At 70.6% G+C, this 115,343-nt stretch carries 89 protein-coding genes, 1 tRNA gene, 1 rRNA gene and 1 riboswitch; of the genes, 65 read left to right on the forward strand and 26 right to left on the reverse strand.

Annotated elements, in window-relative coordinates; all coding sequences use genetic code 11:
- From rrf to ACFVQ0_RS27395, 3 genes are all read left to right on the forward strand, one after another.
- A 5S ribosomal RNA gene (gene rrf, locus ACFVQ0_RS27385) occupies positions 1-85 on the forward strand; the annotation flags it as partial.
- A 197-nt stretch (positions 86-282) separates the two neighbouring features.
- A tRNA-Thr gene (locus tag ACFVQ0_RS27390) sits at positions 283-355 on the forward strand.
- Between the two features lie 84 nt (positions 356-439).
- A complete protein-coding gene (locus ACFVQ0_RS27395; protein WP_390091864.1) occupies positions 440-1,336 on the forward strand; it encodes an alpha/beta fold hydrolase in 897 nt (298 codons plus the stop codon).
- On the opposite strand, the gene ACFVQ0_RS27400 is transcribed toward ACFVQ0_RS27395, so the two are convergent.
- Entirely contained in the window at positions 1,333-3,960 is a 2,628-nt protein-coding gene (locus tag ACFVQ0_RS27400) for a SpoIIE family protein phosphatase (RefSeq protein ID WP_390091865.1), read from the reverse strand. The two genes, ACFVQ0_RS27395 and ACFVQ0_RS27400, sit on opposite strands and share 4 nt — an antisense overlap.
- 400 nt (positions 3,961-4,360) lie before the next feature.
- Between ACFVQ0_RS27400 and ACFVQ0_RS27405 the strand changes: the two genes are divergently transcribed.
- The 11 genes from ACFVQ0_RS27405 to ACFVQ0_RS27455 all read left to right on the forward strand — a co-directional run bounded on the left by ACFVQ0_RS27405 (position 4,361) and on the right by ACFVQ0_RS27455 (position 19,640).
- Complete coding sequence (locus ACFVQ0_RS27405) at positions 4,361-9,835, forward strand: HAMP domain-containing protein (RefSeq protein WP_390091866.1); 5,475 nt, start codon at positions 4,361-4,363, stop codon at positions 9,833-9,835.
- Between the two features lie 245 nt (positions 9,836-10,080).
- Positions 10,081-10,758, forward strand: coding sequence for a two-component system response regulator (locus ACFVQ0_RS27410; RefSeq protein WP_390091867.1), 678 nt, complete (start codon positions 10,081-10,083; stop codon positions 10,756-10,758).
- A 212-nt stretch (positions 10,759-10,970) separates the two neighbouring features.
- The gene (locus ACFVQ0_RS27415; protein ID WP_390091868.1) at positions 10,971-13,760 is read left to right on the forward strand and encodes a DNA translocase FtsK; all 2,790 of its coding nucleotides are present in this window, start codon (positions 10,971-10,973) and stop codon (positions 13,758-13,760) included.
- Positions 13,761-14,011: 251 nt separating this feature from the next.
- A complete protein-coding gene (locus ACFVQ0_RS27420; RefSeq protein ID WP_390091869.1) occupies positions 14,012-14,812 on the forward strand; it encodes a helix-turn-helix domain-containing protein in 801 nt (266 codons plus the stop codon).
- Positions 14,813-14,944: 132 nt separating this feature from the next.
- Positions 14,945-16,423 (forward strand): 30S ribosomal protein S12 methylthiotransferase RimO, encoded by a 1,479-nt coding sequence (gene rimO, locus ACFVQ0_RS27425; RefSeq protein ID WP_390091870.1) that lies wholly within the window; start codon positions 14,945-14,947, stop codon positions 16,421-16,423.
- Positions 16,420-17,202 (forward strand): CDP-diacylglycerol--glycerol-3-phosphate 3-phosphatidyltransferase, encoded by a 783-nt coding sequence (gene pgsA / locus ACFVQ0_RS27430; protein WP_390091871.1) that lies wholly within the window; start codon positions 16,420-16,422, stop codon positions 17,200-17,202. Before rimO ends, pgsA begins: the two co-directional genes overlap by 4 nt.
- Complete coding sequence (locus ACFVQ0_RS27435; protein WP_390091872.1) at positions 17,199-17,708, forward strand: CinA family protein; 510 nt, start codon at positions 17,199-17,201, stop codon at positions 17,706-17,708. Before pgsA ends, ACFVQ0_RS27435 begins: the two co-directional genes overlap by 4 nt.
- A gap of 109 nt (positions 17,709-17,817) precedes the next feature.
- Complete coding sequence (locus ACFVQ0_RS27440) at positions 17,818-18,201, forward strand: helix-turn-helix domain-containing protein (protein WP_024492760.1); 384 nt, start codon at positions 17,818-17,820, stop codon at positions 18,199-18,201.
- Positions 18,202-18,410: 209 nt separating this feature from the next.
- Positions 18,411-18,881, forward strand: a complete 471-nt coding sequence (locus ACFVQ0_RS27445) for a Dps family protein (protein WP_390091873.1) — start codon at positions 18,411-18,413, stop codon at positions 18,879-18,881.
- Positions 18,882-18,942: 61 nt separating this feature from the next.
- Positions 18,943-19,137 carry a CsbD family protein gene (locus ACFVQ0_RS27450; protein WP_390091874.1) on the forward strand — a complete coding sequence of 65 codons (195 nt, stop codon included), beginning with the start codon at positions 18,943-18,945 and terminating at the stop codon, positions 19,135-19,137.
- A 203-nt stretch (positions 19,138-19,340) separates the two neighbouring features.
- Complete coding sequence (locus tag ACFVQ0_RS27455; RefSeq protein ID WP_390091875.1) at positions 19,341-19,640, forward strand: hypothetical protein; 300 nt, start codon at positions 19,341-19,343, stop codon at positions 19,638-19,640.
- Here the strand turns inward: ACFVQ0_RS27455 and ACFVQ0_RS27460 are convergent.
- From ACFVQ0_RS27460 to ACFVQ0_RS27470, 3 genes are all read right to left on the reverse strand, one after another.
- On the reverse strand, positions 19,588-20,352 hold the full coding sequence (locus ACFVQ0_RS27460; protein ID WP_390091876.1) for an SDR family NAD(P)-dependent oxidoreductase: 765 nt from the start codon (positions 20,350-20,352) through the stop codon (positions 19,588-19,590). The genes ACFVQ0_RS27455 and ACFVQ0_RS27460 overlap by 53 nt on opposite strands.
- A gap of 36 nt (positions 20,353-20,388) precedes the next feature.
- Entirely contained in the window at positions 20,389-21,216 is an 828-nt protein-coding gene (locus tag ACFVQ0_RS27465) for a DNA-formamidopyrimidine glycosylase family protein (RefSeq protein ID WP_390091877.1), read from the reverse strand.
- 88 nt (positions 21,217-21,304) lie between these two features.
- Positions 21,305-25,978: a DEAD/DEAH box helicase gene (locus tag ACFVQ0_RS27470; protein WP_390091878.1), complete on the reverse strand. Its 4,674-nt coding sequence runs from the start codon at positions 25,976-25,978 to the stop codon at positions 21,305-21,307.
- Between the two features lie 56 nt (positions 25,979-26,034).
- Between ACFVQ0_RS27470 and ACFVQ0_RS27475 the strand changes: the two genes are divergently transcribed.
- From ACFVQ0_RS27475 to ACFVQ0_RS27485, 3 genes are all read left to right on the forward strand, one after another.
- The gene (locus ACFVQ0_RS27475; protein ID WP_390091879.1) at positions 26,035-26,898 is read left to right on the forward strand and encodes an AraC family transcriptional regulator; all 864 of its coding nucleotides are present in this window, start codon (positions 26,035-26,037) and stop codon (positions 26,896-26,898) included.
- Between the two features lie 64 nt (positions 26,899-26,962).
- Complete coding sequence (locus ACFVQ0_RS27480; RefSeq protein WP_390092046.1) at positions 26,963-27,760, forward strand: AzlC family ABC transporter permease; 798 nt, start codon at positions 26,963-26,965, stop codon at positions 27,758-27,760.
- Positions 27,757-28,062: an AzlD domain-containing protein gene (locus ACFVQ0_RS27485; RefSeq protein ID WP_390091880.1), complete on the forward strand. Its 306-nt coding sequence runs from the start codon at positions 27,757-27,759 to the stop codon at positions 28,060-28,062. The genes ACFVQ0_RS27480 and ACFVQ0_RS27485 overlap by 4 nt, the downstream gene beginning before the upstream one ends.
- A gap of 27 nt (positions 28,063-28,089) precedes the next feature.
- Here the strand turns inward: ACFVQ0_RS27485 and ACFVQ0_RS27490 are convergent, their stop codons facing one another.
- Entirely contained in the window at positions 28,090-29,004 is a 915-nt protein-coding gene (locus tag ACFVQ0_RS27490; RefSeq protein ID WP_390091881.1) for a hypothetical protein, read from the reverse strand.
- A 79-nt stretch (positions 29,005-29,083) separates the two neighbouring features.
- On the opposite strand from ACFVQ0_RS27490, the gene ACFVQ0_RS27495 reads away from it, so the two are divergent.
- From ACFVQ0_RS27495 to recX, 4 genes are all read left to right on the forward strand, one after another.
- Positions 29,084-29,278 carry a DUF3046 domain-containing protein gene (locus ACFVQ0_RS27495; protein ID WP_390091882.1) on the forward strand — a complete coding sequence of 65 codons (195 nt, stop codon included), beginning with the start codon at positions 29,084-29,086 and terminating at the stop codon, positions 29,276-29,278.
- A 184-nt stretch (positions 29,279-29,462) separates the two neighbouring features.
- Complete coding sequence (locus tag ACFVQ0_RS27500; RefSeq protein ID WP_390092047.1) at positions 29,463-30,638, forward strand: AI-2E family transporter; 1,176 nt, start codon at positions 29,463-29,465, stop codon at positions 30,636-30,638.
- A 196-nt stretch (positions 30,639-30,834) separates the two neighbouring features.
- Entirely contained in the window at positions 30,835-31,968 is a 1,134-nt protein-coding gene (recA, locus tag ACFVQ0_RS27505; RefSeq protein WP_390091883.1) for a recombinase RecA, read from the forward strand.
- Between the two features lie 3 nt (positions 31,969-31,971).
- Positions 31,972-32,739 carry a recombination regulator RecX gene (gene recX, locus ACFVQ0_RS27510; protein WP_390091884.1) on the forward strand — a complete coding sequence of 256 codons (768 nt, stop codon included), beginning with the start codon at positions 31,972-31,974 and terminating at the stop codon, positions 32,737-32,739.
- A gap of 53 nt (positions 32,740-32,792) precedes the next feature.
- Here recX and ACFVQ0_RS27515 read toward each other — a convergent pair whose 3' ends face one another.
- Complete coding sequence (locus tag ACFVQ0_RS27515) at positions 32,793-33,503, reverse strand: hypothetical protein (RefSeq protein ID WP_390091885.1); 711 nt, start codon at positions 33,501-33,503, stop codon at positions 32,793-32,795.
- 323 nt (positions 33,504-33,826) lie between these two features.
- On the opposite strand from ACFVQ0_RS27515, the gene ACFVQ0_RS27520 reads away from it, so the two are divergent.
- The gene (locus ACFVQ0_RS27520; protein ID WP_390091886.1) at positions 33,827-36,385 is read left to right on the forward strand and encodes an FtsX-like permease family protein; all 2,559 of its coding nucleotides are present in this window, start codon (positions 33,827-33,829) and stop codon (positions 36,383-36,385) included.
- A 34-nt stretch (positions 36,386-36,419) separates the two neighbouring features.
- Here the strand turns inward: ACFVQ0_RS27520 and ACFVQ0_RS27525 are convergent, their stop codons facing one another.
- The 8 genes from ACFVQ0_RS27525 to ACFVQ0_RS27560 form a co-directional block, all read right to left on the reverse strand.
- Complete coding sequence (locus tag ACFVQ0_RS27525) at positions 36,420-36,851, reverse strand: rhodanese-like domain-containing protein (protein WP_390091887.1); 432 nt, start codon at positions 36,849-36,851, stop codon at positions 36,420-36,422.
- On the reverse strand, positions 36,848-37,405 hold the full coding sequence (locus ACFVQ0_RS27530; RefSeq protein ID WP_390091888.1) for a cysteine dioxygenase: 558 nt from the start codon (positions 37,403-37,405) through the stop codon (positions 36,848-36,850). Before ACFVQ0_RS27530 ends, ACFVQ0_RS27525 begins: the two co-directional genes overlap by 4 nt.
- A gap of 116 nt (positions 37,406-37,521) precedes the next feature.
- Positions 37,522-37,608 (reverse strand): putative leader peptide, encoded by an 87-nt coding sequence (locus ACFVQ0_RS27535; protein WP_311307652.1) that lies wholly within the window; start codon positions 37,606-37,608, stop codon positions 37,522-37,524.
- Between the two features lie 32 nt (positions 37,609-37,640).
- Entirely contained in the window at positions 37,641-39,260 is a 1,620-nt protein-coding gene (locus ACFVQ0_RS27540) for an FAD-dependent monooxygenase (RefSeq protein WP_390091889.1), read from the reverse strand.
- Between the two features lie 242 nt (positions 39,261-39,502).
- Positions 39,503-40,414: an amino acid ABC transporter permease gene (locus ACFVQ0_RS27545; protein ID WP_390091890.1), complete on the reverse strand. Its 912-nt coding sequence runs from the start codon at positions 40,412-40,414 to the stop codon at positions 39,503-39,505.
- Complete coding sequence (locus ACFVQ0_RS27550; RefSeq protein WP_311302866.1) at positions 40,411-41,079, reverse strand: amino acid ABC transporter permease; 669 nt, start codon at positions 41,077-41,079, stop codon at positions 40,411-40,413. The genes ACFVQ0_RS27545 and ACFVQ0_RS27550 overlap by 4 nt, the downstream gene beginning before the upstream one ends.
- Positions 41,080-41,153: 74 nt before the next feature.
- A complete protein-coding gene (locus ACFVQ0_RS27555) occupies positions 41,154-41,996 on the reverse strand; it encodes a glutamate ABC transporter substrate-binding protein (protein WP_390091891.1) in 843 nt (280 codons plus the stop codon).
- Positions 41,997-42,065: 69 nt separating this feature from the next.
- The gene (locus tag ACFVQ0_RS27560; RefSeq protein WP_390091892.1) at positions 42,066-42,854 is read right to left on the reverse strand and encodes an amino acid ABC transporter ATP-binding protein; all 789 of its coding nucleotides are present in this window, start codon (positions 42,852-42,854) and stop codon (positions 42,066-42,068) included.
- A 373-nt stretch (positions 42,855-43,227) separates the two neighbouring features.
- Between ACFVQ0_RS27560 and ACFVQ0_RS27565 the strand changes: the two genes are divergently transcribed.
- Together ACFVQ0_RS27565 and ACFVQ0_RS27570 are read left to right on the forward strand one after the other, a co-directional pair.
- On the forward strand, positions 43,228-43,920 hold the full coding sequence (locus ACFVQ0_RS27565) for a response regulator transcription factor (RefSeq protein WP_390091893.1): 693 nt from the start codon (positions 43,228-43,230) through the stop codon (positions 43,918-43,920).
- Between the two features lie 15 nt (positions 43,921-43,935).
- Positions 43,936-45,330, forward strand: coding sequence for an ATP-binding protein (locus ACFVQ0_RS27570; protein WP_390091894.1), 1,395 nt, complete (start codon positions 43,936-43,938; stop codon positions 45,328-45,330).
- A gap of 54 nt (positions 45,331-45,384) precedes the next feature.
- On the opposite strand, the gene ACFVQ0_RS27575 is transcribed toward ACFVQ0_RS27570, so the two are convergent.
- The gene (locus ACFVQ0_RS27575) at positions 45,385-46,386 is read right to left on the reverse strand and encodes a TAXI family TRAP transporter solute-binding subunit (protein ID WP_390091895.1); all 1,002 of its coding nucleotides are present in this window, start codon (positions 46,384-46,386) and stop codon (positions 45,385-45,387) included.
- Between the two features lie 177 nt (positions 46,387-46,563).
- Between ACFVQ0_RS27575 and miaB the strand changes: the two genes are divergently transcribed.
- Positions 46,564-48,084, forward strand: coding sequence for a tRNA (N6-isopentenyl adenosine(37)-C2)-methylthiotransferase MiaB (gene miaB / locus ACFVQ0_RS27580; RefSeq protein ID WP_390091896.1), 1,521 nt, complete (start codon positions 46,564-46,566; stop codon positions 48,082-48,084).
- 79 nt (positions 48,085-48,163) lie between these two features.
- Positions 48,164-48,877, forward strand: a complete 714-nt coding sequence (locus ACFVQ0_RS27585; RefSeq protein WP_390091897.1) for a class III extradiol dioxygenase subunit B-like domain-containing protein — start codon at positions 48,164-48,166, stop codon at positions 48,875-48,877.
- Positions 48,878-49,030: 153 nt separating this feature from the next.
- Here ACFVQ0_RS27585 and ACFVQ0_RS27590 read toward each other — a convergent pair whose 3' ends face one another.
- Positions 49,031-49,267, reverse strand: a complete 237-nt coding sequence (locus ACFVQ0_RS27590) for an antitoxin (protein ID WP_390091898.1) — start codon at positions 49,265-49,267, stop codon at positions 49,031-49,033.
- Positions 49,268-49,510: 243 nt separating this feature from the next.
- On the opposite strand from ACFVQ0_RS27590, the gene miaA reads away from it, so the two are divergent.
- From miaA to hflX, 6 genes are all read left to right on the forward strand, one after another.
- Positions 49,511-50,449 (forward strand): tRNA (adenosine(37)-N6)-dimethylallyltransferase MiaA, encoded by a 939-nt coding sequence (gene miaA / locus ACFVQ0_RS27595; RefSeq protein WP_390091899.1) that lies wholly within the window; start codon positions 49,511-49,513, stop codon positions 50,447-50,449.
- 107 nt (positions 50,450-50,556) lie between these two features.
- A complete protein-coding gene (locus ACFVQ0_RS27600) occupies positions 50,557-50,997 on the forward strand; it encodes a hypothetical protein (protein ID WP_390092048.1) in 441 nt (146 codons plus the stop codon).
- A gap of 73 nt (positions 50,998-51,070) precedes the next feature.
- Positions 51,071-51,943, forward strand: coding sequence for a diaminopimelate epimerase (dapF, locus tag ACFVQ0_RS27605; protein WP_390091900.1), 873 nt, complete (start codon positions 51,071-51,073; stop codon positions 51,941-51,943).
- Positions 51,944-52,083: 140 nt separating this feature from the next.
- Positions 52,084-54,198 (forward strand): RelA/SpoT family protein, encoded by a 2,115-nt coding sequence (locus ACFVQ0_RS27610; RefSeq protein WP_390091901.1) that lies wholly within the window; start codon positions 52,084-52,086, stop codon positions 54,196-54,198.
- 138 nt (positions 54,199-54,336) lie between these two features.
- Entirely contained in the window at positions 54,337-55,800 is a 1,464-nt protein-coding gene (locus ACFVQ0_RS27615) for a M1 family metallopeptidase (RefSeq protein ID WP_390091902.1), read from the forward strand.
- 133 nt (positions 55,801-55,933) lie between these two features.
- Positions 55,934-57,454 (forward strand): GTPase HflX, encoded by a 1,521-nt coding sequence (gene hflX / locus ACFVQ0_RS27620; protein ID WP_390091903.1) that lies wholly within the window; start codon positions 55,934-55,936, stop codon positions 57,452-57,454.
- Between the two features lie 93 nt (positions 57,455-57,547).
- Here hflX and ACFVQ0_RS27625 read toward each other — a convergent pair whose 3' ends face one another.
- Both ACFVQ0_RS27625 and ACFVQ0_RS27630 read right to left on the reverse strand, forming a co-directional pair.
- On the reverse strand, positions 57,548-58,720 hold the full coding sequence (locus ACFVQ0_RS27625; protein WP_390091904.1) for a trypsin-like serine peptidase: 1,173 nt from the start codon (positions 58,718-58,720) through the stop codon (positions 57,548-57,550).
- 242 nt (positions 58,721-58,962) lie between these two features.
- The gene (locus ACFVQ0_RS27630) at positions 58,963-60,189 is read right to left on the reverse strand and encodes a trypsin-like serine peptidase (protein ID WP_390091905.1); all 1,227 of its coding nucleotides are present in this window, start codon (positions 60,187-60,189) and stop codon (positions 58,963-58,965) included.
- 370 nt (positions 60,190-60,559) lie between these two features.
- Here ACFVQ0_RS27630 and ACFVQ0_RS27635 point away from each other — a divergent pair, with 370 nt between their 5' ends.
- The 5 genes from ACFVQ0_RS27635 (at position 60,560) to ACFVQ0_RS27655 (ending at position 68,767) form a co-directional block, all read left to right on the forward strand.
- Positions 60,560-61,939: a diaminobutyrate--2-oxoglutarate transaminase family protein gene (locus tag ACFVQ0_RS27635; protein ID WP_390091906.1), complete on the forward strand. Its 1,380-nt coding sequence runs from the start codon at positions 60,560-60,562 to the stop codon at positions 61,937-61,939.
- A gap of 29 nt (positions 61,940-61,968) precedes the next feature.
- On the forward strand, positions 61,969-63,861 hold the full coding sequence (locus tag ACFVQ0_RS27640; protein WP_390091907.1) for an IucA/IucC family protein: 1,893 nt from the start codon (positions 61,969-61,971) through the stop codon (positions 63,859-63,861).
- Between the two features lie 65 nt (positions 63,862-63,926).
- Positions 63,927-64,733, forward strand: coding sequence for a GNAT family N-acetyltransferase (locus ACFVQ0_RS27645; protein WP_390091908.1), 807 nt, complete (start codon positions 63,927-63,929; stop codon positions 64,731-64,733).
- 60 nt (positions 64,734-64,793) lie between these two features.
- The gene (locus tag ACFVQ0_RS27650) at positions 64,794-66,746 is read left to right on the forward strand and encodes an IucA/IucC family protein (RefSeq protein ID WP_390091909.1); all 1,953 of its coding nucleotides are present in this window, start codon (positions 64,794-64,796) and stop codon (positions 66,744-66,746) included.
- Between the two features lie 50 nt (positions 66,747-66,796).
- A complete protein-coding gene (locus ACFVQ0_RS27655; protein WP_390091910.1) occupies positions 66,797-68,767 on the forward strand; it encodes an ATP-dependent DNA helicase in 1,971 nt (656 codons plus the stop codon).
- Between the two features lie 96 nt (positions 68,768-68,863).
- On the opposite strand, the gene lexA is transcribed toward ACFVQ0_RS27655, so the two are convergent.
- Positions 68,864-69,658 carry a transcriptional repressor LexA gene (gene lexA, locus ACFVQ0_RS27660; RefSeq protein ID WP_390091911.1) on the reverse strand — a complete coding sequence of 265 codons (795 nt, stop codon included), beginning with the start codon at positions 69,656-69,658 and terminating at the stop codon, positions 68,864-68,866.
- 574 nt (positions 69,659-70,232) lie between these two features.
- Between lexA and nrdR the strand changes: the two genes are divergently transcribed.
- Together nrdR and ACFVQ0_RS27670 are read left to right on the forward strand one after the other, a co-directional pair.
- Positions 70,233-70,745, forward strand: a complete 513-nt coding sequence (gene nrdR / locus ACFVQ0_RS27665; protein ID WP_073737717.1) for a transcriptional regulator NrdR — start codon at positions 70,233-70,235, stop codon at positions 70,743-70,745.
- A 160-nt stretch (positions 70,746-70,905) separates the two neighbouring features.
- Complete coding sequence (locus tag ACFVQ0_RS27670; RefSeq protein WP_390091912.1) at positions 70,906-73,812, forward strand: vitamin B12-dependent ribonucleotide reductase; 2,907 nt, start codon at positions 70,906-70,908, stop codon at positions 73,810-73,812.
- A gap of 112 nt (positions 73,813-73,924) precedes the next feature.
- Here ACFVQ0_RS27670 and ACFVQ0_RS27675 read toward each other — a convergent pair whose 3' ends face one another.
- A complete protein-coding gene (locus ACFVQ0_RS27675; protein ID WP_390091913.1) occupies positions 73,925-74,461 on the reverse strand; it encodes a TerD family protein in 537 nt (178 codons plus the stop codon).
- A gap of 239 nt (positions 74,462-74,700) precedes the next feature.
- Between ACFVQ0_RS27675 and ACFVQ0_RS27680 the strand changes: the two genes are divergently transcribed.
- From ACFVQ0_RS27680 to ACFVQ0_RS27695, 4 genes are all read left to right on the forward strand, one after another.
- Positions 74,701-75,306 (forward strand): YdbC family protein, encoded by a 606-nt coding sequence (locus ACFVQ0_RS27680; RefSeq protein ID WP_390091914.1) that lies wholly within the window; start codon positions 74,701-74,703, stop codon positions 75,304-75,306.
- Between the two features lie 159 nt (positions 75,307-75,465).
- On the forward strand, positions 75,466-76,125 hold the full coding sequence (locus tag ACFVQ0_RS27685) for a histidine phosphatase family protein (RefSeq protein WP_073737714.1): 660 nt from the start codon (positions 75,466-75,468) through the stop codon (positions 76,123-76,125).
- Positions 76,126-76,135: 10 nt separating this feature from the next.
- Entirely contained in the window at positions 76,136-77,035 is a 900-nt protein-coding gene (locus ACFVQ0_RS27690) for an ADP-ribosylglycohydrolase family protein (protein ID WP_390091915.1), read from the forward strand.
- A 348-nt stretch (positions 77,036-77,383) separates the two neighbouring features.
- Positions 77,384-79,081, forward strand: coding sequence for a DUF4153 domain-containing protein (locus ACFVQ0_RS27695; protein WP_390091916.1), 1,698 nt, complete (start codon positions 77,384-77,386; stop codon positions 79,079-79,081).
- An 81-nt stretch (positions 79,082-79,162) separates the two neighbouring features.
- On the opposite strand, the gene ACFVQ0_RS27700 is transcribed toward ACFVQ0_RS27695, so the two are convergent.
- Entirely contained in the window at positions 79,163-80,806 is a 1,644-nt protein-coding gene (locus ACFVQ0_RS27700) for an MFS transporter (RefSeq protein ID WP_390091917.1), read from the reverse strand.
- A 235-nt stretch (positions 80,807-81,041) separates the two neighbouring features.
- Here ACFVQ0_RS27700 and ACFVQ0_RS27705 point away from each other — a divergent pair, with 235 nt between their 5' ends.
- From ACFVQ0_RS27705 to ACFVQ0_RS27715, 3 genes are all read left to right on the forward strand, one after another.
- A complete protein-coding gene (locus ACFVQ0_RS27705) occupies positions 81,042-81,668 on the forward strand; it encodes a TetR/AcrR family transcriptional regulator (protein ID WP_390091918.1) in 627 nt (208 codons plus the stop codon).
- 164 nt (positions 81,669-81,832) lie between these two features.
- Positions 81,833-82,543 carry a ribonuclease HII gene (locus tag ACFVQ0_RS27710; RefSeq protein WP_390091919.1) on the forward strand — a complete coding sequence of 237 codons (711 nt, stop codon included), beginning with the start codon at positions 81,833-81,835 and terminating at the stop codon, positions 82,541-82,543.
- A gap of 60 nt (positions 82,544-82,603) precedes the next feature.
- Complete coding sequence (locus ACFVQ0_RS27715; RefSeq protein WP_390091920.1) at positions 82,604-83,224, forward strand: hypothetical protein; 621 nt, start codon at positions 82,604-82,606, stop codon at positions 83,222-83,224.
- A gap of 94 nt (positions 83,225-83,318) precedes the next feature.
- On the opposite strand, the gene ACFVQ0_RS27720 is transcribed toward ACFVQ0_RS27715, so the two are convergent.
- Complete coding sequence (locus ACFVQ0_RS27720; RefSeq protein ID WP_390091921.1) at positions 83,319-83,951, reverse strand: hypothetical protein; 633 nt, start codon at positions 83,949-83,951, stop codon at positions 83,319-83,321.
- 217 nt (positions 83,952-84,168) lie between these two features.
- Entirely contained in the window at positions 84,169-86,340 is a 2,172-nt protein-coding gene (locus tag ACFVQ0_RS27725; RefSeq protein WP_390091922.1) for a RecQ family ATP-dependent DNA helicase, read from the reverse strand.
- 111 nt (positions 86,341-86,451) lie between these two features.
- On the opposite strand from ACFVQ0_RS27725, the gene ACFVQ0_RS27730 reads away from it, so the two are divergent.
- The 6 genes from ACFVQ0_RS27730 (at position 86,452) to ACFVQ0_RS27755 (ending at position 94,739) form a co-directional block, all read left to right on the forward strand.
- Positions 86,452-87,750: a DUF4192 domain-containing protein gene (locus ACFVQ0_RS27730; protein ID WP_390091923.1), complete on the forward strand. Its 1,299-nt coding sequence runs from the start codon at positions 86,452-86,454 to the stop codon at positions 87,748-87,750.
- A 153-nt stretch (positions 87,751-87,903) separates the two neighbouring features.
- Positions 87,904-88,668: an NUDIX domain-containing protein gene (locus ACFVQ0_RS27735; protein ID WP_390091924.1), complete on the forward strand. Its 765-nt coding sequence runs from the start codon at positions 87,904-87,906 to the stop codon at positions 88,666-88,668.
- Positions 88,669-88,890: 222 nt separating this feature from the next.
- Positions 88,891-90,843 carry an ATP-binding cassette domain-containing protein gene (locus tag ACFVQ0_RS27740; RefSeq protein WP_390091925.1) on the forward strand — a complete coding sequence of 651 codons (1,953 nt, stop codon included), beginning with the start codon at positions 88,891-88,893 and terminating at the stop codon, positions 90,841-90,843.
- A gap of 181 nt (positions 90,844-91,024) precedes the next feature.
- The gene (locus ACFVQ0_RS27745; protein ID WP_390092049.1) at positions 91,025-91,909 is read left to right on the forward strand and encodes a FadR/GntR family transcriptional regulator; all 885 of its coding nucleotides are present in this window, start codon (positions 91,025-91,027) and stop codon (positions 91,907-91,909) included.
- A gap of 321 nt (positions 91,910-92,230) precedes the next feature.
- Positions 92,231-93,778, forward strand: coding sequence for an RNA polymerase sigma factor (locus ACFVQ0_RS27750; RefSeq protein WP_390091926.1), 1,548 nt, complete (start codon positions 92,231-92,233; stop codon positions 93,776-93,778).
- Positions 93,779-93,908: 130 nt separating this feature from the next.
- Positions 93,909-94,739, forward strand: coding sequence for a S1 family peptidase (locus tag ACFVQ0_RS27755; RefSeq protein ID WP_390091927.1), 831 nt, complete (start codon positions 93,909-93,911; stop codon positions 94,737-94,739).
- Positions 94,740-94,842: 103 nt separating this feature from the next.
- On the opposite strand, the gene ACFVQ0_RS27760 is transcribed toward ACFVQ0_RS27755, so the two are convergent.
- The gene (locus tag ACFVQ0_RS27760) at positions 94,843-95,076 is read right to left on the reverse strand and encodes a hypothetical protein (RefSeq protein WP_024489001.1); all 234 of its coding nucleotides are present in this window, start codon (positions 95,074-95,076) and stop codon (positions 94,843-94,845) included.
- 438 nt (positions 95,077-95,514) lie between these two features.
- On the opposite strand from ACFVQ0_RS27760, the gene ACFVQ0_RS27765 reads away from it, so the two are divergent.
- The 7 genes from ACFVQ0_RS27765 (at position 95,515) to ACFVQ0_RS27795 (ending at position 103,757) form a co-directional block, all read left to right on the forward strand.
- Entirely contained in the window at positions 95,515-97,635 is a 2,121-nt protein-coding gene (locus ACFVQ0_RS27765) for a type IIA DNA topoisomerase subunit B (RefSeq protein ID WP_390091928.1), read from the forward strand.
- A 184-nt stretch (positions 97,636-97,819) separates the two neighbouring features.
- Complete coding sequence (locus tag ACFVQ0_RS27770; protein ID WP_390091929.1) at positions 97,820-98,338, forward strand: DUF1453 domain-containing protein; 519 nt, start codon at positions 97,820-97,822, stop codon at positions 98,336-98,338.
- Positions 98,335-99,498 carry a sensor histidine kinase gene (locus ACFVQ0_RS27775; RefSeq protein ID WP_390091930.1) on the forward strand — a complete coding sequence of 388 codons (1,164 nt, stop codon included), beginning with the start codon at positions 98,335-98,337 and terminating at the stop codon, positions 99,496-99,498. Before ACFVQ0_RS27770 ends, ACFVQ0_RS27775 begins: the two co-directional genes overlap by 4 nt.
- Positions 99,495-100,172 carry a response regulator gene (locus tag ACFVQ0_RS27780; RefSeq protein ID WP_390091931.1) on the forward strand — a complete coding sequence of 226 codons (678 nt, stop codon included), beginning with the start codon at positions 99,495-99,497 and terminating at the stop codon, positions 100,170-100,172. Before ACFVQ0_RS27775 ends, ACFVQ0_RS27780 begins: the two co-directional genes overlap by 4 nt.
- A gap of 131 nt (positions 100,173-100,303) precedes the next feature.
- The gene (locus ACFVQ0_RS27785) at positions 100,304-100,747 is read left to right on the forward strand and encodes a DUF485 domain-containing protein (protein ID WP_390092050.1); all 444 of its coding nucleotides are present in this window, start codon (positions 100,304-100,306) and stop codon (positions 100,745-100,747) included.
- Positions 100,744-102,336: a cation acetate symporter gene (locus ACFVQ0_RS27790; protein ID WP_390091932.1), complete on the forward strand. Its 1,593-nt coding sequence runs from the start codon at positions 100,744-100,746 to the stop codon at positions 102,334-102,336. The genes ACFVQ0_RS27785 and ACFVQ0_RS27790 overlap by 4 nt, the downstream gene beginning before the upstream one ends.
- 392 nt (positions 102,337-102,728) lie before the next feature.
- Positions 102,729-103,757 (forward strand): LacI family DNA-binding transcriptional regulator, encoded by a 1,029-nt coding sequence (locus ACFVQ0_RS27795; protein WP_390091933.1) that lies wholly within the window; start codon positions 102,729-102,731, stop codon positions 103,755-103,757.
- A 20-nt stretch (positions 103,758-103,777) separates the two neighbouring features.
- On the opposite strand, the gene ACFVQ0_RS27800 is transcribed toward ACFVQ0_RS27795, so the two are convergent.
- Entirely contained in the window at positions 103,778-105,121 is a 1,344-nt protein-coding gene (locus ACFVQ0_RS27800; protein ID WP_390091934.1) for a citrate/2-methylcitrate synthase, read from the reverse strand.
- 112 nt (positions 105,122-105,233) lie between these two features.
- Between ACFVQ0_RS27800 and ACFVQ0_RS27805 the strand changes: the two genes are divergently transcribed.
- Together ACFVQ0_RS27805 and ACFVQ0_RS27810 are read left to right on the forward strand one after the other, a co-directional pair.
- Positions 105,234-106,394, forward strand: coding sequence for a citrate synthase/methylcitrate synthase (locus ACFVQ0_RS27805; RefSeq protein WP_390091935.1), 1,161 nt, complete (start codon positions 105,234-105,236; stop codon positions 106,392-106,394).
- 20 nt (positions 106,395-106,414) lie between these two features.
- Positions 106,415-107,515, forward strand: a complete 1,101-nt coding sequence (locus ACFVQ0_RS27810; protein WP_390091936.1) for a CobW family GTP-binding protein — start codon at positions 106,415-106,417, stop codon at positions 107,513-107,515.
- Between the two features lie 23 nt (positions 107,516-107,538).
- Here the strand turns inward: ACFVQ0_RS27810 and ACFVQ0_RS27815 are convergent, their stop codons facing one another.
- Positions 107,539-109,989, reverse strand: coding sequence for a DNA topoisomerase (ATP-hydrolyzing) subunit A (locus ACFVQ0_RS27815; protein WP_390091937.1), 2,451 nt, complete (start codon positions 109,987-109,989; stop codon positions 107,539-107,541).
- Positions 109,990-110,292: 303 nt separating this feature from the next.
- Here ACFVQ0_RS27815 and ACFVQ0_RS27820 point away from each other — a divergent pair, with 303 nt between their 5' ends.
- The 4 genes from ACFVQ0_RS27820 (at position 110,293) to ACFVQ0_RS27835 (ending at position 115,175) form a co-directional block, all read left to right on the forward strand.
- On the forward strand, positions 110,293-111,666 hold the full coding sequence (locus tag ACFVQ0_RS27820; protein WP_390091938.1) for a M16 family metallopeptidase: 1,374 nt from the start codon (positions 110,293-110,295) through the stop codon (positions 111,664-111,666).
- A gap of 26 nt (positions 111,667-111,692) precedes the next feature.
- Positions 111,693-113,075 carry a M16 family metallopeptidase gene (locus tag ACFVQ0_RS27825; RefSeq protein WP_390091939.1) on the forward strand — a complete coding sequence of 461 codons (1,383 nt, stop codon included), beginning with the start codon at positions 111,693-111,695 and terminating at the stop codon, positions 113,073-113,075.
- A gap of 211 nt (positions 113,076-113,286) precedes the next feature.
- Positions 113,287-113,454: riboswitch (cyclic di-AMP (ydaO/yuaA leader) on the forward strand.
- A 13-nt stretch (positions 113,455-113,467) separates the two neighbouring features.
- A complete protein-coding gene (locus ACFVQ0_RS27830; protein ID WP_390091940.1) occupies positions 113,468-114,268 on the forward strand; it encodes a M23 family metallopeptidase in 801 nt (266 codons plus the stop codon).
- A gap of 196 nt (positions 114,269-114,464) precedes the next feature.
- The gene (locus ACFVQ0_RS27835) at positions 114,465-115,175 is read left to right on the forward strand and encodes a GntR family transcriptional regulator (RefSeq protein WP_390091941.1); all 711 of its coding nucleotides are present in this window, start codon (positions 114,465-114,467) and stop codon (positions 115,173-115,175) included.
- Positions 115,176-115,343 lie beyond the last annotated feature (168 nt).

Below are 115,343 nucleotides of genomic sequence, written 5' to 3' on the forward strand. Positions count from 1 at the left end.
TTACATTCCGAACCCGGAAGCTAAGCCTTTCAGCGCCGATGGTACTGCAGGGGGGACCCTGTGGGAGAGTAGGACGCCGCCGAACTCCTTTTAAAGTAGTTGAGCCCCGTGCCCTTGTGGCACGGGGCTTTTCTGCGTTCCCGGCCAGGTTCCGGGGACCCCCGTGCACCTGCCGGCCGGCCCGGACCGGCCTCGTGGTGAAGGTCGGTGATGGTGCATCAGGCGGTTTTGCGCACCCCCTGATTCAGGGTATGCTTTAGCTCGTTGCCGCAGGGCAGCAAGGCCCCAATAGCTCAGTCGGTAGAGCGTCTCCATGGTAAGGAGAAGGTCTGCGGTTCGATTCCGCATTGGGGCTCGTACCGACGAAAGGCCCCCGCCAAGTGGCGGGGGCCTTTCGCGTTTGAGGAGACACATGGACCGGACATGGCAAACTTCTCGCATGTCGATCATTGGCGTGTCTCCCGAAGTGTCCATCGCTTACGAGAGCTTCGGTGCCCCCGAGGACCCGCCGGTCCTGCTCGTGATGGGATTCGGCGCGCAGCTGCTCGGCTGGCACGAGGACTTCTGCCGGGCCCTGGCAGACCGTGGCCGCTACGTGATCCGATACGACAACCGTGACTGCGGGCTGTCCACCAAGTTCGACGATCACCCCGTCGACATGGGCGAGTTCATCGCAGCCGTCAGTTCGGGCGACCTTCCCACCGCCCTCGCGATGGTCCCCTATCGCCTTCGTCAGATGGCCGACGACGGTCTCGGGCTGCTCAGCGCGCTCGGTATCGAACAGGCCCATGTGGTCGGTGCCTCGATGGGCGGAATGATCGCCCAGACGATGGCCCTCTCCTGCCCGGAGCGCGTGCTGACCCTGACATCGATGATGTCCTCGACCGGTGAGAGCGAATACGGGCGGTCCAGCCCGGAGGCACAGGCGGTGCTGTTCGCTCCGAAGCCCGCGGACCGCGAGGGATATGTCGCGGCGGCGGAGAAGGAGCTCGTCTGGGCCTCCAAGCGATACGGGAGCGCCGACACGCTGCGTGAGCTGGCTGCCGAGAGCTATGACCGCTCCTACTACCCCGCGGGGATCGGGCGACAGCTCGGGGCGATGATCCTCAGCGGTTCACGTGCGGACGCGCTGCGCGAACTGCGGACGCCGACGCTGGTGATCCACGGACTGGACGACACGCTGATCGACCCCAGCGGCGGGAAGCGCACCGCGGAACTGGTGCCCGGTGCCGAGCTTCTGATGATCCCCGACATGGGCCACGACCGCCCCCGCGAACTCTGGCCCCGGCTCATCGACGCCCTGGTGTCCCACACCGGTCCGGACGGCCGGGCCTAACCCGCCTGCGGCTCCGGGACGCGCATCGCCAGGATGGCCATGTCGTCCGAGGCCGGGTCCGCCGCGAACCGCTCGACCGCCCGCAGGATGCGTGCCGCCACCGCGCCGGCCGTCAGGCCCGTACAGGTGGCCAGTACGTCCGCCAAGCCGTCGTCGCCGAGCATGCGGGTGCCCTCACGGCGTTCGGTGACACCGTCGGTCACGCACAGCAGGACATCGCCGGGATCGAGGGTCACCGTCTGCTCGTACAGCTCCAGGTCCTCGATGACGCCCAGCAGCGGCTGTGGCTCGGCCGCGGCCTCGACCGATCCGTCCTGGCGCAGGCGCAGCGGCAGCGGGTGACCCGCACAGACCACCTTCAGCAGCGCACTGCCGTCCTCCTGGGGCCACAGCTCGCCGTACAGCAGGGTCAGGAAGCGGCTGCGGGCGCCCTCGTCGAGGATGGCGGCGTTCAGCCGCTCCAGGACCGCGGGGCCGCCGAAGCCCTCGCGGGCCAGCAGGCGCAGGGCGTGACGGGCCAGACCCGTCACGGCCGCGGCCTCCGGGCCCGTGCCGCAGACGTCGCCGATGGCGAACCCGTAGGCACCGTCCTGGATCGGGAAGACGTCGTAGAAGTCGCCGCCCACCTCGTTGCCCTCACCGGCTGCCCGGTAGATGACCTCGATCTCGACATTGGGCACGTCCGGCAGCCCCGGCGGCAGCAGGCTGCGCTGCAGGGACTGGCTGATCGCCATGCGCTCCGAGTAGAGGCGGGCGTTGTCGAGCGCCAGGGCGGCCCGGCGGGACAGGTCCTCGGCCAGTTCCAGGATCTCCTGGCGGAAATGGTCGTCGGACGGTTTGCCGAGGGTGAGCATGCCGATGACACGGTTGCGGGCGACGAGCGGAAGGACCACCGTCTCCCCGCCCACCGCGGCAGCCGTCGCCAGCGTCGTACGGATACCCGCGCCCAGGCTGCCCGCGTCACCGAGGCCGATACCGCGCATCGAAGTGCGCAGGGCCGCCTGATGGGCCGCCTCGGAGGGCGCCGCCCAGGAGCGGGCACCGGGGGCCGGCACCGGATCCGGCGGGGCGATCTTGGAGAGGAGGGCCTTGAGGCCGTCGATGAGCTCCTCGTCCTCGTGCAGCACGTACGAGAGGTACGGGTCGGAGGACTGGTCGGCGATCGTGTAGACGGCGCACCAGGTGGCCAGGGTGGGGACCGTCATCTGAGCCATCAGGGCCAGCGTCTGATCCCGGTCGAGCGTGCCCGCCAACAGGTCCGACGCCTCCACGAGGAAGGAGAGCGAGCCGCGACGCAGCCGTTCCAGTTCGCCCAGGCGGGCCGACTCGACGGCCAGGGCGATGCGGTCGGCCGCGAACTGGAGACGCAGCGCCTCCTCGTTCGAATACCGACCCGCGGCCTCCGCCGCGACGCCCAGGGAGCCCGTCAGACGGCCCTCCACCTTCAGCGGGACGGTGACCACCGAGCGCATCCCGGTGTTGCCGAGCAGCGGGACGGCGCCGGGGACGGCGTCGAGGTCCTCGTGGACCGCGGGCATGCGGGCAGAGCCGTACCGTCCGGTGCCGGCCTCCACGGGGACGCGGGCGAAGCGCTGGCGGGCCGAGGGGAGGCCGGTCGTGGCCCGTACCTCCAGCTCGGTCTCGTCGTCCGTGGCCAGCAGCAGGAACGCGGCGTCGGCGTCGAGCATGTCGCGGGCCCGCTCGACGGTGCGCTGGAGCAGGCCGTCGAGGTCGTCGGGGGCGGGGGAGCCGATGAAGACCTCGAAGGGGTCCGCCTTGCGGCTCTCCGTGCCGTTGTCGGTGACGGGCGTGCGTACCGGTGACTGGAGCACGGCCCGCTCGTAGTCGCGGACCAGCAGACAGACCGTCGAGGGCTCGCCCCGGGTGTCCCGTACGCGCAGGTGGGAGCCGTAGACCGGGATGGTGCGGCCGTCGGCGCCCCGGATCCCGTAGCTGCCCTCCCAGCGGGAGAGGCGGAGCGCGTCGGCGATACCGGTGTTGGTCCCCGGTGTCTGCGGCCAGGCGGTGAGGTCGGTGAGCTGCTTGCCGATGACCTGCTCGGCGGTGTATCCGAACAGATACCCGGCGTCGTCGTTCCACGCGGCGATGGCGCCGAGGCTGTCGATCTGGACGACGGCGACCCGAACACGTTCGTCGGTGACCGGGAGCAGGTCGACGGGGAGCAGCGGACCCGCGGAGCGGATGCCCACCGGGCGGTCGGGGAGGTCCAGCTGGAACCAGACGTGCTTGTGCGCGGGGGAGTACTCGACGCCCCAGCGCGAGGCGAGCGCGGCGCACAGGAGCAGGCCCCGGCCGCCCTCGCGGTCCGGGCTGCCGAAATCGGGGCCGGTGGACTGGAGCGGGATCTCCCGTTCCGGATAGTGGTCCGAGATCTCGACCCGGACGCCGTCCTCCGTACGGAGGCAGAGAACGTCCGCCGCGGTGCCCGCGTGGACCACGGCGTTGGTGACCAGCTCGCTGGTGAGGACGACGGCATCGTCGACGACGTCGGTGTATCCCCACCCCTGGAGGGTGTCGCGGACAAAGGCGCGGGCGGTCGCGACGGAGCGCCCGACCGGGTCGAAGGTGGCAGCCGCGCGCGCCGTGATCACAGCACTCCCCATATGGTGTCTCGTCGCTTCCCCGAGTCCTGTGCCCGTTTCTAGCCGCTTCGATTCGCTTGCCAGGCTAGACGCTCCCCTCGGGTACCGGGTACACGAGGGCAGACTTGAGGCAAGGACCGACGGATACGGGCCTGTGGCCGGACAAGTGTGGGCTTCCCTGAGAAGGGATGTGGGACAACCATGGGACGTTCCACCCCGACCGGTTCCGGCCTGGTAGGTTTCAACGATTTGACGTCCGCATGGTCACCCGTCGACGGTGTGCTGTGGCGGTGAGCCATTGAGGATCTGGGCAAGCTCCCAGAGAAGACCCGAGCGATACGGTCAACCCTGCGGGAGGGACACGGTGGAGTCTGGCGTGGCGGCGCGGGGAACAGGCACGCGCACTAAAGGCGGACAGTCCGTGAAGAAGCAGCGCAATGGAACCATCGAAGTCGACGCCGCAGCGCTCAACAGACTGCTGGCCGGTCTGGTGGCCATGCGTGACGGTAACTTCCGCAGGCGCCTGACCGTCTCCGGTGACGGTGTGATGGCGGAGGTCGCCGCCGTCTTCAACGAGGTCGCCGACCGCAATGTGCACCTCACGGGTGAGCTCGCCCGGGTACGGCGGGTGGTCGGACGGGAGGGCAAGCTCACCGAGCGGCTGGAGACCGGCGCCTGCGAAGGGGCCTGGGCCGCCGCGATCGACGCCTCCAACGAGCTCGTCGACGACCTCGCGCGCCCCGTGTCCGAGGTCGGACGGGTGCTGTCGGCGGTGGCCGACGGCGACCTCGGGCAGCGGATGGAGCTCCGGTCGCACTCCACCGACGAGACGGTACGGCCGCTGCGGGGCGAGTTCCTGAAGGTCGCCCGTACGGTCAACAACCTCGTCGACCAGCTGTCGGCGTTCACCGAGCAGGTGACGCGGGTCGCGGTCGAGGTGGGGACCGAGGGCAAGCTGGGCGGACAGGCCCAGGTGCGCGGCATGTCCGGGTCCTGGAAGGACCTCACGGACTCCGTGAACACGATGGCCTTCCGGCTGACCGCGCAGGTGCGCGACATCGCCTTGGTGACGACGGCGGTCGCCAAGGGAGACCTGTCCCGGAAGGTCACCGTCCACGTGGCCGGCGAGATGGCCCAGCTGAAGAACACCGTCAACACGATGGTCGACCAGCTGTCGTCGTTCTCCTCCGAGGTGACCAGGGTCGCCCGCGAGGTCGGTACGGAGGGCGAGCTGGGCGGCCAGGCGACCGTGCCGGGCGTGGCCGGAGTCTGGAAGGACCTCACCGACTCCGTCAACACGATGGCGGGCAACCTCACCTCCCAGGTGCGCGGCATCGCTGAGGTGACGACGGCGGTCGCCAACGGCGACCTGTCGCAGAAGGTCCGGGTCAGCGCGCGCGGCGAGGTCGCGCAGCTCGCCGAGACCATCAACCAGATGACCGAGACGCTGCGCACCTTCGCGGACGAGGTCACCCGGGTGGCCAGCGAGGTCGGTGGCGGGGGTGTGCTGGGCGGACAGGCGCAGGTGCCGGGTGCCGCCGGGACGTGGAAGGACCTCACCGACTCGGTGAACACCGTCTTCCGCAACCTGACGACGCAGGTGCGGGACATCGCGCAGGTGACCACGGCGGTGGCCAGCGGTGACATGACGCAGAAGGTCACCGTCGACGTGGCCGGCGAGATGCTCGAACTCAAGAACACCGTCAACACCATGGTCGACCAGCTCCAGTCGTTCGGCTCCGAGGTGACCCGGGTGGCGCGGGAGGTCGGCGTCGAGGGCCGGCTGGGCGGCCAGGCGGAGGTGCCCGGCGCGGCCGGTACCTGGAAGGACCTCACGGACTCCGTGAACACGGCCTTCCGGAACCTGACGGGCCAGGTGCGGGACATCGCGCAGGTGACGACGGCGGTCGCCAACGGTGACCTGTCGCAGAAGGTCACCGTCGATGTCGCCGGCGAGATGCTCGAACTGAAGAACACCGTGAACACGATGGTCGCGCAGCTGTCGTCGTTCGCGGATCAGGTGACGCGGATGGCGCGGGACGTGGGTACGGAGGGCCGCCTCGGCGGTCAGGCGCGCGTCGACGGTGTCTCCGGTACGTGGAAGGAGCTCACCGACTCCGTCAACTTCATGGCGGGGAACCTGACCTCCCAGGTGCGCCAGATCGCCCAGGTGACCACGGCGGTGGCGCGGGGCGACCTGTCGCAGAAGATCGACGTGGACGCGCGCGGCGAGATCCTGGAGCTGAAGAACACCATCAACACGATGGTCGACCAGCTCTCCGCCTTCGCGGAGCAGGTGACGCGGGTGGCCCGCGAGGTGGGCACGGACGGGCGGCTCGGCGGCCAGGCACAGGTGCCCGGTGTGGCCGGTGTGTGGCGTGATCTGACCGACTCGGTGAACGGCATGGCGGGGAACCTCACCGCTCAGGTCCGTAACATCGCGCAGGTCGCCACGGCGGTGGCGCGCGGTGACCTGTCGCAGAAGATCGACGTGGACGCGCGCGGCGAGATCCTGGAGCTGAAGAACACCCTCAACACCATGGTCGACCAGCTGTCGAACTTCGCGGAGCAGGTGACCAGGGTCGCCCGTGAGGTGGGCACGGAAGGCATCCTCGGCGGTCAGGCCGAGGTGCAGGGCGTGTCCGGTACGTGGAAGGACCTCACGCAGTCCGTCAACGGCATGGCGAACAACCTGACCCTTCAGGTCCGCAACATCGCGGAGGTCACCACCGCGGTGGCCAAGGGAGACCTCTCCAAGAAGATCACCGTCGACGCCAAGGGCGAGATCCTCGAACTGGTCACGACCGTCAACACGATGGTCGACCAGCTGATGAACTTCGGTGACGAGGTGACGAGGGTCGCCCGCGAGGTGGGTACAGAGGGCATCCTCGGCGGCCAGGCCAGGGTGCGCGGAGCCACGGGTATCTGGAAGGACCTCAGCGAGAACGTCAACCTGATGGCCAACAACCTGACCAGTCAGGTGCGGAACATCTCCCGGGTCTCGTCCGCCGTCGCCAACGGCGACCTGACGAAGAAGGTCACCGTCGAGGCACGCGGCGAGGTGGCCGAACTGGCGGACACCGTCAACACGATGGTGACGACCCTGTCCTCGTTCGCCGACGAGGTGACGCGCGTCGCCCGCGAGGTGGGTACCGAGGGCGAACTGGGCGGCCAGGCACGGGTGCCCGGGGTCGCGGGTACCTGGAAGGACCTCACCGAGTCCGTGAACTCGATGGCGTCCAACCTGACCGGTCAGGTGCGCCAGATCGCCACCGTCACCACGGCCATCGCGAAGGGCGATCTCACCAAGAAGATCGACATCGATGCCCGGGGCGAGATCCAGGAGCTGAAGAACACCATCAATACGATGGTGGACCAGCTGTCCTCCTTCGCGGAGCAGGTGACCCGGGTGGCCCGCGAGGTGGGTACCGAGGGGCAGCTGGGCGGCCAGGCGCGCGTCCGGGGTGTCGACGGCACCTGGCGCGACCTCACCGAGTCGGTGAACGAGATGGCCGGAAACCTCACCCGTCAGGTGCGCGCCATCGCGGCCGTGGCCACCGCGGTGACCCGCGGCGATCTCAACCTGAAGATCGACGTGGACGCGGCCGGCGAGATCCAGGCGCTGCAGGGCAACATCAACACGATGATCGCCAACCTGCGCGACACCACGGCGACCAACAAGGAGCAGGACTGGCTCAAGGGCAACCTCGCCCGGATCTCCGGCCTGATGCAGGGGCGGCGCGATCTCGACGACGTCGCCTCGCTGATCATGAGCGAGCTGACCCCGGTCGTCTCCGCCCAGCACGGCGCGTTCTTCCTGGCCATGGCGACCGGCGACACCGACGCGCTGGGTGCGGAGGGCGACAAGGAGGGGGCGTACGTGCTCCGGATGCGGGGCAGCTACGGCTACTCCGCGGGCTCCATGCCGACGTCCTTCCGGCCCGGTGAGACGCTCATCGGTACGGCCGCCGAGGAGAAGCGGACGATCCAGGTGGACAACGTTCCGCCGGGTTACCTGAAGATCTCCTCCGGCCTCGGTGAGGCGCCGCCCGCGCATGTGATCGTGCTGCCGGTGCTCTTCGAGGGGAAGGTCCTCGGAGTGATCGAACTGGCCTCGTTCCAGCCGTTCACCCATATCCAGCGGGACTTCCTCAATCAGCTCGCGGAGATGATCGCCACGAGCGTCAACACCATCAGCGTTAACACGACCACCGAGAAACTGCTGGAGCAGTCGCAGGAACTGACCGAGCAATTGCGGGACCGCTCGCAGGAGTTGGAGAACCGGCAGAAGGCCCTCCAGGCGTCCAACGCGGAACTGGAGGAGAAGGCCGAGCTGCTCGCCCAGCAGAACCGCGACATCGAGGTCAAGAACACCGAGATCGAGGAGGCGAGGCAGGTCCTGGAGGAGCGCGCCGAGCAGCTCGCGGTCTCGATGCGCTACAAGTCGGAGTTCCTGGCGAACATGTCGCACGAGCTGCGCACGCCACTCAACTCGCTGCTCATTCTGGCCAAATTGCTGGCGGACAACGCCGAGGGCAACCTGTCACCGAAGCAGGTGGAATTCGCCGAGACGATCCACGGCGCGGGGTCCGACCTGCTCCAGCTGATCAACGACATCCTTGACCTGTCGAAGGTCGAGGCGGGCAAGATGGATGTCAGCCCGACCCGGATCGCGCTGGTTCAGCTGGTCGATTACGTGGAGGCGACATTCCGCCCGCTCACCGCGGAAAAGGGGCTGGATTTCTCCGTCAGGGTGTCGCCGGAACTTCCGGCCACGCTGCACACGGACGAGCAGCGGCTGCTCCAGGTGCTGCGCAACCTCCTTTCCAACGCGGTGAAGTTCACCGACAGCGGTGCTGTCGAGCTGGTGATCCGGCACGCGGGGGCGGAGGTGCCGAACGCCATCCGGGAACAGTTGCTGGAGGCCGGCTCGCTGCGTGACGCCGATGCCGATCTGATCGCGTTCTCGGTGACCGACACCGGTATCGGGATCGCCTCCAGCAAGATGCTGGTGATCTTCGAGGCGTTCAAGCAGGCGGACGGCACGACCAGCCGCAAGTACGGCGGTACGGGCCTGGGCCTCTCCATCAGCCGGGAGATCGCCCGCCTGCTGGGCGGCGAGATCCACGCGGCGAGCGAGCCGGGCCGTGGCTCGACCTTCACGCTGTACCTGCCGCTGCACCCGAGCGAACTCCCGCCGCAGGGCTACCCGCAGATCGGCCCCGGGCCGATCGAGACGCATGGCGGCGGGGTCGAGGGCGGGCGGCTGCCAGAGGCCGTCCAGGGGCTCGGAGAGGGTCTCCAGGACTTCGGACGGGAGATGGGCCAGCAGCAGGGCAGCGGCCAGGATCAGGGCGCCGCAGGGCTGTTCAGGCGCCGCCGCAAGGCGCTGGGCGGCTCCGGGCAGCAGCCCGCGCTGCCACAGGCCCCCGCGGCTTCTCAGGCGCCCAGGAGCGCTCCGCAGGAGCCCTGGACGCCGGCGGTCCAGGAGGAGCCCGAGGTCCGCAGGACGTTCCGGTTCAACGGCGAGAAGGTGCTGATCGTCGACGACGACATCAGGAACGTCTTCGCGCTCACCAGCGTGCTTGAGCAGCACGGGCTGGCCGTTCTGTACGCGGAGAACGGGCGCGAGGGGATCGAAGTCCTTGAGCAGCACGACGATGTGACGGTCGTACTGATGGACATCATGATGCCGGAGATGGACGGTTACGCGACGACCTCCGCGATCCGTAGGATGCCGCAGTTCGCCGGGCTGCCGATCGTCGCGCTGACGGCCAAGGCGATGAAGGGCGACCGGGAGAAGGCGATCGAGTCCGGAGCCTCCGACTACGTCACCAAGCCGGTCGATCCTGATCATCTTCTTTCCGTCATGGAGGGTTGGATGCGCGGAGAGTGATCGTCGATTGAGCGAATCAATGATGATTTGTTGATCGAGTGTGTCCGAAGTGGTGTGGGAGCGCGGTATCCGGGGAACCTTTTGGTCTCTCGCCGCGTTTCTGGTATGTGCACAGTGACATCGCGGTGACAGGGTGTGGTGACGGGCGGGGTGCGGCTACCATGACCGGCACAAGGACGGACGGCGTAAGGGAGTCGTCCCCTGGGGCGGCGCCCGGTGCAATTCCGGGGCGAGGAGGACGGGCCATGGTGCCGAAGGCCAAGATCCTCCTGGTCGATGACCGGCCGGAGAATCTGCTGGCGCTGGAGGCCATCCTCTCTGCGCTCGATCAGACACTGGTGCGGGCATCGTCAGGGGAGGAAGCGCTCAAAGCGCTGCTCACGGACGACTTTGCGGTCATTCTGCTGGATGTGCAGATGCCGGGCATGGACGGTTTCGAAACCGCCGCGCACATCAAGCGGCGGGAACGGACCCGGGACATCCCGATCATCTTCCTCACCGCGATCAATCACGGTCCGCATCACACCTTCCGGGGTTATGCGGCAGGCGCGGTGGACTACATCTCGAAGCCGTTCGACCCGTGGGTGCTGCGCGCGAAGGTCTCGGTCTTCGTCGAGCTGTACATGAAGAACTGCCAGCTCCGCGAGCAGGCCGCGCTGCTGCGGCTCCAGCTCGAAGGGGGCGTGCCCGTGGGCGCGAACCACGAGAAGGAGCCCGCCGGGCTGCTGGCCGAACTCTCCGCACGGCTCGCGGCCGTAGAGGAGCAGGCCGAGGCGCTGTCCAAGCAGCTCGACGACGAGTCGGCGGACGCCGGAGCGGTGGCCACCGCCGCTCACCTCGAACGGAAGCTGACCGGGCTGCGCCGGGCGCTGGACGCCCTGGAGCCAGGCACCAACGGCGGACCGGCCCCGCTCACCTCGTAACGCGCCGGGCCGCGGGCCGTACCGCCCTTGCGCGTCAGGCGCCTTCGGGCCCCGGCTGCGACAAGTGCCCGGCGGGGCGGGCCGGTCGGCGGTCCGTGCGGGGCGCGGAGCGGGTGAGGACGCGTCAGTTCGCGTCCACCGCAGGACGACACGGTCGGGTGAACGGGCCCGCGCACGTGTTCACCACCGCGGACAACGGTAACCTCGGGCCCATGGCCTCACGTACGTCCGGCAAGGGTTCCCAGGGCACGGCGGGCACCGCGAAGCGCGTCGGCGGTGGCCCGGGTCCGGCGAAGAAAGCCGCGCCCGCGAAAAAGGCGGCTGCCAAGAGGAGCGCGCCCCCCAAGAAGGCTCCCGCGAAGAAGGCGGTGGCCAAGAAGGTGGCCGCGCCCAGACCGGCGCCCTCACCCACCGGCGGCGTGTACCGCCTGGTGCGCGCGGTATGGCTCGGCGCGGCCCACGCCATCGGCGCGATGTTCCGCGGCATAGGGCGCGGTGCCAAGGGGCTCGACCCCGCGCACCGCAAGGACGGTGTCGCGCTGCTGCTGCTCGGCCTCGCGCTGATCGTCGCCGCGGGCACCTGGTCGAATCTGCGCGGTCCCGTCGGCGATCTCGTCGAGATGCTCGTCACCGGCGCCTTCGGCCGGCTCGACCTGCTGGTGCCGATACTGCTGGGCGCCATCGCCGTACGGCTGATCCTCTATCCCGAGAAGCCCGAGGCCAACGGCCGGATCGTCATCGGGCTGTCCGCCCTCGTCATCGGGGTGCTCGGCCAGGTCCACATCGCCTGCGGATCACCCGGGCGCGAGGACGGCACGGAGGCCATGCAGGACGCGGGCGGGCTGATCGGCTGGGCCGCGTCCAAACCGCTGATCTTCACCATGGGCGAGGTGCTCGCCGTCCCACTGCTCCTGCTGCTCACCGTCTTCGGGCTGCTGGTGGTCACGGCGACCCCGGTGAACGCCATCCCGCAGCGACTGCGGCTGCTCGGCGTCCGGCTCGGGATCGTCGACCCGCTGGAAGAGCCGGAGGCGGCGGACGGGAGCGACGACGAGCGGTACGACGAGCAGTGGCGCGAGGCGCTGCCCGCCCGCTCCCGGCGATCCCCCCGGCGTGCGGAGGCGCCCGAGGCGTCCGAGGAGGTGTACGACACCGACCGCGTCGAGGCCGAGGCGCTCGCCAAGCGCCGCGGCCGGCCGCGCAGGCCCTCCGCGCAGCCCGCGATGAACCGCACGATGGACGCGGTCGACGTCGCTGCCGCCGCTGCCGCCGCGCTCGACGGCGCGGTGCTCAACGGCATGCCGCCCTCGCCCGTCGTCGCCGACCTCACCCAGGGCGTCTCCGTGGACCGCGAGCGCCCCGGCACCCCGGTGCCGGGGGCCAGGGGAGAGGCGGAGCCCGCTCGGCGGCCCGGCGAGAGGGCGTCGTCGCCCTCCGGCGGTGTACCCGACCTGACCAAGCCGGTACCCGAGCGCTCCGAGCCGCAGGGTCTGCCGGCCCGCGCCGAGCAGCTCCAGCTGTCCGGCGACATCACGTACTCGCTGCCCTCGCTCGATCTGCTGGAGCGCGGCGGCCCCGGCAAGACCCGCAGCGCCGCCAACGACGCGATCGTCGCGTCACTGACCAACGTCTTCACCGAGTTCAAGGTCGACGCGGCCGTCACCGGCTTCACCCGCGGGCCGACGGTGACGCGGTACGAGGTGGAGCTCGGTCCGGCCGTGAAGGTCGAGCGGATCACGGCGCTCGCCAAGAACATCGCGTACGCCGTCGCCAGTCCCGACGTCCGGATCATCTCCCCGATCCCGGGGAAGTCGGCGGTCGGCATCGAGATCCCCAACAGCGACCGCGAGATGGTCAACCTCGGAGACGTACTGCGCCTCGCGGACGCGGCCGAGGACGACCACCCCATGCTGGTCGCGCTCGGCAAGAACGTCGAGGGCGGCTACGAGATGGCCAACCTGGCGAAGATGCCGCACGTCCTGGTGGCCGGTGCGACCGGTTCCGGAAAGTCCTCCTGCATCAACTGCCTGATCACCTCGGTGATGATAAGGGCGACTCCGGAGGACGTCCGTATGGTGCTGGTCGACCCCAAGCGCGTCGAGCTGACCGCGTACGAGGGCATTCCGCACCTGATCACGCCGATCATCACCAACCCGAAGAAGGCCGCGGAGGCGCTTCAGTGGGTCGTGCGCGAGATGGATCTGCGCTACGACGACCTCGCCGCGTTCGGGTACCGGCACATCGACGACTTCAACCACGCCGTGCGTACCGGAAAGCTCAAGACTCCGGAGGGCAGCGAGCGGGAGCTGTCGCCGTACCCGTATCTGCTGGTGATCGTCGACGAGCTGGCCGACCTGATGATGGTCGCGCCGCGCGATGTCGAGGACTCGATCGTCCGCATCACCCAGCTGGCCCGAGCCGCCGGTATCCATCTGGTGCTCGCCACCCAGCGGCCCTCCGTGGACGTCGTCACCGGTCTGATCAAGGCGAACGTGCCCTCCCGGCTCGCCTTCGCGACCTCGTCACTCGCCGACAGCCGGGTCATCCTCGACCAGCCCGGGGCGGAGAAGCTCATCGGAAAGGGTGACGGGCTGTTCCTGCCGATGGGGGCGAACAAGCCGACCCGGATGCAGGGCGCCTTCGTCACGGAGGACGAGGTCGCCGCCGTGGTCCAGCACTGCAAGGACCAGATGGCCCCGGTGTTCCGCGAGGACGTGGTGGTCGGCACGAAGCAGAAGAAGGAGATCGACGAGGACATCGGCGACGACCTGGACCTGCTCTGCCAGGCCGCCGAACTGGTCGTCTCCACCCAGTTCGGATCCACCTCGATGCTCCAGCGCAAGCTGCGGGTGGGCTTCGCCAAGGCCGGCCGGCTGATGGACCTCATGGAGTCCCGGAACATCGTCGGACCCAGCGAGGGGTCCAAGGCGCGCGACGTCATGGTGAAGCCGGACGAGCTCGACGGGGTGTTGGCACTGATTCGCGGGGAAACCGGTTCGTGAGAGTTTCGGCCCGTGCGGGTTTGGGCCGTGCGGGTTTTGGTTCGTGAGGGTTTTGCGGGCAACCGTTTCGCCGGGTCGTACGTCAAGTTGAAGGGAGGGACAGCAGAGTGTCCTTCCGAGAGGCGGTCCGGCGCATCGGAGTCTGTTCGAATCTGATGGCGTACAAAGTGCTCCCTCCCGGTTGCCCCACCCTTTCTTACCCCCCCTAGACTGAACATCCAGCAGGTGGCTCACGCTCGAAAGGCGCCCCCGTGTCCATCGGCAACTCCCCCGAAGACGACCGGCCTTCGATCGGTCGAGTGCTCCAGCAGGCTCGAATCGCCGAAGGTCTCACGGTCGAAGAGGTCAGCACGTCCACCCGGGTGCGCATCCCCATCGTGCACGCGATCGAGGACGACGACTTCTCCCGCTGCGGCGGCGACGTGTACGCGCGCGGCCACATCCGTACGCTGGCACGTGCCGTCTCCATCGATCCGGAACCGCTGGTCTCGCAGTACGACGGCGAGCACGGCGGCCGTCCCTCGCCCACCCCGGCGGCTCCCCTGTTCGAAGCCGAGCGGATCCGTTCCGAACCCCGACGGCCCAACTGGACCGCGGCCATGGTCGCGGCCATCGTCGCCGTGGTGGGATTCGTCGGCTTCACGTTCTTCAAGGGCGGTGACGAGCCCTCGACGGCCGGCCGGGTCGCCGAGGGACCGACGTCCGACAAGATCACCCCCAAGCCGGCGAGCAGCAAGCCCGCCGACCCCAAGCCGGCCCCCTCCGACAGCGCCATCGCCGCGGCGCCGCAGGACAAGGTGACGGTCAAGCTCAGCGCCAGTCAGGGCAAGAGCTGGATCTCCGCCAAGGACCACAACGGCCGGCTGCTCTTCGACGGGCTGCTCCAGCAGGGCCAGTCCAAGACGTTCCAGGACAAGGAGCGGGTCGACCTCGTCCTCGGTGACGCCGGTTCTGTCGAGCTCTTCGTCAACGGCAAGAAGGTCGAGGACCAGTTCCAGCCCGGTCAGGTCGAGCGGCTCTCGTACACCAAGGGTGACCCCGAGGTCGGCTGACCAGTACCCGCACGGTTCGCACACAGCGGCGAGCGCCCGGCCATCACGCCGGGCGCTCGCCGCTTTGTCACTCCCTGTGACCGAGGAACCTGCACGCGGGGGCCAGTGCCGGGACAAAGTAGTCTTGAGCCCATGCCCGAACGCCGTACCGTCGCCCTTGTCACTCTTGGCTGCGCCCGTAACGAGGTGGACTCGGAGGAGCTCGCAGGCCGCTTGGCAGCGGACGGCTGGGAGCTCGTCGAGGATGCCTCCGATGCCGATGTCGCCGTGGTCAACACCTGTGGATTCGTCGAGGCCGCCAAGAAGGACTCCGTCGATGCCCTGCTCGAAGCCAATGATCTGAAGGACCACGGCCGCACCCAGGCCGTCGTCGCCGTCGGCTGTATGGCCGAGCGCTACGGAAAGGACCTCGCAGAGGCCTTGCCGGAAGCGGACGGAGTCCTCGGATTCGACGACTACGCAGACATCTCGGACCGCCTCCAGACCATCCTCAACGGTGGCATCCACGCCTCCCACACCCCGCGCGACCGCCGCAAGCTCCTGCCGATCAGCCCGGCCGAGCGCCAGGACGCCACCGTCGCCCTGCCCGGCCACGCCCAGGAGGCCGCACCGGCCCCCGCCGATCTCCCGGAGGGCATCGCCCCGGTCTCCGGACCCAGGGCACCCCTGCGCCGCAGGCTTGGCACCAGCCCGGTCGCCTCGGTGAAGCTGGCCTCCGGCTGCGACCGCCGGTGCTCCTTCTGCGCCATCCCGTCCTTCCGCGGCTCCTTCATCTCGCGCCGCCCCTCGGACGTCCTGGGCGAGACCAGGTGGCTGGCCGAGCAGGGGGTGAAGGAGGTCATGCTGGTCTCCGAGAACAACACCTCGTACGGCAAGGACCTCGGCGACATCCGGCTGCTGGAGACGCTGCTGCCGGAGCTCGCGGACGTCGACGGGATCGAGCGCATCCGGGTCAGCTATCTGCAGCCCGCCGAGATGCGGCCCGGCCTCATCGACGTGCTGACCTCGACGCCGAAGGTCGCGCCGTACTTCGACCTCTCCTTCCAGCACTCGGCCCCCGGCGTGCTGCGGGCGATGCGCAGGTTCGGTGACACCGACAGCTTCCTCGAACTGCTGGACACCATCCGGAGCAAGGCGCCGCACGCCGGTGCGCGCTCCAACTTCATCGTCGGCTTCCCCGGTGAGACCGAGGCGGACGTGGCGGAGCTGGAACGGTTCCTCACGGGAGCGCGCCTCGACGCCATCGGCGTCTTCGGCTACTCCGACGAGGACGGCACGGAGGCGGTCGGTTACGCCGACAAGCTGGACGCCGACGCCATCGCGGAACGGCTCGCGCACATCTCGCAGCTGGCCGAGGAGCTGACCTGCCAGCGGGCCGAGGAACGCGTCGGGGAGACGCTCCAGGTGCTCGTCGAATCGGTCGAGGCGACCGAGGACGAATCCCGCGCCGTGGGCCGCGCGGCGCACCAGGCCCCCGAAACGGACGGCCAGGTGCTCTTCACGGCACGCGAGGGTCTCGTCCCGGGCCGTATGGTCGAGGCAGAGGCAGTGGGCACCGAGGGCGTCGACCTGGTGGCCGAATGCCGTGAGCTTGCGGAGGTGGCCAGATGACCGGAGCGCCGGCATCCGCGACAGGGGGTTCCGGCGCTACGCCGGTCCGCGGCGGGAAGCTGGGCACTGCGGCCGTCAATCAGGCGAGCCTGTGGAACATCGCGAATCTCCTCACCATGGCCCGGCTGGTGCTGGTGCCCGGCTTCGTCATGCTGCTGCTCCACAACGGCGGATACGACCCGGCCTGGCGCTCCTTCGCCTGGGCGGCCTTCGCCGTCGCGATGATCACCGACCTGTTCGACGGACATCTGGCGCGTACGTACAACCTGGTCACCGACTTCGGGAAGATCGCCGACCCGATCGCGGACAAGGCGATCATGGGCGCCGCGCTGATCTGCCTGTCGTACCTGGGTGATCTGCCCTGGTGGGTCACGGGCGTGATCCTCTTCCGGGAGCTCGGCATCACCGTGCTGCGGTTCTGGGTGATCCGCCACGGGGTCATTCCGGCCAGCCGCGGCGGGAAGATGAAGACGCTCGCGCAGGGGACGGCGGTCGGGATGTACGTCCTGGCGCTGACCGGACCGCTGGCGACGCTGCGGTTCTGGGTGATGGCGGTGGCCGTCGTGCTGACGGTCGTCACCGGTCTGGACTATGTGCGCCAGGCCATCGTGCTGCGTCGCCAGGGGCTCGCGGCGGAACGGTCCGCCGCGGCACAGGAGGCCGTCGAGGCGGCCGCTGAGGCGCCGGGGAGCAGCGAGGGCGCGGACAGGGTCTCCGGGGCCCCGGACAGGGTCTCCGGGACCTCAGGGGCTCGTGGAGCGGCGGAGGCCGAGCGGTGACAGCCGCGGCCCGGGTGCTGCGACTGCTCGTCGAGCGGGGCGAGACCCTGGCTGTGGCGGAGTCGCTGACCGGTGGCCTGGTCGCCGCGGAGTTGACGTCCGTACCCGGCGCCTCGCGGTCCTTCCGCGGGTCCGTGACGGCCTACGCGACCCCCCTCAAGAGTGAAGTCCTGGGTGTGGATCCAGCCCTTCTCGCGTCACGCGGTGCGGTGGACGCCGAAGTGGCCCGCCAGATGGCGGCGGGCGTGCGCCGGGTCCTGGGCGCGGACTGGGGCCTGGCCACCACCGGAGTAGCGGGCCCCGAGCCGCAGGACGGCCGGCCGGTGGGAACGGTCTTCGTCGCAGCCTGCGGGCCTGACGGCGAGGCGAAAGTGGCCACACTGAGGTTGAACGGCGGACGAGCGGACATCCGTAATGAGAGCGTACGGAGCGTGCTCGATCTGCTCTCCGGCGAACTCGGCGAGTACGCGAGCGCACAGGATACGGAACAGATCGGGGGGAATTGATGTTTGCAGCCCTGAGTGAACACGACATCGCTCCCCGCACGGCCGCGGCGCTAGGCGGTACGGTGGGGCGTGAAGGATGCGGCTACGCGGTCCGAGGAGGGAGCCACCGATGATTCTGCTCCGTCGCCTGCTTGGTGACGTGCTGCGTCGGCAGCGCCAGCGCCAAGGCCGTACTCTGCGCGAAGTCTCCTCGTCCGCCCGAGTTTCGCTCGGCTATCTCTCCGAGGTGGAGCGGGGGCAGAAGGAGGCATCCTCCGAACTGCTCTCCGCCATTTGCGACGCGCTTGACGTACGGATGTCCGAGCTCATGCGTGAAGTGAGCGATGATCTGTCGCTGGCTGAACTGGCCGAGTCGGCAGCAGCCGGCGATCCGGTACCCGTACCGGTGCGCCCCAGGCTCAATTCCGTCTCTGTTTCGTCGGTGGCTGGTGTACCGACGGGACGGGTGACCATCAAGGCGCCTGCGGAAGCGGTGGATGTCGTCGCCGCCTGACCCGCTCGGTTCGGTGTGAATCCGGAGCCCCGGTTCTCCCCTCAGGGGGTGGACCGGGGCTTCTGTGTGTGCTTCGCGTGATGGCGGGCAGACGGTCTCTGTGAGACCGGGGAAGCATCTCGTACAGAGATTTCCCCGAATGACCGTTTCGCTTCGTTTGTGCCATCGTGGGTGGTGCTGAACGGAATGGATACAGATCGGAGACGTGCATGTCTGTAGTGAAGAGCCCGCTGTCCGAGGCCGACCTGAAGTCTGTCGGCGGTGCGCTCCAGGGCGCCCTGGTGGACCTCGTCGACCTCTCCCTGGTCGCGAAGCAGGTCCACTGGAACGTGGTGGGGCCGCGCTTCAGGTCCGTGCACCTTCAGCTCGACGAGGTCGTCGACACCGCCCGCCAGCACTCCGACACGGTTGCCGAACGGGCCTCCGCGCTCGGCGTCAATCCGGACGGGCGGTCGGGGACGATCGCCAGGACCACGGCCATCGACTCCGTGCCCGAGGGCTGGGTCAAGGACGTGGACGCGGTACGCACGCTGGTCGACGCCCTCGGTGTGGTCATCGGCCGGATGCGGGAGCGGATCGAGCTGACCGGCGACCCCGACCCGGTCAGCCAGGACATCCTGATCGCGCTGACCGCTGATCTTGAGAAGCACGCGTGGATGTTCCAGGCCGAGAGCGCCTGAGTCCACGCCCTCAAATCCCCTTCCGCTCGAATCCCATTCGAATCCCATTCGAGGAGTTGCCATGACCGACGAAGGCGCCAAGGACAAGATCACCGGTAAGGCCAAGGAGGCCATGGGCAAGCTGACCGGTGACCGCCGCAAGGAGACCGAGGGCAAGACGGACCAGGCGAAGGGCAAGGCCAAGGGCGCCATGGGTGATGCCAAGGAGCACGCCGAGGGCGTCAAGGACTCGCTGACCGGCGACGACAAGCACTGAGGCCCGAGCCGCATCCAGAGCGGAGCCCCCACCGTCCGACGGTGGGGGCTCCGCTCTGGATGCGGCCCGGGCGGAGCCGGGTGAGACTGCGAGGGTGCGCGCCTGCGCCGCGCGCGCCGGTACTGCACCGGTGCGCTCTCCCCTTGGGGGATCAGGCCGGACATATTGCCGGGAGGTACTGGGTTCGGCCGGAGGAGGCAGCCATGGTACGGCGATGGGTGCCGGCGCTCGTTCTCGGCGGTGTGTGGTGGTGGGCCGTGCTGCGGCTGGTGCTGGAGCCGGCGCACGCCGGGGTGGTCGAGGGAGCGGTGGCGGCGGGCGGCTGGGGGCTGAGCCTCCTGCCGGTGCATGTGGCGGCGACCGCCCGGCCGACCGGGATATTCGACGCGGGTACCGGGCTGCTGCGGCGGTGCGCGGCGGGGGCGCGGTCCCGGTGGGCCGGTGCGGCGGCTACCAGGGCATGGCGACGCCACCGTTCGGGCGGAGGATCTGACCCGTCATGAAGGCCGACGCGTCGGACGCCAGATGCAGCACCGTGTGTGCCACGTCCATGGGTTCCCCGACCCTGCCCAGCGGGGAGATCCGGGCCATGGTGGCCTCCGCCCGGTGCTGCTGTTCCGCGTCGTGGCGGGCGGTCATGGGGGTGCGGACCCAGCCCGGCGCGACGGCGTTGACCCGAATGGAGTGCGGCCCCAGTTCGGTCGCCAGGGTCTTGGTCAGCTGGACCACCGCCGCCTTGGCCGTGCTGTAGCAGAGCAGCCCCGGGCTCGCGGAGTCGACCGCACCCGAGGCCATGGTGATCAGGGAGCCGGGAGCCTCGCGGGCGAGCATCGTGCGGGCCACTTCCTGGCAGGCGTACAGCACACCCTTGAAGTTGACCGCGAGTACCCGGTCGAGGTCCTCGTCGGCGGTCTCCAGGACGCTGCTGGTGTGCATGATCCCGGCGACGGCGGCCAGGATGTCGAGATCCCCGGCGGCCGCGACGGCGGCCCGGACCTGATCGCGGTCCGTGACATCCAGCGGATGCGTGTGGGCTTCGCCACCCGCCGCGCCGATCAGTTCCAGGGTCTCCTGGAGGCCCTTGGCGTCGAGATCGGCGCAGTGGACGGTGGCGCCCGCCTCCGAGAGCAGGACGGCACAGGCGCGGCCGATACCGCCCGCGGCGCCGGTGACGAACGCGGATCGGCCGGTGAGGTCGTACGCGGCAAGGGGCATGACCGGACCGTACGACCGGATCTGACGACCCGTCAACTAGGGGGTGGGGCCGGACTGGCAGTGCGGGCACCAGTAGGCGGGCCTGGCGTCCTGCTCCGCCGCACGGATCGGGGCCCCGCAGCGCAGACAGGGGCGGTGGGTTCTGCCGTAGACCCAGAGGTTCTCGCTCGGGCGGCCGGCGCGGAACGGCTGACCGGCGGCGGTGCGGGGACTTGTGCCGGTGGTGGTGATACGGACCGGGCGGTCGCGGTTGGCTTCCAGGAGCTGGTGGGCGGTGCTCACCAGAAGGGGAGCCGTGGCGGCCGGCAGGTCACCGATGGGGAGCCACGGGGTGGCACGGGCCAGGAAGCACAGCTCGGCCTTGTAGATGTTGCCGATGCCGGCCAGGTTGCGCTGGTCCAGCAGAGCCTCACCCAGCGGGCGGGCCGGGTCGGCGAGCAGATTGCGCAACGCCGTACCGGCGTCCCAGTCGGGGCCCAGGAGGTCGGGGCCGAGGTGGCCGACCGCCTTCTCCTCGTCCGCGGTGCGCAGGAGCTCCAGGACCGGGAGGCGGTAACCGACGGCCGTGTGCGCGGTGTTGGCGAGGACGGCGCGGATCTGGTGCGCGGGGCCGCCGCGCCAGCGTTCGTCGGGGCCGTAGATCCGCCAGGCGCCGTCCATCCGCAGATGGCTGTGGAGGGTCAGGCCGCCCTCGAAGCGGGTCAGCAGATGCTTGCCGCGCGCGATGGCGTCGAGCACGGTCCGGCCGGTGAGGTCGGCGGTGGCGAAGCGGGGGACGCGGAGGTCGGACCGGGTGAGGACCTGGCCCGCGAGCGCCTGGTGCAGACGCCTGGCGGTCTGCAGGACGGTGTCTCCTTCTGGCATGCCTCCATGATGCGTGGCGCGGGCGGGGGACGCGGGGGATGCGTGGTGCGCGGGCGGGGAACGAGCGCGTACGGGTGCGCCTGCCGGGTCAGGCGCGGAGGCGGAGGCCTCTGGGGGTGGCGAGGAAGCCGGCCGCCTCCAGCGTGCGGCCCAGCGGTGAGGTCAGCGCCGAGACGCCGTTGGTGCGCTCCACCGTCACCGTGCCGAGGGCGCCCGCCCTGGCCGCCGCGGCCAGGGCGTCGGCTGCGGCCCGCAGCGCGGGGTCCTCCGGATCGGTCGGCCAGGCCAGCAGCGTCTTCCCGCCGCGTTCCATGTACAGCGCCAGCTCGCCGTCGACCAGGACCACCAGGGAGCCCGCCTTGCGGCCGGGCTTGTGCCCGGCTCCGTCCGGCGGCTCGGGCCAGGGCAGCGCCGCTCCGTAGGCGTTGGCCGGGTCGGCCGCCGCGAGGACCAGGGCGGTGGGAGCCAGGCCGGGCTCCTTGCGGTCGCGGGCGGTGGACGCCGCGCGGAGCCGGTCGACCGCGCCGTCCATCGCGAACTGTGCGGCCCCCAGCCCCTCCACGACATAGCCGCGCCGGGCCTGCCCGTTGTCCTCGAAGGCGGCCAGTACGCGGTACGCGGCGGAGAACCCGCCCTCGACGCCCTCGGCCTGGACCGCGCCGCGCGTCACCACACCGTGCCGGTCCAGCAGGGTGCGGGCCAGCGCGTGGGCCCGGTGCGTGGGTTCGGGTTCGGTGGCGGGCAGCAGGGACCAGCGGCCGGAGACCGTGGGCGGACCGGTGCGCGAGGCGGGGCGGGCGGCGGCCGTCAGTGAGCCGTAACGGCCGCGTGGGACGTTCCGTCTGGCGCGGTGCGCGGTCGAGCCGGCGGTGCGGCCCGAGCCCAGGAGGGAGCGCAGCGGTGCGAGCGTGTCGTTGGTGAGCCGGCCCGACCAGGTGAGGTCCCAGACGGCGTCCGCCAGCTGCGGATCGGTGCAGTCCGGGTGTGTGGTGGCCCGGACCTGATCGGCGATCTGGCGGAAGAAGAGCCCGTATCCGCCGGTGAGGGTGGTGAGCACGGATTCGTGCAGCGCGCTGAGTTCGAGCGGGCGCGGGGGAGCCAGCAGCAGGGGCGCGCTGTCGGCCAGGTAGAGGGAGAGCCAGCCGTCCTTGCCGGGGAGGGCGCCCGCACCGGCCCACACGACCTCGCCGGTGGTGGTGAGCTCGTCCAGGAGCGCGGGGGAGTAGCCGGTGACGCGGCCTGGCAGCACCAGCTTCTCCAGGGCGGAGGCGGGGACCGGAGCGCCCTGCAACTGCTCGATGGCGCGGGCCAGTCCGTCGATTCCGCGCAGGCTGTTGCTGCCGAGGTGCTGCCACTGGGGCAGGAAGCCCGCGAGGGCGGCGGGCGGGACCGGCTCCAGCTCATGGCGGAGCGCGGCGAGCGAGCGGCGCCGCAGCCGGCGCAGCACCGTGGCGTCGCACCACTCCTGGCCGATGCCGGCGGGATGGAACTCCCCCTGGACGATCCGGCCGGAGGCCGCCAGGCGTTGCAGCGCACCGTCCGTGACCGCGGTGCCGAGGCCGAACCTGGCAGCGGCGGCGGTGGAGGTGAACGGGCCGTGCGTACGGGCGTAGCGGGCGAGGAGGTCACCGAGAGGGTCCTTCACCGGTTCGGTGAACGCCTCCGGGACGCCGACGGGGAGGGCGGTGCCCAGCGCGTCGCGCAGTCGGCCCGCGTCCTCGATCGCCGCCCAGTGCTCGTCACCGCCGATCCGGACCCGGATGGCCCGGCGAGCCGACGACAGCTCCTGCGCCCACGGCTCCTGTGCCCCGCGCTCGGTCAGCTCGGCGGTGGTGAGCGGCCCGAGGACCCGCAGCAGATCTGCGACGCCCTCGATGTCCTTGATCCGGCGGTCCTCGGCCAGCCACTGGAGCTCCCGCTCCAGCTCGGTCAGGACGTCCGCGTCCAGCAGCTCGCGCAGCTCCGCCTGGCCCAGCAGCTCGGCCAGCAGATGGGAGTCGAGGGAGAGCGCGGCCGCCCGCCGCTCGGCAAGGGGTGAGTCGCCCTCGTACAGGAACTGCGCGACGTAGCCGAACAGCAGCGAGCGCGCGAACGGGGAGGGCTCCTGGGTCGTCACCTCGACCAGGCGGATCCGGCGGGCTTCCAGATCGCCCATCACTTCCGTGAGCCCGGGGACGTCGAAGACGTCCTGGAGGCATTCGCGGACCGCTTCGAGGACGATGGGGAACGAGCCGAACTCGGAGGCGACCTGGAGGAGCTGGGCGGCCCGCTGCCGCTGCTGCCACAAGGGGGTGCGCTTGCCGGGGCTGCGCCGGGGAAGCAGCAGGGCCCGCGCCGCGCACTCGCGGAACCGGGAGGCGAACAGGGCGGAGCCGCCGACCTGGTCGGTGACGATCTGTCCGATCTCGCCCTGCTCGAAGGCGACATCGGCGGCGCCGACCGGGGGCTGGTCGCTGTCGTGGGCGGTGTTCGGCGGCGGGAGAGGCGCCCCGCCGCCGGATTGCGACGCCCGGTCCTGGTCCACCGGGTCGAAGTCCAGCAGATCCAGGCCCATCATGTCGGCGTCCGGCAGCCTGAGCACGATGCCGTCGTCGGCGTGCATGACCTGGGCGTCCATGCCGTACCGCTCGGCCAGGCGGGCGCCGAGCGCGAGCGCCCAGGGGGCGTGCACCTGGGCGCCGAACGGTGAGTGCACGACGACGCGCCAGTCACCCAGCTCGTCGCGGAAACGCTCGACGAGGATCGTCCGGTCGTCCGGTACGTGGCCGCAGGCCCGGCGCTGCTCGTCGATGTACGACAGGACGTTGTCCACGGCCCAGGTGTCCAGGCCCGCGGCCAGCAGTCTTTCGCGGGCGTCCTCGGGGGACAGCCCGCCGAGCTCGCGGAGGAAGGCGCCGAGGGCGCGGCCCAGCTCCAGCGGGCGGCCCAGCTGGTCGCCCTTCCAGAACGGCAGCCGTCCGGGGACGCCGGGCGCGGGGGACACCAGGACCCGGTCGCGGGTGATGTCCTCGATCCGCCAGGACGTGGTGCCCAGCGTGAAGACGTCCCCCACCCGGGACTCGTAGACCATCTCCTCGTCCAGCTCACCGACCCGGCCGCCGCCCTTCTTCGGGTCGGCGCCCGCCAGGAAGACTCCGAAGAGCCCGCGGTCGGGGATGGTGCCACCGGAGGTGACGGCGAGCCGCTGGGCGCCGGGGCGGCCCGTGACCGTGCCCGCGACACGGTCCCAGACCACGCGCGGGCGCAGCTCCGCGAAGGCGTCGGACGGATAGCGGCCCGCCAGCATGTCGAGGACGGAGATGAACGCCGACTCGGGAAGCGAGGCGAAGGGCGCCGCCCGGCGGGCCACGGCCAGCAGATCGTCCACCTGCCAGCTGTCCAGAGCGACCATCGCGACCAGCTGCTGGGCCAGCACGTCCAGCGGATTGGACGGGATCCGCAGCGCCTCGATGGAGCCCTCCCGCATCCGCTCGGTGACCACAGCGGCCTGCACCAGGTCACCGCGGTACTTCGGGAAGACGACTCCGGTGGATACCGCGCCCACCTGGTGTCCGGCCCGGCCCACCCGCTGCAGCCCGGAGGCGACCGACGGCGGTGACTCGACCTGGATCACCAGGTCGACCGCGCCCATGTCGATGCCCAGCTCCAGGCTTGAGGTGGCGACCACGGCGGGCAGCCTGCCCGCTTTGAGGTCCTCCTCGACCTGGGCCCGCTGCTCCTTGGAGACCGATCCGTGGTGCGCACGGGCGAGCAGGGCGGGGGCGCCCTTCGCGGCGCCCGACTCGGCCATGATCTCGGCGGGTGAGTGGGCCTCCGGCATAGTCTCGCCGGTGGCCCGCTCGTAGGCGATCTCGTTGAGCCGGTTGCAGAGCCGCTCGGCCAGCCGGCGGGAGTTGGCGAACACGATGGTGGAGCGGTGCGCCTGGACGAGATCGGCGATCCGCTCCTCCACCTGCGGCCAGATCGACGGCTTGTCCGCCTGGTCCGCGGTGTCCGGTCCTGCGGCGGGGGAGCCGCCGAGCTCGCCCAGGTCCTCGACGGGTACGACCACCGACAGATCGAACTGCTTGGTGGACGGCGGCTGGACGATCTCCACCCTCCGCTGCGGGGAGAGGAACCGCGCCACTTCGTCGACCGGACGGACCGTGGCGGACAGGCCGATCCGGCGGGCCGGCCGGGGCAGCAGCTCGTCGAGACGCTCCAGCGACAGGGCGAGGTGTGCGCCGCGCTTGGTGCCCGCGACGGCGTGCACCTCGTCCAGGATCACCGTCTCGATCCCTGCCAGCGCCTCCCGTGCGGAGGAGGTGAGCATCAGGAACAGGGACTCGGGGGTGGTGATCAGGATGTCCGGTGGCCTGGTCGCCATCGAGCGGCGCTCGGCGGGCGGGGTGTCGCCGGAACGGATGCCCACCCGTACCTCGGGCTCCGGCAGTCCGAGGCGCACCGACTCCTGGCGGATGCCGGTGAGCGGGGAGCGGAGGTTGCGCTCCACATCGACCGCGAGGGCCTTGAGCGGCGATACGTACAGCACCCGGCAGCGCTTCTTCGCCTCGGCGGGCGGCGGGACCGCCGTCAGCTGGTCCAGAGCGGCGAGGAAGGCCGCCAGGGTCTTGCCGGAACCGGTCGGCGCGACGACCAGTACGTCGGAGCCCTCACCGATCGCCCGCCAGGCACCCTCCTGCGCGGCCGTGGGCGCGCTGAAGGCTCCCGTGAACCAGCCGCGGGTCGCGGCGGAGAACGAATCGAGTGCGGAGCCGGTCATGGTCCCCATCGTGCACCCAGCCACTGACAACGGCCGCGAGCTGCGAGAATTCGGGTATGGCGGGAGCTGCGGGGCAGGGTGAGTGGGCGAGGCACTGGCAGTACGAGGAACTGCCGGAGCTCGACCTGCTGCGGGCCCGCTACGTCCGCCACACCTTCCCGAGGCACAGCCATGAGGGCTATGTCCTCGGCGCTGTCAGCCAGGGCATCGAGGACGTCGCCCTGCCCGGCGGCACCGTCCACGCGGGCCCCGGCTCCGTCGTGATGATCAATCCGGAGGTGCCGCACACCGCCAGGGCCGGTGTTCCCGAGGGCTGGGTGTACGCCACGCTCTACCCGTCCGCACAGGTGATCAGCGACATCGCGGCCGATACGACGAGCCTGCGCGGAACGGTCGGCTTCGCGGAGACGCGCGTGATCGATCCGCACGCGGCCCGGCTGATCCGCGCGGTCCACCGGGCCGCTGAGGAGGGCAACGCACTGGCGGCGGACAGCGTGCTGCGGGTCCTCGTCACGCATCTGCTCACCGGGCACGGCAGCGCTCTTCCCACGTTCGAGCCCCGGGCGGCGGGGGCGCGGGACGCGGAGCGGGCCCGCGCCGTACTGGAGTCCAGGATGGCCGGGCCGCCCACCCTGGAGGCGCTGGCCACCGAGCTGGGCACCAGCCCGTTCGCCCTGCTGAGAGCCTTCAAGAAGCAGTACGGAATGCCGCCGCACACCTGGCTCACCGACGCCCGGGTCCGCCGTGCCCGCCGGATGCTCGACGCGGGCACGCCGCCCGCGGTGGCGGCCGCAGAGGTCGGCTTCACCGACCAGCCGCACCTCAACCGTCATTTCACCCGGATCGTGGGCGTGCCACCGGGCGCCTACCAGCGCGAACGTGCAAGAACGTACAAGACCGATCCGGAACCACCCCAGTAGCGTTCCGAACGTGGCAGAACAGACAACACCTCAACGAGTCGGTGAACCGGCCGACGCCGGTGGGATCGCCGACGGCAGCGTGATCACCGCCGGTGCCAAACCGGACGCGGCCGTCGTACGGGACGCGCTCGGCGTCGGCATAGCCGTCGGACTCTCCGGCTTCGCCTTCGGCGTCACCTCGGCCGGCTCCGGACTGAGCCTGCTGCAGACCTGCGCGCTCAGCCTCCTCGTTTTCACCGGCGCCTCCCAGTTCGCCCTGGTGGGCGCGCTCGCGGCGGGCGGCAACCCGTACACCGCGGCAGCCGGCGCCTTCTTCCTCGGAGTGCGCAACTCGTTCTACGGCCTGCGGCTGTCGCAGCTGCTCGCCCTCCCGCGCGCCGTGCGCCCCTTCGCCGCCCACTGGGTGATCGACGAGACGACGGCCGTGACCCTGCCCCAGCCCACCCGGCGCGCCGCCCGGATCGGCTTCACCGTCACCGGGCTGACGCTCTACGTGCTGTGGAACCTCACCACGCTGGTCGGCGCCCTGGGCGCGGAGGCGCTCGGTGACACCGACGCCTGGGGGCTGGACGCGGCCAGCCCCGCCGTCTTCCTCGCCCTGCTCGCGCCGATGCTGAAGACCACGACGGAGCGCGTCACCGCCGGGCTGGCGGTCGTTCTCGTCCTAGGTCTGCTGCCGCTCCTGCCCGCGGGGGTGCCCGTACTGGTCTCCGCGCTCGCGGCGCCCGCCGTCCTCTTTATGAAGGGACGCGACAAGGGCCCGGCCCCTCGGAACGCCCAGCCCGCCCAGCCCGCCGGGAAGCCGCCGCACGCGCAGGGCGCGAAGGGCTCTCGCACGATCACGCCGGAGGACGGCCGATGAACATCTGGATCGCCATCGCCCTCACCGCCGTCGGCTGCTACCTGGCCAAGCTCCTCGGCCTCCTGGTGCCCGCCGGTGCTCTGGAGCGCCCCATCGTCCAGCGCCTCGCGGCGCTGCTGCCGGTGGCGCTTCTGGCCGCCCTGACCGCACAGCAGACCTTCGGTGACGGGCAGCACCTGGCGCTGGACGCCAGGGGCGCGGGTCTCGCCGCGGCAGCGCTCGCGCTCGTCCTGCGCGCCCCTTTCCTCGTGGTGGTGGGCGCTGCCGTGGTCGTCACCGCCGCGGTGCGCGCCCTCGGGTGAACGCGGGCGGCGGGCGGGCAGCCCGGGTCAGCCCAGGTGCCGCCCGTGCGCGCGCAGCGTCTGCAACGCCCTGAGCGTCACCAGCGGGCGTCCCTCCAGAGCCGTCCCCGGCGCCCACTGCCGCCAGGTCACCGGCCAGCCGCCGTCCGCCTGCTGCCCGGCCGCCAGGTGGTCCAGCGACAGCTCCATCTCGGCGTCGGTGAACCACCGGCGGGCGAGCGACTCGGGGGCACGGGCGTAGTCGTACGGGAAGTGCTGCTCGCCGGGCGCGTAACCGGCCGCCACCGGATAGTCCGCCCGCTGCTCCGGATCGAGCACGGCGAGCCGCTGCTCGCGTACCAGGCGCCCCAGACGATCGGCCGCCGCCTCGGCCCGCGACCGGTCAGGGGCTCCGTCGAGAAAGGCGACGGCCGCCTCGATCTCGTACGGATGAGACACCTGAAGGGCATCGACGGCCGCCCAGCAGAAGTCGGTGGCCCGGAACAGCCAGGCATGCCACACCGCGTTGCGGTGCAGCAGCCCTACCACGGGGCCGGTGGCCAGCAGCTCGGCCGGCGGGTCGTCGACGATCGGAATGAACGGTGCGGCCGGATAGCCGCGCTGCGAGGGGAGAAGGGCGGGCAGGGCCCCCTCCTTCGTGGACACATCCGTAAGGAAGCGGCAGATCCGCTCCACCCGGATCCCGTCGCAGCGGCCGATGGAGTCGAGGACGCTCAGCGCGTGGGCCGTGTGCAGCGGCTGGCTGACGGGTCCGCGCAGATCGGGTTCGAGCGCGTGACCGTACCCGCCGTCCTCATTGAGATGGGCGGCGAGCGCTGTTTCCACGGCATCGGCGCTTCCGTTCAGGAAGTGGTGGGCGAACCGCCGCTGTTCGAGGACACGGGCCGTGAGCCAGATGAACTGCTCGGCACGGTTGAGGGGACTTTCTCCGGTTCCAGCCATGGACCGACCGTAAGCCGGTGCGAGCTCCCGGCAAGGGCAGGCGGCCCGGCTGCACTCTCAGGAGCGGGATACTGGTGGCATGCGGTTGACGATTTTCTGGGAACGGATGGCGGACCACTTCGGCGCGGGCTACGCCGACTCCTTCGCGCGCGACCATGTGATGGCCGAGCTGGGAGGCCGTACCGTCCATGAGGCACTGGCCGCCGGCTGGGAGGCCAAGGACGTCTGGCGCGGAGTCTGCGCGGCGGTCGGCATCCCCGCGGACAAGCGCTGAGGCGCAGCTCGGAGCCCTGCGCCGGACGACGGTTGCCCGGGGTGCGCGCCGGAGTGTCGCAGCCGTAGGCGAGACTGGTTCTGTGGCACCGACAGACGAGACCGTTCAGACCCAGCCGCCCCTCACCCCGCCCGTCCCGCCGGTCGAGCCATCGGCCCCGCCGTCGGGCGCGGGTCCGGTCCGGATGCCCGCCTGGCTGCCGCGTGCGATGGTGCTGGCCCTCGCGCTCTACGCCTGCTTCCGGCTCGGCAGCTGGGCGTTCGACCAGCTCATCGGCCTGCTGATCAACATACTGATCGCCTTCTTCCTGGCGCTCGCCATCGAGCCCGCGGTGAGCCGCATGTCGGCCGCCGGTATGCGCCGGGGCCTCGCCACGTTCCTGGTCTTCCTCGCCGTGCTGATCGCGAGCATCGGTTTCGTCGTGATGCTCGGCTCGATGCTCGCGGGCCAGATCGTCGACATGGTCGACGAGTTCCCCAAGTACCTCGACTCGGTGATCAACTGGGTCAACCAGACCTTCCACACGGAGCTCTCCCGGGTCGAGGTGCAGGACAGCCTGCTGCACTCCGACTGGCTGCAGAAGTACGTCCAGAACAGCGCGACCGGTGTGCTCGACGTGTCGACCACGGTCCTCGGCGGCATGTTCCGGCTGCTGACGATCTTCCTGTTCTCCTTCTACTTCGCCGCCGACGGACCCCGGCTGCGCCGCGGACTGTGTTCCGTCCTCCCGCCCTCCCGCCAGGCGGAGGTGCTGCGGGCCTGGGAGATCGCGGTCGCCAAGACCGGCGGATACCTCTACTCGCGCGGGCTGATGGCGCTCGTTTCGGGAATCGCGCACTACATCCTGCTGGCGGCCCTCGGAGTGCCGTACGCGCCGGCGCTCGCGGTCTGGGTCGGGCTCGTGTCGCAGTTCATCCCCACGATCGGCACCTATCTGGCGGGCGCCCTGCCGATGCTGATCGCCTTCACCGTCGACCCCTGGTACGCGCTCTGGGTCCTCGGGTTCGTCGTCGTGTACCAGCAGTTCGAGAACTACCTGCTCCAGCCCAAGCTGACCGCCAGAACGGTCGACATCCACCCGGCGGTCGCCTTCGGCTCGGTGATCGCGGGTACGGCACTGATGGGCGCCGTCGGCGCGCTCATCGCCATCCCGGCGGTGGCCACGCTGCAGGCCTTCCTCGGCGCCTATGTGAAGCGGTACGCCGTCACGGACGACCCGCGGGTGCACGGTCAGCACCAGTGGCGGCTCGGCGAACCGCTGGCGGCGCGGCTGCGCCGATTCAGGCAGGCCCCGGAGAGCGACGGCGGGCGGCCGCCGGGTGAGGGCGACGAGCCGCAGGGACCGCAGCCGCGCCCCTGAGGGCGGGCGAGCCGGGGCGGCGTGGCGCGCTTGACACCAAAATCGAACATCCGTTCTCATGGGATTCCGGCCGGGTTTTGCCGGGCTCGACCGTGGAGTTGTCCACAGGCCGGGAGGACGTCGAGGCCCATTGTCAGTGGCAGGGGTTAGCGTCTGAGACGTGAAGCGATCGACTCAAGCAAATCGGGTGGAACCCATGGCAGGAAACGACCGCGAGAAGGCGCTGGACGCCGCACTCGCACAGATTGAGCGGCAATTCGGCAAGGGCGCGGTCATGCGCCTCGGCGAGCGGCCCAACGAGCCCATCGAGGTGATCCCCACCGGTTCGACGGCGCTCGACGTCGCGCTCGGCGTCGGCGGCCTGCCGCGCGGCCGTGTGGTGGAGGTGTACGGACCGGAGTCCTCCGGTAAGACGACACTGACGCTGCACGCCGTGGCGAACGCGCAGAAGCTCGGCGGCACGGTGGCCTTCATCGACGCCGAACACGCGCTGGACCCCGAGTACGCGAAGAAGCTCGGCGTCGACATCGACAACCTCATCCTGTCCCAGCCGGACAACGGTGAGCAGGCCCTTGAGATCGTGGACATGCTGATCCGCTCGGGCGCCCTCGACCTGATCGTCATCGACTCCGTGGCGGCCCTGGTGCCCCGTGCGGAGATCGAGGGCGAGATGGGCGACTCGCACGTGGGTCTGCAGGCCCGCCTGATGAGCCAGGCGCTCCGGAAGATCACCAGCGCGCTCAACCAGTCCAAGACCACCGCGATCTTCATCAACCAGCTCCGCGAGAAGATCGGCGTGATGTTCGGCTCGCCGGAGACCACCACCGGTGGCCGCGCGCTCAAGTTCTACGCCTCGGTGCGCCTCGACATCCGACGGATCGAGACGCTCAAGGACGGCACCGACGCCGTCGGTAACCGCACCCGCGTCAAGGTCGTCAAGAACAAGGTCGCGCCGCCCTTCAAGCAGGCGGAGTTCGACATCCTCTACGGCCAGGGCATCAGCCGCGAGGGCGGTCTGATCGACATGGGCGTGGACCACGGCTTCGTGCGCAAGGCCGGCGCCTGGTACACGTACGAGGGCGACCAGCTCGGCCAGGGCAAGGAGAACGCCCGCAACTTCCTCAAGGACAACCCCGATCTCGCCAACGAGATCGAGAAGAAGATCCTGGAGAAGCTGGGCGTCGGTGTACGGCCCGACGCGGCCTCCGCCGATCCCGCGGCGGACGCGGCGGCCGGTACCGCCGCTGCCCCGGCCGAAGGTGCGGCCAAGCCGGTGTCCGCTGCGGCCGGCAAGACCAAGCCGGCCAAGACGACGGCGGCCAAGAGCTAGACCGTGACGCGTCGTACGGAGTGGCCGGACTTCGCCGCCGAACCCGGCGAGGGCCCCGGCACCGGATTCGCCGCCGCATCAACCGACGGAAGCACCTCCGGATCCGGCTCTGAGGCCGGTCTCCCCTACGAACCGGCAGCGGGGGCCGGCCGGGGCAGGAGACCGGGGCAGGGATCGAGTCCGGGGTTCGGTGAGGGGGCCGGGCGCCGTTCCCGGTCCCGTTCCAGAAGCAGCGGCTCCCCCTCCTCGTCGAGGGCCGAGAAGGGGGAGCCGCGAGACCCGGTCGAGCAGGCGCGCAACATCTGTCTGCGGCTGCTCACCGGGACGCCGCGCACCCGCAAACAGCTCGCGGACGCCCTGCGCAAGCGGGAGATCCCGGACGAGGCCGCGGAAGAGGTCCTGTCGCGCTTCGAGGATGTCGGTCTGATCGACGATGCCGCGTTCGCCGACGCCTGGGTGGAATCCAGGCACCACGGCCGAGGACTCGCCCGCCGCGCCCTCGTCCGCGAGCTACGGACCAAGGGCGTGGACGCGACGGTCATCGACGAGGCCGTCGGCCGGCTCGACCCGGACCAGGAGGAGGCGACGGCGCGCGAACTCGTCGCGCGCAAACTCCGCTCCACGCGGGGGCTGGACCGCGACAAACGGCTGCGCAGGCTTGCCGGCATGCTCGCCCGCAAGGGATACGGGGAGGGAATGGCCCTGCGGGTGGTGCGCAGGGCACTCGAAGAAGAGGGCGAGGACACGGAAGGGCTGGACGAACCCTTCTGACCGGGGCCTGCGGGCGGGGCTTCCGACTGGGGAGTCCGGCCGGTCGGCGTGCGCTACTGGCCGGCGCGGGCCGCGCGGCTGATGGTGGCGTCGATCAGGGCGACCGCGTCGGCGGCGGTGCGCCCGGGGTAGCGGTTCCACGGCCCGATCAGCCCGGTCCAGCCCTGGGAGCGGAGCTCGGTGATCAGCCAGGCGCCGGCCCGGTCGACGGTCGCCGCCGAACCGTAGCCGAGGCGATGCGCGGTGAGCATGGCACCGCAGACGCAACGGGCGCCCCTCGCGTTGCGCAACCGGTACGGGGTGTTCTGCCAGCCCCACTCGGTGAGGATCCGCCGTGCGTGGGCGAGGTGGGTGGAGGGCCGCACCTCGGGCTGTCCGATGCGCCGCCAGGAGTGGAGCCGGTCGGGCAGTACCGCACCGAGGCGCCCGGGGAGCGGACGCTCGCGCGGCGCGGCGGCGGGCAGCGTGCGAACGGTGTCCGCGATCAGCTGATCGACCGGCACGGACAGCAGATCACGCCAGTCGGCAGGGTCCGCCTGCGACGGATGTGACGGGCGTGAGGGGTGCGACGGGTCCGTACCAGGTTCGGCCGGGATGGGACGTACGGGACGTACGGGTTCCTGAGCCGTGCGGTCCCAGCCCGTGACGATCTGCCGCCACGCGTCCGTGTCGTGAAGCCGGGCGGCCTGAACGTCCAGCTCGTCAGGGGTCAGCGAGGAGGACAGCGCGGTGGTCGGAGCAGTCGTCGGAGCTGTAGTCGGCATTGGTGTGGGCTCCCCGTCGTAGCGGCGTAGCGGCGCCTGGTCGTTGAGCCGAATGTCCGTCCCGTACGGCGATGGCTCCACCGGAGCGAGGCCATACGGGTGTGTCGCGACGGATTCGGGCCGGGAAGAGCCCTCGGGCGCGCGGGATGCGGGGGAAAGCCCCCGTATCAAGACGGCGGGACGCTCCAGTGCACCGGCACCCACGCACGGAGGAGTCTGTGACGTATGCCGAAGCAGCCCGGACAAGGCCTGGGAAGAGGGCCCGGAGACGGTAGCGGCTCGGGCGACAACACCGCGGACACCCGAAGAGAAACGGTCGCATCATGATGCTGCGCTACGCCCTGGGGACGATCAGACACCGCAAGGGGGGATTCCTCGGAGCACTGCTGGCCCTCATGTGCGCCGCCGCGCTCGTCACCGCCTGCGGCACCCTGCTGGAGACCGGCCTGCGTGGACGCATCGCGACCGAGCGCTACGCCGCGACCCCGCTCGTCGTCTCCGCGGACCAGAACGTCCATCGGACCACCGTCAAGCACAGGGGCAACGGGAAGACCAAGACCAAGCACAAGGCGAAGCCGGTCGCCGAACGCGCCTGGCTTCCCGCACGCGACGCCGACCGGCTCCGCGCGGTGGAGGGCGTGCGCGCGGTCGTACCCGAACTGACCTTCCTCGCCCAGCCGCTCGGCCTGCCCGGGGACGGCGGAGCGTCCGGTCCGCCGTCCTACGGCCACGCGTGGACATCCGCCGCGCTCACCCCGTTCGCCCTCACCTCGGGCCGCGCACCGGCCGCGGCGGACGACGTGGTGATCGACGGGGGCCTCGCCCGGCGGGCAGGACTGTCCGTCGGAGACCGGATCACCGTCCAGTCCACCCAGGCCCCTCGCACATACCGCGTCAGCGGCGTAGCGGCCCCGGAAGGCGGCGGCCGGCTCAAGGAGCAGACCTCGCTCTTCTTCTCCACCTCGGAGGCCGAGCGCCTCGCCGACCGCCCCGGCCAGGTCACCGCGTTCGGCGTGCTGCCCGCAGCCGGTACGGACCTGGGCAGCCTTGAGCAGCAGGTCACGCAGGCCCTCAAGGGAACGACCGCCCAGGTCGCCACGGGTGACGACCGGGGAGCGGTCGAGTTCCTGGACGCGGCGGGCGCCCGTGTGAAGCTCGTCTCCATGGGGGCGGCCATGGGCGGCACCTCGCTGCTGGTCGCCGTACTCGTCGTCGTCGGCACCTTCGCGCTCTCCATCCAGCAGCGCCACCGTGAACTGGCTCTGCTGCGCACCATCGCCGCCACCTCACGGCAGATCCGCCGGCTGCTCGGACGCGAGGCGCTGGTGGTCGGTGCCGTCGCCGGAGTGCTGGGCGCGCTGGCGGGGCTGCCGCTCGCCGGTTGGCTGCACGGTCGATTCATCGACACCGGGGCGGTCCCGGCGACGCTGGAGCGGACGGCAGGCATCTTCCCGGCCTGCGTCGCCCTGGCCGTCACCCTCATCGGCGCCTGGGCCGCCGCCCGGATCTCCGGCCGCCGCATCGCCGGGCTCCGCCCGGCCGAGGCCATGGCCGAAGCCGCGGTCGAGCGGGCCCGTCCCGCACGCCTGCGGACCGCCGCCGGTCTCGTCCTGCTCGTCGGCGGCGGCGTGCTGGTCGGCGTACTGAGCATCCTGCGTACAGAGGCCGCCTCGACCCCCGTCACCTTCCTCTCCGTGGTGATGCTGGCCACGTCGGTGTCGCTCCTGGGCCCCCACCTCGTACGGGCGGCCTCCGCCCTGCTGGGCCTGGTGATCCGGCCCACCGGGCCCATCGGGAAGCTGGCCAACTCGAACGTCCGCGGGAACTCCACCCGGATGGCCTCCGTCGTCACCCCGCTCACCCTGCTCATCGGCATGACCTGCACGGTGCTCTTCATCCAGCCGACCCTCGGGGGCGCCGCCCTGGCCCAGGCCCGGGAGGGCACCCGCGCGACCTGGGTGCTGGGCGCGCAGGGCCCCGGCGTCCCGGCCGCCGCCGTCGACGCGGTCCGCGCGACGCCCGGTGTCACCGCGGCTACGGAGATCGTCCGGACCACGGTCAGGGTCGGGCTCGACAAGTACCCGGCCCAGGGAGTCACCCCGGCCGGCCTCGCCCGCACCTGGGACCCCGAGGTGACGAGCGGTTCGCTCGCCGCGTTCACCGCCGACGCACATTCCGCCGCGATCAGTGAGCTCGCCGCCGACCAGCTCGGCCTCCACCCCGGCAGCAAGCTGGAGCTGCACCTCGGCGACGGGACACCCGCCACCCTCACGGTCGCCGCCGTCTACCACCGGGGCCTGGGCTTCGGGGATCTGACGCTGCCGCACGACTTGGTCGCCCGCCACATGGACAACCCCCTGGCCGCCACCGTCCTGGTGTCCGGAGACGCCTCCCGCAGCGAACTGACCGCCTCCGTAAGGAAGTTCCCCGGAATCGCGGTCCTGGCACCGGCCGCCGCCGACCGGCTCCAGGCGGAACAGCAGCAGAACAACGCCGAGGTCAACCTCCTCGCCATGGGGCTCGTCCTGGCCTTCACCGCCATCGCCGTGGTCAACACGCTCGCCATGTCGGTGTCCGAGCGCCTGAAGGAGTTCGCGCTGCTCCGGCTGGCCGGGGCGACACGCCGCCAGGTGCTGCGGATGCTCCGTATCGAGACCCTGTCGGTGCTGCTGATCGCCGCCGTTCTCGGCTCCGGAATCGCGCTCGCCGTACTGACCGCGTTCAGCATCGGGTTGACGGGCGGTGCGGCGCCCGCCGTTCTGCCGCTGGTGTACGCGACCGTGGTGGGCGCCGCGGCGCTGCTGGCCCTGACCGCCACGGCGCTGCCGGGCCGCATCGCGCTGAAGACCCGGCCGGTGGAAGCGGTCACGTCGGGTCAGTGAACGCGGCCCCCGTCACCCCGCCCGAGGCTCCCGGTCACACGTCGACCGGGAGCCCCGCCGCGCGCCAGGCCTGGAAGCCGCCCACCAGATCGGTTGCCCGGTACAGCCCGAGCCGGTGCAGCGACTCGACGGCGAGGCTCGACGCGTAGCCCTCGTTGCAGATCACCACGACCCGGAGACCGTGGCTCACCGCCTCCGCCGCGCGGTGGCTGCCTCGCGGGTCCAGCCGCCACTCCAGCTCATTGCGTTCGACGACCAGCGCCCCCGGGATCAGCCCGTCCCGCGCGCGCAGCTCCGCGTAGCGGATGTCGACGAGCAGGGCCCCGTCGGCGGCCGCCGCACTGGCCTCCTCGGGTCCGATCCGCTCGAACCCTGACCTGACCCGCTCCAGCAGCTCGTCTATCCCGACCTGTCGGGTGCCCTCCGGCCCCGTACCTTCGTGACCTTCGTTCGGTGCGTCGCTCACTGCCAGTCCTCCGGGATTTCGGTCTGTTCGAGGCGGAGTACCGCGTCCGTGCGGCTGTAGCGCCGGATCTGCGGGAGCGGGGGGTAGTACGCGTGGACGGAGACGGCGTGTTCGTCGGCGGACTCGTTGAGCACCTCGTGCACATGGTGCCTGCCGAAGGCCCTGCCCTGACCTGGCGTCAACTCCCGCGACCGGTCGATGCCCTCGGTCAGTTCGAGGGTCTTCCACCCGTCGGTGGGCAGTCGTGCCGCGAGCGAGTGCTCCTTGAGCGTGCCGCTCGCGGTGAGGAAGGCGCCGATCGAGTCGGCGTGGTCGTGCCAGCCGGTGCCGGTGCCGGGCGGCCAGCCGATCAGCCAGGCCTCACTGCCACCGGGCCCGTCGAGCCGGATCCAGGTGCGGCCCTCGGGGTCGAGCGGGAGCGAGGCGATGAGGCCGGCGTCCGAGGCGGTACGGCGGACGAAGTCGAGCAGTTCCGCAGCAGTCGGACCGGCGGGAGCGGACGGACCGGACGGACCGTTCGGACCGGAAGTGGGCGCGGGTACGGAGACAGGCAAAGCGGAGGCAGGCGCAGGGGCAGGCAAAGCGGAGGCAGACACAGGGGACCGTCCTGAGAGTTCGCGTGGATGTCCCGCCGTACGTCATGGCGTACGGCGGAGCAGGAGAAGGCGATTCAGCAGGACGGGCGACACACGCAGCCCGCATAGCGGAGCAGGTCCATATGGACCCTCCGCCACAGGCGCACATCGGTGTCGGTCATGTTCCGGAGTAGACCATGTGCGCCTGCGGCGGTCAATTGATGTCTGCGGTGCGGTCGGAGCGTTCGGAGGTGCGCACCGCACCGCCACGCGCCGCATTCGCTGCCGCGTGGAGCTCGGCGGGCCGTACCCCGCTGAACGACTCCACCAGGTGGCCGTCCGGCCTGACCAGCAGAACGGTGTGCGCGGAGGCCCCTGGATAGCTCTCCGTCACCAGCAGTTCGCCCTTCACCGGCAGGGCGTCCACCGCCTCGACGAGCCGGGGCATCACTCCAGCCCCCATCCAGTGCCGCCGGTCCCATACTCCAGTGCCGGGGGCCACCAGGACCACCAGCAGCCGCCCCTGCCCCAGCCGTTCCCGGAGCCGTACACGGGTGCCGTCCGGAGCCGTCACCCGTACATCGGAGACCGGCGCACCGGGGGGCGTACCCACTGACGTGTGCGCCTCGGCGCGCGAGGGCGCAAGGGGGGACAGCGAGTAGGAAGGGGGCGCACCGAGGGGGCCGCATCCCAGATGTCCGTCGGTGAGCAGTGAATCGTGCCCCCGTGCGCTCCCCGGGACCAGGGTCCGCAGCCCGCCGCCGCCCCGCAGTATCGGCAGTGACTGGTCGGCGGCGCGCAGCCGTGCGGCGACGGCGGCCCGGCGCTCGGCCTGGTAGCTGTCGAGCAGTACGTCGGACGCGCCGTGGTGCCAGGCCAGCGCCAGTTTCCAGGCCAGGTTCTCGGCGTCCCGCAGCCCCTCGTCCAGCCCCTGGGTGCCGAGCGCGCCCAGCAGATGGGCGGCGTCCCCGGCGAGGAACGCCCGCTTCACCCGCCACCGCAGGGCGAGCCGGTGGTGCAGCGTGTAGACACCGGTGTCCAGCAGCTCGTACGGGGGTGTCTCGCCGCACCAGCCCGCCAGGGTGTCCCGGACCCGGGCGACCAGTACGTCGGGCGTGACGAGCTCGCCACGCGGCGGCAGCAGCCAGTCAAGCCGCCAGACCCCGTCCGGCAGCGGCCGTGCGGTCACCTCGGCGCCACCGGAGCGCCACGGCGGCAGCCGGTGCAGTACGGCCTCGTCCGGCCAGGGCAGTTCGGTGCGCAGGGCGGCGACGGCATGCCGCTCCACCGCCGTACGCCCGGGGAACCGGATGTCGAGGAGCTTGCGCACGGTGGACCGGGCCCCGTCGCAGCCGACCAGATAGCTCCCGCGCCACCAGGTGGAGCCGGGTTCCCTGGTGTGCACGGTGACCCCGGCCGGGTCCTGCTCCAGCGTGTCTATCCGGCTGTGCCGTGCCGTCCGTACGAGGTCCTGCGCGGCCACCGCGTCCCGCAGTCCGCGCACCAGCGCGTGCTGCGGGATGTGGACGGGGGCGGCCGGCGAGTCCCCGGACTGCGCGTGGTCGCCTTCGCCGAGGGGAAGTTCGCGTACCAGCTGTTTGCGCCGCAGGGACCGCCAGCCGGACCAGCGAAGGCCCTCGTCCTGGAGCGTCTTGCAGCCGAGCCGCTCCAGGAGGGCCGCGGTGTCCTCGCGGAGCACCACCGTGCGGGCCGGCCGTGTTTCCTCCTTGCCGGGGTCCTCGTCGAGGAGCACGGAAGGCACCCCCTGAGCCGCGAGGGCGAGCGACAGCACCAGGCCGACCGGCCCGGCGCCGACGATGATCACCGGGTCCACGGCGCGGCCCCCGGAACGTGTGCGGCCGGACGCGTAGCGGCGGACGGGCGAAGCGGACGGGCCGGGGCGGCCCCGGAGGTCGGGGACGGCGGCGACGGGGATGCGGCGGCGTAGGGGGCTCGGGGCGCGATCACAGAACGTATGCAACCTACTGCCGGTGCTTGCGTCAAGTGACACCGGAACGCGGCGAGGGGCGGTGGCGCACGCGCCACCGCCCCTCGGGGACCTCTGTTGATCAGCCGTCAGACGGCGCGTCCGTCATCAATGTTGAGCGACGGCGCACCCACCGTCTCCAGGTCGCCCCCCGGGCCGGTGCCCACGATCGCGCCCGTGCTCTTCTTACCGCGCCGGAGCCACCGCTCCAGCCAGCTCGCGAAGGACGTCAGGGCGAAGTTCAGCGCGAGGTAGACCAGCGCGATGACCGTGAAACAGGCGATGGTGTTCGCCCCGTAGTTCGCGGACATCGGCCGGACCGAGGCCAGCAGCTCCGGGTAGCTGAGCACCGCGCCGCCGAGGGCGGTGTCCTTCACGATCACCACGAGCTGGCTGACGATGGCCGGCAGCATCGCGGTGACCGCCTGCGGCAGCAGCACGAAGACCATCGTCTGGCCCTTGCGCATGCCGATCGCCTTGGCCGCGTCCGTCTGCCCGCGGGGGAGCGTCAGGATGCCGGCGCGCACGATCTCGGCGAGCACCGAGGCGTTGTAGAGCACCAGACCCGTCACGACGGCGTACAGCAGACGCGTGTCGGGTTCGAGGTCGGCGTACTCGGAGTACATCGCGTTGGCGATGACCATCAGGAGCAGTACGGGGATGGCGCGGAAGAACTCCACGACCACGCCGCTCGGCACGCGCACCCACCGGTGGTCCGAGAGCCGCCCGATGCCGAACAGCGCGCCCAGCGGAAGAGCGATGATCAGAGCGAAGAAGGCGGCCTTGATCGTGTTCTGGAAGCCGGGCCAGATGTACGTCTCCCATGCCTGGGTGCCGGTCAGGAACGGCTTCCACTTGACCCAGTCGAGCTGGTGCTTCTCGGCGAGGCCTCCGTACACCCACCACACCACTGCCGCTGCGGCCAGTACGAAGAGGACGGTGTACAGGATGTTGCGCCGCTTGGCGCGGGGCCCCTGCGCGTCATAGAGGACGGAACTCATCGCTTCACCGCCACCTTCTTGGCGACCCAGCCGAGGATGAGGCCGGTCGGGAGGGTCAGGATGATGAAGCCGAGGACGAACACACCGGAGATCAGCAGCAGCTGGGCCTCGTTCTCGACCATTTCCTTCATCAGGTACGAGGCTTCCGCGACACCGATCGCCGCTGCGACCGTGGTGTTCTTCGTCAGTGCGATGAGTACGTTGGACAGCGGATTGACCACCGACCGGAACGCCTGCGGGAGCACGATCAGCCGGAGCACCTGGGTGAAGCTGAGCCCGAGTGCCCGGGCCGCCTCCGCCTGGCCGACGGGCACCGTGTTGATGCCCGAACGAAGGGCCTCGCACACGAACGACGCGGTGTAGACGACGAAGGCGAGCACCGCGAGCCGGAAGTTGATGACCTTGAAGTCGCCTCCGCCCCCGAGCGTGATCTGAAGGGTCTGGAAGAGGCCCAGCGAGGCGAAGACGATGATCACGGTCAGCGGAATGTTCCGGACCACGTTCACATAGCCGGTCGCGAAACCGCGCATCAGGGGGACCGGGCTGACCTTCATGCCGGCCAACAGCGTTCCCCATATGAGGGAGCCGAGGGCGGAGTAGACGGTGAGCTGCACCGTCACCCAGAACGCCCCGAGCAGGTCGTAACCATCAAGAAAGTCGAACACGATCTCCCGCGCTTCCGCGTGTAGAGGGCACGGCGCGCCGCTGTTCAGCGGCGGCGCGCCCGGTCAGCCCTGCTTCACTTGACGACGTTGCCGATCTTGGGGGCAGGCTCGTTCTTGTAGTTCGCCGGGCCGAAGTTGGCCTTCACGGCCTTCTCCCACGAACCGTCCGAGACCATCTTGGTCAGCGCGTCGTTGACCTTCTTCTTGAGGTCGGCGTCGCCCTTCTTCAGGCCGATGCCGTAGTTCTCGTTGGTCATCTTGAAGCCGGCCAGCTTGAACTTGCCCTTGTTGACGTCCTGCGAGGCGTAGCCGGCCAGGATGCTGTCGTCCGTGGTCAGCGCGTCAACGGCCTTGTTCTCCAGGCCGGTCAGGCACTCCGAGTAACCGCCGTACTCCTGCAGCTGGGCCTTCGGCGCCAGCGTGTCGTGGATGTTCTGCGCCGAGGTCGAGCCCGTGACCGAGCAGAGCTTCTTGTTGTTGAGGTCCTCGGGCTTCTTGATCGAGTCGTCGTCCGCGCGGACCAGGATGTCCTGGTGGGCCAGCAGGTACGGACCGGCGAAGTCGACCTTCTTCAGTCGCTCGTCGTTGATCGAGTAGGAGGCGACGATGAACTTGACGTCACCGCGCGAGATCGCCGTCTCGCGGTCGGCGCTCTTGGTCTCCTTGAACTCGATGTTCTTGGCGTCGTAGCCGAGTTCCTTGGCGACATATGTGGCGACGTCGACGTCGAAGCCGGTGAACTTGCCGTCCGGGGTCTTCAGCCCGATACCCGGCTGGTCGATCTTGACGCCGATGGTGATCTTCTTGCCGCCGCCCGAACCGGACGAGTCGTCCTTGTCGTCGGACCCACAGGCGGTGGCGGTCAGAGCGAGGGCGAGCACGGCGGCCGAGGCGGCAGTGACCTTACGAAGCTGCATGGTGAAATTCCCTAGAGTTGACGCGATGTGAGTGATCAGCCGGCCCTGAAACCGGCGCCGAAAGCTCCATCAGTGGTGAAGGATCTTCGACAGGAAGTCCTTGGCCCGGTCACTGCGCGGGTTGCTGAAGAACTGGTCGGGCGCGGCCTCTTCGACGATCTTCCCGTCCGCCATGAAGATGACCCGGTTCGCGGCGGAGCGGGCGAAGCCCATCTCATGGGTGACGACGACCATGGTCATGCCCTCGCGGGCGAGCTGCTGCATGACCTCCAGCACCTCGTTGATCATCTCCGGGTCGAGCGCGGAGGTCGGCTCGTCGAACAGCATGACCTTCGGGTCCATGGCCAACGCCCGTGCGATCGCCACGCGTTGCTGCTGACCGCCGGAGAGCTGCGACGGGTACTTGTCCGCCTGGGTCCCCACGCCCACCCGGTCGAGCAGCGAACGCGCCTTCTCCTCGGCCGCCTTCTTCTCCGTCTTGCGGACCTTGAGCTGGCCCAGCGTCACGTTCTCAAGCACCGTCTTGTGGGCGAAGAGATTGAACGACTGGAAGACCATGCCGACATCGGCACGCAGCCGCGCCAGCTCCTTGCCCTCCTCGGGCAGGGGCTTCCCGTCGATCGAGATCGCGCCCGAGTCGATCGTCTCCAAGCGGTTGATCGTGCGGCACAGCGTGGACTTCCCGGACCCCGAGGGCCCGATGACGACCACGACCTCGCCACTGGCGATCGTCAGGTCGATGTCCTGGAGCACATGCAGCGCGCCGAAGTGCTTGTTGACGTTGCTCAGCACGACCAGGTCGCCGCCGGCCGCGGGTGCAGCGTCCTCGGCGCCCTTGGTCACTGAAACTCCGCTCATCGGCTTTTTGCTCCGTCCTCCTCGGTTGGCAAGGACCTTAGTGACGCAGTGCGACCAGCGTCATTACATCTGAGCGGAAATTGAGCATAACGATCCGGCCGCAACCGGACACTCCGTGTGAACGGGACGTCACGCGGGCCGTCCGGGCGTACCGGGTGCATAACGGAAACATGGATGCAACCGGCAGGCACTTGACTGGCCCACCGGTCATCGGAGTGGATGCCTTGGTACACCCCGACGTGAAACGCCTCGATACGGGGAAGTGACCAGGGGCGTACGCGACCGCACCGACATCACATCCACCGGCACCACGACACTTACCGGCACCGTTATAAGTGTCGCCATAAGCACCGCGACTCCGGAGAGGGGGCCCATGAGACTGCTGCTCGTCGAGGACGACAACCACGTCGCCGCCGCCCTGTCCGCCATCCTCGGCCGGCACGGCTTCAAGGTGGTGCACGCCCGCAGCGGCGAGGAGGCACTCCAGGCCCTCCTCCCCACGGACGCCGAGCCCTTCGGAGTCGTACTCCTCGATCTCGGGCTGCCCGACCAGGACGGCTACGAGGTGTGCGGGAAGATCCGCAAGCGCAGTTCCGTACCGGTGATCATGGTGACCGCGCGGGCCGACGTCCGCTCGCGCATCCACGGGCTGAACCTCGGCGCGGACGACTACGTGACCAAGCCGTACGACACCGGCGAGCTGCTCGCCCGTATCCACGCCGTCAGCCGGCGCAAGCCCGCCGCCGAGGACACCGGTCCCACGCCCGTCGCCGCGCTGCGCCTGGGGCATGTGCACATTGAGCTGCCCACCCGGCGGGTCAGTGTCGACGGCAGCGAAGTCCAGCTCACCCGTAAGGAGTTCGACCTGCTCGCGCTCCTCGCGCAGCGGCCCGGTGTGGTGTTCCGCCGGGAGCAGATCATCAGCGAGGTCTGGCGCACGAGCTGGGAGGGGACGGGGCGCACGCTAGAGGTGCACGTGGCCTCCCTGCGCGCCAAGCTGCGGCTGCCCGCGCTGATCGAGACCGTGCGCGGGGTCGGCTACCGCCTCGTCGCCCCGTCCGCGTAGAGGCATACGTCTCCGGTGCGTACCAGGCTGCTTCCGCTGCTCATCGTCCTCATGGCGAGTGTCCTGCTCGCGCTCGGCTTCCCGCTGGCCGTCAGTGTGGCCGCCGCCCAGCAGCAGGGCGTGGTGATCGACCGGATCGACGACACGGCACGCTTCGCCGCGCTCGCCCAGTTCATCACCGAGCGCACCAACGGCTACGACGAGCGGCAGCGCACCCTCCAGACCGAACTGGAGACGTACGACTCGGTGTACGGCATCCGGGCGGGTGTCTTCTACCGCGACGACTCCGCGATGGCGAAGGCCCCTGCCGACTGGCGGCTGCCGGTCGAGGGCGAGGGCCGCGAGGCGTTCAAGGAGGCGCTGCTCGGCCGCCGCAGCCACGATCCGCCGCAGGTCTGGCCCTGGCAGGACGGCCGGGTGGTCGTCGCCTCACCCGTCGTGCGCGACGGCGACGTGGTCGCGGTCGTCGTCATCGACTCGCCCACCGCGCAGATGCGTTCCGACACCCTGCGCGGCTGGCTGCTGATCGCGGCGGGTGAGGTGGTCGCGATGCTGGTGGCCGTCGGTGCGGCGATCCGGCTCACCGGCTGGGTCCTGCTCCCGGTGCGGACCCTGGACGTGGCCGCCCACGACATCGCCAGCGGCCGGATGCGGTCCCGGGTGGCGGCCTCCGGCGGACCGCCGGAACTCAGGCGGCTGGCCCGGTCGTTCAACGAGATGGCCGACAACGTCGAGGACGTGCTGGAGCAGCAGCGCGCCTTCGTCGCGGACGCCTCGCACCAGTTGCGCAATCCGCTGGCCGCGCTGCTGCTCCGGATCGAGCTGCTCGCCCTGGAACTCCCGGAGGGCAACGAGGAGATCGCCTCGGTGCGCACGGAGGGAAAGCGCCTCGGCCAGGTCCTCGACGATCTGCTCGACCTGGCCCTGGCCGAACACGCCGCGGCCGATCTCCAGCTCACCGACATCGGCGCCCTCACGGCCGAACGCGTGCTCTCCTGGCGTCCGGTGGCCGAGGAGAAGGGGGTCAGGCTCCGGACGGACGGCACCCCCGCCGTCACCGCCTGGGCGGACCCCATAGCCCTGTCCAGCGCACTCGACGCCATCATCGACAACGCGCTCAAGTTCACCCCCGCGGACGAGGAGGTCAGGGTCACGGTCGCCACCGCCGGCGCGTGCGTCACGGTCGCCGTCGCGGACCGCGGGCCCGGCCTCACCGAGCAGGAGCTGGAGCGCGTCGGAGACCGCTTCTGGCGCAGCTCGCAGCACCAGAACGTACGGGGTTCCGGCCTGGGCCTCTCCATCTCGAAGGCGCTCCTGGCCGCGAGCCGAGGCACCATCGCCTACGAACGCCACGAACCGCACGGGCTACGGGTGACGGTGTCCGTGCCCCGCAACGGGCCGCACGGCTGAGCGGACCGTGCGAGGCCGACCGAGCGGACCGCACGGCGGCCCCGTCCGGTGGACTCAGGGCTTGACCGAGCGGTAGTAGCGCTTGGCCCCTTCGTGCAGCGGCAGCGGATCGGTGTAGATCGCGGTCCGCAGGTCCACCAGCTGCGCGGCGTGCACCTCACGCCCGATGCGGTCCCGGCTGTCGATCACGGTCCGGGTGAAGGCCTCGGTCATCGCCGCGTCCGTACGGTCGGTGGTCACCAGCACGTTGGCGACCGCCACGGTCGGCACGGCCTGGCCCTGCTGGGCGTTGCGGTAGGCGTCCGCGGGCATCACGGCCGAGCGGTAGTAGCGGGTGGAGCCGCCCGCCGCCTGGAGCTGCTTGATCAGCGGGGCCTCCAGCGGGATCAGCCGGATCGCGAGCCGGTCGGAGAGGTCCGCCACCGCGGTGGTCGGCAGCCCCCCGGACCAGAAGAACGCGTCGAGCTTGCCGTCCTTGAGCAGCTTCGGCATGGTGTCGATGCCCGCCGGCACCGCCGTCACGTCCTTGACGGGGTCCAGCCCGGCGGCCGTCATCAGCCGGTCCGCGACCAGCCGCACCCCGGAGCCCGGCTGGCCGACCGCGACCTTCTTGCCGCGCAGGTCGGAGACCGTACGGATCTCCGAGCCCCGGTCCACCACCAGCTGTATGTAGTCGTCGTAGAGCCGGACACAGCCACGCAGCCGCTCGGCGCCCGGCTTCCGGTCCCGCAGATAGGTGGCCACGGCGTCGGTGGTCGCGATGGTGAAATCGGCCTTGCCCGTCGCCACCCGGGCGATGTTCTGCTGAGATCCCTCGCTGGTCTGCAGCTCTATGGACACATCGGGCAGATCCTTGGCCAGCGCGCCCTTCAGCCGCTCGCCGTACCGCTGGTAGACGCCGCTGCGGACGCCGGTGCTGAACGACAGGCTCCCGGTCGGCGTGGAGTCCCCGAGCGGGAACAGCCACCACAGGAGCAGCCCGAGCACGACGACGAGGGCGGCGCCCGCCCGCAGGGAACGACGCCGGCCGATTCGGGACAGAGCCGCCGGGAGCATGGCGGCGATCCTGCCAGGTGGTTCCCGGCCCTGGCCAGGGGTGCCGTCGGATCTCCCACCCGGCGAGCGCCCGGCGACGGCCCAGCGATCGCCCGGCGGAGGGCCGGCGGGCGGCCGGGGAACCGTCCGGGAACCGCCCGCGACGGGAGGTGTCCGGGCAGCGCCTACCCTTGTCGCATGAGCAGCGGCAACCGGAGCGAAGCAGTGGACGTCAGAAAAAGCTACGAGGTGCGCACCTACGGGTGCCAGATGAACGTCCACGACTCCGAGCGGCTGTCGGGTCTGCTGGAGGACGCCGGCTACGTACGGGCGCCCGAGGGCTCCGACGGGGACGCCGATGTCGTCGTCTTCAACACCTGCGCGGTGCGGGAGAACGCCGACAACAAGCTCTACGGCAACCTCGGCCGGCTCGCTCCGATGAAGACGAAGCGCCCCGGGATGCAGATCGCCGTCGGCGGCTGCCTCGCCCAGAAGGACCGGGACACCATCGTCGAGCGCGCCCCCTGGGTCGACGTCGTCTTCGGTACGCACAACATCGGCAAGCTGCCCGTGCTGCTGGAGCGCGCCCGTATCCAGGAGGAGGCGCAGATCGAGATCGCCGAGTCCCTGGAGGCGTTCCCCTCGACGCTCCCCACCCGTCGCGAGTCCGCGTACGCGGCCTGGGTCTCCATCTCCGTCGGCTGCAACAACACCTGCACCTTCTGCATCGTCCCGGCCCTGCGCGGCAAGGAGAAGGACCGCCGGACCGGCGACATCCTGGCCGAGATCGAGGCCCTGGTCGCCGAGGGCGTCTCCGAGATCACTCTGCTCGGCCAGAACGTCAACGCCTACGGCTCCGACATCGGCGACCGCGAGGCGTTCTCCAAGCTGCTGCGCGCCTGCGGGCGGATCGAGGGCCTGGAGCGGGTCCGCTTCACCTCTCCGCACCCGCGCGACTTCACCGACGACGTGATCGCGGCCATGGCCGAGACGCCGAACGTGATGCCGCAGCTGCACATGCCGATGCAGTCCGGCTCCGACACGATCCTCAAGGCCATGCGGCGCTCCTACCGGCAGGAACGCTTCCTCGGCATCATCGAGAAGGTGCGGGCCGCGATGCCCGACGCCGCGATCTCCACCGACATCATCGTCGGCTTCCCCGGGGAGACCGAGGAGGACTTCGAGCAGACGATGCACGCGGTCCGCGAGGCGCGCTTCGCCAACGCCTTCACCTTCCAGTACTCCAAGCGGCCCGGAACCCCGGCCGCAGACATGGAGGGGCAGATCCCCAAGGAGGTCGTCCAGGAGCGGTACATGCGCCTGTCCGTCCTCCAGGAGGAGATCTCCTGGTCGGAGAACAAGAAGCAGGTCGGCCGCACGCTGGACGTCATGGTCGCGGAGGGCGAGGGCCGCAAGGACGGCGCGACCCACCGGCTCTCCGGCCGCGCCCCCGACAACCGCCTCGTGCACTTCACCAAGCCGGCGCAGGACGTGCGCCCCGGTGACGTGGTGACCGTCGAGATCAGCTACGCCGCTCCGCACCACCTGCTCGCGGAGGGCGCACCCCTCGCCGTGCGGCGCACCCGGTCCGGGGACGCCTGGGAGAAGCGCAACGCCGCGGCGGCCGCCAAGCCCGCCGGTGTGATGCTGGGCCTCCCCGGGATCGGCGCCCCGGCCCCGCTGCCCGCCGCCTCGGCCCCGGGCTGCGGCTGCGACTGACCGGAACGGGCAGGCGTCAGCAACACGGCGGCCGACGGGCCGGGCGGCACGTGATCGCGTAGCCAGTACGCTGCCCCTCATGCTTGTCGCCGCCGCCGTGTGCCCCTGTCCGCCCCTGCTGGTCCCCGACGTCGCCGCCGGCGCCGCGCCGGAGCTCGATGCCGCGAGGACCGCCTGCACCGACGCACTGGGTGTGCTGGCCGCCTCCCGGCCCGATCTGCTGATCGTGGTCGGCCCGGCCGGCACCGCGGGCCGCGGCACCCATCCCGAGGGCGCAACCGGCTCCTTCGCGGAGTTCGGCGTCGATCTCGCGGTACGGCTCGGGCGGGACCTGGGGCCGGTGGCCGAGCGGCCGCTCCCGGCCTCGCTCGCCGTCGGTGCCTGGCTGCTGGCCCGTACCGGGTGGGCGGACGCGCCGGTCGAGGGGCTGGGCGTGGGGGAGCCGCTGGAGACCGCCCGCTGTACGGAGACCGGCCGCGCGCTGGCCGGCCGGGCGGACCGGGTGGCGATGCTGGTGATGGGTGACGGCAGCGCCTGCCGCACCCTCAAGGCCCCGGGCTACCTGGACGAGCGCGCCACCGCGTTCGACGCGGCGGCCTCGCGCGCGCTGGGCGCGGCGGACACCGACGCGCTGACCGAACTGGACGAGGCGCTCGCGTACGAGCTGAAGGCCGCGGGCCGCGCGCCCTGGCAGGTGCTCGCGGGGGCCGCGCAGGGCGCCGGTCTCGACGGCCGGCTGCTGTACGACGACGCGCCCTACGGCGTGGGCTACCTGGTCGCCGCCTGGTCCTGATTCCGCATTCCGCATCCGTATTCCGCGACGGCTCCGGCCGAACGGAATCCGGCGCACACACGGCCCTGGCCGGTCCGCCGGGGCGCACGACGGCGCACGACGGCCGCGGAGCGATGCGCTCCGCGGCCGTCACGGTGTCCTGCCGGACCGGGGTCAGGAAGCGGGCGGGGTGGTGCCCCCGTCCTTGTGGGACAGCTTCTCCACCGCGTCCTTGGCCTTCTGCGTGCCGGACACGATCTTGTCGCTGTACTTGCCCTTGGTCTTCTCGTCCACCGTCCGCGCGGCCTTGTCGAGCCCCTGGTCGATCTTGCCCCCGTGCTGCTGCGCGAGGTCGCTGACCTTGTCCTTGGCCGGGCTCAGCTTCGCCTTCAAATTGTCCATGAAGCCCATCGGACACCTTCTCTGCTGGGGGAGTGCGTGTGTGCGTCTTCTCTCCGGACCGGGTACCCCGCCGTGCTGCCGCGCAGTCACCGCCGCGATACCTGCTGTCGTGGCGGGGACGGAAACCCGAACCATGAGAAAACGCCCATATGTACCCGACATTTTACCTGACGGGGTGTCCGGACGCGTCGCGGTCCCCGGCCACCCCGTCGGCCATTCGGAACGGGCCTCCGGGTTTGCGAGACTGTGCCAGTGAGAAGCCCAGCTCCCGCACCGCGGGTCATCGCCGTCGTCGGTCCCACCGCAGCCGGAAAGTCCGACCTGGGGGTGTTCCTCGCCCAGCAGCTCGGGGGCGAAGTCGTCAACGCCGACTCCATGCAGCTCTACCGGGGGATGGACATCGGCACCGCGAAGCTGACCCTGGAGGAACGCGCCTCCGTCCCGCACCTGCTGCTGGACATCTGGGACGTGACCGAGGCCGCCAGCGTCGCCGAGTACCAGCGCCTCGCCCGCGCCGAGATCGACCGGCTGCTCGCCGAGGGCCGCACCCCGGTCCTGGTGGGCGGCTCCGGGCTCTACGTGAAGGGCGCGATCGACGCCCTGGAGTTCCCCGGCACGGATCCCGGCATCCGGGCCGCGCTGGAGGCGGAGCTGGCGGAGCGGGGCTCCGGCGCGCTGCACGACCGGCTCGTCGCGGCGGACCCGGAGGCGGGCCGCGCCATCCTGCCGAGCAACGGGCGGCGCATCGTGCGGGCCCTCGAAGTCATCGAGATCACCGGCAAGCCCTTCACGGCGAACCTCCCCGGTAACGATGCGGTCTACGACACCGTCCAGATCGGCGTCGACGTGGCCCGCCCCGAACTCGACGAGCGCATCGCCCGGAGGGTCGACCGGATGTGGGACGCGGGGCTGGTCGACGAGGTGCGCGCGCTGGAGGAGCGGGGGCTGCGCGAGGGGCGCACCGCCTCCCGCGCGCTCGGCTACCAGCAGGTGCTCGCCGCGCTGGCCGGGGAGTGCACGCAGGACGAGGCGCGCGCCGAGACCGTACGCGCCACCAAACGGTTCGCGCGCCGGCAGGACTCCTGGTTCCGCCGCGACCCGCGCGTCCACTGGCTGAGCGGCGCCGCCGAGCACCGCGGAGAACTCCCGCGCCAGGCGCTGGCGTTGATCGAACGAGCGGTCACAGCCTGATCACGTGATTGCATCGGGAAGCCCTGCCCGTCAGTTCGGCCGGTCGCGGCGTGCCATCATCGAGCATCGATCGACCAGTGGAGTCCGAGTTGGGAGGGCGCGTGGCGATGGAGGCCGGCCCTCGCGACACAGAACATGACGCACCGGACACGCAGCACGAGGCAGGAAGCTTGAGCCCCGACGGGCCCGATGAGCTCGATGTGACCCCCGAGGTCCAGGTCGAGCTCCGCCCCGCCCGCCGGCTGCGTATCTGGCAGCTCGCGCCGATCGTCACGCTCGCCGCGATGGGATCGCTGATGTTCGCCTTCCCGCTCGCCTTCGAGTTCGGTGACGGCGGCGCGGTCGTCGCCATGCTGGGACTGCTGATCAGCTGCTGCGCCGCGGGCTGGGGCATGATGGCCGCCCGCCGCGTCGGACACACCTGGCCCGGCCTGCCGTCCAGGGGCTCGGGGGAGCGCCCGGACTGGCGGGTGATCGTGCTGTACGTCGCGGTGTGCGCGGCACTGGTCACGCTGGCGGTGTGGCGCGTGGCCCGGCTGCGTTCCTGATACGCCGACCTGCCCGTACTCCGTGTGGGCGGGGGTTTCCGGCGTTGTCGGCGCCACCTCGTACAGTTGTCCCGTGACCACTTCGCAGATCGACTTCCTCAAGGGCCACGGCACCGAGAACGACTTCGTGATCCTTCCGGACCCGGACAACGCCCTCGACCTGACCGCCTCCGTCGTGGCCGGGCTCTGCGACCGCCGGGCGGGCATCGGCGGGGACGGGCTGCTGCACGTCGTGCGGTCCGCCGCCCACCCCGAGGCGCGGGCCATGGCGGACGAGGCCGAGTGGTTCATGGACTACCGCAACGCGGACGGCTCGATCGCCGAGATGTGCGGCAACGGCGTACGGGTCTTCGCCCGCTACCTCCAGCGCTCCGGATCGGTCGAGGAGGGCGATCTCGCGGTCGCCACCCGAGGCGGCGTGAAGAACGTGCACCTGGCCAAGGACGGCGACGTCACCGTCTCCATGGGCCGCGCGCGGCTGCCGGCCGACGGAGTCACGGTCACCGTCGGGAGCCGCAGCTGGGACGCCCGCAACGTGAAGATGGGCAACCCGCACGCCGTCGCCTTCGTCGCGGATCTGGCGCACGCCGGTGATCTGTTCGCCGAGCCGTCCTTCGGCCCGGCCGAGGTCTACCCCGACGGCGTCAACATCGAGTTCGTCGTGGACCGGGGCCCCCGCCACGTCGCCATGCGCGTTCATGAGCGCGGCTCGGGCGAGACCCGGTCCTGTGGCACGGGCGCCTGCGCCGTGGCCGTCGCCGCGGCCCGCCGGGACGCCGCAGATCCCGCGCTGACCGGCACCCCGGTCACGTACACCGTCGACCTGCCGGGCGGCACGCTGGTGATCACCGAGCACCCGGACGGCGAGATCGAGATGACCGGACCGGCCGTGATCGTCGTGCAGGGCACGATCGATCCGGCCTGGCTCGAAACGCTGAACGGATAGCGCTTCGCTCGAATGGGTGATCCGTTTCACGCTGGGCGAGAGCCGGACTCCGCCACGTGGTGGGGTCGGTAGCATCAAGCACCGGCCCGGAGGCGCGACCGCACCTTTCCACCGCCGGTCGACGTCGCCGGAGGTGCCCCATGAGCGCAGAGGCCACCAACCCAGGTGCTCCCATCCGCAGGCGGGGCCGTCCCCGGATCGACCTCCGCAGACTGGGCCGGGTCGCCCTGCTCGGCCCGGTCTCCCGGGACCGGCTGCCGGACGCCATCGGTCATGTGGCAGAGGCGCACCGGGCCCACCATCCCGACGCCGATCTCACCGTGCTGCGCCGGGCCTACCTCCTGGCGGAGACCTCGCACCGCGGGCAGATGCGCAAGAGCGGCGAGCCGTACATCACCCACCCGCTGGCGGTCACCCTGATCCTCGCGGAACTCGGCGCGGAGACCACGACGCTGACGGCGTCACTGCTCCACGACACGGTCGAGGACACGGAGGTGACCCTCGACCAGGTGGGGGAGCAGTTCGGCGACGAGGTCCGTTATCTGGTCGACGGCGTCACCAAACTGGAGAAGGTCGATTACGGCGCGGCCGCCGAGCCCGAGACCTTCCGCAAGATGCTGGTGGCCACCGGGGACGACGTCCGGGTGATGTCGATCAAGCTCGCGGACCGGCTGCACAACATGCGCACGCTCGGCGTGATGCGCCCCGAGAAACAGGCCCGGATCGCCAAGGTCACCCGCGACGTGCTGATCCCGCTCGCGGAACGGCTCGGTGTCCAGGCGCTCAAGACCGAGCTTGAGGATCTCGTCTTCGCGATCCTCCACCCCGAGGAGTACGCGCGCACCCACGCCGTGATCTCCGCCGCCACCGGCGGGGCGGACCCGCTGGCCGCCATCGCGGAGAACGTCGCCTCCGTACTGCGGGAGGCCGGTATCACCGCCGAAGTCCTCGTCAGGCCGCGCCACTTCGTCTCTGTCCACCGGGTCAGCATCAAACGCGGTGAGCTGCGCGGCACCGACTTCGGACGGCTGCTGGTGCTCGTCGGGGAAGACGCCGACTGCTATGCCGTCCTCGGCGAGCTGCACACCTGCTTCACCCCGGTGATCTCCGAGTTCAAGGACTTCATCGCGGCCCCCAAGTTCAACCTGTACCAGTCGCTGCACACCGCCGTGGTGGGCCCGGAGGGCGAGGTCGCGGAAGTCCTCATCCGCACCCACCGGATGCACAAGGTGGCCGAGGCCGGTGTGATCGCCCTCGGCAATCCGTACGCCGCGGACAGCGGTGCGCAGAGCGCGGAGCCCGCCGACGGCGAACGGGCGGACCCGACCCGGCCCGGCTGGCTGTCCCGGCTCCTGGAGTGGCAGCAGTCCGCCACCGACCCCGATACCTTCTGGACCACGCTCCGCGCCGACCTCGCCCAGGACCGCGAGATCACCGTCTTCCGCACCGACGGCGGCACGCTCGGCCTGCCCGCGGGCGCCAGCTGCGTGGACGCCGCCTACGCGCAGTACGGGGACGCCGCGCACCGCTGCATCGGCGCCCGGGTGAACGGCCGGCTGGCCACGCTCGGCACCGCGCTCGGCGACGGCGACACCGTACAGCTGCTCCTGGCGGAGGACGCCGCCTCCGGGCCCTCGCCCGGCTGGCTGGACCACGCCAGGACGCCCACCGCCCGGATCGCGATCACCGGCTGGCTGGACGCCCACCCGCAGGACGCGGACACCGCGCCCGGCAACGCGGCCGCGGACCCCAGGCCCGGACCGCAGCCCGCGCCGCCCGGAGCGGAGGGCGCCGGCGGCCGCGCCGCGAGGGCCCTGGTCGACCGGCCGGACGCCACCGTACGGCTGGCCGGCTGCTGCACCCCCGTACCGCCCGACGACGTCACCGGATTCACGGTGCGCGGCGGTGCCGTCGCCGTCCACCGGCTGGCCTGTCCGGCGGCGGCCCGCATGGAGGCCGTCGGCCGGGTACCGGTGGCGGTGAGCTGGGGCGACGCCTCCGAATGCCGGGTGACGCTGGTCGCGGAGTCGTTCGGACGGCCCCGGCTGCTGGCCGACCTCACCGAGGCGATCGCCGGGGCGGACGCGGCGATCGTCTCCGCCACCGTCGAACCGCCCAGCGAACAACGGGTGCGGCACACCTACACCCTGCAACTCCCCGACGCCGCCGCGCTGCCCTCGCTGATGCGCGCCATGCGTGACGTACCGGGGGTGTACGACGTGAGCCGCGCCCAGCACCCGGCCGCCGTCCTCTGACCGGGCGGGGGCCTTTCTCTGACGGGGCGCCTCCGGACCCGCCCGGGCGCCCGGCACCGTCCGCCACCCCGGATCTCGTTCGAGTGGCGTGGCGCGCGCCGTCCCGTGGCGGGCGGGCGGCGCTGGTAGCCGTAGTGCATGCCGTTCCTCTCCCGCCGCCTGCGGGCCGCTCTGCTGGCCACCGCATCGGCCACTCTCGTCGCCGCTACCCTGCCCGCACCGGTGCCGCTCGGCATCGGTGACCCGCTCTTCCCCCACCTCGGCAACCCCGGATACGACGTACTCGCCTACGACATCGGCCTCGACTACCGGGGCGGCAACAACGAGCCGCTCGAAGCCGTCACCACGATCGACGCGCGCACGACCGGCCCGCTGGACCGGATCAACCTCGACTTCACCCGGGGCACCGTGCACTCCGTCTCCGTCAACGGGCTGCGCGCCGACTTCGCCGTAGAGGACGAGGACCTGATCGTCGAACCGCCCGGCCGGCTCCCGGCCGGCGTGCCGCTGCGGATCACCGTCCGGCACACCAGTGATCCCGGCGGCGAACGGAACAGCGGTGGCTGGGTGCGGACGGCCGACGGGCTCGCCATGGCCAACCAGGCCGATGCCGGGCACCGGGTCTTCCCCAGCAACGACCACCCGTCCGACAAGGCGTACTTCACCTTCCGGATCACCGCCCCCGACGACCGGACGGTGGTGGCCAACGGGATCCGCACCGGACGCGCCCGGCACGGCGGCCGCACCACCTGGACCTACCGCACCGAACACCCGATGGCCACCGAACTCGCCCAGGTCAGCATCGGGAAGTCCGCGGTCGTGCGGCGGACCGGACCGCACCGGCTGCCGGTCCGCGACGTCGTGCCGGCCGCCGACCGGAAGCGGCTGGAACCGTGGCTGAGCAAGACCCCCGGTCAGCTGGAATGGATGGAGAAGCAGGTCGGCCGCTACCCCTTCGAGAACTACGGCGTGCTGATCGTGGACACCGACACCGGCTTCGAGCTGGAGACCCAGACCCTGTCGCTCTTCGAACGCCGGCTGTTCACGGACCCCGGCTTCCCCGAGTGGTACGTGGACTCGGTCATGGTCCACGAGCTGGCCCACCAGTGGTTCGGTGACAGCGTCTCGCCGCAGGCCTGGTCCGACCTCTGGCTCAACGAGGGACACGCCAGCTGGTACGAGGCGCGCTACGCGGACGAGCACGGCGGCAGGAAGCTCGAACGCCGGATGCGCGACGCCTACACCTACTCCGACACCTGGCGCGCCGACGGCGGCCCGCCCGCGCGCCCGGACGCACCGGCACCCGGCAAGAAGATCAGCCTGTTCCGGCCGGTGGTCTACGACGGCAGCGCGCTGGTCCTGTACGCGCTCCGCCAAGAGATCGGCCACAGCGCCTTTGACCTGCTGGAACGGCTCTGGGTCCGCAAGCACCGCGATGCCAACGCCGCCACGGCGGACTTCATCCGGCTGGCGTCCCAGGTCGCCGGACGCGACCTGAGCACGTTCTTCGACGGCTGGCTGTACGGGAAGACCACGCCGCCGATGCCCGGCCACCCGGACTGGCACAGCACAGCACCCGCGGGGGCCGGGAAACCCGCGTGACGGGCCGGGCGCTCCGTGCGACTATCGACGGGTCGCCGCGGCGGCCGGACCGGAGCGCTCCCCGTGCGGGAATCATCCGGGTAGGTGACGCGTTGTGACTGTTGCAGATCACTCGTATCGACGTAAGGATCCAATGACCTCCTCTTCTTCCCTTCCCCAGGACGCGCAGGACGCGCAGAGCGCCACGGAGAACGCCACCGAGAGCCTCAACGAGCCCCTTCGGGCCGACGCCCTGATGGAAGAGGACGTCGCCTGGAGCCACGAGATCGACGGAGAGCGCGACGGCGAACAGCTCGACCGCTCCGAGCGCGCCGCACTGCGGCGCGTGGCGGGACTCTCCACCGAGCTTGAGGACGTCACCGAGGTCGAATACCGGCAGCTGCGCCTGGAGCGCGTGGTGCTGGTGGGCGTCTGGACCTCGGGCACCGTGCACGACGCGGAGATTTCCCTCGCAGAGCTGGCGGCCCTCGCGGAGACGGCCGGAGCCCAGGTGCTCGACGCCGTCTTCCAGCGCCGTGACAAGCCCGACGCCGCCACCTACATCGGTTCGGGCAAGGCGCTGGAGCTGCGCGACATCGTCCTCGAATCCGGGGCCGACACCGTCGTCTGCGACGGTGAGCTCAGCCCCGGACAGCTGATCCACCTGGAGGACGTCGTCAAGGTCAAGGTGGTCGACCGGACCGCCCTGATCCTCGACATCTTCGCCCAGCACGCCAAGTCCCGTGAGGGCAAGGCGCAGGTCTCACTGGCACAGATGCAGTACATGCTGCCGCGTCTGCGCGGCTGGGGTCAGTCGCTGTCCCGTCAGATGGGCGGCGGCGGTTCCAGCGGCGGTGGCGGCATGGCCACCCGTGGTCCCGGTGAGACCAAGATCGAGACGGACCGGCGCCGGATCCGCGAGAAGATGGCGAAGATGCGCCGGGAGATCGCGGAGATGAAGACCGGCCGCGAGATCAAGCGCCAGGAACGCAAGCGCAACAAGGTGCCTTCGGTCGCGATCGCGGGCTACACCAACGCAGGGAAGTCCTCCCTGCTCAACCGGCTGACCGGTGCGGGCGTGCTGGTGGAGAACTCGCTGTTCGCCACCCTCGACCCGACCGTGCGCCGGGCCGAGACGCCGAGCGGCCGGATCTACACCCTGGCCGACACCGTCGGGTTCGTACGGCACCTGCCGCACCACCTCGTCGAGGCGTTCCGCTCCACCATGGAGGAGGTCGGTGAATCCGACCTGATCCTGCATGTGGTGGACGGCTCGCACCCGGTGCCGGAGGAGCAGCTGGCCGCCGTGCGTGAGGTGATCCGCGAGGTGGGCGCGGTCGACGTGCCCGAGATCGTGGTGATCAACAAGGCGGACGCCGCGGATCCGCTGGTGCTCCAGCGGTTGCTGCGCATCGAGAAGCACGCCATCGCGGTATCGGCCCGGACCGGCGCCGGTATCGACGAGCTGCTCGCGCTCATCGACGCCGAACTGCCGCGGCCCTCGGTCGAGATCGAGGCGCTCGTGCCGTACACCCAGGGCGGCCTGGTCTCCCGGGTGCACGCCGAGGGCGAGGTGATCTCCGAGGAACACCTGGCGGAGGGCACCCTGCTCAAGGCGCTGGTGCACGAGGAACTCGCTGCGGAGCTCTCCACGTTCGTGGCCGTGGCGCACTGACCACGGCGCACTGACCGCGGCGCGGTAGCGCACAGGCCGACGGCCCGCCCCCGTACAGGGAGCGGGCCGTCGGTCTTTCGCCGTGCGGGGTCGTCACTGACCGCTGAATTTGTCGCTCATCATCGTGAAGATCTGCTCTGCGCCCTGGCCCAGGTGGGGCCCGGCCAGCCAGCCCGAAGTCACCGGGCCGATGGAGGTGTTGGAGACCAGCGCCAACTTGCCGTCGTCACCCTCGCTGAACCAGCCACCGCCGGACGAACCGCCCGTCATGGTGCAGCCGATGCGGTACATCGTGGGGGTGGCGGGGCTGATGGAGAGCCGGCCGGGGCGGTCGACGCACTTGTGCATGATCAGGCCGTCGTACGGCGGAGCGGCCGGGTAGCCCCAGGCGCCCATCGCGCTGATCTGCTTGGCCTCCGGGGCGTCGAAGTTGACCGCCAGGGCGTTGCCCACGGTCTCCTCAAGGGACTTGGTGCCCTTCTCCGGCTTCACGTGCAGCACCGCGTAGTCGTACGGCGCGCCCTCGCCGCCGGTGGGGCCGCCGTCGGCCAACCACTCGCCGGAGGTCGTGGCCCAGTCGGCCCAGTAGGCGCCGTACGGGGCGATCTCCTGCGGCTGTGCGTTCTGCAGCGCGGAGGCGTCCTTGCCCTGGTCGTTGTATGCGGGAACGAAGATGATGTTGCGGTACCAGCCGCCCTCGGAACCGGCGTGGACGCAGTGGCCGGCGGTCCACACCAGGTTGGACCTGCCCGGGTTCTTCGGGTCCTTGACGACCGTGCCCGAGCAGACCATGTGGCCCTTGGGGGAGTCGAAGAACACCTTGCCGACCGGGGCCGCGAAGTTGTGGTACGGCGTCTTCTCGCGCTCGGCCGTGACCGGCTTCGGCTCGGGGTCGCTGACGCCCTGGTCGCCCGAGAAGTCGCCGGCGGACATGGTCTTGGCCGGGTCCTTGGCGGACTTCATCCGGTCGGGCTTCCACAGCCCGTCGATGACCGGGTTCACGAAGTCCTTGGCCTCATGCAGCCACTTGTCCTTGTCCCAGTTCTTCCACTCGCCGTTCTTCCACTTCTCCGGGTCGACGCCGTGCTTCTTCAGCGTGTCGGCCAGACCGGCGGACAGACCGCCGTCACTGGCGCCGGCACTGGCGGACTCGGTGGCGGCGGGCTTGTCGGCTGCCTGGTCCTCGCTCGGACCGCAGGCCGTGGCGGTCAGCGCCAGAGCGGCGACAAGACCGGTGGCCGCGAGCAGCGGACGTATGGATCGCATGGAAAAGATTCCCCCTGAAATCAAAAAATGGCATGAGCGTGTCATGCGAACGCCGGTCGGACCGGCTGTCGGAGATGATGCGGACCACCCTATGCGGCCCGAGCCGAGGCTCTGCCCGAGCCAGGTTCTGCCCCAGTCGAGGTTCTGCCGCACCGAGACTCTGTCCGAGCCGGGAGGCGCTGACCGGCCGTCACCCGCGACTGTGCGGGTGACGGCCCGTCCCTACTGCCGTCCCGGGTACTTCACTGTCCCGCGTACTTCTTGCTGACCGAGTCGTAGACGCCCTTGGCTTCCTTGCCGAGGCGCGGTCCGGCCAGCCAGCCGGCCGTCACCGGGCCGATGGAGGTGTTCGAGACCAGCGCGGGCTTGCCGTCCTGGCCCGCCGCGACCCAGCCGCCACCGGAGGAACCGCCGGTCATGGAGCAGCCGATGCGGTACATCGTCGGGTCGTCCTTCGTGAGCGAGAGCCGGCCCGGCTTGTCCTTGCACTGGAACAGCTTCTGACCGTCGTACGGCGGAGCGGCCGGGTAGCCGGTAGCCGTCATGTCGGCGATCTTCGGCACGGCCGGGGCGTTGAAGTCGACCGGCAGCGCCGAACCGACCGTCTCCTCCAGGGACTTCCCGTCCGAGCCCTTCTCCGGCGTCACGTGCAGCACCGCGAAGTCGTACGGAGCGCCCAGCCCGCCGACCGAGGCACCCTGGTCGATCCACTGCTCGGAAGTCTGCGCCCACGCACCCCACCACACGCCGTACGGGGCGACCTTCTCCTTGGGCGGGTTGTTCTGGAGCTCCTCGGTCGACAGACCGCTGTCGTTGTAGGACGGCACGAAGGCGATGTTGCGGTACCAGCCGCCCTTCTTGCCGGCATGCACGCAGTGGCCCGCGGTCCACACCATGTTGGACTTGCCGGGGTGGGCCGGGTCCTTCACCACGGTCGCCGAACAGACCATGGAGCCCTCGGGGGAGTCGAAGAACAGCTTTCCGGACTCGGCGGCGTTGGCGTGGAGCGGCGTGTTCACGCCCACGGCCCGGACCGGCGCCGGGGTCGGGTCGGTCACTCCCTCATCACCCGAGATGTCGTTGTCGACGGGCTTCTCGGGCGTCTTGTCGGCGTCCCGCATCCGGTCCGGGTCCCAGAGGCCCGCGATGATCGGATTGATGAAGTCCTTCGCCTCACGCAGCCACTTGTCCCTGTCCCAGTTCTTCCACTCGCCGTTCTTCCAGTGGCTGAGGTCGATCCCGTGCTCCTTGAGCCGGTCCTTCAGATCGTCCGGGACGGTGATCTTGGTGTCCGACGTCTGGCCCGCGGAGCCGGCGCTCGGCTCGGCATTCGCACTGTCGTCGTCCGGCCCGCAGGCGGTCGCGGTCAGTGCGAGGACGGCGGCGACCGCCGCGGTGGCGAGCACGGGAGAGGAGCGACGGGCGCTCCCCCCGCGGCGTGCGGTGGCTGCTGGTCGAATGAGTCGCATCTGGTGATCCCCCTGGGACTTCGTAACTCAACGCTTCTGTACTGCACTTCTGTACGGCGCACCGCACTTCCTCGCAGCACACCGGCCCCTCCCGGATGGCGTTCCGGGACTGCTCCGGTGGTGCCGCGGCCCCCGGGGAGCTGTCCCCGGCGCTCGGCGCGGTCCCCCACTATGCCGGTGCCGGTGTTGACGGTGTACGGCAGGGGCATGGTTCCGCCCCGCAAGGATCTTCGGATTTACCCGTGATCCTCCGCGTCCGGCGTCGTTGGTACGAACGGGGGACACAGGGACAGAGTTCACCCCCGCAGCCCGTCCCTGCGCGATCGTGCTGACGTGCAACGCAACTGTTACAGCGGGAGGATCAAGAGCCGTGGCCGTGACCGAACCAGCTCCCGCGGCACCGCCCGCGGCGTACGACGGAATCCTGCGCCGCCAGACGATGCGCGAGTCGGCCGCCCGCACCTACGCCCGGTCGCTGCCGATCGTCCCGGTACGAGCCCGTGGGCTGACCATCGAGGGCGCGGACGGCCGTCGCTACCTCGACTGCCTCTCCGGAGCCGGCACGTTGGCGCTCGGGCACAACCACCCGGTCGTCCTGGAAGCGATCAAGAAGGTCCTCGATTCGGGGGCGCCCCTGCACGTCCTCGACCTGGCCACCCCGGTCAAGGACGCCTTCACCACCGAGCTGTTCGCCACGCTGCCGCGTGAGCTCGCGGACAACGCGCGGATCCAGTTCTGCGGACCGGCCGGTACGGACGCCGTCGAGGCGGCGTTCAAGCTCGTCCGCTCCGCCACCGGGCGCAGCGGACTGCTCGCCTTCACCGGCGCCTATCACGGCATGACGGCCGGTGCCCTCGCCGCGTCCGGCGGCGCCGAGGACGTACGGGTGACCCGCCTCCCGTTCCCGCGGGACTACCGCTGCCCCTTCGGGATCGGCGGCGAACGCGGCGCGCGGATCGCCGCGCGGTGGACCGAGACGGTGCTGGACGACCCCAAGAGCGGAACACCCGCGCCGGCCGGAATGATCATCGAACCGGTACAGGGGGAGGGCGGCGTGAACCCCGCCCCGGACGACTGGCTGCGCCGTATGCGGTCCATCACCGCCTCCCGTTCCATCCCGCTGATCGCCGACGAGGTCCAGACCGGCGTCGGCCGGACCGGTGCCTTCTGGGCCGTCGAGCACAGCGGGGTCGTCCCCGACGTGATGGTGCTCTCCAAGGCCATCGGCGGCTCCCTTCCGCTCGCTGTGATCGTCTACCGCTCGGAGCTGGACACCTGGCAGCCCGGTGCCCACGCGGGCACCTTCCGCGGCAACCAGCTCGCCATGGCGGCGGGCACGGCCACCCTCGCCTACGTCCGGGAGAACCGGCTCGCCGAGCACGCCGGGACCCTCGGCGCCCGGATGCTGACGAGGCTGCGGGCACTCGCCGCGGATCACCCCTGCATCGGTGACGTCCGCGGCCGGGGCCTGATGATCGGCGTGGAGCTCGTCGACCCCGAGGCCGCCCCGGCGGACGGAGGGACCGAGCCCCCGCCCGACCCCGTCCTCGCCGTCGCCGTCCAGCAGGAGTGCCTGCGCCGAGGTCTCATCGTCGAACTCGGCGGCCGGCACTCCACGGTCGTACGTCTGCTACCTCCCCTCACGCTCACCGACGAACAGGCAACAGCGGTCATCGACCGCCTCGCCGACGCCATGGCAGCCGCGGAGCGCTCACCGCACCGACGGACCGCGACCGGGTCGATCCGCTGACCCCGGACCCCATCACAGGAAAGACCGCCGTGAACCCCACCCCCGCGCCCGAGGCCGACGGCCCTCCCTCCACCCACCACCGAGGAGAGGCCGGAACGCACGGCCACCTCGCCGTCGAGCCGCCGACCGTGCCGCGCCAGAAGGAAATGCCGCACGGTCTCTGGCACGCCGCCAGGACGACGCCCGCCTGCCCGGCACCGGCCGCCGACCCCCTGGACCACCCGGACCCGCTCCGGGCCGCGGACGCCGCCGGCATCGAGAACCTGCTGCGCTGCTGGGTCCGCGAATGCGACCTCCCCCGCCCGGAGGCGGAGACCCTCCGCATCCCGCTGCCCGCGAGCGGCACCGCCCTCCTCGTTCCCGTCCGCCACTGGTCCGCCACGGGCTGGCACCGCTTCGGCGCACCCGTCCTGGCACAGGCACCCGACGGAGCGCCCACCGCGGACGCCGTCACCGTCGCCGCACTCCTCGGCCGCGAGGCCGACCACAACGAGGGTGCGGACATGGTGGGCAGGGTGGCCGACTCGGTGCGGCGAACCGCCGTGTTCATCGACGGGCAACGACGCCGCCCCACCGCACCCGCCGAGGCCGACCTCTTCCTCGGCGCCGAGCAGTCCCTGCTCCTGGGGCATCCGCTCCACCCCTCGCCCAAGAGCCGCGAAGGCCTCTCCGACTCCGAATCCCGCCTCTACTCACCCGAGTTGCACGGCTCCTTCCCCCTCCACTGGATGGCTGTCGACCGGTCCGTACTGGCAGCCGACTCCGCCTGGACCGACCAGGGCCGTCCGGTGCCGGCGACCGAACTCGTGGCCCGGCACGCCAGGGGCCTGCGGTTCCCCGAGCACACCGCACCGATCCCACTGCACCCCTGGCAGGCCAGGGAGCTCGCGAACCGCCCCGAGGTCGCCGCCCTCCTCGACGCCGGACTCGTGCACGACCTGGGCCCGTACGGCGAGCACTGGCACCCCACCTCGTCGGTCCGCACCGTGCACCGGCCCGGCGCCGACACCATGCTGAAGCTCTCGCTCGGCCTGCGCATCACCAACTCCCGTCGTGAGAACCTCCGTAAGGAACTCCACCGGGGGGTGGAGGTCCACCGTCTGCTGCGCAGCGGGCTCGCCACGCAGCTGCACCTGGCTCATCCGGGCTTCGACATCGTCCGGGACCCGGCATGGCTCGCGGTCGACACCCCGGACGGCGAACCCGTACCCGGCTTCGACGTCATGCTGCGCCACAACCCGTTCGGCCGGCACGACGACGCGGTCTGCATCGCCGGGCTCACCGCGCCGCGCCCCTGGCCGGAGCGGGCAGGCATGCACTCACGCCTCGCAGACATCGTCCGCCGACTCGCCGCTGCCACCGGACGGACCACGACAGCCGTCGCCGCCGAGTGGTTCCTGCGCTACCTCGACCGGGTTGTCCGGCCGGTGCTCTGGCTCGACGGGCACGCAGGCGTCGCCCTCGAAGCACATCAGCAGAACACCCTGGTGGTGCTCGACGCCGAAGGCTGGCCGGTCGGTGGCCGCTACCGCGACAATCAGGGCTACTACTTCCGCGAGTCACACCGCCCGGCACTTGAGCGCAGGCTTCCCGGCATCGGATCGGTCAGCGACACCTTCGTCTCCGACCCCGTCACCGACGAGCGCTTCGCGTACTACCTCGGTATCAACAACGTGTTCGGACTGATCGGAGCGTTCGGTGCCCAGCAGCTCGCTGACGAACAGATGCTCCTCGCCGCCTTCCGCCGGTTCCTCGGAGCGGCAGGCGAGCTGGGCTCCCCGCTCCCCGCACACCTGTTGGAAACTCCACGCCTGCGCTGCAAGGCCAACATGCTGACCCGGCTGCACGGCCTCGATGAACTCGTGGGCCCTGTCGACACCCAGTCCGTCTACGTCACCATCACCAACCCCCTCTGCGGCTGAAGGAATCCCGCTGGGTGCCCGGAGGAACCTCGTCGTCCGAATTGCTGAGAGAGGAGAGCACCACCGTGCCTCCCGCCGACGCGTACGCCGACCCCGGAGCCGGCACCGCCCCAAGGGCCGGAACGGGAGCCGAGGACCCACCGGATCCACCGGGCACCCATGAACGCCTCGCGCCCCCGGCCGAGGACATACCCGGTGTGCCGTGTGTACCGGGTCCACCGGGTGCACCCGGCACGCCCCGCATGCCCGCTGGACCCGGCGCACCCGGTGCGGCTGTCGCCGGGAACGCCGCGGGCGTCTCCGAGCTGTTCGACCGGCCGGCCGCGTGGCCGCCCGCCACCACACCGGCCGGAGTGTTCCAGCTCGTCCCCGTACGGCTGGAGCGCGACCTCGCGGTGATCAGCCGCTGGATGAACGACCCTGCCGTCGCGGCCTTCTGGGAACTCTCCGGAACCGAAACCGTCACAGCGGACCATCTGAGGTCCCAACTCGACGGCGACGGAAGCAGCCTCCCCTGCCTTGGAGTGCTGTCAGGTATTCCGATGAGCTACTGGGAGATCTACCGCGCCGATCTGGACCCGTTGGCCCGCCACTATCCCGCCCGTGCGCATGACACCGGAATCCACCTCCTCATCGGTGAAAACAACAACCGTGGCCGTGGAGTCGGCGCCATGCTGCTCCGGGCCACCTCCGACCTCGTACTCGACAACCGACCCCTGTGTACCCGGGTCGTCGCTGAACCCGACGTTCGTAACACCCCTTCCGTCTCCGCCTTTCTCAGCGCCGGGTTCCGCTTCTCCGCGGAGATCGGACTCCCCGACAAGCGGGCCGCGCTGATGATCCGTGACCGAGACCACCGTGCCCAGCTGTGAACCAACCGCTGCCTTATCTACACCGCTCGAAGCCCATCGGTTCCATCCCGAGGAGTCCCCGTGCCCAAATATCCTGCGAGCCATGATTCAGCGGAGTCGCCCGCGCTGCTCAGCACTCCAGAACTGAACCGGGCGGTGTGGGACCGAGCCGCCGCCCGGATGCTCGCCAAGATGCTCGGCGAATTCGCCTACGAGGAAGTCATCCAGCCGGTCGAGCGATCAGCCGGGAGCGATACGTACACCCTCGTGCTGGACGACGGCGGAAGCCTGATCTTCGCCGCAGGCCGGGGGGTCTACGGCAGCTGGCGGGTCGCCCCGGACTCGATCCTCGAGGCGACCACCGCCGAGACCGAGGGCTACGCCCTCGCCGTCCGGGAAGCGGCCGCCCAGCAAGCGACCGCCGCCCCGGATGCCTCCGGGGTATCCGATGCGCCCCCCGCATCAGAAATGCCCCCCGTATCCGAAACGCCCGTGGGCGTCCCCTTCCGCGACCCGCTGCTCTTCCTCGCCCGCGCCCGCCGCCTGCTCGGGATCGACGGCGCCACCCTCGGCCACCTGGTGCGCGAGCTCACCACCACCCTCGCCGCCGACGCCCGCCTCGACCACAGCGCGCTCACGGTCTCCGAACTCGCCGACCTCGACTACGCGGAACTCGAAGGACACCAGACCGGCCACCCCTGGATCGTCGCGAACAAAGGGCGGCTCGGGTTCTCCGCCACCGACGCGTCCCTCTTCACCCCCGAGGCCCGCAGGCCGGTCCGGCTGCCGTGGATCGCGGTCTCCTCCCGGATCGCCGCCTACCGGGGCGTGAACTCACTCGCCACCGCCGAGCAGCTCTACGCCGCGGAGCTCGACCCGGCGGTCCGCGAGTCCTTCGCCGAGGCCCTGCGAACCCGGGGCCTGGACCCCGACGGCTACTACTGTCTGCCCGTGCACCCCTGGCAGTGGGACGAATGGATCGTTCCGCTGTTCGCCCCGGCCATCGCCTCGGACGACATCGTCCCGCTGCACGCCGACCCTGATCTGCGGCTTCCGCAGCAGTCCATCCGTACCTTCGCCAACCTGGAACGGCCCGACCGGCACACCGTCAAACTGCCGTTGTCGATCCTCAACACACTGGTCTTCCGCGGACTCCCGACCGAACGCACCCTCGCCGCCCCCGCCGTCACCGGCTGGGTCCAGGGGCTGCGCGACAACGATCCCTTCCTGCGCGACACCTGCGGCGTCATTCTGCTCGGAGAGGTGGCATCGGTCGCCGTCGAGCACCCGCTGTACGACCACCTCCCCGAGACGCCGTACCAGTTCAAGGAGATCCTCGGCGCCATCTGGCGCGAACCCCTCCTGCCTCGACTGGCGCCCGGCGAGCGGGCCCGCACCCTCGCTTCCCTGCTGCTCACCGACCCGCAGGGCCGCGCCTTCACCGCCGAGCTGGTCGCCCGCTCGGGGCTGACCCCCACCGCGTGGCTGAGCCGGCTCTTCGCCGCGCTGCTCCCTCCGCTGCTGCACTTCCTCTACCGTTACGGCACCGTCTTCTCGCCGCACGGCGAGAACGCCATCGTCGTCTTCGACGGCCAGGACGTCCCGGTCAGACTGGCGATCAAGGACTTCGTCGACGACGTGAACATCAGTGCCCGGCCGCTCCCGGAGCACGACAGCATGCCGGACGACGTGCGCCGCGTACTGCTCACGGAGGAGCCCGGCTTCCTCACCCAGTTCATCCACTCCGGTCTCTTCACCGGAGTCTTCCGCTTCCTCTCCCCGCTCTGCGAGGAGCAGCTGGGTGTACCGGAGGCCGAATTCTGGTCACTCGTCCGGGCGGAGATCCTGCGCTACCACGCCCGTTTCCCCGAGCTGAAGGAGCGGTTCGAGATGTTCGACATGCTGACGCCGCGCATCGAGCGCCTCTGCCTGAACCGCAACCGCCTGCATCTGGACGGCTACCGGGACCGGCCCGAGCGGCCGCACGCGGCGGTCCACGGCACCGTGGCCAACCCGCTCCACCCCTCCGCGTGAGGCCGGGAGTGACCGTCGTTGTCAGCGGAGCCCCGTAGGCTGGTCGGGCTATGACGAAGCCACCTCTCCCCGAGCTCCTGCACGCCGCCGTGACCGCCGTCGGCGGTACGGAGCGGCCTGGTCAGGCCGCGATGGCAGACGCCGTCGCCGAGGCCGTAGACGACCAATCCCACCTGCTCGTCCAGGCCGGCACGGGCACCGGCAAGTCGCTGGGCTACCTGGTGCCCGCCCTCGCGCACGGCGAGCGTGTCGTGGTGGCCACGGCCACCCTGGCCCTCCAGCGCCAGCTGGTGGAGCGGGACCTGCCGCGTACGGTCGACGCCCTGCATCCGCTGCTGCGCCGCCGCCCCCAGTTCGCGATGCTCAAGGGCCGGTCGAACTACCTCTGTCTGCACCGCCTCCACGAAGGCGTGCCGCAGGATGAGGAGGAGGGACTCTTCGACCAGTTCGAGGCCGCGGCCCCGTCGAGCAAGCTCGGTCAGGACCTCCTGCGGATGCGGGACTGGTCGGACGAGACGGAGACCGGCGACCGCGACGATCTGACGCCGGGGGTCTCCGACCGGGCCTGGGCGCAGATCTCCGTCTCCTCGCGCGAATGCCTGGGCGCCACCAAGTGCGCGTACGGGGCGGAGTGCTTCGCGGAGCAGGCCCGTGAGCGGGCGAAGCTCGCCGATGTGGTGGTCACCAACCACGCGCTCCTCGCCATCGACGCCATCGAGGGCGCTCCGGTGCTCCCGCAGCACGAGGTGCTGATCGTCGACGAGGCCCACGAGCTGGTCTCCAGGGTCACCGGAGTGGCCACCGGCGAGCTCACCCCCGGCCAGGTCGGCCGCGCGGTTCGGCGCGCCGCGAAGCTGGTCAACGAGAAGGCCGCGGACGCGCTGCAGAGCGCGTCGGAGGGTTTCGAGCGGGTGATGGAGCTGGCGCTTCCCGGCCGCCTGGAAGAGGTGCCGGAGGACCTCGGCTACGCGCTGATGGCGCTGCGTGACGCCGCGCGTACGGTGATCTCCGCCCTGGGCTCCACCCGGGACAAGTCCGTCCAGGACGAGGACGCCGTGCGCAAGCAGGCTCTGGCCTCGGTGGAAACCATCCACGGCGTCGCGGAACGCATCACGCAGGGCTCCGAGTACGACGTCGTCTGGTACGAACGCCACGACCGCTTCGGTGCCTCCGTCCGGGTCGCCCCGCTCTCCGTCTCAGGACTGCTGCGCGAGAAGCTCTTCACGGACCGTTCCGTCGTCCTCACCTCGGCCACACTGAAGCTCGGCGGCGATTTCAACGGCGTCGGCGCGTCACTCGGGCTCGCCCCCGAAGGCACCGCAGGTGAGGACATCCCGCAGTGGAAGGGGCTCGACGTCGGCTCGCCCTTCGACTACCCGAAGCAGGGGATCCTGTACGTCGCCCGGCATCTGGCGACGCCCGGCCGGGAGGGCTCCCGCACCGACATGCTGGACGAGCTGGCCGATCTGGTGGAGGCCGCGGGCGGCCGTACGCTCGGGCTGTTCTCCTCCATGCGGGCCGCCCAGGCGGCCGCCGAAGAGCTGCGGGGCCGGCTCGACAGGCCGATCCTGCTCCAGGGCGAGGAGACACTGGGGGAGCTGATCAAGAACTTCGCGGCCTCCCCGGAGACCTGCCTCTTCGGCACGCTCTCGCTCTGGCAGGGAGTGGACGTCCCCGGCGCGAGCTGTCAGCTGGTGGTCATGGACCGGATTCCGTTCCCCCGCCCCGACGACCCGCTGATGAGCGCGCGCCAGAAGGCGGTCGAGGAAGCGGGCGGCAACGGCTTCATGGCGGTCGCGGCTACCCACGCCGCGCTGCTCATGGCACAGGGCGCGGGCCGACTCGTCCGTGCCACGGGTGACAAGGGCGTCGTCGCGGTGCTCGATCCGCGTCTCGCCAATGCCCGGTACGGGAGTTACCTGCGCGCCTCGCTCCCCGACTTCTGGTACACGACCGACCGCAATCAGACGCGTCGCTCGCTGGCGGCGATCGACGCCGCCGCGAAGGCCGAGGGCAAGTAGGCCCGTACGGGACCCGGACCATGGGTGCCAGTCGCGCGGATGGGGCCCGGAAACCGGCACTACCGGTCTCCGGGCCCCATCCATGCGGTGGAGACGTCACACCCGCCGCAGCACCGCCACGACCTTGCCGAGGATGGTCGCCTCGTCGCCGGGAATCGGCTGGTACGCGGAGTTGTGGGGGAGCAGCCAGACATGACCGTCCTCCCGCTTGAAGCGCTTGACCGTGGCCTCGCCCTCCAGCATCGCCGCCACGATGTCGCCGTTCTCCGCCACGGGCTGGCGCCGGACAGTGACCCAGTCCCCGTCGCAGATCGCCGCTTCGATCATCGAGTCACCGACGACCTTGAGGACGAAGAGCTCGCCGTCACCGACCAGCTGGCGGGGGAGCGGAAAGACGTCCTCGACGGATTCCTCTGCAAGGATCGGACCGCCGGCCGCGATCCGGCCGACCAGCGGTACGTACGAAGCCGCGGGCTTCCCGGTGGTGTCCGTGGGCTGCGTGCTGGGCTGGTCGGAACCGCGAACCTCGTACGCCCGGGGGCGGTGGGGGTCGCGGCGCAAGAACCCCTTGCGTTCCAGAGCCATGAGCTGATGCGCGACGGAGGACGTACTGGAAAGGCCCACCGCCTGGCCGATCTCCCGCATCGACGGGGGATATCCCCGCCGCTGCACGGAGTCCCGGATGACCTCGATCACTCGCCGCTGCCGGTCCGTGAGCCCCGAGCTGTCCGCCCGGATTCCAGGAGGTCGCCCGGGAAGCGAGCGCGCTGGGCGCGCGGGCTCGGCCCCCTCCGTGTTCGTGGCTGAGTCATTCATGGCATGCACCGGCTCGCGTCGGCTCTGGGAGCGGTCCTGGGCAGTGATGATGGCACTGTCTGCGGTGGTGGTCACGTCGGCCCCTCTCGAATGGTCTCCCTAGCTGCACAACGGTAGTAGCTTTCGAAAGGTTGCGCCAAACACACGTTCGAGTGAAAAACAAATAAAAGCCTGTTGGGCGTTCATTGCTGGGTGTATGAGCGAAGCCGCGACGCGCCCCGCCTGCTGCCGGGGTGTGCCGCCCGCCGTCGGGTCGAACGGCAATTCGGACCATTACGGTAGCCTTCGCGCCCGTGGGGGCGTCGCGCGGGGTGGTCGCCCGAGTCGCTGTCGAGTCACTGCCGAGTCGCCGTCCGGCCTCCCGTGCGCCCCGGAAGCCGCCGCCCCGCAATCGATGGGGTCACATGCTTCCCGTACTCTCTTGCTCGGTCGTACGCTGCCTTCCGGCCACCCGCGATGCGCGACACGCGCTAGGGCCAAATGCGCGGCCAAACCCAAGATCTAGTGGTTGGATTGCCTCGATCGCCCAGAGGTTGTGGTCCCCGTCTATCGGGGGTGCGGTCATCGCCTATGCTTGAGACTGCTTCGAAGGCCCCTCGCGGGGCCTGATGAGGCCATTCAGTCGTGCTGTGAAGGAGGGTTGGGAGCCATGCACTGCCCCTTCTGCAGGCACCCCGACAGCCGGGTCGTCGACAGTCGCACCACCGACGACGGGACCTCGATCCGCCGGCGCCGTCAGTGCCCCGACTGCTCCCGCCGTTTCACGACGGTGGAGACCTGCTCGCTCATGGTGGTGAAGCGCAGCGGTGTGACCGAGCCCTTCAGCCGGACCAAGGTCATCTCTGGCGTGCGCAAGGCGTGCCAGGGGCGGCCGGTCACCGAGGACGCCCTCGCCAAGCTCGGCCAGCGGGTCGAGGAGGCGGTGCGTGCGACCGGCAGCGCCGAGCTGACCACTCACGATGTGGGCCTGGCCATTCTCGGCCCCTTGCAGGAACTCGACCTGGTCGCTTACCTGCGGTTCGCATCCGTGTACCGGGCGTTCAACAGCCTCGAAGACTTCGAGGCCGCCATCGTGGAACTCCGCGAACAGCGGCCTCCCGTAGAAGGATGCGGGACCGGCGAGACCCTTGAGGTCCCCGTTCCCGCCGTCGCCGCCGACTGAGCGGCGCAGGCCGGCCGCCGTCGGTCCCCGGACCGGCGGCCGGGTGGCACACAGACCTGCTCCGGATGCCCCACGGGGCGTCCGAAGTACCAGACACAACACTGTGCCCGGGGAAGTTCTCGGCACTTCAGGGCGTTTTTGCCCACATATGGGAGGCGGCATGACAGAGACGGCGAGCGGCCCGGCACGAGGTTCCCGCAACAAGGGAGCCAAGTCGACTGCGACCAAGCAGGGCCTGCGTATCGAGCGCATCCACACCACCCCCGGCGTGCATCCGTACGACGAGGTGGCGTGGGAGCGCCGTGACGTCGTCATGACCAACTGGCGCGACGGCTCGATCAACTTCGAGCAGCGTGGCGTCGAGTTCCCCGACTTCTGGTCGGTGAACGCGGTCAACATCGTCACCAGCAAGTACTTCCGCGGGGCCGTAGGCACCCCGCAGCGCGAGACCGGTCTGCGACAGCTCATCGACCGGATCGTGAAGACCTACCGGAAGGCCGGAGAGGACTTCAACTACTTCACCTCTCCCGCGGACGCGGAGATCTTCGAGCACGAGCTGGCGTACGCCCTCCTGCACCAGATCTTCAGCTTCAACTCGCCGGTCTGGTTCAACGTGGGCACGCCCCAGCCGCAGCAGGTCTCCGCCTGCTTCATCCTGGCCGTCGACGACTCCATGGAGTCGATCCTCGACTGGTACAAGGAAGAGGGGATGATCTTCAAGGGCGGCTCGGGCGCAGGCCTGAACCTCTCCCGCATCCGCTCCTCCAAGGAGCTCCTCTCCTCCGGCGGCAACGCCTCCGGTCCGGTCTCCTTCATGCGCGGCGCCGACGCGTCCGCCGGAACGATCAAGTCCGGTGGCGCCACCCGCCGTGCGGCCAAGATGGTCATCCTCGACGTCGACCACCCCGACATCGAGAACTTCATCGAGACCAAGGTGAAGGAGGAGGAGAAGATCCGCGCCCTGCGCGACGCGGGCTTCGACATGGACCTGGGCGGCGACGACATCACGTCCGTCCAGTACCAGAACGCCAACAACTCGGTCCGGGTGAACGACGAGTTCATGAAGGCCGTCGAGTCCGGCGGGAAGTTCGGGCTGCGCGCCCGGATGACCGGTGACGTCATCGAAGAGGTCGAGGCCAAGTCCCTCTTCCGCAAGATGGCGGAGGCCGCCTGGGCGTGTGCCGACCCGGGTATCCAGTACGACGACACGATCAACCAGTGGCACACCTGCCCCGAGTCCGGCCGGATCAACGGCTCGAACCCGTGCAGCGAGTACATGCACCTGGACAACACCTCGTGCAACCTCGCCTCGCTGAACCTGATGAAGTTCCTCAAGGACGACGGCAAGGGCAACCAGTCCTTCGAGTCCGAGCGCTTCGCCAAGGTCGTCGAGCTGGTCATCACCGCGATGGACATCTCCATCTGCTTCGCGGACTTCCCGACCCAGAAGATCGGCGAGAACACCCGCGCGTTCCGTCAGCTCGGCATCGGCTACGCCAACCTCGGCGCCCTGCTGATGGCGACCGGCCACGCGTACGACAGCGACGGCGGCCGCGCGCTCGCCGGCGCCATCACCTCGCTGATGACCGGCACCTCCTACCGCCGCTCCGCCGAGCTGGCGGCGGTCGTCGGCCCGTACGACGGCTACGCCCGTAACGCCGAGCCGCACCAGCGCGTCATGAAGCAGCACTCCGACGCCAACGCGGTGGCCGTGCACGCCGACGACCTGGACAACCCGATCTGGGCCGCCGCCACGGAGGCCTGGCAGGACGTCATCCGGCTCGGCGCGAAGAACGGTTTCCGTAACGCGCAGGCCTCGGTCATCGCGCCCACCGGCACCATCGGTCTCGCGATGTCCTGCGACACCACCGGCCTGGAGCCCGACCTCGCCCTGGTCAAGTTCAAGAAGCTGGTCGGCGGCGGCTCGATGCAGATCGTCAACGGCACCGTTCCGCAGGCGCTGCGCCGCTTGGGGTACCAGGAGGAGCAGATCGAGGCGGTCGTCGCCCACATCGCCGAGAACGGCAACGTGGTCGACGCGCCCGGCCTGAAGCCCGAGCACTACGAGGTCTTCGACTGCGCGATGGGTGAGCGTTCCATCTCGGCGATGGGCCACGTGCGCATGATGGCGGCCATCCAGCCGTGGATCTCGGGCGCGCTCTCCAAGACGGTGAACCTGCCGGAGACGGCCACCGTCGAGGACGTCGAGGAGGTCTACTTCGAGGCCTGGAAGCTGGGCGTGAAGGCGCTCGCGATCTACCGCGACAACTGCAAGGTCGGCCAGCCCCTCTCCGCGAAGACCAAGGAGAAGGAGAAGGAGGCCGTCACGGCCAAGGCCGAGGACACCATCCGTACCGCGGTCGAGAAGGTCGTCGAGTACCGCCCGGTCCGCAAGCGTCTGCCCAAGGGCCGGCCCGGCATCACCACCTCGTTCACGGTGGGCGGCGCCGAGGGCTACATGACCGCCAACTCCTACCCGGACGACGGTCTCGGTGAGGTCTTCCTGAAGATGTCCAAGCAGGGCTCGACCCTCGCGGGCATGATGGACGCCTTCTCCATCGCCGTCTCGGTCGGTCTGCAGTACGGCGTTCCGCTGGAGACGTACGTCTCGAAGTTCACCAACATGCGCTTCGAGCCGGCCGGCATGACGGACGACCCGGACGTGCGGATGGCACAGTCGATCGTCGACTACATCTTCCGTCGCCTGGCGCTCGACTTCCTGCCGTTCGAGACCCGCTCGGCACTCGGCATCCACTCGGCCGACGAGCGTCAGCGCCACCTCGACACCGGTTCGTACGAGGCCTCGCTGGACGAGGACGAGCTGGACGCGGAGAGCCTGGCCCAGTCCGCCCCCGTACAGGCGGTGGAACCGCTGAAGGCGGTCGCCCCCGTGCGTGAGGCGGAGAAGCCGGACCAGAGGACCGCGCACACCTCGGCGGAGCTCGTCGAGATGCAGCTGGGTATCAGCGCCGACGCCCCGCTCTGCTTCTCCTGCGGTACGAAGATGCAGCGCGCCGGATCCTGCTACATCTGCGAGGGCTGCGGCTCGACCAGCGGTTGCAGCTGACGGCGGGCGGGATCGCCTCCGCCGCTGATCGCATCGCCTGATCGCGTCCGTGTCCGTGGGGCGGGGAGTTCCTCAGAGGAGGGCTCCCCGCCCCACGGCCGTACCCGGAGCCTCACGCTCCGGACGGGCGGTCCCCCATCGTCGCGGCGAACGAGTCGGGGTCGCCGTCGAAGCCCCGTACCGTGTCGTGGAACTGCCAGGCACCCGTGGTGTCCCGGACGAACTCGGCGACGACTGCCGCCGTCGCGCGGCCGACCGAGGAGAAGTCGTCCTCGGCCAGGGTGTCGTACCCCTCGCGGACCTGTACGGCGGTGTTCTCCACGGCGTCGAAGGTCTTGCGGCCGTCGCGCTGCTGTATGGCCACACCGACGATGACCCGGGTGTACGACTCCGACAGCCGGTCCAGCTCCAGCGTCATCACCTCGTCGTACCCCAGGCCCTGACCGGTCCTGCTGTCCCGGTCGAGCGTGATCGTGCCGTCGGGCGCGCGGCTGTCGAAGTGGACGAGGTAGGCGGGGCTGCCGTACGGCTCCTCGGTCGAGTAGGTCGCCGCGATGATGTCGAGGTCATTGGGGGGATCGCCGTGAGGGCTCGGGTCCCACTTGACCCTCACCTCGACCTTCTCGATGTCCTTGTTGGGCGTGCTCATCGGACTTCCCTCCTTCGCCCGTGGGGCCGTCGCCCCGGCTCTGTCACCAGATCATCTCCGTAACTTTCGGTGAAACCAACCGGCTTGGCGATGGTCGGCGGAATCGGGCCACCGCCCGGTCCGGGTACCCGGGTACGGAATCCGCCGCGGCGGTCCTTGCCGGACCGCCGCGCGGCCGGTTCCGGTGCACTCCGCGAGAGCGTGACCCACACCACGTCCGTCACCCGTACGATGGGGCCGTGCTGGTCAAGTGGATTCGCTGCAATGTGGTCGACCGTCGCGGTTTCGAGCGGGGGCAGCGCAAATGGGCGGGGCTGCTGGGGGAGCCGGGGTTCAGGGGACAGGGTGGTGGCTGGAGCCGTGGCCGGCCGGAGGTGGCGCACGTCTTCGCGTTCTGGGAGAACCGGGTCTTCTACGACTCGTTCATGGCGCGCGGGCACGATGCCCTGGCCGCCGCGCAGTCGGGTACGTGCAACGACATACAGGTCAAGCTGTTCGACTACCGCTTCGACGTGAAGACCGGCTTCGAGCCCGGGTTCACCGACGCGGACGTGCTCAGGGTGGCCCACTGCAGGGTGCACGAGGACCGGGTCGAGCACTTCGCGCTGATGCAGCAGCGGGTATGGAATCCGGCGATGGCCGGATCGCCCGGGATGCTGCGCGGAGTCTTCGGAGAGGCACCGGGCCATGAGTTCCTGGTCCTCTCCATGTGGCAGTCGAGCGCGGAACGCGGCAAGTACCGGGTGGGGAGTGTCGAACGGCTCGCGCAGCGGGCGCAGACGGACGACGACGTGGCGGCGCTCTCCGGCGACGTCGTACAGCTCGAACCGTCGTGGACGGTGTGAGCGGACGGGGTGAGCGGGCCGGGCGCCCGAGCCACACACGTTCCATGCCCGTTCCGCGCCCGTTCCATGCGAGGGCCGCGAGCCTGCCCAACGCTCGACGCGGCGACCGGAGGGCGGTGGCGCTCACGGCCTCGCGCACCAGGTCGTTAGGGTCGGTACATGGCAAGACCGCAACGCATTGTCCTCGTCCGCCACGGCGAGTCCGAGGGCAATGCCGACGACACGGTGTACGAACGTGAGCCCGATCATGCGCTGAGGCTCACCTCGACGGGGCTGCGGCAGGCCCGGGAGACCGGGGTGCGGCTGCGCGAGCTCTTCGACGGTGAGCAGGTAAGCGTGTACGTCTCGCCCTACCGCCGCACGCACGAGACGTTCAGGTCCTTCGGCCTCGACCTCGAACGCGTGCGGGTGCGGGAGGAACCCCGGCTGCGTGAGCAGGACTGGGGGAACTGGCAGGAACGCGACGACGTCAGGCTGCAGAAGGCGTACCGGGACGCCTATGGGCACTTCTTCTACCGCTTCGCGCAGGGCGAGTCCGGGGCGGATGTGTACGACCGGGTGGGAGCCTTCCTGGAGAGCCTGCACCGGAGCTTCGAGGCCCCGGACCACCCGCCGAACGTCCTGCTGGTCACGCACGGTCTGACCATGCGGCTGTTCTGTATGCGCTGGTTCCACTGGTCCGTGGCCGAATTCGAATCTCTCTCGAACCCGGGCAACGGCGAATCCCGGACACTGGTGCTGGGCAAGGACGGGCGCTACACACTTGACCGGCCGTTCGAGCGCTGGCGCACCCCTGAGCCGTACGGCATCACCGGATAGAGTGGAACCGATGACCGAATCGGCTTCCGACCAACGCTTCGAACGCGCCCTTGCCAGCCTGCGCGGCCTCTCCGTGGGAGACGCCCTGGGCTCACAGTTCTTTGTGCCCGCCAACTATCCGCTCCTGAAGGACCGCCTCCTGCCCCCGGGGCCCTGGCAGTGGACCGACGATACGGAAATGGCCTGTTCGGTCCTGTCCGTACTGCGCGAGCACGACCGTATCGATCAGGACGCGCTCGCCCGTTCCTTCGCGGTGCACCACGATTTCGACCGAGGCTACGGTCCCGCCGTGAACCGTCTGCTCAGGCTGGTCCGGGAGGGCGGGGACTGGCGGGAGCTGGCCTCCGCGCTCTTCAATGGCCAGGGTTCGTGGGGCAACGGCTCGTCGATGCGCATCGCCCCGCTCGGTGCCTGGTACGCGGACGACCCCGAGCAGGCCACGCACCAGGCCGAGATCTCCTCGTACCCGACCCACCAGCACCGGGAAGCGGTCGTGGGAGCGATGGCCGTGGCAGCGGCCGCCTCGCTCGCCGCGTCGCCCACCGGCCCGCCGAAGCCGGCCGACCTCCTCGACGGCGTCATCGCGCTCGTACCGCGCAGCGCGGTCGGCGCGGGGCTGCGCAGGGCCCGCGACATGCTCGACTACCGCGACGCCGGAACGGTCGCCGCGGTGCTCGGCAACGGCCGTCGCACCAGCGCGCACGACACCGTCCCCTTCGCCCTCTGGTCCGCGGCCCGCAGCCTCGGCGATTTCGAGCAGGCCTTCTGGGTGACCGCGCAGGCGGGCGGAGACGTCGACACGACCTGCGCGATCGTCGGCGGGGTGGTCGCGGCGGGCGCGGCCGGCGCACCACCGGCGGACTGGACCGCGAAGACGGAGCAGCTGCCCGACTGGATGGCGCCGCGGTAACGGACCAGGCCGCCAGACTGGATGGCGTGGCAGAAGCGGCGCGCCGTACGCGACTGTCACGGTACTGCCACAGCGCTTCCCCGTTCGGCCGACGACGGTAACGGGGGGTTACTCTTTCGGCCACGCCGCCCTCGGTGATCGTTACGACGGGCGCGCACCGAATGAGACGCCGGGGGCCGCGCGCTGCCCAGGGCTCGCGTGGGCGGACCTCGGTGGGGAGGGGTCCCATTGTCCGATCACAGAGCAGAGTCACCCCGGCCCGAGCGCGCGCCGGGGCCGCCGGATCCGGCGGATCAGCCCGGACCGGCCGAGGCGCGAACGCCCGAGCCGGTGCCGGCCGGGGTGCCGATGTCCAAGCCCGTACCGCCCGCGCGGGCCGGTACGCCGGGCTCCGCCGCACCGGACGAGCGCGCCGCCGTTCAGGAGCCGCCGAAGGTCCCGGCCTACGCGAGGCAGCCGCACCCGAGGCAGCCGCCCTCGCCCTGGGCGCACTCAGGCGGGCAGACGCCTTCGGAGCTCACCCGGATCCGTCCCGCCGCACCCGGGCCCGTCCCCGCGGCCACTCTCTGGTCCGTCCTGGCCACCGCACTGCTCAGCGCCCTGCTGCTCGGTGACGGGATCGGCCCGAACCTGTTCGTCGTGGCGGTTCCCGCGGCGCTCGCGGCTTATTTCGCCGCATGGGCGGCCGGCCGTCGGCTGCGGCCGTGGACCGCCGTCTGGGCCGTCGGCGGCCTCGCGCTCCTCGTCGTACCGGCACTCCGCGACGCGGGCTGGCCGGTCTTCCTCGCCGTCGTGTCCGCCGTGGCGGTCGGTTCGCTCGCACTGCACGGCAGCCGGGGCTGGCTCGGGATCTTCCTCGGTTCGCTGGGGCTGCTCACCTCCGTCGCCGGATCGCTGGGCTGGGGCGTCCACGGGGTACGCGACCGGATGGCCGACTCCCGCGGACGCTGGCGCGTCGCGTTCCGCTCCACGGTCGCCGCGGTCGTGCTGCTGATCGTGTTCGGGGCGCTGTTCGCGAGCGCCGATGCCGCGTTCGCCGACGTACTGGGCAGCCTGATCCCCGATGTGTCGGTGGGTGAGGGCCCGTGGCGGCTGTTCCTCGCCGCGGCAGGGCTCGTGGGCGCGCTCGCAGCCGCGTACACCGCCGCCGCACCGGTGAGATGGGACGCGCTCACCGTTCCCGCCGGCCCGGCGCGCGGGCGGTTGGAGTGGGCGCTCCCGCTGATCGTCCTGAACCTGCTCTTCGCCGGCTTCCTCGCCATCCAGCTCACGGTGCTGCTCGGCGGCTACGACAAGGTGATGGCCGAGACCCATCTCAGCTACGCCCAGTACGCCCGCGAGGGCTTCTGGCAACTGCTCTGGGCCACCGTTCTCACGCTGCTGGTCATCGCCCTCGCACTCCGCTGGGCGCCGCGCGGCGGAGTACGCGACCGTACGCTCGTGCGCTCCGTGCTCGGCACGCTGTGCCTGCTCACTCTCGTCGTCGTCGCCTCCGCGCTGCGGCGCATGGATCTGTACGTCGATGCCTACGGTCTGACCCGGCTGCGTATCTCCGTGGCCGCGGTCGAGCTCTGGCTGGGTGTGGTCCTCCTGCTGATCATGGCGGCCGGGGTGTTCGGCGCGAAAATGCTTCCGCGCGCCGTCGCCGCGAGTGCGGCCGTCGGCGTACTGGCCTTCGGGCTGGTCTCACCGGACGGACTGATCGCCGAACAGAACGTCCGGCGGTACAGCGCCCATCACTCGATCGACGTTCAGTACCTCCGCGGCCTCTCCGCCGATGCCGTGCCGGCCCTGGACACGTTGCCGGAGCCGCTGCGCTCGTGCGCCCTCGAAGAGATCCAGCGGAAACTGCGCGGCTCGGACGCGCCCTGGTACGCGACGAGCTGGGGCGAGTCGCGGGCCCGGGACATTCTCGGTGACTGGGATCCCGGTGAGCGGGGGCGCGACTGCCAGGGGCAGGGGCAGGGCGATACGGGGAACGAACGAGGCGACGGGGACGGCGGGACGAGCGGGGGCGATTCATACGATCCGTACGACCCCTACTGACCCGAGGTGCCCGTACGCCCGAGGCACATCACGCGGCTCGTACGTCGCGTGTCCCCCGTACACCCTGTACATCTCTGCTGATCACCGTGGCCTGTCCGGCCGGCCGGAACCGGACCGGCCTCGTCCGTACGGACGGTGTGCGTGACACGTCCGTCCGTACGGAGGCCGCGCGTCACACGGCCGCTCCCCCGCCGACGCCTTGCCGCTCAGCGCGTCCAGATCGCTCTTGCGCACCCGGATCACCAGAGCCGCTGTGAGCAGGGCGAGGGCCGCCATCGCCACGGCCGCGATGAACGCGGTGGAGATGCCCTGCGCGAGCACCTGGTGTCCCCAGTTCCCCGGCAGCTCGTGGGTTCTGGCGAACTCCGCCTTCTGTTCGGGCGAAGCCTTCGCCAGGAACTGCGGAACCTGCTTCTCCGCCTCGTTGCGGCTCGCCGTGCCGAAGACGGTGACCAGGATCGAGAGCCCCAGCGAACCGCCCACCTGCTGGCTCGCGTTGAGCAGACTGGACGCCGCCCCCGCCTCGTGCTGGGCGACACCGGAGACCGCCGTGAGGGTGAGCGTCACGAAATTCAGCCCCATGCCGACGCCGAAGAGCAACATCGGTCCCAGCACCCCGGACAGATAGCCGCTGTCGGAGGATATGAACGTGAGCCAGCCGAGACCGATACCCGTGAGTGCCGAGCCGGTGATCATGAAGGGCTTCGGTCCGAGGACCGGGAGCAGCCGCTGCGAGAGTCCGGCTCCGGCGGCGATCGCGACAGCCACGGGCAGGAAGGCCAGGCCCGATTGGATCGGTGTGTAGGTCAGTACGTTCTGCACGAACAGCACGATGAAGAAGAACATGCCGAGCATGGCCGCGGACAGGCTGAGCATGATGACGTACGTTCCGGAGCGGTTGCGGTCGGCGAACATCCGCAGTGGGGTGATCGGCTCCCTGGCGCGCATCTCGATGAGGACGAACGCGGCGAGCAGCACGACCGCGGCGCCGAACGAACTCAGTGTGAGGGAGTCGCTCCAGCCCTCCTCCGACACCCTGATGAACCCGTAGACGAGCGAGGCCATGCCCAGGGTCGAGGTCAGGGCTCCGGATATGTCGAAGCGGCCCGGATGCCTCCGCGACTCGTTGATGTACAGCGGAGCGAGTACGGCGATCAGAACGCCGATCGGCACGTTGACGAAGAAGACCCAGCGCCAGTCCAGCCATTCGGTGAGCATCCCGCCCGCCAGCAGGCCGACCGCGCCACCACCCGCCGAAACGGCGGCGAAGACACCGAAGGCGCGGTTGCGCTCCGGGCCCTCCGGGAATGTGGTGGTGATGAGGGCGAGTGAGGTCGGTGAGGCGATCGCGCCGCCGATGCCCTGGAGTGCGCGGGCCGCCAGCAACTGCCAGGGCTCCTGGGCGAATCCGCCGAGCAGCGAGGCCAGGGTGAAGATCAGGATTCCGGCCATGAAGACCCGGCGGCGGCCGAGGATGTCCCCGGCGCGCCCGCCGAGCAGCAGCAGCCCGCCGAAGGTGAGCGTGTAGGCGCTGAGGACCCAGGAGAGATCGGTGGTCGAGAAGCTCAGGGCGTTCTGGATGTGCGGGAGTGCGATGTTGACGATCGTGGCATCGAGCACAACCATCAACTGACAGGCGGCGATGACGGTCAGGGCGATACCGGGGCGGCCCTGGCGGCGTGCCGGGCTCGGTGCGTCCCGTGCTTCTAACTGAGAGGTTGTCACTATGGATCCCCCACGAGTGAATTAGTGAACGAACCCGTTCACTGTTCCGGTAACGGTAGTGAATCCCCCTCAGTGAACGCAAGCGTTCACTGAGTCCGCTGCTGTCCGGCCATGTCCGGTACCGCCGCCCGGCCGGGGACCGCTCGGTCCCGTCCGGCCCCGCCTGCCGCCCTGTTCCGCCGTATCTCCCCGGTCGACACGGGTGCGGCGAACCCGTTTCGATGGAGAGAAACTCATGGATACTTCGCGATCGGCAGCCGCCGCCCGGCCGCCGGCGGTGTCCCTTCGCCGCCGGGGCTCCGTGCTGGAGAGCGCCATCCTCGAAGCCGTGCTTGAGCGGCTGAGCACGGTCGGCTGGAACGGGCTCACGATGGAGGGCGTCGCCGCAGGCGCCCAGACCGGTAAGGCGGCGATCTACCGGCGATGGCCGTCCAAGGAGGATCTCGTCGCCGACGCGTTGCGCCGCGCGCTGCCGCCGATGGGGAGCGCGCCCGACTCCGGAAACATCCGCGACGACCTCTTTCAGCTGTGCCGGACGCTGCGGGACGGCATGCTCTCCAAGTCCGGCACCGCACTGCGGTCGGTCCTTCACGAGTGTGACGCGAGCACGGCCGAACGGTTCCAGTCGGTGATCCTCCACAGTGTGATCGCGCCGTCGACCGACCTCATCCGGGAAGTGGTGAGCCGTGGTGTCGACCGGGGAGAGGTCCGCCCGGACGCGTTGCGCGGGCTCGCCTTCGACGTGATCCCCGCGATGATGATGTATCGGAGCAAGGTGTGCGGCAGCGAATGGAGTGACGGCGACATCGCTGAGCTGATCGATCAGGTCGCGATGCCGTTCTTCCGCTCCGGGGCCCGCTGACAGCCGCCGCTGACAGCACCCGCTGACGGCCGCCGCCGGGCGCCGTCCGGGCCTCCGCGGCGAAGGTGCCGTGACCGGTCCGGCGGCGCGGCGCCGGAAGGCGGCGGCCGGCATGTGCCCCGGGGTGTTCCCGGCCGCCTCATCGGCGTACGCTTGCTGGCGCCATGCCGTATGAACCACCCACGCACACCGTCGAGCGCTCACTGCGCGCCACCACCGGTGCCAGGACCGTCGCCGGTGTCGACGAGGTCGGGCGCGGAGCGTGGGCGGGTCCGGTCACCGTGTGTGCCGCCGTCACCGGTCTCCGCAGACCGCCCGCCGGGCTCACCGACTCCAAGCTGATCAGCCCCAAGCGCCGCGCGGAGCTCGCGCCGCTGCTGGAGCGATGGGTCACCGCGTTCGGGCTCGGTGACGCCTCGCCGCAGGAGATCGACGACCTCGGGATGACCGCCGCTCTGCGGCTCGCCGCCGTCCGCGCCCTGGAGGCGCTGCCGGTACGCCCGGACGCGGTGATCCTCGACGGCAAGCATGACTACCTGGGCTCACCCTGGCAGGTCCGTACCGTCATCAAGGGCGACCAGTCCTGTGTGGCGGTGGCGGCGGCCTCGGTGATCGCGAAGGTTCGCAGGGACACGGTGATGGCCGAACTCGGTGCGGAATCCGGTGAGTACGAGGACTTCGCGTTCGGTGCCAACGCCGGTTATCCGTCCCCCGTGCACAGGGCCGCACTGGAGGAGCGGGGCCCAACGGCCCACCACCGCCTCTCGTGGTCCTACCTCGACGCGCTGCCCAGGTGGCAGCACCTCAAGAAGGTCCGCTTCTCCGCCGAGGCGGCCGCACTGGAAAGCGGGGGCCAGCTCGGCTTCGACTTCTGATCGCACACACGTACCCACCCGCTGATGGCTTCCGCGTCAGCGTTTGATAGACAACCACCCATGCCTCTCATCCCCGAGGAGCCTCAGATTCACGAGAGCGCCCAGGGTCCCCGCGCCACTCCGGCCACCGGCCGCACCGCGTCGACCCCTCGTCCCGTACCCGGCCCGCGTACAGCGGCCATGCCGCGCCCCGGTCGTCCGGGTCCCAGCCCCGCGCGGCCAGCGCCCCCGGCGCAGCGCCCGCACCCTGCCCCCGTCCGGCCCCAGGCCGCCGCGCCGGAGAACCGTTCCGCGCCGCAGCTCCAGCTGATCCCCGCTTCCGCCGACGGCGCGCTCGCCGCCGCCGACGAGGCGGTGGACCTGCTGCTCGACTCAGGTCGGGCTCCCGGCGACATCCTGGTGCTCACCACGGGCGAGCAGCACCCGTGGGCAACGCACGAGCTGTCCTTCGGCGAGGCCGCCTACTGGGCCCAGCACGAAGCCGGCGACGACGTCTTCTTCGCCGGAGCCGCAGCCGTGGACCGGCTGAAGCCCCGGCCGGTGGTGATCATCGCGGTGAACGGTGCCGTCGATGACGCCGCCACCCGTGCGCTGGCCACCGCGCGGCGGAGCGCCGGCGCCCTGCTGATCGTCTGCGGTGACCCGCAGCAGGTCAACGCGGTGCTCGGCGCGGGCGTCTGACCGCAGCACGATCGGACCGGGGTGGCTACCGAGCCCAGTCCCGGACCTGTTGGTGACCCGGTCGCCCGCGAGGGCGGCCGGGTCACCGCCGGGGTCAGCGGGCCACGCTGCGGTGCAGTGCCTGGGCCGCGCCGCCGCCGGTGCGCGACGGGGCGGCCGGATCCTGGTCCAGCGCGGTGTCCGCGAGAGCCGCGGGCCGAGACGTGGAGCTGGGGCGACGACCGCCCCTGCCCTCACCCAGCACCTGCCAGCCGCCGGTGGTCAGCGTGATGTACGCGCCGCACCTCAGACCGTGCAGGGTGCAGGCGTCCCGCAGCCCCCACATCCACGCCCCGTCCTCCTCCGTCCAGCGCTCGTCCCCCTCGCGGCAGTAGAGAAGTACTGCGGTACGGACGGGAGTACGGCGGCGGAGATCGTGCGGGATGACCCGGCGCAGATGCGCCAGCAGTGAGTTACGGAATTCCCAGCCGTCCGCCGTCACCGAGCGGCGGGCGAACGAGGCACTGGCCGTCAGGCGTTCCTCGTGATCGAGCACGGCCACGACGGCGGTCGCCGGAGTCGGCCGGTGCCTGGCGTGCAGGCCGCTGACGACCTCGCGCGGGCTGCGCAGCAGTGGTATGCCCGCCGCCGCCCACTCGGCCGGTTCGAGTATCCGCGCAAGGCGGTTGGCGGAGTCGGCGGCTGCCGACATGGAAGTGGCTGCGGACGGAGCGAATCCGAAGGTCACGGTCCTCCCTTCGCATACGCGCCCACGATGCGGGCAGGGGCGGGTGAGGGCGCGCCGCGGCACAGCCCTTCCGGGCCGCGAAAGAACTGTGCGGGGAGCGAGTCCAATTCTCCCTGGCGTATCGGCAGGCGGCAACGAGCAATTGGCGCAGCTGACGGTAATCAGCTGGAATGACACGGATATCCCTGCCCAACCGGGCCCCGGCTGACGCCACCTGTCACGCCTGAACAGCGAGGACCAGCGGAAACACCGCGTCGGCGCCGGCCCGTCGCAACAACCGGGCCGTTACGGCGAGCGTCCATCCGGTGTCCGAGAGATCGTCCACGAGCAGCACGGGACCGTGTGCCTGCGCCAGGGCCTCGGCCAGCTCGGTTCCCACGACGAGCGTCTCGTGCAGCGCCCGGACACGATGCGCGCTGTTGGTCTGCGAGATCCGGATCCCGTCGGCCTCCGGGGCATGGCCGACGCTGCCGAGGAAGGGCATCCGCCCGACCTCCGCGATACGGCTGCCGAGCGACTGGACGAGCTGCGGCCTGCTGTGCGAGGCGATGGTGACCACACCGACCGGCCGGGGCGCGGCGTCCGCCGCGCCGGATGCCCAGCCGCCGGGCCCCTTGGCCCAGTCGGCCAGCACGGTGACCACCGCGTCGACCACATCGTCTGGCACCGGTGAGTCGGGTGCCTGCGGCGCCAGCATGGGGCGCAGCCTGTTGCCCCAGCCGATGTCGGACAGCCGGCCCAGCGCGCGTCCGGTGCCGGACAGCTCCCCCGCGGGGATACGGCCCTTGAGATCGACGCCCACAGCGGCGAGACCGGTCGGCCACATCTTGCGCGGCTCCACCTCGACACCCGGCCTGCGGAGCTCACCCTGGGCGGTGTCCAGCGCGGCCGAGGAGACGCCCTGGTCGAACCGTGCGCCGGCGCAGTTGTCACAGCGCCCGCAGGCGGTCGCCTCCTCGTCGTCGAGCTGGCGGCGCAGGAACTCCATGCGGCAGCCGTCCGTCGTGGCGTATTCGCGCATCGCCTGCTGCTCGGCGGCCCGTTGACGGGCGACCCAGGCATAGCGTTCCGTGTCGTAGACCCAGGGCTCTCCCGTGGCGACCCAGCCGCCCTTGACCCGGTGGACGGCTCCGTCGACATCGAGGACCTTGAGCATGGTCTCCAGCCGTGTGCGCCGCAGGTCGACCAGTGGTTCCAGGGCGGGCAGCGAGAGCGGGCGGCCGGCCTGGGCGAGGACGTCGATCGTGCGGCGGACCTGATCCTCCGGCGGAAAGGCGACCGAGGCGAAGTACTGCCAGATCGCCTCGTCCTCCTTGCCGGGGAGCAGCAGTACCTCCGCGTGTTCGACACCTCGGCCCGCACGGCCCACCTGCTGGTAATAGGCGATGGGGGAGGAGGGTGAGCCCAGGTGCACGACGAATCCGAGGTCGGGCTTGTCGAATCCCATGCCCAGAGCGGAAGTTGCCACCAGCGCCTTGACGCGGTTGGCAAGCAGATCGTCCTCCGCCTGCTGCCGCTCGGCGTTCTCGGTACGGCCGGTGTAGGAGGCGACGGTGTGCCCGCACTGACGGAGATAGGCGGTGATCTCCTCGGCCGCGGCGACCGTCAGGGTGTAGATGATCCCCGAACCGGGCAGCTCTTTGAGGTGATCACCGAGCCAGGCCAGCCGGTGGGCGGCGTTGGGCAGCCGCAGCACGCTGAGGCTGAGGCTCTCGCGGTCCAGCGGGCCTCGCAGCACGAGGGCGTCCGTACCCGCTCCGGTGCCCAGCTGCTCCGCGACGTCCGCTGTCACGCGGGCGTTGGCGGTGGCGGTGGTCGCGAGCACCGGTACGCCCGAGGGCAGATCGGCGAGCATGGTCCGCAGGCGCCGGTAATCGGGGCGGAAGTCATGGCCCCAGTCGGAAATGCAGTGCGCCTCGTCGACCACGAGCAGGCCGGTCGCGGCGGCGAGCCTGGGCAGGACCTGGTCCCGGAAGTCCGGATTGTTGAGCCGCTCGGGGCTGACCAGCAGTACGTCCACCTCTCCTGCGGCCACTTCGGCCTGGACGGTGTCCCACTCCTCCGTGTTTGACGAATTGATCGTGCGGGCGCTGATACCGGCTCGGGCCGCGGCCGCGACCTGGTTGCGCATCAGCGCCAGCAGGGGCGAGACGATGACGGTCGGGCCGCTGCCCTGCGCCCGCAGGAGTGAGGTGGCGACGAAATACACGGCTGACTTGCCCCAGCCGGTCCGCTGGACGACCAGCGCTCTGCGCTTGTCGGCGACCAGCGCCTCGATGGCTCGCCACTGATCCTCACGCAGCCGGGCGGTGCCGGAGGCATCCCCGACGAGTCGGGCCAGTACGGAGTCGGCCGAAGCCCTGAGCTCTGCGCGGTCTGCGTTGGTCATGCCCCCATGCAACCCGATGGGTACGACAAACCGCGAACGGCCGCGCTGCCCCTGTGGATAACTTATCCACAGGGGGTCGCGGATTTTTGCCCGGCACGAGAACGTCATCCCATGAACAAGCACCACGAATCCACCGGTCCCTCCGACGAGCAGCAGATCACCCTGCGAGGCCCGGCCGAGCTGGCCGACGCCCTCCCGTACCTCATGGGATTCCATCCGAACGACAGCGTGGTCATGGTCGCCCTGCACGGCGGCCGGGGCCGCTTCGGCGGGCGGCTCAGGCTCGGCATTCCGCAGTCCGCGCAGGAGTGGCCGTCGGTTGCCGAGCAGCTCGCGGAATGCCTGATCAGGGGGAGCGAGCGGCGTGGCGAGCGGCCCGACGCGATCGTCGTCTTCTTCTGCCAGGACCCGGCCGACGGGGAGACCGGAAACCAGATCATGGAGCGGCTTCGGCCCTTCGCCCAACGACTGCGCACCGCCTGCGGAGCACTCGACGTGCCGGTGCTCGAAGCGCTCTGCATCTCCGACGACCGCTACTGGTCCTACTGCTGCCCCGATGCCCGGTGCTGCCCGGCCGACGGCACCCCGCTGGTCGTGCCCGGCACCTCGGTCATGGCTGCGGCAGCCACCTACGCGGGCGTTCAAGTACGGGGATCGCTGCGCGAGATGGAGGCGAGGCTGACGCCCCTGGCGGCTACGGCGAGCGGCGGGCAGCAGCAGGCGCTCGACCGGGCGGGGTCCGCGCTGCTGCCGAAGCTTCTCGACGAGGAGGGCCGCAAGGAGGTCGGAGGATCGACGCTGAGGCTCGCCCGGCAGCTCATGAAACGCCTCGGGGAGGTACCGACCGCGATGCCCGCCCTGTCCGACCTCAACGACGACCGGCTGATCAGCCACGAGGAGGCCGCCGCGGTAATTCTCGGCCTCCAGGACCGGGAGACCCGTGACAGGGCCGCCGAGTGGATGGAGGGGCCCGAGGCCGAGTCCGCGCTGAGGCTCTGGCGGGCGCTGGCACGCCGCTGTGTGGCGCCGTATGTGGAGCACGCGGCGGCTCCGCTCACCCTGGCGGGCTGGGTCGCCTGGTCGACCGGGGACGAGCCGGCCGCGCGGGTCGCGCTGGGGCTCGCCCTTCGGCTGGACCCCGGTTACACGTTCGCCCAGCTGCTGCACGAGGCCTGCAACCAGGGCCTCGACCCGGAGACGCTGCGACGGTGCCTGCGCGGCGAACGCGCTACACGGACAGTACGGCGCGGCCGCGGCACGGGACGGGTCGCGGGGGCCCGTTCCGTACGGGCGCACGCCGGGCGGCGCCGGACGCGGCAGGGCTCCGCCGGGCCCGGAGACGCGACCGACCGGCGCCGCACCGGACAGCTCCGGACGCAGGGCCGCAAGGGGGCCAGGACCCGGCGATGACGGGGGACGCGGTACGGGCCGCCCGGCTCCTGGACCCCGAGGCGCGGGGGAGCGCGGGGCCCAGCGACGCCGGGGCGGCCCGGCCGTGCCGGGATGGATGACGAGCGCGACGAAGGGAGTGTTTATCGTCAGGCAGACGACTATGATCACGGCATGCCGCCCTACGACCCGTCGACCTTCCCGCCCTTCGCCGTCACCGTCGACCTGGTCGTGCTCACGGTCCGCCGTCACGCGCTCTGCGCGCTGGTGGTGCGCCGAGGCGAATCGCCGTTCCAGGGCAGGTGGGCGTTGCCCGGCGGCTTCGTCAAAGCCGATGAGGACCTCGGTGCCGCCGCGGCGCGTGAGCTCGTCGAGGAGACCGGGCTCTCCGCGCACGACCCGGTGGTTCCCGCTGTCGGGAACGGCGCCCACCTCGAACAGCTCGCCACCTACGGGGACCCGGGGCGCGATCCGCGGATGAGGGTTGTCAGCGTCGCCCATCTCGCGCTGGCCCCCGACCTGCCGGCGCCCCGGGCGGGCGGGGACGCGAACAGTGCCCGCTGGGCACCTGTCGGTGACCTGCTCGGACCCGAGGGTGGATACGCCCGCGACGGTGAACACCCGGCTCCGTTGGCCTTCGACCACGCGCGGATCCTGGCCGACGGTGTGGAGCGGGCCCGCTCCAAGATCGAGTACTCTTCGCTGGCCACCGCTTTCTGCCCGCCGGAGTTCACGGTCGGGGAGCTGCGCAGGGTGTACGAAGCGGTCTGGGGTGTCGTGCTCGACCCGAGGAACTTCCACCGCAAGGTGACGGGCACCCCCGGGTTCCTGGTGCCCTCCGGCGGCACGACCACCAGGCAGGGCGGCCGTCCCGCGCAGCTGTTCCGGTCGGGCGCGGCCACCGTGCTCAACCCACCGATGCTCCGCCCCGAGGTCTGATCCCGCTGCGGCGGGGCGAGTTCCCCGCCGACGTCGCGCGGCCGATGCACGTCTGCGCGGTGCGGGTGTGCCCGTGTGCCGGATGCGCGGGCTGCCGGGGTTCGTGCGGGGGCGAGGCCGGAACGCCGTAGACGCAGCGTTGCACGAAAAGTCGGATATGTCGGGTTATCTTTCTGCGGTACCCACTGCCGTCGAGCGGTCTCACCTCGTGCGAGAGAAGCGATGCTCCAGGCCATTGGACTCACCAGCGCCCGCCACCGCGGACTTCGGCCCGCCGTGGACGACCTCACGTTCGAGGCCGGATCCGGCTGCGTCACCGCCCTGCTGGGCGCGCGGGGCTCCGGCAAGACCGCGGCCCTGCGGCTGATGCTCGAACTGGATCCGGGCCGGGGCATCACCTACTTCCGGGGCAGGGCGCTGCATCGCGTCGCACAACCCGCCCGCGAAGTGGGAGTGGTCCTCGGAGACGTACCGGGCCACCCGGTCCGCACCGCCAGAGGACAGCTCCGCATGCTCTGCGCCGCGGCGGGCGTACCGGCGTCCAGGGCCGACGAACTCCTCGACACCGTTGGCCTCGCCGGGCTCGGCGACCAGCGCATCGCCTCGCTCTCCCCGGGCATGGACCGCAGGCTGGCCCTCGCGTCCGCGCTGCTCGGCGACCCGCACACGCTCATCCTCGACGAACCCGCGGACGGCCTCGACGCGCGAGAGGCCGACTGGCTGCACGGGGTCCTGCGGTCCCACGCGGCCAGGGGCGGCACCGTGCTCTACACCACCGGCGACGCCAAGGAGGCCGCGAGGGCCGCGGGGCAGGTGGCGGGGCGGGTGGTGTCCATCGACGGCGGACGGCTCGTCGCGGATCAGGACGTCGTCGAATTCGCGCGCACCCGGCTCCGCCCCCGCGTCGCGGTCCGTTCTCCGCACGCCGCCCGGCTTGCCGCGGTCGTCAGCCGCGAGGCAAGGGCGGCCCGGCGCTCCGTCGAGGTCGTCACCGAGGCGAGCAGCAGCCGGCTCTCCGTCTACGGCAGCAGCTGCGCGGAGATCGGGGACACGGCGTTCCGGCACGGCCTTCCCGTTCACCAGCTCGCGGACGAGATCGGAGACACGGGCCCGGTCGTCAGCCGCGTGGCTCCCGCGGGTCCCGCCGCCCGCCCGACCGGGCCCGGCGCGACCGCGCGCGGCGGGGCGGCGGCCACCCGAACCCGACCGGACGGACCGGGTCCCGATGGGGCCGGGACCGACGGACCGAGTCCTGACAGGGCCGGGATCGGCGGATCGAGTCCCGACAGGGCCGGGGCCGACGGATCAGGTCCCGACGGCGCCGGGACCGGCAGGGCGGAGGGCTCACCGGCCCCGAAGGCCGCCGGGCCCGGCCTTCCGCCGCCGATCAGGCGGCGTCCCGCCCGGGGTCCGCTGCGCCCGGTGCGTTACGAACTGCGCCGCCTCTTCGGGGTCAGGACCACGGCCCTGATCATGACCGTCGCCCTGGTCGCGTCGGCCGGGATCTCCGTGCTGCTCGCCCGCGACGGCCGTACACCGCTGCCCAACGTGCTTGCCGCCTGGCCGTCGCTGCTCCCGCTGCCGCCCGCCGCGATCTGCGCCGGGCTGCTGGGGGCGCTCTCCTTCGGTGACGAGTTCCGGTATCCCGCGCTCGCCGCCGGGCGCGGCACCGTACCCCGCCGCCTCGGGCTGCTCCTCGCCAAGCTGGTGGTATCCGCCGGGGTGGCCATGCTGCTCGCCCTGCTTGTCGTGCTGGCCTCCGCGGCGTCTCTTCGCCTCTTGTACGGCGGCGACTTGGTCCGGATTCCGCCGAATATGACGTCGCTGGCCGTGAGTTGGTCGGGTCTGACCGTCGGCTGCGCCTGGGCCGGACTGCTGGCCGCCGGAATCTTCCGGGTGACGGCGGCGGGTGTGGCAGCGGTGCTCGCTGTTCCGGTGCTGATGGTTCCCCTCGTCCAGCGGATGCCGAAGGCGCCGACCGCCCGTTCGATGACCGGACTTCCGGGACGGCTGCGGGAACTGGCCTGGCCGTACTGGCCGCACGAGACGGACCGGTGGGTGCTGGCCGCGATGCGGGTCGTGGCCCATCCGGTGGGGACCGCCTTGGCCCTGTCGTTGTCGGTCCTCATCTGCGCGTATCTGTTCACCAGCGTTCGCGGCAGGGTGCGTTGGTGATCGCGCGGCGGCGCCGGAGCGCCAAAAGTCCCACAACTCCATTTGAATTGCCCGTTTTATACCAATAAGGCGTCAATTGGGAAGCGGGTACCGATCACCCTTTCGTGTGCTTTTCACCAAAGACCTCAAGGGGCGGCTGAGCCGCGCCGACAAAGGATGCGTGAGTACCCTTGCGCACACCATGATGACCGCCGCCCGCACTGCCGACTCCGGCCTCGCCGGCTCGGGCGAACTCGACCGTTACCCCTACGCGGACGCGCCGGCCGGCGAGCGTGCCGCCGCTCGTTCCTGGAGCGGTACCGACAATGAGCTCGGCAGGGTCGGCCGGCGGGGATCGGCCAGCCGCGGCCGAGGCCTGCACGGCCAACTTGTCCAGCAGCTCGGACAGATGATCGTCTCCGGAGACCTGGGCGCGGACCGCCCGCTGGTCCCGGAGGAGATCGGTCAGCGATTCGAGGTCTCCCGCACCGTCGTACGGGAGTCGCTGCGGGTTTTGGAGGCGAAGGGGCTGGTGAGCGCCCGGCCCAATGTCGGAACCCGGGTCAGGCCCGTCAGTGACTGGAATCTGCTCGACCCCGACATCATCGAATGGCGTGCCTTCGGCCCGCAGCGCGACGACCAGCGTCGCGAGCTGAACGAGCTCCGGTGGACGATCGAGCCGCTGGCCGCCAGCCTCGCTGCGGGCCACGGCCGGGATGATCTTCAGCAGCGTCTCGCCGACATGGTCGAGATCATGGGGCACGCGCTCGGGCAGGGCGACGTGATCACCTGCGCCCGCGCCGACGCGGAGTTCCACGCCCTGCTGATCCAGGCCGCGGGCAACCGCATGCTGGAGCACCTCTCCGGCATCGTTTCCGCCGCCCTGCACGTCTCGGGCGGGCCGGTGACCGGCTGTGACCGCCCGAACGAGGGATCGCTCGGCCATCACGCACGGATCGTCGAGGCGCTCGCGTCCGGCGACTCGGCGGGCGCCGAATCGGCCATGCGCCAGCTGCTCGCGGTCCCGCTGGAGCTGGAGACGGAGTCGGCCGAACCGGTGGTGCCGGCGCCGCGCGAGCAGCACTGAGCGCGACACATGGCGGGTGTGCCGGCCGTGTGCCGCCGGGCCCCGCGGTCCGGCGGCACAATTGTGGGGGGATGTCGCCCCTGGTCGCGTTCGCCGGAATTGGGGTGTGACTCGGGCCACGCGGATTGGGCGTAACACTCCTCGAAACAGCGCGATGACTTAAGAGGTGACCGCCGCGGAAGGAATACAGCAGCCATTCAGTGTGCTGTGCAGTTCTGAGGCATAGCCCGCGCCGTCGGCACATTCCCAGCCGACGGTCGTCGGTTCAGCCCTCTCCTGGGCCGGGCCGGAAGCCGTTTCCATCGTTCCGAGAGGTTGTTCGTGTCGGCCAGCACATCCCGTACTCTCCCGCCGGAGATCGCCGAGTCCGAATCTGTGATGGCGCTCATCGAGCGGGGAAAGGCTGATGGGCAGATCGCCGGCGATGACGTGCGCCGGGCCTTCGAGGCTGACCAGATTCCGCCAACCCAGTGGAAGAACGTTCTGCGCAGCCTCAACCAGATCCTCGAGGAAGAGGGTGTGACGCTGATGGTCAGTGCCGCGGAGCCGTCGAAGCGCGCCCGCAAGAGCGTCGCAGCCAAGAGCCCGGTCAAGCGCACCGCCACCAAGACTGTCGCGGCCAAGACGACCGTGACGCGGACCGTCGCGGCCACCGCCGCACCGTCCGCCGAGACCGTGGACGTGGTGGCCGATGACGCCACCGCGGCCGCCCCTGCGAAGAAGGCGGCTGCCAAGAAGACGGCGGCCAAGAAGACCGCCGTGAAGAAGACGGCGGCCAAGAAGACCGCGTCGAAGAAGGCCGGCAAGCAGGACGACGAAGCCCTCGACGGCGACGAAGCGGTCGAGGAAGTCAAGGCCGGCAAGGGTGAGGAAGAGGAGGGCGAGGGCGAGAACAAGGGCTTCGTCCTCTCCGACGACGACGAGGACGACGCCCCCGCGCAGCAGGTCGCCGTCGCCGGTGCCACGGCCGACCCGGTCAAGGACTACCTGAAGCAGATCGGCAAGGTCCCGCTCCTCAACGCCGAGCAGGAGGTCGAGCTCGCCAAGCGCATCGAGGCGGGCCTGTTCGCCGAGGACAAGCTGGCGAACTCCGACAAGCTCGCGCCGAAGCTCAAGCGCGAGCTGGAGATCATCGCCGAGGACGGCCGCCGCGCCAAGAACCACCTGCTGGAGGCCAACCTCCGTCTCGTGGTCTCGCTGGCCAAGCGGTACACCGGCCGCGGCATGCTCTTCCTGGACCTGATCCAGGAGGGCAACCTGGGTCTGATCCGCGCCGTCGAGAAGTTCGACTACACCAAGGGCTACAAGTTCTCCACGTACGCCACCTGGTGGATCCGGCAGGCGATCACCCGCGCCATGGCGGACCAGGCCCGCACCATCCGTATCCCGGTGCACATGGTCGAGGTCATCAACAAGCTCGCGCGCGTGCAGCGCCAGATGCTCCAGGACCTGGGCCGCGAGCCCACCCCGGAGGAGCTGGCCAAGGAACTCGACATGACCCCCGAGAAGGTCATCGAGGTCCAGAAGTACGGCCGTGAGCCGATCTCCCTCCACACCCCGCTGGGTGAGGACGGGGACAGCGAGTTCGGTGACCTCATCGAGGACTCCGAGGCGGTCGTCCCGGCCGACGCGGTCAGCTTCACGCTCCTCCAGGAGCAGCTGCACTCGGTGCTCGACACGCTCTCCGAGCGTGAGGCCGGTGTGGTCTCCATGCGCTTCGGTCTGACCGACGGACAGCCGAAGACGCTGGACGAGATCGGCAAGGTCTACGGCGTGACGCGTGAGCGCATCCGCCAGATCGAGTCCAAGACCATGTCGAAGCTGCGTCACCCGTCGCGTTCGCAGGTGCTGCGCGACTACCTCGACTAGGTCGGGGAGTACCCGGACCGAGGGCTCGCATCCCATGGGGATGCGAGCCCTCGGCCTATGTGGGGGTGCGGATCGGCGTCAGCGCGATGACTCTGGGTAGGCATGGTCCATCACAGAGTCAGGAGTACGTATGTCCCGCACCGTCGTCCGCACCATGACCGGGGCGCTCGCCCTCACCGCCGCCGCGGCCGTGATACCCCTCGCGTCCCCCGCTTCGGCGGTCGCGGACAGCATCGTCATCGGGGGCCAGCCCGCCCAGGTCAAGGACAGCCCGTGGGTGGTGGCGCTCTCCAGCCGCAGCCGCTTCGGGGACACCCGCGCCGGTCAGTTCTGCGGCGCCGTGGCGGTGGGGCCGAAGAAGGTGCTGACAGCCGCGCACTGCCTCAGCCGCGCGGCGCTGGGCACCGATGTCGGCCAGGTGCGCGATCTGCGGATCATCTCCGGCCGGAACGAGCTGAACGGCTCCGGCGGCAAGGAGATCGCGGTGAGCGGGACGTGGGTCAACCCCGGGTTCGACGCCAGCACCAACAGCGGGGACGTCGCGGTGCTGACGCTCGCCGAAGCGCTGCCCGAGCAGGACGTGATCCAGATGGCCGAAGCCGGTGACGACGGGTACCGGGCGGGTACCGCAGCGGTCGTCTACGGGTGGGGTGACACCACGGGCAACGGTGACTACGCCTCGTCACTCAGGTCCGCGAAGGTGAGCATTCTGCCGGACAGTTCCTGCGAGGAGGCCTACCCGGGCGGCAGGAACGGCACGTACGAGGCCTCAGCGATGCTCTGTGCGGGCGAACCGCAGGGTGGGTACGACGCATGCCAGGGCGACAGCGGAGGGCCTCTGGTGGCCCATGGGCGGCTTGTGGGGCTGGTGTCCTGGGGAGCCGGCTGCGGCCAGGCCGGGAGTCCCGGGGTCTATACGCGGATCTCCGCCGCCATCGGGTGGATGGCGGACGCCGACTGACGTCACCGGCTCCGGGTACGAGAACGGGCGGCTCCCTCCGGTGGAGGGAGCCGCCCGTCGGTCGGTACAGGACCGGCCCCTGGCTCGTCGTGGATGCGAGGTGTCAGTGTTGTTCCTCTTCGGCGGCTTGGGCCTGCACGGCCGTCAGTCGGTCCGTCTCATCCTGTATTTCCGCGGCGATCTTCTTGAGTTCCGGCTCGAACTTGCGACCATGGTGGGCGCAGAAGAGCAGTTCACCGCCACTGATCAGGACGACGCGCAGATATGCCTGGGCGCCGCAACGGTCACAGCGGTCTGCTGCGGTCAGCGGGCTCGCGGGGGTCAGAACAGTAGTCACGTCGCCTCTTCTCTAGCTCGACGAGCTGTCGTACCAGGGTCAACATCCAACCAGGCCGAAAACGTTCCCGCTCGTGGCTTTTCTTCGAAACTTCTTCTCGGGAAGGCTGTCTGTTGCCGGTTCGCGGCGAATGTGCCGTATTGCGTGGCGCTACGGTTTCGCGTTGCTTGTCTTGGTCGGTCCGTCCGACCGGCTGGCTTGCCGGCTTGTTCATGAGGACGTGCCCGGAGCCTAAATGGTTCATGCCTGGAAGGGAACGTGATGTGCACGTCACTCCGGCGAGGGATCGAACGTGTATGCGAGGCTGGACTAGTGTGAGGGTTCTCCTAGGGTGGCGTTACAACCGCTCTACCAGGCCTCGGTACCCTCTCAGCGGCAACCGAAGCCGAGCCCGTTACCCACTGGGCCCCAAATGAAATTCAGCGAGGAGCGAACCGCGTGACCGCCGATACGTCCGTGCCGTCCACTGCGCTGCTGACCGGAGCAGACCAAGACGGTTCCAACTACACCGCGCGGCACCTGCTCGTACTTGAGGGGCTCGAAGCGGTTCGCAAGCGCCCCGGGATGTACATCGGGTCCACCGACAGCCGCGGCCTCATGCACTGCCTCTGGGAAATCATCGACAACTCGGTCGATGAGGCCCTCGGGGGCTACTGCGACCACATCGAGGTCATCCTCCACGACGACAACTCCGTCGAGGTCCGTGACAACGGCCGGGGCATCCCGGTCGACGCGGAGCCCAAGACCGGACTGTCGGGCGTCGAGGTCGTGATGACCAAGCTGCACGCCGGAGGCAAGTTCGGAGGCGGCGCGTACGCGGCCTCCGGCGGTCTCCACGGCGTGGGCGCCTCCGTCGTGAACGCCCTTTCTGCCCGGCTCGACGTGGAGGTCGACCTCCACGGCGCGACCCACTCGATCAGTTTCCGCCGCGGGGTCCCCGGCATCTTCACCGAGCAGGGGCCGGACAGCCCCTTCGACCCGGCCAACGGGCTGCTCAAGGGCAAGCGGGTGCCGAAGACGCGTACCGGTACCAGGGTGCGGTTCTGGGCCGACCGGCAGATCTTCCTCAAGGACGCCAAGCTCAATCTGGACACGCTCTACCAGCGGGCCCGCCAGACGGCCTTCCTCGTCCCCGGCCTCACCATCGTCGTGCGCGACGAGCGGGGCCTGGACGGAGAGGGCAAGACGGAGGAGACGTTCCGCTTCGACGGCGGGATCAGCGAGTTCTGCGAGTACCTCGCCCAGGACAAGGCGGTCTGCGACGTCCTGCGCCTGACGGGGCAGGGCACGTTCAAGGAGACCGTCCCCGTGCTCGACGACCGCGGCCACATGACGGCGACCGAGGTCACCCGGGAGCTGGTCGTCGACATCGCGATGCGCTGGGGCACCGGCTACGACACCACCCTCAAGTCCTTCGTCAACATCATCGCCACCCCCAAGGGCGGCACCCATGTGAGCGGTTTCGAACGCTCGGTGACGAAGACGGTCAATGAAGTGCTCCGCTCCGCGAAGATCCTTCGCGTCGCCGAGGACGACATTGTCAAGGACGACGCCCTGGAGGGCCTCACCGCGGTCGTGACCGTGCGGCTGGCGGAGCCCCAGTTCGAGGGGCAGACCAAGGAGGTGCTCGGCACCTCCGCGGCCAACCGGATCGTCGCCAATGTCGTCACCAAGGAGCTCAAGGCCTTCCTGACGTCGACCAAGCGCGACGCGAAGGCCCAGGCCAGGGCCGTCCTGGAGAAGGCGGTGGCCGCCGCCCGCACCCGGATCGCGGCCCGCCAGCACAAGGACGCGCAGCGCCGGAAGACGGCTCTGGAATCCTCCTCGCTGCCCGCGAAGCTCGCCGACTGCCGCAGTGACGACGTCGAGCGCAGCGAGCTGTTCATCGTGGAGGGCGACTCCGCGCTCGGCACCGCCAAACTGGCCCGGAACAGCGAGTTCCAGGCGCTGCTGCCGATCCGGGGCAAGATCCTCAACGTTCAGAAGGCATCCGTCTCCGACATGCTGAAGAACGCCGAGTGCGGCGCGATCATCCAGGTCATAGGAGCAGGGTCCGGACGGACCTTCGACATCGACGCCGCGCGCTACGGCAAGATCGTGCTGCTGGTCGACGCCGATGTGGACGGCGCCCACATCCGGATCCTGCTGCTGACGCTCTTCCAGCGGTACATGCGGCCGATGGTCGAGGCGGGGCGGGTCTTCGCCGCGGTGCCCCCGCTGCACCGGATCGAGCTCGTCCAGCCGAAGAAGGGCCAGGACAAGTACATCTACACGTACTCGGACAACGAGCTGCGCACGCGGCTGCTGGAGCTCCAGCGCAAGAACGTCCGGTACAAGGACTCGATCCAGCGCTACAAGGGTCTGGGCGAGATGGACGCCGACCAGCTGGCGGAGACCACGATGGACCCTCGCTTCCGCACCCTGCGGCGGATCAACATCGGTGATCTGGAATCGTCCGAGCAGGTCTTCGATCTGCTGATGGGCAACGAGGTGGCGCCCCGCAAGGAGTTCATCACCAGCTCGGCGGCCACGCTGGACCGCTCGCGCATCGACGTCTGAGTCCGCTGCCCGCAGGACCGGCCGGACAGGCCCGTTCGGCCGGCCCGCACGTCACCGGAGCCGTCGTCTCCACCCGTGGGTGGAGACGACGGCTCCACCCACGTTCAACCCCTGAGCCGATCCCCTGAACTGGCCGTTTCCGTAGCGTCGGAGTCACAGAACTTCCCGCCATTCGGAGGCTTCCATGTCCGGGCTCGTCAATGTCCTGGTGATCGTCGCGGTCATCGCTCTCGTCGTGGTCCGCCAGTTCGCGGCCCGGCAGATCTCCGGCGACCGGCGCTGGTGGCTCCTCCCAGGCATCCTGCTCGTCATGGCGCTGCGCGAGCCCGGCCTCGTCGACCAGCACCACGAGACCCTCTCCGTCGCTGTCCTGGGAGCCGAGCTGGTCGTCGGACTGGTCACGGGCGCGGCCTGGGGATGGACAGCCCGGCTGTGGCGCGGGGAGGACGGCTCCCTCTGGAGCAAGGGGACCAGGGCCACCGCCTACGTCTGGATCGGGGGCCTGGCGCTGAGGGTGGCCCTCTACGGGGTGGCCGCCGCACTGGGCGTACATCAGGGCAGCTCGGCCGTGATGATGGCGCTCGCCGTGACGCTGCTGGTGCGCAGCGGGGTCCTGGCCCGGAGGGCTGCCGGGATACCGGCGTCGTACGGTGATGCCGCTGACCGCGCGCCGTTCCGGCAGGCATGGAAGGACCGTGTGTGACACCCGCCGCTTGGACGAGCTGGCCTTCACGGGAGGCACTCTCGCGGGAGAGACACACCCGTTCCAGGGCCGTCATCGGGTGGTCCGTACGGGCCGGGCTGCTCACCGTGATGCTCTGGGGGACGTTCACGGGCGGGCTGTTCGAGCCCTGGGAGATCGCGGCCGGTCTGATCGGGGTGTTCGGCTGCGCGGTGCTCGCGGTGGCCTTCTTCCGGGTGAGCCTGGCGAACCGCCTGTGGCTCTCGCTGGGCACGCTCGCCCTGCTGATGCTGGCGGCGTTCGGGGCGCAGGAGGCCGGGGCCACGGTGCCGGCGGTGGTGCTCTGGTGCGGTTGTGCGGTTACGGCTCTGGAGCGGTTGCCGCTGGTCGCGGGAATCCCGTCCACGGCGGTGGCGCTCGGCGCGTACGCGTTGGTGAACACCGACGACTGGCCGTCCACGGCGGTGACCACGGCCGGGCTCTGTCTCGCGGGATACGTACTACGTCTGGACGCCGAGGCTCGGGGAAGCGCGCGGCGGCTTCTCGCGCAGGAGCGGGCCGCGAGAGTCGCGGAGGCCGAGACGGCCGCTCTGGACGAGCGGTCCAGGATCGCCCGGGAGATCCACGACGTGCTCGCCCACAGTCTCTCCGCGCAGCTGGTGCACCTGGAGGCGGCTCGGCTGCTGATCGAGAGGGAGCCGGTGGGGGAGTTCCGGGACCAGGTCCTGCAGCGGGTGGTCGCGGCCCGCTCCATGGCCCGTGAGGGGCTTGCGGAGACCCGCCAGGCGCTCTCCGCCCTGCGCGGCGAGGTGTCGCCGGTGGAGGACTTCCTGCGGCAGCTGGTGGCGGCCGAGCCGGCCGAGGTCAGGGTGGAGGGGGAGCCCCGGGCGCTGACCGCCGAGGCCTCGCAGGCGGTGCGGCGCGTCGCGCAGGAGGCGCTGACCAATGTCCGCAAGCACGCGCCCGGCGCCAGGGTGCTCGTCCTGCTGGAGTACCTGCCGGACGGGATCGCCCTGGAGGTCAGCGATTCGGGCGGCGGAAGTCCTGAGGGCGACCTCGCTGTCAGTGGCTCCGGATACGGTCTGCTGGGAATGCGGGAGCGCGCCGAACTGCTCGGCGGCACGCTGGAGGCCGGTCCCGGCGAGGAGGGGTTCGTGGTGAATCTGCGGGTGCCCGCGTGACCGCGCGGGTGGTGGTGGCGGACGACCAGTCGGTGGTGCGCGAGGGAATCGTCATGCTGCTGGGCCTGCTGCCCGGGATCGAGGTGGTCGGATCGGCGAAGGACGGGGAGGAGGCCGTCGCCCTGGTGGCCGAGCACGCCCCGGACGTGGTCCTGATGGACCTGCGCATGCCGCGCTGCGACGGCGTGGAGGCGACGCGCCGAATCCGTAAGGACCATCCCACCACCCAGGTCGTCGTGCTCACGACCTTCGCCGAGGACGATTCGCTCTTCCCGGCACTCCGGGCGGGGGCCCGCGGCTATCTCACCAAGGACGCGGGGGGAGACGAGATCGTGCGGGCCGTCGAGGCGGTGCTCGCGGGCGAGGTCGGGCTCTCGCCCGCCGTGCAGCGCCGGCTGTTGGAGCAGGTCACCGCGGGGCCGCTGCCGCCGGCCACCGGTACCGAGCCCGAGCTGCCCGACGGGATGACCCCGCGCGAGGCGGAGGTGCTCGTCCTGATCGCCGAGGGGATGTCCAACGCGGAGATCGCCCGCAGCCTGCACATCTCGCAGGCCACGGTGAAGAGCCACATCAACAACCTGTTCGCCAAGGCGGGGCTCCGCGACCGCGCCCAGGCGGTCCGATACGCCTACGTTCGAGGGCTCGCACAGCCGCCCGGCACATCCTTCACCTGAAGAGGTGAAGTCTCGCGAATGAAGTGCCCGGGATCTTCCCGATCTGACCATTCTTGGATACGCGGCCGAAGTGGTCCGTGGACAAGGGGAGTTGTTCGGTGGAGAAGGAAGCAGGGCCCGAGTCCGCAGCGGTGCGGCTCGACGACCCGTGGTACGACGCACTCGCCTCCGGTTGGGGGGAACTGGACAGTACGGGAAGCTTCGCGCCCGCCGGGACAGCTGATTCCGTGGTGCCGCAGCGCGGCCACAGCGCGGCGGACATCTATCTGGAGGTGCAGCGCAGCGAAGCCTTCCAGGAGGTGCGGCGCCGCTACCGGCGCTTCATCGTCCCCGCCACCCTCGCGTTCCTCGTCTGGTATCTCGCCTACGTGGTCATGGCGGTCACCGCGCCCGGCCTGATGGCAAGACCCGTGGCCGGTGCCGTCAACGTCGCCATGGTGGCGGGGCTCGGGCAGTTCCTCACGACGTTCCTGCTCACCGGCGCGTACGCACGGCACGCGCGGCTGCGCAGGGACCGGGCAGCGCTCGATCTGCGCTGGGAGACGCAGGAGATGACGCGGGGGGCCGCGCGTTGAGCGGGAATCACCAGACCCTGGCGCTCGTGCTGTTCAGCGTCTTCATCGCCGTGACGCTCGGCATCACCACCTGGGTGAGCCGCAACCGGCACGGTTCCGCGGAGGAGTTCTACGCGGGCGGCCGGCTGTTCTCGCCCATGGAGAACGGTTTCGCCATCGCGGGCGACTACATGTCGGCCGCTTCCTTCCTCGGCATTTCCGGTCTGATCGCGCTCTTCGGCTACGACGGCATGCTCTACTCGGTCGGCTTCCTGGTCGCCTGGCTCGTCGTGCTGCTGCTCGTCGCGGAACTCGTCCGCAACTGCGGCCGGTTCACCCTGGCCGATGTGGTGGCGGCGCGGATGGCCGAGCGGCCGGTCCGGATCGCGGCGGGGACATCTTCCGTCACTGTCTCCGTGCTCTACCTCGTGGCACAGATGGTGGGCGCGGGCAGTCTGGTGGCACTCCTGCTCGGCGGCACGAGCGGGGCCGCCCGGTCCTGGACCGTCATCGGTGTCGGGGCGCTCATGGTGATCTATGTGTCGCTCGGCGGTATGCGCGCCACCACCTGGATCCAGATCGTCAAGGCCGTCCTGCTGATGGCGGGCACGATCGTGCTCACCGTGCTCGTCCTGGTGCACTTCCACGGCAATGTCAACGAGCTGCTCAACTCCGCCGCAGACCGCAGCGGCAACGGCAGGAAGTTCCTGTCGCCCGGCCTCCGGTACGGCGGTTCCTGGACGGCACGCGTCGACTTCATCAGCCTCGGCCTGGCCCTGGTGCTCGGCACGGCCGGGCTGCCGCACATCCTGTCGCGGTTCTACACCGTGCCTACCGCCCGTGCGGCACGCCGGTCGGTCGTCTGGTCGATCGGCCTCATCGGCAGCTTCTACCTGATGACGATCGTGCTCGGATTCGGGGCGGCGGCGCTGGTCGGCACGGCGGACGTACGGGCCTCGAACCCCGCCGGAAACACGGCTGTTCCCCTGCTGGCCCTGGTGCTCGGCGGTGGCGAGGGATCCACCGGGGGAACGATTCTGTTCGCCGTCGTCGCCGCCGTGGCCTTCGCGACCATCCTGGCCGTCGTCGCCGGAATCACGCTGGCCTCCTCGGCCTCCGTCGCCCACGACCTCTACGCCTCGCTCCGCCGCCCGGGTTCCAAGCAGCGCAGCGAGGTCGCCGTGGCCAGGGTCGCGGCAGCGGGAATCGGGGTGGCCGCCATCGGACTCGGCCTGCTCGCCCAGGATCTGAACGTGGCCTTCCTGGTGGGCCTGGCCTTCGCGGTCGCGGCGTCCGCGAATCTGCCCGTGCTCCTCTACTCGCTGTTCTGGCGGAACTTCACCACGCGCGGTGCGGTCTGGTCGGTCTACGGAGGGCTGATCCCCGCCGTGCTGCTCGTCGTCCTCTCCCCGGTCGTCTCGGGCAGCGCCACCTCGCTCTTCCCCGGCGTGGACTTCCAGCTCTTCCCGCTGGAGAACCCGGGCCTGGTCTCGATCCCGCTGGGATTCCTGGCCGGTTGGATCGGTACGGTCACCTCGAAGGAACCGCCGGACGCTGCCAGGCACGCGGAGACCGAGGTCCGCGCGCTGACCGGCGCCGGCGCCGTCTAGAGCGCGTCCGCCGGCCTCTCGTCCGGATCGGGCCGGTACCGGGCGGGCTCGGGGATTCGGCCAATCCGGCTGGCCGACGGCGCGCTGTGCGAGGGCCTTCGAGTGGCCGCGAGGGCCGGTGGAAGGGCGTGGCCCGGTCGTCGAGTTGTGCGGTGAGGGGTGCCGCACAGAGACTGGCGGCGAGTACGGTGACGCTGTTGGCGACGGTCGGCCCGTATGAGCCGCACCTGCGGGAAATCCCGTCGGGACCGCCGGCCCGCGCGGTGTTTCCGTCGGTCGGCGGGTGGCACGCTCGGTGTGAGGGCGATGCGAGGCGCTCCGGGGCTTCGCGAGATTGTCTCGTTTCCAGCTCCACGCAATCCGCTTGCGCTTCTTGCGCTAATCTTGCACACATGACGCGACGACTTGCTCAGGTGGCACAAAAGGTTGGAGTCAGCGAGGCCACGGTCAGCCGGGTGCTCAACGGCAAGCCAGGAGTCTCCGACGCCACGCGGCAGGCCGTCCTGTCCGCGCTGGACGTGCTCGGTTACGAGCGGCCGACCCAACTGCGCGGCGAGCGGGCCCGGCTGGTCGGCCTGGTCCTGCCCGAGCTGCAGAATCCGATCTTCCCCGCTTTCGCAGAGGTGGTCGGGAGCGCGCTCGCCCAGCAGGGCCTCACGCCCGTCCTGTGCACCCAGACCAAGGGGGGCGTCTCCGAGGCGGAGTACGTCGAACTGCTCCTCCAGCAGCAGGTCTCCGGCGTCGTCTTCGCCGGTGGCCTCTACGCCCAGACCGACGCCCCGCACGATCACTACAAGGTGCTGGCCGACCGGAAGATCCCCGTCGTCCTCATCAACGCGGCCATCGACCACCTCGACTTCCCCGGCATCTCCTGCGACGACACCGTGGCCGTCGAACAGGCCTGGCGGCACCTCGTCTCGCTCGGTCACGAGCGCATCGGCCTGGTGCTCGGCCCCTCGGACCACGTGCCCTCGCAGCGCAAGCTGGCCGCCGCCCGGGTGCTCGCGGAGGAGGCCGGTACGACCATGCCGGACAAGTGGGTCGCCAGGGCGATGTACTCCCTGGAGGGCGGGCAGGCGGCCGCCATGCGGCTGCTGGACGAAGGGGTTACGGGGTTCATCTGCGCCAGTGACGTGCTGGCCCTGGGGGCGGTGCGCGCGGCACGCCGCCGCGGCCTCTCGGTGCCCGCGGACGTCTCCGTGGTCGGGTACGACGACTCGGCGTTCATGAACTGCACGGAGCCCCCGCTGACGACGGTCCGCCAGCCGATCGAGGCCATGGGGCGCGCCGCCGTCGAGCTGCTCTCCGTGCAGATCGGCGGGCGCACCGTACCGTCCGACGAGCTGCTCTTCGAACCCGAACTGGTGGTGCGCGGCTCCACGGCTCAGCCTCCGCGCAGCACTTCCCGTTCATCGTCGTGAATTTGCGCCTCGCGAACAGTCTATTGCGAGGGTGACTCTGTGGCACCGGGCAGCGGCCGAGGCGGCCGCGGTCCGGTGTACTGGCCGATGGGGCGCATCCGCAGCGGTCGCTCCCCGTACTCCTCCAGGGCGTGCGCGATCCACCCCGCCGTACGGGAGATCGCGAACACGGTCTCGCCCGCCTCGGCGGCCATGCCGGAGGAGACGGACAGCACCGCGAGCGCCATGTCGACATTCGCGTGCAACGGGGCGTGGCGCGCGGTCGTGGTGACCACGTCGCGGGCCGCGGCCAGCGCCGGCGCCGCTCGCGGGATGTCCGCGAGCAGCGCGAACAGCGCGGTGGCCCGTGGGTCCTCGCGGGTGTAGAGCCGGTGGCCCAGCCCCGGCACCCGGCGCCCGGTACGGAGGTGGTCCGCGACCACCGGGGCCGCGCCGCCCCGCTCCAGGACCTCGGCCAGCATGCGGTGCGCCAGTCCGCTGGCCGCGCCGTGCAGTGGCCCCTCCAAGACCCCGAGCCCCGCCGAGACCACCGCGTACGGGTGGGCCCGCGCCGAGGCCGCGACCCGGGCCGCCAGGGTGGAAGCGGCCAGATCGTGGTCGATCAGCAGCCCGAGAGCGGTGTCCAGCACGTCGAGTGACGGCTCGTCGGCCGGGCGCGCGGTGAGTTTCGGCCACAGCTGATGCGCCAGCCCGGCGTCGGCCGCGACCGCGCCAAAGCCCCCAGCCCCGGCCCCGTCTCCTGCCCCGGCCCCGTCTGCGCCCCCCGTCCCGTCCGCGTCCACCGACGGCAGCGCGCCCACCAGCGTCGGGATCAGGCTCCGCGCGCTTCCCAGCACCGCCTCCCGCGACAGGTCGAAACGCAGCGGATCGGCGGCGGCCGCCGCGACGACCGCGACCCGCAGCCGGTCCGTGGAACCGGAGTGCGCCGGCAGCGCGCCGACCGTCCGGCGCGCCGAGGCCAGCGCCTCGCGCGGCGCGGTGAAGTGCGCGCCCGTCCGCAGCTCACCGGTCCAGAGCCACTCGGCGATCTCCTCGTAGGTGTGACGCCGGGCCAGCTCCGTGGCGTCCACACCGCGGAAGCAGTAGCGGTCGCCCTCGATGAGCGTGATGCCGGTCCGGAACGACAGCTCGCCGGCCGGGGAGGCGGGCTCCCTGCGTCCCGTCCGCCGTGCCAGGGCGTCGACTTCCGCCGGGTCGAACGTACTGCCCCGCCCGCCGGGCGCGCGGTTGCTGCTCAGCTGGCCCCGGCTCACGTACGCGTACACCGTCTCGGGCTTCACGCCCAGGCGCTCGGCCGTCTCCCGGGTGGTGAGCCGTTGCGCCGTGCGCTCCGAACCGTCGCCCGCGCCCGCTTGATCCGTCATGGTGCTCACCGTATCCATATTGATTCAATCAACATTGACAGATATGGAGTCAAGCATAGACAGTCGAATCAATGTCAAGAGTCGCAGCATCGGAATGTTCCTGGAGGAAGCAATGACGACCATGACCGGCTCGGCCCCGCTCGATGTCCCCCGAGGTCTCGCGGGTGTCGTCGTCACCGACACGGCACTCGGGGATGTCCGGGGCCGCGAGGGCTTCTACCACTACCGGCAGTACTCGGCGATCGAGCTGGCGCAGACCCGCAGCTTCGAGGACGTCTGGTACCTGATGACCGAGGGCGAGCTGCCGGGCCCGGCCGCCCGCGCCGACTTCGCCACCCGCACCGCCGCACTGCGCCGGCTGCCCGCAGAGGTACGGGACGCCCTGCCCGCCATAGCCCGCGCGGGCGTCGTCTCCGGCCCGCTCGCGGGGCTGCGCACAGCACTCTCGCTGCTCGGCGCGTCCGCGGGATTCCGGCCGGTGTACGACATCGACGCCGACCGGCGCCGCGCCGACGCGCTGACCGCCTGCGCCGCCGTCCCCACCGTGCTCACCGCCCTGCACCGGCTCGGTCAGGGGCTCGAACCGGTGGAACCGCGCGACGACCTGCCCTACGCCGCCAACTACCTCTACATGCTCACCGGTTCCGTGCCGGACGCCGCCCGGGTCAGGGCCGTCGAGCAGTATCTGATTTCCACCGTGGACCACGGTTTCAACGCCTCGACCTTCACCGGCCGTGTCGTCGCCTCCACCGGTGCGGACATCGCCGCCTGCCTGGTGGCGTCCGTCGGCGCGCTCTCCGGACCGCTGCACGGCGGTGCGCCGAGCCGGGCCCTGGACACCCTGGACGCCATCGGGACCCCGGACCGCATCGACGGCTGGATCCGCGAGCGGGTGCTCGCCGGTGACCGGATCATGGGCTTCGGACACCCGGTCTACCGCACGGAGGACCCCCGCTCACGCATGCTGCGCTCCATCGCCCAGAGCTTCGGCGGCCCGCTCGTCGACTTCGCCGTCGAGGTGGAACGACAGGTCGAGGCGATCCTCGCGGAGCTGAAGCCGGGCCGGGAACTGCACACCAACGTGGAGTTCTACGCCGGAGTGGTCATGGAGCTGTGCGGGCTGCCGCGCGAGATGTTCACGCCGACGTTCTGCTCCGCGCGGGTGGTCGGCTGGAGCGCCAATATCCTGGAGCAGGCGGAGGACTCCAAGATCATCCGCCCGGCGGCCCGCTACGTCGGCCCGCCTCCGCCGCAGCCGGTCCCGGCCGCCTGACGTCCCCCGGAAGGGCTCCGTTGAACCCGTCGTCACCGCCCCGCAGCCGCCAGATCCCGGTCATCGTCCTCGCCGGATTCCTGGGATCCGGCAAGACGACGCTGCTCAACCACCTGCTGCGCCACCGCGCCGGGAACCGGATCGGCGTGATCGTCAACGACTTCGGGTCCATCGAGATCGACGCCATGACCGTGTCCGGACAGGTCGGCTCGACCGTCTCGCTCGGCGGCGGCTGCCTGTGCTGCGCGGTCGACGTGAGCGAGCTCGACACCTACCTGGAGACCCTGACCCGGCCCGCCGCCCGCCTCGATGTGATCGTCATCGAGGCGAGCGGGCTCGCCGAACCCCAGGAGCTCGTCCGGATGCTGCTGGCCAGCGAAAACCCGCACATCGTGTACGAGGGACTGGTCGAGGTGGTCGACGCGGCCGAGTTCGCCGCCACCCGGGAGCGCCACCCGGAGATCGACCGCCATCTCGCCGTCGCGGACCTCGTCGTCCTGAACAAGACCGACCGGGCCGGGGAGGCGGAGCGGCTGCGTGTCCGGGAGGCCGTCGCGGCCACCGGCAGCACGGCGGCCGTCGTCCCCGCCAGCTACGGACGCGTCGATCCCGAGCTGCTCTTCGATCCCGCGCTGCGGCCCGACAGCGACGAGAAAGCACGCCAGCTGAGCTTCGAGGACCTGTACCTGGAGGAGCGCGCGGCGGAGACGGGGGAGGAGCACGGGGGCCATCTGCACGCCGCGTACGAGAGTCTCGACTTCACCTCCGACGTGCCCATGAGCCCCCGCCGGCTGATGGCCTTCCTGGACTCCCGGCCGGAAGGCCTCTACCGGATCAAGGGGTACGTCGACTTCGGCGCGGGAGACCCCGCCAACGCCTACGCGCTGCACGCCGTCGGCAGGTTCCTGCGGTTCGCCCCGCAGCCCTGGACCCGTGGCGGGCCCCGGCTGACCCGGCTCGTACTGATCGGCTCCGGCATCGACGTACCGGGCCTGCGCAAGGCGCTGGAGGACTGTCGCGCACCGGACGGGCCGACGACGGACACGGCGCAGGACGCCGCACACGAGCGATCCATGTGGGGCGTCCTGCGGTACGTGCGCGGGCCCGGCGACGACGCGTAGCGCCACACGCCGGGCCGGGCTCGCTACATCGGGCCGGCGATCACCGCGACCGGGGACTCCAGCGGCGTCCCCGAGCCGTCGCGGCGCGGGTCGGGCTCGGGCAGCGTGGCCGGCGCGCCGTTCTTCTGCGCGGCGCGAGCGGGTGTCGAGCCCGCCCAGGCGAACGTGAGCACGTCCTCGCCCTTCAGGAACCGCTGACAGCGCACCCCGCCGGTGGCCCGGCCCTTGCGCGGGTACTGGTCGAACGGGGTGAGCTTGCAGGTCAGCACGGAGTCGTCCAGCGTGCCGTGCGAACCGGCCACCGTGAACACCACGGCGTCCGAGGCCGGATCCACCGCGGCGAACGACAGCACCTCCGCGCCCTCCGTGAGCTTCACACCCGCCATACCGCCGGCCGGACGCCCCTGCGGGCGCACCTGCGCCGCCGGATAACGCAGCAACTGCGCGTCCGAGGTGATGAAGACCAGGTCCTCCTCACCCGTACGCAGCTCCACCGCGCCGACGATCCGGTCACCGTCCTTGAGGGTGATGACCTCCAGCTCGTCCTTGTTGGCCGGATAGTCGGGCACCACACGCTTCACGACGCCCTGGAGGGTGCCGATCGCCAGCCCCGGCGAGGACTCGTCGAGGGTGGTGAGGCACACGACCTCCTCGTCCGCCTCCAGCGTGAGGAACTCCGCGACCATCGCACCGCCCGAGAGGTTGGGCGCCGCGTGGGTGTCCGGCAGCTGCGGCAGATCGATCACGGCGAGCCGCATCAGCCGCCCCGTCGAGGTCACCACACCCACATCGCCCCGTGCCGTGGCCGGTACGGACGACACGATCACATCGTGCTTGGCGCGCTTGGCGTCCTCGGCGAAGACGATCGGGTCGCCATTGGCCGTACGGGCCAGCAGGCCGGTCGAGGACAGCAGCACCCGGCACGGGTCGTCCGCGACCTCCAGCGGAACCGCGGCGATCTGCGAACCGGCCGACTCCAGCAGCACCGTACGCCGGTCGGTGCCGAACTTCTTGGCGACCGCCGCCAGTTCCGCGGAGACCAGCTTGCGCAGTTCGGGGTCCGATTCGAGGATCGCGGTCAGCTCGTCGATCTCGGCGTTGAGCCGGTCCTGCTCGCTCTCCAGCTCGACCCGGTCGAACCGGGTGAGCCGGCGCAGCGGGGTGTCCAGGATGTACTGCGTCTGGACCTCGCTCAGTGAGAACCGCTCGATGAGCCGGTCCTTGGCCTGCGCCGAATTGTCGCTGGACCGGATGAGCCGGATGACCTCGTCGATGTCGATCAGCGCGACGAGGAGGCCCTCGACCAGGTGCAGCCGGTTGCGGCGCTTGGTCCGGCGGAACTCGCTGCGCCGGCGCACCACGTCGAAGCGGTGGTCGAGGTAGACCTCCAGGAGCTCCTTGAGACCCAGGGTGAGCGGCTGCCCGTCGACCAGCGCCACGTTGTTGATGCCGAAGGACTCCTCCATCGGCGTCAGCTTGTAGAGCTGCTCAAGCACGGCCTCCGGCACGAAGCCGTTCTTCACCTCGATGACCAGGCGCAGTCCGTGCGCGCGGTCGGTGAGGTCCTTGACGTCCGCGATGCCCTGGAGCTTCTTCGCCGAGACCAGGTCCTTGATCTTGGCGATCACCTTCTCCGGACCGACGCTGAAGGGCAGTTCGGTGACGACCAGACCCTTGCGGCGCGCCGTGACGTTCTCCACGGCGACGGTGGCGCGGATCTTGAACGAGCCGCGCCCCTTCGCGTACGCGTCCTTGATGCCGCCGAGGCCCACGATCCGGCCACCGGTCGGCAGGTCGGGACCGGGGACGAACCGCATCAGGGTGTCCAGGTCCGCGCCCGGATGCTTGATCAGGTGGCGGGCGGCGGCGATGACCTCGCCCAGGTTGTGCGGCGGCATATTGGTCGCCATGCCGACCGCGATCCCGGTCGTGCCGTTGACCAGGAGGTTGGGATAGGCGGCCGGCAGGACGACCGGCTCCTGCTCCTGGCCGTCGTAGTTCGACTGGAAGGCGACGGTGTCCTCGTCGATCGACTCCGTCATCAACGACGTCGCGTCGGCCATCCGGCACTCGGTGTACCGCATGGCGGCCGGCGGGTCGTCGTTGCCGAGCGAGCCGAAGTTCCCGTGGCCGTCGACAAGGGGGAGCCGCATGGAGAACGGCTGTGCCATCCGCACCAGCGCGTCGTAGATCGACGCGTCACCGTGCGGGTGCAACTTACCCATGACCTCGCCGACGACGCGGGCGCACTTCACGTAGCCGCGGTCCGGGCGCAGGCCCATCTCGTTCATCTGGTACACGATGCGTCGGTGCACCGGCTTCAAGCCGTCACGGGCGTCCGGCAGGGCCCGTGAGTAGATCACCGAATACGCGTACTCAAGGAAGGAGCCCTGCATTTCGTCGACGACGTCGATGTCGAGGATCTTCTCCTCGAAGTCGTCCGGCGGCGGGGTCTTCGTGCTGCGGCGGGCCATCGCGGCTGCGACTCCTTCACGGATTCTGTTCGGGCAACCTCAGGTTCTGACGCGGACCATTGTGGACCGCCGCACCGACAACTCCGACCTCGACCCGTCCCAAAGGCGGTTCCAGACCCGTCCCGAGGGGGGTTCTCCACCCGTCCCGAGGGGGTCGGGACCCCCTTTTCCGACGGCTTCCGCGTGACTCGCGCATGACTTGCGCATGACGTGCGCGGCACGGGAACTTCGCCAGGTGTCGGTGCGCTTGCTTACAGTGGCAGGTCTCGCACCACATCCAGTATCGCGATCGAAGGGACGTACATGCCCATGGGTCACACGGCCACAGCCCAGGCCGGCTCCGGCGGCTTGACAGCGACCGAGCACCGTCTGGCCAACGGCCTGCGCGTGGTGCTCTCCGAGGACCATCTGACCCCGGTCGCCGCGGTGTGCCTCTGGTACGACGTCGGCTCGCGCCACGAGGTCAAGGGACGCACCGGTCTGGCTCACCTTTTCGAGCACCTGATGTTCCAGGGCTCCGGCCAGGTCAAGGGGAACGGCCACTTCGAGCTGGTCCAGGGCGCCGGCGGCTCGCTCAACGGCACCACCAGCTTCGAGCGGACCAACTACTTCGAGACGATGCCCACGCACCAGCTGGAGCTCGCCCTGTGGCTTGAGGCCGACCGGATGGGCTCGCTGCTCGCCGCGCTCGACGAGGAGTCCATGGAGAACCAGCGGGACGTCGTCAAGAACGAGCGCCGGCAGCGGTACGACAACGTCCCGTACGGCACCGCGTTCGAGCGGCTGACCGCCCTCGCGTACCCGGAGGGCCACCCGTACCACCACACCCCGATCGGGTCCATGGCGGACCTGGACGCGGCGACCCTCGATGACGCGCGTGCCTTCTTCCGTACGAACTACGCGCCCAACAACGCGGTGCTCTCGGTCGTCGGCGACATCGACCCCGAGCAGACGCTCGCCTGGATCGAGAAGTACTTCGGCACCATCCCGTCGCACGACGGCAAGCAGCCCCCGAGGGACGGCTCGCTGCCCGAGGTCATGGGCGGTGAGCTGCGCGAGGAGGTCCACGAGGAGGTCCCGGCGCGCGCGCTGATGGCCGCCTACCGGCTGCCGCACGACGGCACCCGGGAGTGCGACGCCGCGGATCTCGCGCTGACCGTGCTGGGCGGCGGGGAGTCGTCCCGGCTGCACAACCGCCTGGTCCGTCGCGACCGGACGGCCGTCGCGGCCGGATTCGGGCTGCTGCGGCTGGCCGGCGCGCCCTCGCTCGGCTGGCTGGACGTCAAGACGTCCGGCGGCGTCGAGGTGGCGCAGATCGAGGCCGCGGTCGACGAGGAGCTCGCCCGGTTCGCCGAGGAGGGCCCCTCGCCCGAGGAGATGGAGCGCGCCCAGGCCCAGTTGGAGCGCGAGTGGCTGGACCGGCTCGGTACGGTCGCGGGCCGCGCCGACGAACTGTGCCGGTTCGCCGTGCTGTTCGGTGACCCGCAGCTCGCCCTGAGCGCGGTGCACCGGGTGCTCGACGTCACCGCGGAGGAGGTCCGGGCGGCCGCCAGGGCCCAGCTGCGGCCCGACAACCGGGCGGTGCTGGTCTACGAGCCGGTCGAGCCCGCGGAGCCCGCAGACGAGGCGGGGACCGCCGCCGACGACACCGACGCGCACGAAGGGGCGGACAAGTGAGCGACGCTGCCGTGACTGGAGTTTCGATGGAGTACCACCCGCAGCCCGCCCCCGGCACGGCCAGGCCCTGGGCCTTCCCCGCGCCCGAGCGCGGTGCCCTGCCCAACGGCCTCACGGTGCTGCGCTGCCACCGCCCCGGCCAGCAGGTCGTCGCCGTCGAGGTCTTCCTCGAAGCCCCGCTCGACGCCGAACCCGAGGGGCTGGACGGGGTGGCCACGATCATGTCGCGCGCCCTGTCGGAGGGCACCGACAAGCACAGCGCGGAGGAGTTCGCCGCCGAGCTGGAGCGGTGCGGCGCCACCCTGGACGCCCACGCCGACCACCCCGGCGTCCGGGTCTCCCTTGAGGTCCCCGCCTCCCGGCTGGCCAAGGCGCTCGGCCTGGTCGCGGAGGCCCTGCGGGCACCGGCCTTCGCCGACAGCGAGATCGAGCGGCTGGTGAACAACCGGCTCGACGAGATCCCGCACGAGCAGGCGAACCCGGCCCGGCGCGCGGCCAAGCAGCTCTCCAAGGAGCTCTTCCCGGCCACGGCCCGGATGTCGCGCCCGCGCCAGGGCACCGAGAAGACCGTCGAGCGGATCGACTCCGCGGCCGTGCGCGCCTTCTACGACGCCCACGTCCGCCCGTCCACCGCGACCGCCGTGGTCGTCGGCGACCTCACCGGCATTGACCTGGACGCCCTGCTCTCCGACTCTCTGGGCGACTGGTCGGGCAACACCGCCGCGCCCCGTCCGGTCCCGCCGATCACCGCCGACGACACCGGCCGGGTGGTCATCGTGGACCGTCCCGGAGCGGTGCAGACCCAGCTGCTGATCGGCCGGATCGGCGCCGACCGGCACGACAGCGTCTGGCCGGCCCAGGTGCTCGGCACGTACTGCCTGGGCGGCACGCTGACCTCCCGGCTCGACCGGGTGCTGCGTGAGGAGAAGGGTTACACCTACGGCGTGCGCGCCTTCGCCCAGGTGCTGCGCTCCTCGGCCCGGGACTCCGCCTCCGGGGCGACCGGCGCCGCGATGCTCGCCATCAGCGGCTCGGTGGACACGGAGTCCACCGGACCGGCGCTGGAAGACCTGTGGAAGGTGCTGCGGACGCTGGCCGCTGAGGGCCTGACGGACGCCGAGCGCGAGACGGCCGTGCAGAACCTCGTGGGCGTGGCACCGCTGAAGTTCGAGACGGCCGCCTCCGTCGCGGGCACCCTCGCGGACCAGGTCGAACAGCACCTCGCGGACGACTACCAGGCACAGCTGTACGCGCGCCTGGCGGAGACCGGCACGGTGGAGGCTACGGCGGCCGTGGTCAACGCCTTCCCGGAGGACCGGCTGGTCACGGTCCTCGTCGGGGACGCCGCACAGATCAAGGAGCCCGTCACGGCTCTCGGCATCGGAGAGGTCTCGGTCGTCACCGGCTGACCTGTTACTGCCCCCGACAGCGGGGCGGGGACGAGGCCCTGGCGGGTCGTCTGCCGCCAGGGCCTCGCCTTTTGTCCGTTTTGGTGGAGAGGTTGCCTGTCTGCCCTGTGGGATGCGCTACAAAACGGCCTGTCCGTTTGGTGCGGGGAAGTGCCCCCGCTTAGCGTCGGCGCGGCTGTCCGTCACTCGTATGCCGCATCCGCGACGTACCGGGCAGCCATCGCCGAGTCCCCGTCAGGCGCGAGCCCGGGGAGCCGGGGACCCACGCAGTCCCTGGGGTGAATCGGATGCCCATGCCTCGTGCGAGGCCGGCGCATCCGTAGGAGACCTTCCTGCTCCGAACCCGTCAGCTAACCCGGTAGGCGAGAAGGAAGGAAAGGACCAGCCACTTCATGGCGTTCACCCGTGCCACCGGGAAGCACCGTGCCCCGTGCCGTATGACGCGCCGCGGCGCGAAGGCCGTCGGCATCGCGACCCTGGCGACCACCGGGGTCATCGGCTCGCTGGCCTCCCCGGCGCTCGCCGCGGACACCGAGGCCACCGCCACCGACACCGGCCTCTCCCAGATCATCGCCATCGAGGGCGACCTGGCCGACCGGATCGACGCCCAGGCGGACGCGCAGCGGCAGCAGGCCGACGCCGCCGCCAAGGCGAAGGCCAAGGCCGCCGTCGACGCGAAGAAGAAGGCAGAGGCGAAGGCCGAGAAGGCCAAGGCCGCCGCCAAGGCCAAGAAGGCCCGCGAGAGCGAGGCGCGTGCCGCCCGCTCCGCCGAGCGCGCCCGGCTGGGCACCTTCCAGCTGCCCGTCGCGGGTTCCTACGTGAGCACCGGCTACAAGTCCAGCGGCTCCCTGTGGTCCTCCGGCAGCCACTCCGGCATCGACTTCCACGCCGCGTCCGGCAGCTCCGTCGTCGCCGTCGGCGCCGGTACGGTCGTCGAGGCCGGCTGGGGCGGCGCGTACGGCAACAACATCGTGCTCCGGATGACGGACGGCACGTACACCCAGTACGGCCACCTCTCCTCGATCGCCGTGTCCGTCGGCCAGAGCGTCGGCCAGGGGCAGCGGATCGGCCTCTCCGGTGCCACCGGCAACGCCACCGGACCGCACCTCCACTTCGAGGCCCGCACCACCCCGTCGTACGGCTCCGACATGGACCCGGTCGCGTATCTGCGCGCCCACGGCGTCACCGTCTGACCGACGCGAAGCACCTCACTGAAGGCCCCGGCGACGCGCCGGGGCCTTCAGCCGTACCCGCGTCCGTACCCGCTCCGCGACCAAAAGATATTCATGAATTTCCACCCGGCATCGGAAATGCGTCCGCATTGCAATAGAGTCACGGGACAGGCGTCGATCGGCCGCGTTTCGCGGGGATTAAGGCGGAGGTTCGGACATGCGCATTCCGGCGCATTCGGTATGCACGGCAATCCGTGACGACATCGTCTCCGGTGTCTTCGAGCGCGGCAGCCGACTCACCGAGGAAGTGCTCGCACGCCGTTACGGGGTTTCCCGCGTCCCGGTGCGTGAAGCGCTGCGCACCCTGGAGTCCGAGGGCTTCGTGGTCACCCGCAGGCACGCCGGGGCCTGCGTCGCCGAGCCCGACGAGCAGGAGGCGGCGGACCTGCTTGAGGTCCGGATGCTGCTGGAGCCGCTCGGCGCGGCCCGTGCCGCCCAGCGCCGCACCGACGCCCACCTCAAGGTGTTGCGCGGCCTGGTCAGGCTGGGCCAGGAGCGGGCCCGCCGGGGCGAGGGCGAGGACCTGCGCTCACTGGGCGGCTGGTTCCACGAGACCCTCGCCCAGGCCTCCGGAAGCCCCGGCCTGATCGCACTGCTCACCCAGCTCCGGCACAAGATCGCCTGGATGTACGCGGTCGACCCGCCGGCCCGCCCCGCCGATTCCTGGGCCGAGTACGGCGCCATCGTGGACGCCGTGGCGCGCGGCGACGCGGAACGGGCGAGGGCGCTCGCCGCCCAGCACGCCGAGCGGGCCACCGCCGCGCACCGGCTGCGCCGGCCGGGCCGCCCCGCCGCCCCGGCCGTTCCCCGGGCCGGCCGGGTGAGGACTTCGCAACATGCCGTAAACACCCAGGGCGGCCGTCATTAACAATTACGCCGTATACAAGAAGCAGCTATTCGCCGAGGCATTCCCGGTGCTGTCCATTTTGTTGTTCCGCGCGCCGTCCTGAATTATTCCGGGCGGCCGGACCGTACGGGTCGCTATGGCGGGTCGCTGTGCACGGTATTCTCGCGCAACGCGAAAGCCGCGGCTCCC

The sequence above is a fragment of the Streptomyces sp. NPDC057900 genome, assembly GCF_042887885.1.
In the GTDB taxonomy this organism is placed as follows: domain Bacteria; phylum Actinomycetota; class Actinomycetes; order Streptomycetales; family Streptomycetaceae; genus Streptomyces.

What these genes read in the sequence shown, in the direction of transcription:
- recA (WP_390091883.1), top strand. Translation starts at nt 30,835, where the DNA reads ATGGCAGGAAACGACCGCGAGAAGGCGCTGGACGCCGCACTCGCACAG.
- ACFVQ0_RS27835 (WP_390091941.1), top strand. Translation starts at nt 114,465, where the DNA reads ATGCGCATTCCGGCGCATTCGGTATGCACGGCAATCCGTGACGACATC.
- ACFVQ0_RS27715 (WP_390091920.1), top strand. Translation starts at nt 82,604, where the DNA reads ATGCCTCTCATCCCCGAGGAGCCTCAGATTCACGAGAGCGCCCAGGGT.
- ACFVQ0_RS27695 (WP_390091916.1), top strand. Translation starts at nt 77,384, where the DNA reads ATGTCCAAGCCCGTACCGCCCGCGCGGGCCGGTACGCCGGGCTCCGCC.
- ACFVQ0_RS27495 (WP_390091882.1), top strand. Translation starts at nt 29,084, where the DNA reads ATGCGGTTGACGATTTTCTGGGAACGGATGGCGGACCACTTCGGCGCG.
- ACFVQ0_RS27745 (WP_390092049.1), top strand. Translation starts at nt 91,025, where the DNA reads ATGATGACCGCCGCCCGCACTGCCGACTCCGGCCTCGCCGGCTCGGGC.
- nrdR (WP_073737717.1), top strand. Translation starts at nt 70,233, where the DNA reads ATGCACTGCCCCTTCTGCAGGCACCCCGACAGCCGGGTCGTCGACAGT.
- rimO (WP_390091870.1), top strand. Translation starts at nt 14,945, where the DNA reads ATGCCCGAACGCCGTACCGTCGCCCTTGTCACTCTTGGCTGCGCCCGT.
- ACFVQ0_RS27400 (WP_390091865.1), bottom strand. Translation starts at nt 3,960, where the DNA reads ATGGGGAGTGCTGTGATCACGGCGCGCGCGGCTGCCACCTTCGACCCG.
- ACFVQ0_RS27730 (WP_390091923.1), top strand. Translation starts at nt 86,452, where the DNA reads ATGAACAAGCACCACGAATCCACCGGTCCCTCCGACGAGCAGCAGATC.
- ACFVQ0_RS27490 (WP_390091881.1), bottom strand. Translation starts at nt 29,004, where the DNA reads ATGGCTGGAACCGGAGAAAGTCCCCTCAACCGTGCCGAGCAGTTCATC.
- hflX (WP_390091903.1), top strand. Translation starts at nt 55,934, where the DNA reads ATGACCTCCTCTTCTTCCCTTCCCCAGGACGCGCAGGACGCGCAGAGC.
- ACFVQ0_RS27690 (WP_390091915.1), top strand. Translation starts at nt 76,136, where the DNA reads ATGACCGAATCGGCTTCCGACCAACGCTTCGAACGCGCCCTTGCCAGC.
- miaB (WP_390091896.1), top strand. Translation starts at nt 46,564, where the DNA reads ATGAGCAGCGGCAACCGGAGCGAAGCAGTGGACGTCAGAAAAAGCTAC.
- ACFVQ0_RS27615 (WP_390091902.1), top strand. Translation starts at nt 54,337, where the DNA reads ATGCCGTTCCTCTCCCGCCGCCTGCGGGCCGCTCTGCTGGCCACCGCA.
- ACFVQ0_RS27610 (WP_390091901.1), top strand. Translation starts at nt 52,084, where the DNA reads ATGAGCGCAGAGGCCACCAACCCAGGTGCTCCCATCCGCAGGCGGGGC.
- ACFVQ0_RS27450 (WP_390091874.1), top strand. Translation starts at nt 18,943, where the DNA reads ATGACCGACGAAGGCGCCAAGGACAAGATCACCGGTAAGGCCAAGGAG.
- ACFVQ0_RS27740 (WP_390091925.1), top strand. Translation starts at nt 88,891, where the DNA reads ATGCTCCAGGCCATTGGACTCACCAGCGCCCGCCACCGCGGACTTCGG.
- ACFVQ0_RS27825 (WP_390091939.1), top strand. Translation starts at nt 111,693, where the DNA reads ATGGAGTACCACCCGCAGCCCGCCCCCGGCACGGCCAGGCCCTGGGCC.
- ACFVQ0_RS27415 (WP_390091868.1), top strand. Translation starts at nt 10,971, where the DNA reads ATGGCCTCACGTACGTCCGGCAAGGGTTCCCAGGGCACGGCGGGCACC.
- ACFVQ0_RS27675 (WP_390091913.1), bottom strand. Translation starts at nt 74,461, where the DNA reads ATGAGCACGCCCAACAAGGACATCGAGAAGGTCGAGGTGAGGGTCAAG.
- ACFVQ0_RS27470 (WP_390091878.1), bottom strand. Translation starts at nt 25,978, where the DNA reads ATGACCGGCTCCGCACTCGATTCGTTCTCCGCCGCGACCCGCGGCTGG.
- ACFVQ0_RS27475 (WP_390091879.1), top strand. Translation starts at nt 26,035, where the DNA reads ATGGCGGGAGCTGCGGGGCAGGGTGAGTGGGCGAGGCACTGGCAGTAC.
- ACFVQ0_RS27555 (WP_390091891.1), bottom strand. Translation starts at nt 41,996, where the DNA reads ATGCAGCTTCGTAAGGTCACTGCCGCCTCGGCCGCCGTGCTCGCCCTC.
- ACFVQ0_RS27565 (WP_390091893.1), top strand. Translation starts at nt 43,228, where the DNA reads ATGAGACTGCTGCTCGTCGAGGACGACAACCACGTCGCCGCCGCCCTG.
- ACFVQ0_RS27585 (WP_390091897.1), top strand. Translation starts at nt 48,164, where the DNA reads ATGCTTGTCGCCGCCGCCGTGTGCCCCTGTCCGCCCCTGCTGGTCCCC.
- ACFVQ0_RS27500 (WP_390092047.1), top strand. Translation starts at nt 29,463, where the DNA reads ATGCCCGCCTGGCTGCCGCGTGCGATGGTGCTGGCCCTCGCGCTCTAC.
- ACFVQ0_RS27485 (WP_390091880.1), top strand. Translation starts at nt 27,757, where the DNA reads ATGAACATCTGGATCGCCATCGCCCTCACCGCCGTCGGCTGCTACCTG.
- ACFVQ0_RS27520 (WP_390091886.1), top strand. Translation starts at nt 33,827, where the DNA reads ATGATGCTGCGCTACGCCCTGGGGACGATCAGACACCGCAAGGGGGGA.
- ACFVQ0_RS27465 (WP_390091877.1), bottom strand. Translation starts at nt 21,216, where the DNA reads ATGCCAGAAGGAGACACCGTCCTGCAGACCGCCAGGCGTCTGCACCAG.
- ACFVQ0_RS27395 (WP_390091864.1), top strand. Translation starts at nt 440, where the DNA reads ATGTCGATCATTGGCGTGTCTCCCGAAGTGTCCATCGCTTACGAGAGC.
- ACFVQ0_RS27545 (WP_390091890.1), bottom strand. Translation starts at nt 40,414, where the DNA reads ATGAGTTCCGTCCTCTATGACGCGCAGGGGCCCCGCGCCAAGCGGCGC.
- ACFVQ0_RS27735 (WP_390091924.1), top strand. Translation starts at nt 87,904, where the DNA reads ATGCCGCCCTACGACCCGTCGACCTTCCCGCCCTTCGCCGTCACCGTC.
- ACFVQ0_RS27655 (WP_390091910.1), top strand. Translation starts at nt 66,797, where the DNA reads ATGACGAAGCCACCTCTCCCCGAGCTCCTGCACGCCGCCGTGACCGCC.
- ACFVQ0_RS27685 (WP_073737714.1), top strand. Translation starts at nt 75,466, where the DNA reads ATGGCAAGACCGCAACGCATTGTCCTCGTCCGCCACGGCGAGTCCGAG.
- pgsA (WP_390091871.1), top strand. Translation starts at nt 16,420, where the DNA reads ATGACCGGAGCGCCGGCATCCGCGACAGGGGGTTCCGGCGCTACGCCG.
- ACFVQ0_RS27670 (WP_390091912.1), top strand. Translation starts at nt 70,906, where the DNA reads ATGACAGAGACGGCGAGCGGCCCGGCACGAGGTTCCCGCAACAAGGGA.
- ACFVQ0_RS27725 (WP_390091922.1), bottom strand. Translation starts at nt 86,340, where the DNA reads ATGACCAACGCAGACCGCGCAGAGCTCAGGGCTTCGGCCGACTCCGTA.
- ACFVQ0_RS27805 (WP_390091935.1), top strand. Translation starts at nt 105,234, where the DNA reads ATGACGACCATGACCGGCTCGGCCCCGCTCGATGTCCCCCGAGGTCTC.
- ACFVQ0_RS27755 (WP_390091927.1), top strand. Translation starts at nt 93,909, where the DNA reads ATGTCCCGCACCGTCGTCCGCACCATGACCGGGGCGCTCGCCCTCACC.
- ACFVQ0_RS27820 (WP_390091938.1), top strand. Translation starts at nt 110,293, where the DNA reads ATGCCCATGGGTCACACGGCCACAGCCCAGGCCGGCTCCGGCGGCTTG.
- ACFVQ0_RS27445 (WP_390091873.1), top strand. Translation starts at nt 18,411, where the DNA reads ATGTCTGTAGTGAAGAGCCCGCTGTCCGAGGCCGACCTGAAGTCTGTC.
- ACFVQ0_RS27705 (WP_390091918.1), top strand. Translation starts at nt 81,042, where the DNA reads ATGGATACTTCGCGATCGGCAGCCGCCGCCCGGCCGCCGGCGGTGTCC.
- ACFVQ0_RS27535 (WP_311307652.1), bottom strand. Translation starts at nt 37,608, where the DNA reads ATGACCGACACCGATGTGCGCCTGTGGCGGAGGGTCCATATGGACCTG.
- ACFVQ0_RS27625 (WP_390091904.1), bottom strand. Translation starts at nt 58,720, where the DNA reads ATGCGATCCATACGTCCGCTGCTCGCGGCCACCGGTCTTGTCGCCGCT.
- ACFVQ0_RS27815 (WP_390091937.1), bottom strand. Translation starts at nt 109,989, where the DNA reads ATGGCCCGCCGCAGCACGAAGACCCCGCCGCCGGACGACTTCGAGGAG.
- ACFVQ0_RS27460 (WP_390091876.1), bottom strand. Translation starts at nt 20,352, where the DNA reads ATGCCCCTTGCCGCGTACGACCTCACCGGCCGATCCGCGTTCGTCACC.
- ACFVQ0_RS27770 (WP_390091929.1), top strand. Translation starts at nt 97,820, where the DNA reads ATGTCCGGGCTCGTCAATGTCCTGGTGATCGTCGCGGTCATCGCTCTC.
- ACFVQ0_RS27590 (WP_390091898.1), bottom strand. Translation starts at nt 49,267, where the DNA reads ATGGGCTTCATGGACAATTTGAAGGCGAAGCTGAGCCCGGCCAAGGAC.
- ACFVQ0_RS27800 (WP_390091934.1), bottom strand. Translation starts at nt 105,121, where the DNA reads ATGACGGATCAAGCGGGCGCGGGCGACGGTTCGGAGCGCACGGCGCAA.
- ACFVQ0_RS27560 (WP_390091892.1), bottom strand. Translation starts at nt 42,854, where the DNA reads ATGAGCGGAGTTTCAGTGACCAAGGGCGCCGAGGACGCTGCACCCGCG.
- ACFVQ0_RS27575 (WP_390091895.1), bottom strand. Translation starts at nt 46,386, where the DNA reads ATGCTCCCGGCGGCTCTGTCCCGAATCGGCCGGCGTCGTTCCCTGCGG.
- ACFVQ0_RS27410 (WP_390091867.1), top strand. Translation starts at nt 10,081, where the DNA reads ATGGTGCCGAAGGCCAAGATCCTCCTGGTCGATGACCGGCCGGAGAAT.
- ACFVQ0_RS27795 (WP_390091933.1), top strand. Translation starts at nt 102,729, where the DNA reads ATGACGCGACGACTTGCTCAGGTGGCACAAAAGGTTGGAGTCAGCGAG.
- ACFVQ0_RS27630 (WP_390091905.1), bottom strand. Translation starts at nt 60,189, where the DNA reads ATGCGACTCATTCGACCAGCAGCCACCGCACGCCGCGGGGGGAGCGCC.
- ACFVQ0_RS27440 (WP_024492760.1), top strand. Translation starts at nt 17,818, where the DNA reads ATGATTCTGCTCCGTCGCCTGCTTGGTGACGTGCTGCGTCGGCAGCGC.
- ACFVQ0_RS27455 (WP_390091875.1), top strand. Translation starts at nt 19,341, where the DNA reads ATGGTACGGCGATGGGTGCCGGCGCTCGTTCTCGGCGGTGTGTGGTGG.
- ACFVQ0_RS27515 (WP_390091885.1), bottom strand. Translation starts at nt 33,503, where the DNA reads ATGCCGACTACAGCTCCGACGACTGCTCCGACCACCGCGCTGTCCTCC.
- ACFVQ0_RS27830 (WP_390091940.1), top strand. Translation starts at nt 113,468, where the DNA reads ATGGCGTTCACCCGTGCCACCGGGAAGCACCGTGCCCCGTGCCGTATG.
- ACFVQ0_RS27600 (WP_390092048.1), top strand. Translation starts at nt 50,557, where the DNA reads ATGGAGGCCGGCCCTCGCGACACAGAACATGACGCACCGGACACGCAG.
- ACFVQ0_RS27710 (WP_390091919.1), top strand. Translation starts at nt 81,833, where the DNA reads ATGCCGTATGAACCACCCACGCACACCGTCGAGCGCTCACTGCGCGCC.